The sequence below is a fragment of the Streptosporangium sp. NBC_01639 genome (assembly GCF_045209755.1).
GTDB lineage: Bacteria > Actinomycetota > Actinomycetes > Streptosporangiales > Streptosporangiaceae > Streptosporangium.
This window is the reverse complement of record NZ_CP109272.1, coordinates 8,932,875-9,043,333: the sequence shown is the minus strand read 5'-3', so window position 1 is coordinate 9,043,333 and position 110,459 is coordinate 8,932,875. Positions and strand designations below refer to the sequence as shown.

The window sequence follows — 110,459 nt, the reverse complement described above, 5'->3', positions numbered from 1 at the left end:
GGGCAGCGTCGCCGCGCAGTGGCGCTTGATCTCCAGCAGGTTCGGGCGCTCCTCGCCCGCGGGCACCGCGTAGGCGACGAGCCTGGCGTCCACCCCGCTGCCGGTCAGTACCACCGCGGCGTCGCCGATGGCGGGGTGGGCCTGCAGCGCCGACTCGATCTCGCCGATCTCGACCCGGTGGCCGCGCACCTTGACCTGGCCGTCACGCCTGCCGAGGAACAGGTAGTCGCCGTCGTCCTGCAGGACGACGCGGTCCCCGGTGGCGTATGGCTTGCCGCCCTGCGGCGGGTGACCCCAGTACCCCAGCATCACCGTGGGCCCCTCGACGACCAGCTCGCCCTCCTCGCCGGGCCCGGCCACGCTCCCATCCGGCCTGGCCGCCCACACCCGGTCGCCGGAGCAGGCCCGACCGATCGGAACGGGCACGGTCCTGTCCGCGTCCAGCGAGACGACCTCGTGGAAGGTGCACACGTTGGTCTCCGTCGGGCCGTAGAGGTTGAGGAAGCGCACCCCGGGAAGGTGCTCCCTGAGCCTGCGCAGGTGCGTCACCGGGTACGGCTCGCCCGCGAACAGCAGCGCCCGCAGGTCCGCGGGGCGCGTGTCGAGCAGCCCCCCGTCGCGGGCCATCAGGATCAGCGCGGAGGGTACCGAGTACCACACCGTGATCCTGTGGCCGGTCAGGAAGTCCACCAGCAGGCGCGGAGCGTAGGCCGTCTCCTGGGGGATCAGGTGCACCGAAGCCCCGGCGTGGAAGGCCACGTACAGATCCAGGACCGACAGGTCGAAGTGGAAGGGGGCATGGTTGGCGAACCGGTCGGCCGGGGTCGCCTCCAGCTCGGCCGCCGCCCACTCGACGAAGGCGAGGGCGTTGCGGTGTGACAGGCACACCCCCTTGGGCACGCCGGTCGAGCCCGAGGTGTAGAGGATGTAGGCGAGGTCGTCGGGCGTCCCCTCGGGCTCGGGTGGCGGTTCCCCGGTCACCCCGTCGGGCCGGGCGGCGCCCGTTCCCGGGGCGCTCGGACCGGGAACGGGCGCCTCGGAGACGTCCGTTGCCGGGGCGGCGCTTCCCGGGACGGTCACCGCTGAGGCGTCCAGGCCGGGGACGTCAACGCGGTGCCGCCGCAGCGTCCCCAGCCGCTCCCCGGTGGCGACCACGGCGCGCGGCGCGCAGTCCCCGACGAGGTGGACCGCCCTGTCGATCGGGCTGAGCGGGTCGACGGGGACGTAGGCCGCGCCCAGCCGCAGCACCGCCTGCATGGCGACGACCGCCCGCGCCGACTTGTCGAGCCAGAGCGCGACGCGGTCGCCCCGCCGTACGCCCAGCCCGGCCAGCGCGCGGGCCAGCCGGTCGGCCTCCGCGTCGAGCTCGCCGTAGCTCAGCGTGCCGTCCGCCGCCACGACGGCGGGCGCCAGCGGGGCACGGCGCGCGCTCCGGCGCACGAGCTCGTGCAGCCTCACAGTCCCAGCTCCTTGACGATCTGCTCCAGCTGCATCTCCGACGTCCCGGAGAAGACGGTCGCGGGCAGCGCGTCGCGCAGCTCGCGCTCGACGCCGCCGTCCGTGCGGATGCCCGTGCCCCCGAGGATCTGGACCGCGTCGAGACCGGCCTGCACCGCCCCCTCGCTGACCGCGAGCTTGGCCATCGCGATGTCGAGCACGGCGCGCTCACCTTGGTCGAGCCGCCAGCAGGCCTGCCACAGCAGCAGCCGCGCCGCCTCCAGCCGCAGCCGCAGCCGCGCGATGCGGTGGGAGACCGCCTGGTTGTCGGAGATGCGGCGGCCGAACTGCCTGCGCTCCAGCGCGTGCTCCACGCAGCGCTCCAGCAGCCGCTCCGTCCTGCCCAGGTAACCGGCGAACAGGCAGGTGCGCTCCCAGCGCATCGACGACTGGAAGATCGCCGCTCCTTGCCCCTCCTTGCCCAGGCGGTTGCCCGCCGGGACCCGGCACCCGTCCAGCCACACCGCCGAGGCGGGGACGCTCTCCAGCCCGACCTTGGCGAACGGCTCGCCGACGGTCAGGCCCGGCGTGTCCCGCTCGACGGCGAACGCGCTCACCCCGAGATGCCCGAAGGCCGGGTCAGTCGAGGCGTAGACGGTGAAGACGTCGGCGATCGGGCCGTTGCTCACGAAGGACTTGGCGCCGGTGATGACGTAGTCGTCGCCGGCGCGCACCGCCCGCGTCGTGATCGCGGTGACGTCGGAGCCCGCGCCCTCCTCGGTGATGGCGTTGGCGCCGATCAGCTCACCGGAGCACAGCCCGGGAAGCGTTCTGGCCCTCAGCTCCGCGCCGCCGTGCTCGGCGACGGGCATCGCGCAGGCGAACAGGTGCGCCATGGTGGCGAAGACCAGCCCCATGTCCGGGCAGCCCGCGCCGAACGCCTCGACGATCCGCGCGGTGCTCAGGAACCCGAGGCCCCCGCCGCCGTGTTCGACCGGCACGGAAAGGCCCGTGAGGCCGAGCCCGGCGCACCGCCGCCAGTCCTCACGGGTGAGGAACCCTTCTTCGACGGCCGGCCATGTACGCGTCTTTTCCCGGACCAGCTCATATCTGTCCCGCTGGTCGGTTTCCCAGGCGAAATCCACGATCGGAAGCTTAGGATCGGCCGCTTTCCGCTGTCCTCATCCTTCTTGCGAGAGCCGCACTCGGCCGTTCTTACCACCGCTCCTTAAAAGGCCTGGAGCGCCCTTCGCCCCTCATCACTTCCACCCCCTACCAAAGGATGAGCCGAAGGGCCCGCGGGCGGATCGGCGAAGGGGGAAGTTCAGTATTTGTCATGAGGACAGTCAGACGGGAGCTTCGTAGTCTCATGCCGGTGGCCACACCCCACGGCGGCGGCCACGGCGGCGTGACCGCCCGGTGGGTCACCCATAAGACGGGAGCGGCAAATGCACGAGTCGGAGGTCGCCGACGTACTCCGGAAATACCTGACGGAGAGAATTCTCGACGCCTCGAACGTCGAGATCGAACCGGACACCCCGCTGCTCGAATGGGGAATTCTCAATTCGCTCACAACCACCAGGCTCGTGGGCTTCGTCAGAGAGCAGTACGGAATCGAGATCCCCGTCGAGGAGATGGTGGGCGAGAACTTCAAGAACCTGCTGAACATCAGCAGGCTCGTCGTCAGGCTCAGCGGCGAGTGAACCGCGTGAGCGTGCCCCGGTGTACCCGTGAGTGTGTTTACGAGGGGAAGGTCAATCATGTCCGACGTTGACTTCGACATCGCGATCATCGGAGGCGGTCCCGCGGGATCCTCCATCGCCTCCTACCTGTCAAAGGCGGGCCTGTCCTGCGTGGTGTTCGAGGGCTCCACCTTCCCGCGTGAGCACGTGGGGGAGTCGCTGATCCCGGCAACCACCCCCGTGCTGTCCGACATCGGCGCACTGGCCAAGATCGAGGCGGCAGGCTTCCCCAAGAAGTACGGCGCGGCGTGGACCTCGGCCGCCGAGACGAAGATCCCCACGCTGGGCTTCGAGCTCTCGCACGGCTTCAGGGCCGCCGAGATCGAGTTCAGTGAGCGTGACCAGGCGGGGGTGAACCAAGACTACACCTACCACGTGGACCGGGGCCTGTACGACCTGATCCTGCTGCAGCACGCCGAGTCGCTCGGGGCCAAGGTCTACGAGGGGGTCCGCGTGCGGCGGGTCGACTTCTCCGAGCCCGAGCCCAAGGTCGTCTTCAGCATCGGCCGCAGGGAGAGCGACGTGCGGGCGCGGATGGTGGTCGACGCCAGCGGGCGCAACACCTTCCTCGGCAGGCAACTCAAGCTCAAGGTCTCCGACCCGGTGTTCAACCAGTACGCGGTGCACGCCTGGTTCGACGGGCTCGACCGTACGGCGCTGGCGGTGAACAAGGAGCAGGCGGACTTCATCTTCATCCACTTCCTGCCCATCACCGACACCTGGGTGTGGCAGATCCCCATCACCGACACCGTCACCAGCGTCGGTGTGGTCACCCAGAAGAAGCACTTCAGCGAGGCAGGCGCCGACTGGGAGACATTCTTCTGGAAGTGCGTGGAGAGCCGCCCCGAGCTCGCCGAGGCGCTGCGCGCCAGCAAGCAGGTTAGGCAGTTCAAGCCGGAGGGCGACTACAGCTACGCCATGCGGGAGATCTGCGGCGACGGCTGGCTGATGATCGGCGACGCGGCCCGTTTCGTCGACCCGATCTTCTCCAGCGGTGTCAGCGTGGCCATGAACGGCGCCAGGATCGCCTCCTACGACATCATCGCGGCGGCGGAGAAGGGCGACTTCACCAAGCCCTCCTTCGCCAACTATGAGGGCAAGCTGCGCAACGCTGTGAGCAACTGGTACGAGTTCATCTCCATCTACTACCGGCTGAACATCCTGTTCACCGCCTTCGTGGCCGACCCCAGATACCGGCTCGACGTGCTGAAGATGCTGCAGGGCGACGTCTACGACGGCGGCGAGCCCGCCGCGCTGACCAAGATGCGTGAGATCACCCGCCAGGTCGAGGAGAACCCCGACCACCTCTGGCACAAGCACCTCGGCACGCTGCGCGCGCCCAGCGCCGCGCCGCTCTTCTGAGAACACCTTTTCCGACGGCACCGTCTTTTCGGAAAAGCCGTCTTCCGGCGCCGCCGTTCTACAACGGTTCCGGGACGTGCCACGGGGCCGTTCCGGGACGTGTCACGGGGCGCCGCCGGAAAACATCACCGTGAAGGCCGCCGCTCCGAGGACGGCCGCCGCTCCGGGGACAGCTGCCCCCAAGGCCGTCGCGAGGGCGGCCGCCCAGAAGGTCGTCGCACCGTACGCCGCCGCTCCAGAAAGAAACGGAAGGACCGGGAAATCCGTGAAGAAGTTCATCCTGGCGGAGAACGAACTGCCGCAGCAGTGGTACAACATTCTCCCCGACCTGCCCACCCCGCTTCGGCCGTACCTCCACCCCGTCACCCACGAGCCGTTGCGCCCCGAGGACCTAGCGGCGCTGCTGCCGCAAGCGGTGATCGAGCAGGAGTTCTCCCAGGAGCGCTGGATCGACATCCCCGAGCAGGTGCAGGACATCTACCGGATGTGGCGGCCCAGCCCGCTTGTGCGGGCCGACAGGCTGGAGAAGGCCCTCGACACCCCAGCGAAGATCTACTACAAGTACGAGGGCGTCTCGCCAGCGGGCTCGCACAAGCCGAACACCGCCATCCCGCAGGTCTACTACAACGCCAAGGAGGGCGTGCGGCGGGTCACCACGGAGACCGGGGCGGGCCAGTGGGGCTCCGCCCTGTCCTTCGCCGGCAGCCTCTTCGGCGTCGCCGTCACCGTCTACATGGTGCGGGCCTCCTTCCAGCAGAAGCCCTACCGCCGCTCGCTCATGCGGACCTGGGGCGGTGAGGTGTTCGCCTCCCCGACCGACCGCACCCAGGCGGGCCGCGACGTCCTCGCCAAGGACCCCGACTCGCCCGGCAGCCTCGCCATCGCCATCAGCGAGGCCGTCGAGGACGCCCTGGCCTACGACGACACCAAGTTCGCGCTCGGCTCCGCCATGAACCACGTCGTGCTGCACCAGACCGTCATCGGCCTGGAGGCCAGGCGCCAGCTCGAACTGGCGGGCGACTACCCCGACGTCGTGATCGGGTGCGTCGGCGGAGGCTCCAACTTCTCCGGCCTCGTCTTCCCCTTCATGGCCGACCGTCTGTCAGGGGAGCGCCCGCGGACCCGGTTCGTGGCCGCCGAGCCGACCGCGTGCCCGACGCTCACCCGGGGCTCCTACACCTACGACTACCCCGACTCCGCGGGGCTCGGGCCGCTGCTGCCCATGCGCACCGTCGGCCACGGCTTCATGCCCGCGCCCATCCACGCGGGAGGGCTGCGCTTCCACGGCGACGCCCCGACCCTGTGCGCGCTGCACGACGAGGGATACATCGAAGCGCGCGCCTACGACCAGAACGAGGTGTTCGCCGAGGCCGTACGGTTCGCCCGCCACGAGGGGTTCGTCATGGCGCCCGAGTCGTCGCACGCGCTGCGCGGAGCAGTGCAGGAGGCGCTCGCCGCCAAGGAGGCGGGGGAGGAGCGCACGATCCTGTTCGGCCTGTCCGGGCACGGGCACTTCGACCTGAGCGCCTTCGACGCCTATCTCGCAGGCCAGCTGGAGGACTACTCCATCCCCCAGGCCCAGCTCGACGAGGCGTTGAGCGAGCTCCCCAAGATCGAACGGATCTGAGATGGGCGGCGGCCGGATCGACGTCCACCACCACAGCTACCACCCGCCGCTGATCGCCGAGCTGCGCCGGAGAGGGGTGACGCACATGGCGCCGGGCGTCCCCCTCCCCGAGTGGACGGTCGCCGACTCGCTGCGGGTCATGGACGCCAACGGCATCCGCTCCGCGATCCTGTCGATCCTGTTGCCGAACGCGGCTTTCGACGAGGACGCGGCCTCGCTGGTCCGCCAGACCAACGAGTGGACGGCGGAGCTGGTGCGCGACTTCCCCGGTAGGTTCGGCGGGCTGGCCGTGCTGCCGCTGCCCGACGTCGAGGCGGCCCTGGCGGAGATCGACCACGCGTTCGACGTGCTCGGCCTGGACGGCGTCGTCCTGAGCGCCAGCCTGGCGGACGGCCGCTACCTGGGAGACCCGGCGTTCGCGGAGGTGTTCGACGAGCTCAACCGGCGCGGGGCCGTGGTGTTCGTCCACCCGAACCCGGCCTACCGGTGCGACTGCGCGGGAGGGCCGGGGTTCACCGCCAAGGTCCCGCCGCCGCTCGTGGACTTCGTGATGGACACCACGCGGGCGGTGGCGGACCTGCTCTTCGGCGGCACCCTGAGCCGATGCCACGACATCCGCTTCATCCTCGCCCACGCGGGCGGCACCGTGCCCTTCCTGGCATGGCGGCTCGAACTCGCCGCCACCTGGGTGCTGCCGGGTGCGGGAGGCGTGGACGTCGCGGGTGAGCTGCGCAGGCTCCACTACGAGACGGCCCAGGCCGCCTCACCGGCGACCCTGGCCTGCCTGAGGGAGGTGACCGCGGGGGAGAACATCCTGTTCGGGACGGACTTCCCGTTCATGAACGACGCGGTCGTCCCGGCCACCCTGCGGCACCTCGACGCGGCCGCCGACCTGGACCTCGCGGGCAACGCCCTCGCCCTCTTCCCCCGTCTCGCGGACGGCGCCGGAGGAGCGGGAGCGGGAAGAGAGGCGGCGGATGCTGCGCGCCTTTGAGGACTTCCGGATCGGCGACGTCTACGAACTGGGCAGCCAGAAGGTCACCCAGGAGGAGATCGTACGGTTCGCCCGGATGTACGATCCCCAGCCCCGCCATCTCGACGACCCCGACCTCATCGCCAGCGGCTGGCACGTGACGGCGATGTTCATGAGGCTCTACGCCGACGAGGTTCTGCGGCACGCCGCCGCCGAGGTCTCCCCGGGCGTCGACGAGCTGCGGTGGCTGCGCCCCGTCCGCCCGGGAGACGTCCTGACCGGCAGGGTGACGGTCATCGGAACCGCCGCCTCCCTGTCCAGACCCGACTGCGGGATCCTCCAGCAGCGCGGGGAGTTCTTCGACGACGCCAACGAGCCGGTCATGCGGGTCACGCTGTACGGGCTCATGCGCAGAAGGGAAGGCTGACCCGCACGCGCGACGAGAGGAAAGGCGGACACAGCGCCCGCCGCCCACCGGGGACGGTCGTCGCCCGGCGGGGTGGGATGGGTCCGCCGCTTTCCATGGCGCCGATCATGCGTTTATGTGACATTTGCGGTGTTTCGCAGGCGGTGCGGTGATGCGGGACGCAGGCCCTCACACCACGACCCGTACGGCGGGCGCGGGGCCGTGCCGTTCGATCTCCGCCCAGGCGCGGGCGAGCCGGTGGACGAGCTCGTCGAGGACCTCGGGGGCGAAGGTGAAGGGCAGCCTGATGTGGTCGCCGTGCCCGCCGCCGGGGTCCATCACGCTGCCCGGCACCACGTCGACGCCGTGCCGTATCGCCACCTGGGCGAACGCCATGGCGTCGACCCCCGGCAGCTCGACCCACAGGGCGCCGCCGCCGTCGGGGCGCCGCCAGCGCCAACTCGGCAGCCGCTCCCGCAGCAGCCCGTCGACGTGGTCGAGCTGCAGACCCAGCTCCTTGGCCCGCGAGGCGAGGATCTGGTCGAGCCGGGGCAGCAGCCTGGCTGCCAGCGCCTGGTCGAGCACCGGGCTGCCGATGTCGGCCAGGACCTTGCGGCGGGCCAGTCGCTGCACGATCTCGGCGGGACCCCGCACCCAGCCGATGCGCAGGCCGCCCCAGACGGCCTTGGCGAGCGAGCCCAGCGACAGCATCTCCGTCCCGGGCGGCGCGTAGGCCGCCAGCGGCGCGGGGATCGCCCCCGACTCGGAGTGGTAGGTCATGTAGACGTTGTCCTCCAGGACCGCCACCTCGTGCTCGGCGGCCAGCTCGGCGACCCTACGGCGCCGCGCGGGCGACATGAGCACCCCCGTCGGGTTGTGGTAGGTCGGCATGAGGTACAGCAGCGCCGGTTTCCGCTCGCGCAACACGTCGCTGACCGCCCGGACCTCGGGCCCCTCCTCGTCGAGCGGCACGGTCGCCAGCCTGGCGCCCGCCGCCCGGAACACGTCCAGGCAGCCGGGCCAGTTGGGCGACTCGACGACCACGGTCGCCCCCGGGCTGACGTACAGCTCGGTCACCAGCACCAAGCCCTGGTGCGCGCCGGTCGTCACCAGGATCTCGTCCTGGGCGGTCGGCAGCCCGGTCCCCGTCAGATAGTCGGCGATGGCCTCGCGTAGGACGGGCAGACCCGAGGGGTGGTAGCCGGGACCGGCCAGCAACTCGTCCAGGTCGTCGCGGACCAGCTCGCGCAGCACGACGGCGAGGTCGGGCACGGCGCCTCCCGCCGCCACCGCGGTCGAGATCAGCTCACCGGGACCGTCGATGAGCCGCTGGAAGATCGTCATCGCGGTGCCTCCCGGCACCCTCCCGTCGGTCGTCGGCCTGCGGACCCTGACGTCCGGCGCGACCCTGGTGCCGCTGCCCTGACGGCTCACCAGCAGGCCGGTGCCCCGCAGCTCACCGTAGGCCGCGACTACGGTGGCCCTGCTCACGCGGAGCGCCTCAGCCAGCTCGCGCTCGGAGGGCAGCCGGTCGTCGGGTAGCAGCGCACCGTCCTCCACCGCCCTGTCCAGGGCGCCCGCCAGCTTCCGGTAAAGAGGGCCCCGCCCGGAGGCCCAATCACCGAGGAGCGCGACGACATCACGTTCGGTAGAAATCCGATCCATTCGATCCCCCAGTGGATCTGGCCACTTTTTTCAAAGATGTCAAGACTGGATGGCATGGGCAATGGAAGTGGACTGGGAAAATGACTACTTTACTGGTTTTCCTGGGCGCGGCCGCGTTCCTGGCCGTGGTCGTGCCGCGCTACGGCGCCGACACCCGTGACAGCCGGGACTGGACACCCGTGGAGCCCTTTCCCCCCGATTACGCCGTCATGCCGGTCACCCCCGTGGCCCCCGTCACGGTCGCGGGCCGGGCGGGAAGGGCGCGGGCCGTCCGGCGCTCCCTCCGGCGGGCAGGAGCGGTGAGGGCGCCGGGCCCGCGTAGCACGATCGGAGTCCACCGGAACTGACACGGCTGTGCCGGGCGGGAAGGGGCGCCGACGTCCGGTCGACGGCTTTCGCATACGGGCGTCATGGAGGCTTCGAAAACGGTCGGCGCCAGGTCGGCCGCGCGGGAACGGGCCCGAGAACACGGCGGGGCGGCCGGCCCGCCATTGCCGATGTCCGCATACCGAGACTGCGCGGACGCGATCCGTATCACCGACGCGGCAGAGGAACAGCCGAAGCCGGTCCTCTGCCGCCGGGCGTCGATCAGCCGGCGATTCCGAAGATCGTGGCGACCATACCGCGTACCATCTGCAGCTGCGGCTCGCCGAGGTCGCCGACCTTCCCTTTCAGCCTGACCACTGAGATGGTGGAGATCCGATCCAGCATCGCGGCTTGGCCGTCGCCGACGTCCACGACGAACGCGGTCAGCATGGCCGCCATGTCAGCGGGCTCCACGTGCGCGGTCAGCACGTTGTCGCCATACAAGGTGTGGTAGAAATCCCCGCTGACGATCAGCCGGACCTCTTGGCGGTCGCCGAGCTGGACCGCCCACAGTTCTCCGAAGCGGTGGTCGCTCACGCGGCCTCACCCGCGCGGCGCGCATCGGCGGCCTGGGCGGTGTCCTCGGCGGTGACCCGCTCGTCGGCTTCCTGCCCAGGTACGGCCGGAGTCCCGTAGAGCGCGGCCCGGGCTCGCGGGCTGTGGGTCGCAGCGACCTCTCGCAGGATGCCGCGGGCGATCACGTCTGATACCGATGTGCCGACGCTCTCGGCGTGCTTACGCGCGAGCTCCAGCACCCACCCGTCGAGACTGACTGAAGTCCTGTCTTTCGCCATGCCCGGAGTGTACCCGTGCAGTATTACGTCATGTATGCGATTGGGTGAATACCTCTCCGGAGGTCGGGGATGACCGAAGGGTGTTTTGCGTAGTAGATGTCGTTTTGGATGTTTTGTACCAAAATGATCCATCTGTACTCGCGAAAACCAGAGCGCTGTATTGGCCGCCGACGGGCGAACTCGAAACGTCGCGTGCAATCCCGCCGTGCCCAGGCCTCCGGGCCTCTGCGTGGCTTTCAGGCCTGTTGATCTTCCTCTGGCTTGATCGTTCATCTTGGAACAGTCTCGGGAGCGCTCCCAGCCCTGAGGGTCGAGCTCGTCCAATGTGGCCAGGTCCAGAGAGATCACGCCAGGGTGCTTCGGCTTTATCCGGTGGGTTATGCTGTGCGGCGATGATTACCGGGACGGCATTGCGCCACACATGGATTGGTGACCCGGTGCTCTCCTGAGCGCCGCACGGGCCGGTGCGGGCCCGCTGTTCGATCGAGGATTTTGCGCTGCTGCGCGGGCCCCGCCTCCGTCGTGTTGATCACAGGCTCGACACATCAACCACGACAGGAGAGGTCATGCCCACCAAGACTCTGCAGATTCCTACCCCTGACGGCCAGGCCGATGCTTTCGCCGCCTTCCCCGACGGTGGCGGCCGGCACCCAGGGGTGCTGATGTACGCGGACGGCTTCGGCATCCGGCCCGTGCTGCGGGAGATGGCCCGCGAACTGGCCGGGCACGGGTACTACGTGCTCGTCCCCAACTTCTTCTACCGGCACGGTCCGGCACCGGTGATCAAACTTCCCGAGCACATCGGAGAAGATGTCCGGCCCGCGGTCATGGCCCGGCTGATGCCCTTGATCGAGGCGCACACCACCGAACGCGTCTTGCGCGACGCCGATGCCTACCTCAGGTTCCTCACCACCCAGCCCGAGGTCAGCGCCGGACCGGTCGCGGTGACCGGCTACTGCATCGGCGGCCTTCTGGCGATGCGCACCGCCGCGGCCCACCCCGACCAGGTGGCGGTCGTTGCCGGATTCCACGGCCCCGTGGGCGTCGTCGGGCCCGACAGCCTCTCCAAGCTCACCGCCCAGGTCCACCTCGGCCACGCCGAAACCGACATCACGCCCGAGGCCCTCGGCGAGCTCAACCAGGCCCTGGACGCCGCGGGTGTCGACTACACCTCCGAGATCTACCCCGGCACCGTCCATGGCTTCACCATGTCCGACACCGACGCCTTCAACCCTTCCGGGCTGCAGCGCCACTGGGACCGCCTGCTTCCCCTCCTTGACCGCACCCTGGCCAACAGCTGAGGCTCGGGCTCAGAAACCAAACCTGGAGTACACGAGGCTAGGCCCTCATTCGGGGCTGTACCGCGCGGCTTCCCAAGCTGACCGCGCATGCTGCCGTTGAGGGCGTGGCTTCCGGGAGCCGTCTAGACGAACACGATCCTGTTCGCCCGTACGAGTGGGCGAACAGGATGCCGTCATCCCAGTGTGCGAACGGATCAGGAGGCCCAGGCCATTACCGCCGGTTGGCGGGTGTTTCGCGGCTGGGCCATGCGATGTCGTCAACCGTCAGAAACGGTTCGGTGGCCACGGTCGCGGGTGTCACTCCGGTGAACGCCATGACGTCCCGATGCAGGTGGGACTGGTCGGCGTAGCCGGCGTCGGCCGCGACTCGGGCCGCGCCTTCACCCGCGACCAGGCGGTGGGCGGCATGGTCGAAGCGGACCAGCTTCACGGCGCGCTTGGGCGGCAGGCCGAGCTGCGAGCGGAACCGGGACCACAGGCGCTTACGGCTCCATCCGAGTTCGGCCGCCAATCCGTCGACCCGGACCAGGCCGCGGCCGGCGACGATCCGGTGCCAGGCCCAGGCCACCTCGGGGTCTACCGGCGGCCCCGCCTCATGTCGACGGGCAAGCAGCGCGTCCGTCAGCGCGAAGCGATCCTCCCAGGAGGGGACATCGCCCAGTCGCTCTCGGATCCGTGACGCCTCCCGGCCCCACAAGTCGTCGAGGGGCACCACGACGCCGTCGAGGTCGGCGGGGGAGACACCCAGAACCGCGCGTGCGATCACCGGGGACAGACGCACCTGCACGCACTCGACGTTCTCACCCCGAGCCCAGACCACGCCGCCGGACCCGAGCCCGGGCCCGGCGACGAGACTTCCCCGCTGCCGCCGCCCGGCGGCATAGTCCAGGACCGGCGAATCGGCGCCGAACTCCAGAAGCAGCGTCACGGCCGGATGCGGGACCATCCGGAGCGCGTCCAGGTCACGGACACGGAACCCGGCCATGGTGACACCGGCCACCCGGCTGGGCCGCTGTGGGCATGCGACGTCCCACGCAGCCGCACCGTGCACGAATGTCCGCACCGCCCCATGCTAGCGAGCCGGGGGAGGGGAACATTTGTCCAATCCGCCGGTGCGTACCGGCGGCGACAGTGGCCTCATGACCATTTCTGACGGCGGACCGTACGTGAACGGCGGCGCCGAGGCCACCGAGCGTTCGATCCTGTCCCTGGACGACGGCGACATCTACGTGTGCCAGGACGGCCCCCGCGACGCCCCCGCGCTCCTGCTCATCCACGGGTCCGCGTCCTCGGCCCGTTCATGGGATCCGCTGGTTGCGCTGCTGACCGGATCCCATCGCGTCATCCGGATCGACCTGCTCGGGCACGGCCGGTCAGCCAAACCGACCGACCGTGGCTACGAGATCCCGGCCCAGGCGCGCCGGTCCGGCGTGGTACTGGACCGGCTCGGCGTCAAGCGCGCCATCGTGGTCGGTCATTCCAGCGGTGGCTGCAGCGCCACGGCCCTCGCCGAACAGCGACCCGAGCTGGTGACCGCGCTCGCGCTCATCAACACCGGGCCCAGCCTGGACGCCTTCATCGCACCGCAGTCCGCCGCAATCGCCCCCTCGCAGTGGCCGCCGACCGACGAGCAGCTCCGCCAGTTTGCGAGCACCGGTTTCAGCCGCGCCGGCTACCAGATCCCAGCAGAGCTCCTGGACGAGGTGCGCGCCATGACCTACCACACACTCACCACGACAATGCGGGCCACCAGCGACTACCTGGAACAGCAGGCGCTCCCGGGTCGGCTGACGGCCCTCGGCAAGCCGCTGTTGGTGATCTTCGGCGAGGACGACCGCAGATGGCGGTCCTCATCCGCCGCCGACTATCGCACCGTTCCGGGCGCGAAAGTCGAATTGCTGCCCGGTCTCGGACACTCACCCATACTCGAGGATCCGCCCCGGACCGCCACACCCCTTCTGGCCTTCACCGCGATCCACGCCGCGCAGGCGGACTGAACGATACCGAAGCGCGGGCGACCGGGTGGCCTGGCGAATGCGGTCGTCCGGGTCATGGTCACACGACAACGTATTGCGCTACCGCTGGTATCGGTACTTTCGGTGGCGAAACCAGAGGGCGAGGAGGAGACAATGAGCACGGTCACCGACACGGAGCGGCCGCCGATGCGATGACCTACCGGAGATTCCAAGTGATGCGCACGTCCGGGAGCGGGCCTGGCGGCCGAAGACCTGAACTTTCGTCGCCGATATTCTGTGTGGTGTGATCAACCCGTATGCAAGCCTTGACGATGTCGGCGTCGCGATAGCTGCGGCAGGTGCCGGTGCGGACGTGGTGCGCAGCATGTACGGCCAGCGGCTTACCCGCATCGACAAGGGCGCCGGGGACTTCGCCACCGTCGCCGATGTGGAGGCTGAGAAGACGATCCTCGGCGTCATCCGCGCTGCCCGGCCCGATGACGCCGTGCTCGGCGAAGAGGGCGGGCAGCAGGGTGCCGCCGAGGCCGCACGCCAGTGGCTGGTGGATCCCCTGTGCGGCACGCTGAACTACGCCGTCGGCAACATGTTGGTGGCCGTCAACGTGGCGCTGCGCGGCGGTGCGGCGGCGGTGGCCGACCCGTTCAGCGGGGAGGTCTTCTTCACCGACGGTGAGACCGCCTGGGTGCGGCATGACGGTGCCGATGCCCAGTTGGCGCCTACGCCCGCCACCCGGCTCGTGGATGTCAATCTGGACCCGCCATTCCCTGGCGCGCCCGGATTCCGGGCCGTGGACCTGCTGGCCCACCCCGGGTTCGTCGAACGGTTCCGCCCCCGGGTCGTCTCCACGACTCTGGCGTTGGCCTGGGTCGCCGCCGGTAAACGCGCCGCGTACGTCACCGATGGCGGCGACCTGTCCGGGAGTGTGCACTTCGCCGCCGGCATCGCTCTGTGCCAGGCCGCCGGTTGCGTGGTCACCGGGGTCGACGGCGCCCCGATCCGGCAAGCAGGCCGCGGACTCGTCGTAGCCGCCGACGGCGAAACCCATCAACTGCTGATGTCGATGATCTGCAGCCGAAGCCGGCACTACGTCTGAAAGGTCGTCCCCGCGTCGGCCTCAACGGGCCGGCCCTCCCTTGGGCGGGGAATAGAGCAGTTTCTCCCCGCGCTCCCGAGCGGAGGGCGGGGAGAAGCAAGAAGCGCCATCAACCGCAGCCCTTCGAGGATACGGATCTTGCGTTTGCGTTGGCCGCGGAGGGCAGAGTCCTGTGGCCGCTCGGGTCCGGTATGGCCGCATGCAACCGCACGGGCCCGTTCGGAGTCGTGATCACGTGGCTGGAAAAGGGTTGGACGGGATGATGCTCGGGCTTGTAGCTTGCAGTTGACCGTGACACCGCCCGAGGAGGTGAGACCCATGAACGCTGTATCGATATGGGTGCTCCCCCTTACCGTCACGGTCGGGCGATTGACGTAGGTGTCGCCGGGAGCGCCTTGCCGACAAGGCACTCCCGAAAGGCAACATCTATGTACTCTCAGCAGGTCACCGCCGAGCCGCCGTCGAACGACAGGGTCGAGCGTGACTCCACGGTGGGCGACGTCCCCGGAGTTCTCCGGTCGCCGGCCTCCGGCGCCGATCGCGCGCCCCTCATCTTCGATGTGATCATTGCCGGGTGCGGGCCGACCGGTGCGATGCTGGCCGCCGAACTGCGGCTGCACGATGTGCGGGTACTCGTTCTGGAGAAGGAAACCGAGCCCGCGTCGTTCGTCCGCATAGTCGGTCTGCATGTTCGCACTCTCGAGCTGATGGCGATGCGCGGACTGCTGGATCGCATTCTCCCGCATGGAAGACAGCGTCCAGCCGGCGGTTTCTTCGCCGCCATCCCCAAACCCGCGCCCAAGGGCCTGGATTCCGCATACGCCTATCTGCTGGGCATCCCGCAGCCGGTCATCGAACGTCTGCTTGAAGAGCGTGCGGTCGACCTGGGTGCGCAGGTCCGGCGCGGTTGCGCGGTCGCCGGTTTCGAGCAGGACGACGAGGGTGTGACCGTTGAACTGGCCGACGGGGAACGGTTGCGTTCGCGCTACCTCGTCGGCTGTGACGGCGCGCGCAGTACGGTGCGCAAACTGCTCGGCGTCGGCTTCCCCGGCGAGCCCTCACGGACCGACACGCTCATGGGCGAGATGCGCGTGGGTGTACCGCAGGGGGAGATCGCCGCCAAGGTGACCGAGATCAGCGAGACCCATCAGCGATTCTGGCTCAGGCCCTTCGGCGAAGGGGTCTATAGCGTCGTGGTCCCCGCCGCGGGAGTCAGCGACCGCGCGGAACCGCCCACTCTCGAAGATTTCAAACACCAGTTGCGCACCATCGCCGGAACCGATTTCGGCGTGCACTCCCCGCGCTGGTTGTCCCGCTTCGGGGATGCCACCCGGCTGGCCGAACGTTATCGGGTCGGGCGGGTGCTGCTGGCCGGCGATGCGGCGCACATCCATCCACCCATCGGCGGACAGGGCCTCAACCTGGGCGTTCAGGACGCGTTCAACCTCGGCTGGAAACTGGCCGCACAGATCCGCGGCTGGGCGCCGGAAAAACTGCTGGACACCTACCAGGCCGAACGTCATCCGGTCGCCGAGGACGTGCTGGACAACACCCGCGCCCAGATGGAACTGACGTCCACCGAACCGGGCCCGCAGGCCGTGCGCAGGCTGCTCACCGAACTGATGGACCTCGACGAGGTGAACCGCCATCTGATCGAGAAGATCACCGCGATCGGCATCCGCTACGACTTCGGCCAAGGTCCCGACCTGCTCGGCCGCCGCCTGCGCGACATCGACGTGAAACAGGGCCACCTCTACGGTCTGCTGCATCGCGGCCGCGGCCTGCTGCTGGACCGCACCGAACGCCTGACCGTCGGCGACTGGTCAGACCGGGTCGATTACCTCGCGGATCCCACTGCGGTACTGGATGTTCCGTGCGTCCTGCTACGCCCCGACGGCCACGTCGCCTGGATCGGTGACGATCAGCGGGACCTGGACGGCCACCTCTCCCGCTGGTTCGGCAAGCCCGCCAACTGATTTCGCCTGAGCCGCCGAAAAGGCCCGTGAGAATGATCGGAACGGCCGGTAGCGACTGACATCGGAAGGCTGGAGGCAGCATCAGCCGTGGTGCTCTGGCGCCAGGGTCGGCCTACGAGGAGGGTCGGCCTCCGAGTGACGACCGGAAGACGGCGGAAGAGCACCACGGGGTGGGTCGGCGCAGGCGTCCGCGCGTTCGTATGACGGTGGGGGGTCTCAAGGGGGCAACGCATCGCCACGCAATGACCTTGATCATTAGTGGAGGTGCGTATGCGGGACTACGGTTTATCACCCGATCGCCAAGACGAGGTCTGGCAGCGGTCTCGACCTGCTGCAGGGCCTCATGGGTCGGGAGTGGTTCCCAGGTCGGTCTGCCGGCCAATTGTGTCATTGACGTCATGGCGTACACCTTATGATCACCCGGAATGCCCGGACGCCCCCCCCAACCGGCAGAAGGATGAACGCCATTCAGGAAGGGCCGCTTGCCCCCAGGGGGAGGTCTGAAAGGGGGCATTGGGTGCCCAGCAGCGGCACGACCACGAACTGCCCGCCGATCACGATGCGGTTGACGTCGACGCGGGCCGCCGGCACGCGTCGCCGTTCTTTGCACGTAGATGCCGTCAGGCCGAAGCCGCCGCCGCTCCCTCCTCCCTTCTCATCTCTGCCCCGCCTCTCGCCGCCGCAGCATTGAGCGATCCGGGCGACAGGGATGGCGGGAAAGCTCACTTTCTCGGAAGCTGCCGGAATGCGCCGTAGCCGAGGACGCCCGAGTCATCGCCGACCAGGCTCGGATGCGGCGGGACTTCGCCCCGCTGAACACCCCCTGAGCCGGTCACCACGCTCCAGGTGCTGACGAACTACCGGGCCGGTCTGATCGCCGACCGGGTGCGGCTGATCAACCGGCTCCGCGACCAGCTGGTGGCCATCCGCCCGGCCCTGGAGCGGGCCTTCGACCACTCCGCGGCCAAGGGGCCGGTGGTCATGCCGACCGAGTACCGGACACCGGCCGCCCTGCGCCGGATCGGCCTCGGGCGGCTGACGACCTGGCTGGAACGCCGCAAGGTACGCGGGGCCAGTGACGTTGCGGCCAAGGTGGCAGACTGCGCGAGGTGGGAGGGCCGAACGCCCGCTTCGCACTTCTCTTCCGAGATTACCTGCGGACCGATGAAGCCTCACGCAGAGCCTGGGGAGCGTTCAAACAGCGCCTGGCCCGCAGCGTGCCGGACCTGCTCCAGTATGGGCAGATCAAGGCTCCGGCCACAGCCGTCCTGATGACGGCGGCCGAGCGCTGGGCGGCCGAGATCGGCTGGCCGCCAACTCCTAGCCGTGTTCCCTAAGCCTGAATGATGAACTCGCGGGCCCGGGAACGCCCTTCGTGATCTTGTACGGAATCGATGGTTTACCACGCAGGCCAGGCGTGTCCGGAGAACCGTGGCGAGGACCGGTCGCATGATGAGCCAATGAACAGGCGTCGGATTCGGGCAGTGGACGTGGTGCCACTCATCGGGCAGTTGCGGCACTACTCGGCACGCTGGGCACGCGCCGACATCGTGGCCGGCTTCGCCACCGCTGTGACCTTGTTGCCGCAGGGCCTGGCATTCGGCGCCCTGGCCGGGCTTTCGCCGGTCGCCGGTCTTTATACCGCCCTGGGGGCCGCGACGATATTCGCTCTGCTGACCGCGACGCGATTCGTGGCGGTCGGTCCCTCCTCGGCCATGGCACTGCTGACGTTCGCCGTGGTGCATGGTCAGGCGGGCGGCGGCGACCGGGCGGTGGCGTTGACGGCGGCCCTGTCGTTTCTGGTGGGCGTCGGCTGCCTGCTGGTAGCCGTGCTGCCGTTGCAGGGCGTCGCCGACTTCCTGTCCGGCCCAGTGATGCTCGGCTACCTGGCCGGCTTGGGCATTCAGCTCTTTGCCGGCCAGGTGGGCACCCTGCTGGGTATCCCTACGCCCGGTTCCGAGCCGCTCGTCAAGCTCTGGCACGTCCTCACCCACCTGGAGCAGGCAAAGGCACTGACCGCGATGATGGGCCTGGGCGCCGTGGCCGCGCTCATGGTGCTCGGACGCTACCTGACCGGCGTACCCGCCGGGCTGGTGGTCTGCGTGCTGGCCATCGCCATCTCGGCAGCGGTAGGGCTGGCCGATCAAGGCGTGGCCGTGGTCGGCCCGGCGGTCGGCGGCCTGCCCGCGATCACCTGGCCGCAGGTGACCCTGGAAGACCTGTGGGCACTGCTGCTGCCGGCGGTAGGTATGACGTTGGTCGCCTCGGTCGAGACCTTCAGCGCCGTCCGCCAGGCCGGAGCCGAAGCAGACGGCCGCATCTCCCTGGATCGCGAGACCGCCGCTCTGGGTGCAGCGAGCCTGGTCACGGGTATGCTGACCGGTTTCCCTCCGATGGCCAGCACCAGCCGCACCTTGTCGGCTCGCAGCAGCGCACATTCCCAGCTGTTCCAGCTCATCGCCGCCGGAATTGTCGCGTTCGTCCTGTTCACCGGTGGGCCGCTGGTAGCGCTGCTCCCGATGCCGGTACTGGCCGCCATCCTGGTGGTGGGCGCTCCCAAACTCATCGACGTCACCGGCCTGCGGTGGCTCTGGCGCGGATGGCGTGCGGAGGGCGTGATCGCGCTCGTGGCCGTCGCCGGTGTGCTGGGCCTCGGCGTACTACGCGGCCTGCTCATCGCGGTGATCCTCTCTGCGAGCCAGCTGATTCGCCGTGCCGCCCGCCCGCACGACAGCCTGCTCGCCATCATCGACGAGGGCCATCCGCCCCAGGAGATCGCCGACGGCGACGCATCGCCTCACCCGGACATCCTCATCTACCGCGTCGACGCACCCCTGTTCTTCGCCAACGCCCGACGTGTCCGACAACGGGTCCTGGCCCTGGTGACCGCCCGCGAGCCGCGGCCACGATGTGTGATCTGCGATATGCAGGCGGTGTTCTACGTAGACGCCACGGCGGCCGACGCCCTGGCCCAGCTCACGGCAGAACTGCAGGCACTCGGCTGCCGGCTGGTGCTGGCCCGCGTCCGCGAGCCCGTCCTGGCGGTGTTGCGCGCCAACCCTTACCACGACGGCGCCACCCAGCGGCTGCCAGTGTTTCCCGGCGTCCGGCAAGCCTTCACCGCCGTGCGAGAACCATGAACGACGCGCGAGACCGTTCCCCGCGTCGCCGTCCGCTCCGGGTGGGGTGTCGATGGCCGCGACACGGTCGCCGGAAAGGCGGCGACAAGACGCGACATGTCAGATGCCGCCCCGGCGTCGATCTCCTGCAGGATCATGTCCTGCTGTTCGCAGACGACGCTCCACGCCCTGTCACCGGTTCATCGCAGATGAGATCGGAGCCCATCCGCAACGGAGACCGGATGAGCCCGCCGGCCTGCGCCGACGATCCCTCTGCCGTGGCTGTAGCCTCGCAAAGAGGGGCTTGAGGAGGTGCACAGCTCCTCCCTACATCCGGCAGCGGGAGCGCATGGCCGTTCGAGCGAAACATCGCGGCACAGCTCAACCACCAAGCCGTGCCATGCCCCTGGCAACTGCCCTGTCTCCGCAAAAAGGGATCGCCGACCATGAGCCAAGAACGAACGACCCCGGACCATGAACCCGGCAATGCCGCCACACCCCCTGCCTCGCCGGAGCCGGATCCTGCCTTGAGGGAGGCACTGAACGCTGCCGTCGCCACCGCTCATGCCGAGTTGGTCCGCGCCGGCGAAGGCAAGTCGGGGTTGCTGCTGTCCTGGGCAGGTGCCGCATTCGGTGTGCTGGGCACCCTGCTGGTCACCGGCCCGGCCCACTTCCCCGGGATCGCCCGGTTCGGTGTGATCGCGGCGATTCTGGTGCTGTCCATGGCGGTCGTGCTGATCCTGTTCACCATCCGCCCCGCTCTGCCCAAGCACGGTGGAACAGGGCTCATCGCCTACGCCACAGCGGCCACAGCGCAGGATGTGCTCGAGCAGGTGCGCAAAGAGCTGGCCAGCAGCGAGCTGTCTCTGGCGGAGAGCGCGTTCCAGCTCTCCCACCTGGCACTCACCAAGCACCGGCACCTGCGGTGGGCGATAAATCTGATCGTCGCAGCGATCGGGATCATCACGATCACCCTCGCTCTGCAGTATCTGCTGTAGACGAGTAGGCCCTTGAGGAACAGCGAAGAGAAAACGTACGCCAAGGAATGATCTTGAGGGCCGCTGATCTGCATATCCGTTGTTTCCTGCGTTGTTGTTACCGGGACCCCAGCAGACTCTGCTGACGGATTCTCTGCGTCGTTGGTGGTTACCGGCTTCGCCGGGTTCAGCGATGCGGTCGTGACGAGGCTGTTCGTCATTCTGGTCTTCGGCAAGATTGTCCAGATGGGGGTCAGGAACGGCGCGCACCTGGCGTGTCCGTTGGCAGGAGCCTGCCAACCGCATGATGATCAGCAACATAGCCGAATTGTCACTCTCCGTGACAGGATGCTGGCTCATTTCGTCATGAGGTGTCGTGGAGGTGACCATGGTCGAACAAGGGCGCGTGCGGTGGAAACGGTTCGCACTGGCCTTCACGCTGGTGCTCACAACGACGTCACTCCTGGTCGGCGCCACCGTGCAAGGCGCGATCGGCGTCACCTTCGTGGTCTCGAGCTCCACGTTCAAGCTCTTCGCCGGCGAGTTTCGTGCGCAGGGCTTCACGCTGGCCGTCGGCATCGACCGTGATATCAAGGGCAGGTTGATCCCCGTGCTGGTGACCGGAGTCCGGCGGGCCGAGGTGTTCGATCTGTGCACGAGCGCCATCTTGAAGACGCCCTTGGGCGCGGTGACCCTGAGGATCACCGGCGGCCGTGGCGACGAGCCGGTGGTCGCCACGGACCTGGTGATCGACGCCGCGGCGGCGCAGGCCGCGGCGTTCTTCAACGACATCCAACTGGGGCGTGATGCCAGCACTCTGGACGCGGTCCCCGGCGCCAGGGGCCCGGCGGGCAGTTTCGGTGCGCAAAGCAGGACGGCCGTCTTGCGAGATGCCCGGCTGACCGCGTGGGCCGCCACGGCGGGCACCTTCAGCCTCCCCGACCTCGCGCTCACCCTGCAGGTCGGCGACCACCCCTGCTTCTGACGGGCTCTGACGGGTTTTGACGGTTCGACGGGCGGGCAGATCATGAAATCGTGGCGGCATTCACGGCCGTTTTGGGGCGGGCTGCTCATCGTGCTGGCGGGGGCGGAGTTGCTGTCCATCCCGTTCACGCTCAACGCGCTATCGGTGACGATCTTGTTCAGCGCGGTAGGGGCGACCTACCTGATCGCGCTGGTGATGATGATCTCAGGGGTGCTGGTGTGGCTGCAGCCGGGCCAGCGGGTGTTCCTCGGCTTGGTGGCCGTACTGCTGTCCATGGCGTCCTTCGTCTACTCCAACCTGGGCGGCTTCCTGATCGGCATGAGTCTGGGCCTGCTGGGCGGTACGCTGGCCATCGCCTGGACCCCCCTCAGCCGACCGGCCGGCCGTCTTGACTCCCTCAGCGTCCGCGACCTCCCCGACGCGGCGCGGGCGCTCGTCTCGAAAGCGGGGACGATGCGCGCCGTGATCGGTCTCGGGTCCCGCCGGCGGCGCAGATCCCCGACGAGAGCCACACCGGTCGCCACAATGAACCGCGAGGCCACCACAACCCCTCCGCGCATGGAGACCAAGGCCTCTTTGACAGTGGAGCAGACGGCACTCAGGGAGTGACGATGGCGAAGTCGGGTTTCGGATCGTCCAGGACGGCTGCGAGGCGGCGCAGAACGCCCATGTCCCCGTCGTGGTCGAGGCTGTCGGCGCCCTTGCCGGCGAGCAAGCCGAGCAGTTGCGGCTTGGTGAGCCGCACAGTGAGGTCCACGGTGGCCTCAGGCGGGCCCGACTGCTGGATCAGCGCCCCGTTCGACATGGTGGTGCGGTGATGCTCGCCGGAATCGGTGAGGTGCCAATCGATGGCGAAGTGCTCGTTCCACGCCTGGGGCCCGTTGACGCGGATGGCCAGCGAATCAAAGATCTGTTCTGTGGCCAGGGCTTCGATCATCTCGGGTGAGGTCACGTCGAGGTCGGCCGGCACGATGCCGCCGGTGAGTTCCAGGGCGCCCATCAGGTAGAAGTTGCGCCAGGTGCCGTTCTCCGAGCCGTGGCCGAGGGCGGTGTACACCTCGGCGAGCAGCGTGCGGGCATCGGTGTCGTGCTCGTCGGCGAAGACGGCGTGGTTGAGCAGCGTGGCGGCGAAACGCAGATCCCCTTCCTTCACATAGCGACCGGCCAGCCCGACGACAGCGGCGGACCCGCCCAGGCACTCGACGTACCGTCTGGCCTGCTCGACCGGCGGGTGCTCCCACAGATGGGCCGGGTTGCCGTCGAACCAGCCCAGATAGCGCTGGTAGACGGCCTTGACGTTGTGGCTGACCGACCCGTAGTAGCCGTGGGTGTGCCAGGCCTGTTCCAGCGCGGGGGGCATCTGCATGGTCTCGGCGATCTCGATGCCGGTCAGGCCGCGGTTCATCAGGCGCAGGGTCTGGTCGTGCAGGTAGGCGTACATGTCGCGCTGCTGCGACAGGAAGCGGACGATGTTGTCCCTCTCCCAGGTGGGCCAGTGGTGGGAGGCGAAGGCGACGTCGGCCTGGTCGGCGAAGAGCGCGATCGCCTCGGTCAGGTAACGGGCCCAGACGCGGGGGTCGCGCACCACCGCGCCTCGCAGGGTGAGGATGTTGTGCTGGTTGTGGGTGGCGTTCTCGGCCATGCACAGCGCGCGCCGGTCGGGGAACAGGAAGTTCATCTCCGCCGGCGCCTCGGTGCCGGGGGTGAGCTGGAAGACGATGCGTACCCCGTCGACCGTTTCCTGCTGTCCGGTGCGGGTGATGTCGACGGTGGGCACGATGAGGGACATGGTGCCGGTCGAGTTGGTCATGCCCAGACCGCACCCGATCTGCCCCTCGGCCGAGCGGGGCAGCGCCGGGCCGTACATGTAGACCGAGCGCCGGCTCATCGCGATGCCGGCGTAGACGTTCTCGGAGACCGCGTGTTCCATGAATCCGGCCGGGGCGATGATGGGGATGCCCTCACCATCGGTGACGCCGCGCACGCCGCCGAAGTGGTCGCCGTGGGAGTGGGTGTAGATGACGCCGGTGACCGGACGATCGCCTCGGTTGTCGCGGTAGAGACGCAGTGCGGCGGCCGCGCACTCGGTGGAGATCAGCGGGTCGATGACGATGACGCCGGTCTCGCCCTCCACGATCGTCATGTTCGACAGGTCCAGGCCGCGTACCTGGTAGATGCCGTCCGTCACCTCGAACAGGCCCTGTTTGGCGCACAGCCGGCCCTGCCGCCACAGGCTCGGGTGGGCACCTTCGGGAGCCTCGGCGTCGAGGAAGTCGTAGGAGTCGTTGTCCCAGACGACGCGGCCGTCGGCGGCCTTGATCACCGCAGGGCTCAACTTCGCGACGAATCCTCGTTCGGCGTTGTCGAAGTCGGTCCGATCATGAAAAGGAAGGTCAGCCATAAATGGCCTTTTCCCCCATCAAGCTCTATCCAGGGTAGAAAACACCTAAAAGTTCGATCGTCGGCTTTCGGTGGCGGTTTGCCGGACGGCGAATGCGTCGAACCTCGGGTACGCACTGGTGATCAAGGCTGGCATCGCTTCCCACGCGGGTTCCCGGCAGCGGTTTCGCTCCGTCGGCGTGGCATCGCCAATCCTGAACCACGACCAGCTTGGCTGGGACCGGAGAAGGAGGAATCCCTCCCTCTCGCGTTCCGCCACGAGCACCCGGAACTCAGGGACGGCAGCCTGCCTCGACCCTCCTCGACCCGTTCCCGGGTCGCCGAACACACCGGGAGGACGCATGAGCGGGGAAATCCCCGACAGGGCCGCGCCGAACGTCGGCAGTCGCGCCCGGGACCATCTGGCCAACGAGAGGACCTACCTCGCATGGCTGCGCACCGGCATCAGCGTGGCCGCGCTCGGTGTCGCGGTGGCGAAGTTCGCCCCGCACAGAGGAGTTCACGCCGTGATCTCGGGCGGCATCCTGATCTTCGCTGGTCTGCTGGTGAGCGGCTACGGAACGGTGCGTTACCGGTCCGTTGGGCGACAGTTGGATTCCGGGCTCTTCGCCCCTGCCCGGTTCGGTACGGTCACGGCCGCCACCGTGGTCACCGTCCTGGCGCTGATCGCCGTCGTGGTTCTTATCTGACCCCCTGCCCGCCATCCAATCGACGACGCCGTTGAGATATGAACCAGACTGACCTCTCCCAGCCGGAGTCACCCCGATTCGGCAGAATCGGGGTGACTCCGGCTGGGAGAGGGGGATGAGGCCGTGTGGTCTTTCCGCCCTGTCACCCATCCGTCTGGTGGGGTGGCGCAGCTGTTCGTGTTCCGTGAGGGGAGGGGCCGCCGGGGGCTCTCGGCGGGAAGAAGCGGGCAGGGGAGGGATCCCGTGGTGTTTCAGGTCTCGCGTCCGGGGCGTTGGACTCAGTGAGCTGTTTCCAGTAAGCATCTGTCGCTGAGCGTGGTCGTCAGCGGCGCGTCGTGGCCCTCGGTCTGGTGCCGGACATGCGTGAAGCCCCTGGTAGGACTGATGTGCGGCCAGCAGTTCGACCACCGAGAGGCTCCACTTGTCTTCCAGCGTCACATACACGGCCGTGCTGGATGTTCGCAGCGAGACCGCCCAGTGCCTGGCGGTCTTGCTGAAGGCCCGCCGTGCCGAGTGCGGCACCCGCCGGGGACGCCGGGCGCTGGGCACCTTCGCCCAGGCGGTGCTGGTGTTGCGCTGGTTCCTGGACGGCACTCGGATCGCCCAACTGGCGGCTGACAACAAGATCGGGCTGACCACGGTCTATCGCTACCTGCACGAGGGCCTGACCGTACTGGCCGCTCAGGCGCCGACGCTGGAGGAAGCCCTGGCTACGGCGAAGGAAGCGGGGCTGACCCACCTCAACCTGGACGGCACCGTCATCCGCACCGACCGGATCGCCACGTCCGGCCCCAATGGCGCTGACCTTTGGTGGTCGGGGAAGCACAAGCATCACGGCGGGAACGTGCAGGTGCTCTCTACTCCGAAGGGCTGGCCGATCTGGGTGTCGCCGGTACGACCCGGTCGTGAGCACGACCTGACCTGCGCCCGTTCCCACGACCTGCCCAGCACGCTGGACAAGGCCGCCGCCGACGGCCTGCTCACCCTGGTCGACCTGGGGTATGAGAACGCGGGCGCGGGATTTCGCCATCCGATCAAGAAGCCGAGGGGCGGCGAACTCACCGAGACCCAGCAGGCTTTCAACAAGGTCATCCGCGGCATTCACGGCGTCTGCGAACGCGCGAACTCCCTGCTCAAAACCACCTTCAAGGCGTTGCGGCGGGTCAGCCTAGACCCCAACCGGATCACCGAAATCGCCGCTGCGGCGCTCGTCCTGCTCCGCCTGGAGCACCGCCGTACCATCTGATCGTCCTTGAGAAATATGAGACAGAAGCGATGAAATAGCCTTCCAGGCTTTCTGGATCAAAGGAGGACCATGGAGACCCAGGACTGGGAGTCGATCAACTCCGCGGACGAGTTGCGGGAGCTGCTCGGCACCCCCAAGCCGGCTGTGATCGCGAAGGAGCGGAAAACCCTGCACGAGCTGGACCGGGCCTGGCTGGCCGCCTCGCCGTTCTGCCTCATCGCGACCTCGGACACCGACGGCAGCTGCGACGTCTCACCCAAGGGCGACCCGCCCGGATTCACGCTGATCCTGAACGACTCGACGATCGCGATCCCCGAACGGCCCGGCAATCGCAGGGCGGACGGATTCCACAACATCCTGCGCAACCCGCATGTCGGCCTGATCTACTTCGTCCCCGGCCGCGGCGACACCCTGCGCGTCAACGGCAGGGCGCGCCTGGTGCGCAAGGCCCCCTTCTTCGACCGGATGGTGGTCAAGGGGCACCGGCCGCAGCTCGCGATCGTGGTCGAGATCGAGCAGATCTTCCACCACTGCGCCAAGGCGTTCCTCCGCTCGGAGCTGTGGCGCCCGGAGAGCTGGAACCCGCAGGCCCTGCCCTCGCGGGCGCACATCGCCCAGGCGCTGGAGCGACCGGAGGACCCGATCGAGGAGTTGGAGCGCTACTACGGCCCCTCCTATGCGGAGGGGATGTACCGCTGAGCGGGCGGGCTTGCCCTGGGAGAGCAGAGGCGAAGACCGTCGTCATGCGCTGGACTCGGTCACCGTTGCCGTACTCGATCGCCAGCTGGGAAGGGGAAGTCCGATGTCGATGGGTGAAGTGGTGGCGTGCACCCACCTGGTGCCCATGGCACGCGAGCAACGCGAAGTGCAGGCGTTGCTCGTCGCGGGCGAGGCGGCGAGCAGTCACGGCCCGGGTTCGGCGAGGGACAGGGGGGGGGGACCCTTGCCGCACCTGTTGCTGTCGGCCGATCCAGCCCGGACGCACGGGCGGAACTCGAAGAACGAGGGCTACGCGCACCATCTGATCACGATCACAGGACGTGACGGCCGCTTACCGACAATGGCTCAGTGTATGGACAGTTATTAATCTACATTGTAAAGGCGCTCGGCCAGGCTCAAAATCATTTAAAGACAGAAAACAATCTAGAGGACTAAAGCCTCGCCTACCGAAAACTTGAGCAGGCTTGTGTGGAGAGGCCTGCTCAGGGTGCGTGCCGTCCCGGTGTCCGGTGTCTCGCGGAGTTCGGCCTTGGCTGTCTGGCGCACCCGGGGGAAGGGACGAAGATCTTCGCGTGTTCTACCTCGCGGATGGTGATCGTTCGGCTACAGTATCGCGCGTTCTGTGATGATCGTGGGCTGCTGGGAAGGCTGTGCCCCAATGGCGTCGATCGACAAGATCGCCTATCCGCGGTTTAAGCGGTCCATCTCCGAGCGGGAGTTGCGCGAGGCGTACGTGCCGAGTCTGGAGGAGATGGACTGGGCGCGGGAGATGACCGACACCGACGAAAACCGGCTGTCGCTGATGGTGTGGCTGAAGTGCTGTCAGCGGTTGGGCCGGTTCCCGCGGCTGGCGGAGATCCCGCCGCAGGTGATACGGAGGCATCGCTTACCACCACATCGCCGACAACTACATCGCGCTCTTTTCCAGATTCGTGCCCTGCGGGGTTTGGGAGGCGGTCTACATCATCGAGGGGCTGCTGGAGCAGGAGAGCGAGGCGGCGCCCAAGGAGATCCACGCCGATACGCAAGGCCAGTCGTTCCCTGTCTTTGGTTTAGCGCATTTATTCGGGTTCGAGTTGCTTCCGCGAGCTGGGCCGCGTGATCCGCACCATGGTGCTGCTTCGCTATGTCTCCGATGCCCTGCTGCGGGAGAACATCACCCGCGCCACCAACATGGTCGAGTCCTACAACAACTTCGCCAAGTGGATCGGTTTCGGCAGCAACGGGGTGATCGCCGGTAACGACCCAGAGGGGCAGGAGAAGGCGATCAAGTTCAACACGCTGGTCGCCGACCTGGTCATGTACCAGACCACCCTCGACATGTCGCTGGTGCTCAATCAGCTGCGCAGCGAGGGCCAGGCGGTGCATCGCGCGGATGCGGCCATCATGTCGCCCTACCAGGAGGACAACGTCCGCCGCTTCGGCGACTACATCTATGACCTGAACGCGCCGCTGGATGATATGGAGGTCCATCTCGATCTCGGCGAGGAGGCCGATGCGGCATGAGCCTGCCGAGTGACGCATGTCATTGGTCGGACATCTCCGGTCACTACGCGATGCCCGCAGGGGCGATGATCAGCAGGACTGCGGCTGTTCGGGCGTGGTCGTGCTGTGCCTGGGTCCTTCGTGCCGTCGATGTTCGTGGGCGTGGAAGGCGGCTCGGCACATGAGCAGGGCCAGTGTGAACGCCGGCAGCCAGGCCAGCCGGGCCAACACCCAGGCCGGACTGTCCGGGACGGTGTGCAGGCCCGGCAGGGTCTGGCCGGTGAGCAGGCCGAGCGCGGTGACTGCGATCATGGCGGTCTGGTGCCACAGGAAGATCGTCATCGCCGACAGGTTCGCCAGCGCCACGAACGCCCAGACGGCGGGCCGGGACAGTACCCGGCGTAGCGGGCCGAGCAGCAGCAGCGCCGCTCCGCACTGGGCGAGACCGAAGGCGACGGCCGCAATCGTGGGTGGGGACTGGTTCGAGATGCGGGCACCCGGGACCCCCACCATAGAGGCCGGGTAGCCGGCCCACAGCACGAGTGCGGCCGTTGCGGCGGCGCCGCCGAGCAGCAACGCCCACCCGGTCGCACGGTCGCGCAGGCGGTCGCGGGCCCAGGCCGCGCCCAGGCAGTACGGCACCAGCCAACCGGCCGCCAGGTTGACCCAGCCGATCCAGGCGGGCCCGCCCAGGCCGAACCGGACCAGGTCGACGAACGCCACCGTGGCCAGCGGCCACCCCGGGTGCAGCCGGGCGACCAGCGGGGTGAGTGCCGTCAGAGCGGCGAAGACCAGCAGGAACCACAGCGGCGACCACACCAGCTTGGCCAGCGCGTTCACGGTCGCGAGGTCCGCTCCGAGGGTGAGCATCACGGCCGCCACCAGGGTCCAGATCGTCAGCACGACGGCGACCGGCTGGAACAGGCGGGCCATCCGGATGCCCAGCCATCGCCCGTAGGTGATGTTTCTGGCCCGGGCAGTGGCATGGCTGCTGGTGGCCATTTTGCCGCCCACCAGGAAGAAGAGTGCCATGGTCTGAAAGATCCAGGAGGCAGGGGCGAGATAGGGCATGTCCCGCAGTGGGCTGGCGACGCGTACGGTTCCGCTGTCGGCGACCAGCGCGGTCACCAGCCAGTGGCCGAGTACCACGCCGCCGATGGCCAGCGCGCGCAGCGCATCGAGAGCACGATCGCGGCCGGTGGGGGTCGCCGACTCGACGCGCCGGATGAGCTCAGAGAACACGGCGCGTCTCGGCGGGGGGCTGTCCGGAGACGATGCGGGCGATGTTCACCAGCGACGGGGATCCGGCCTTGAAGTAGTCGCTGTGTCCGCCGTCGCCGGCCGCGAAGATGCGGGCGCCGAAGCTCACAGAGATCGGGTCGGTGCCGAACCCGACCGTGACGAACGGCAGGCGGAGTCGGGTGTGCGGTACGTGGGCGACCCAGTCGCGGCTTCCCCTGCCGGCCCAGACGGTCGCCGGGGTACGCAACCCGCCGACGTCATCGGCCGTGATGCCGGGGCTGCCGATCAGCACGATGTCGGCGACGTCCAGGCCGGGTGCGGCCCGGCCGCAGACCACGCTGCCGTAGGAGTGGCACACCAGAGAGATGCGGGCAGCTGGCTTGAGCACGGTCAACTCCCGTACGAAGGCGCGCAACGCCGGTGCTGCCTCGTCGGCGCGGTCGGCGGTGAGTGCCGCCAGGCTCACAGTGTTGGGGGTCCGGTAGCCGAGCCAGGCGATGACCGCGGCCCGGTCGCCGAGCGCCTGGTGCAGTCTCAGCGCGCCGCCGCGCAGGAGCCCGTACTTGTCCAGGTGGGTGTCACCGCCGGGGACCAGCACGGCGATGCGCTCGGCCGCCGCCAGGTCTCCGAAGACCTCGACGGCACGGCCGCCGTCACGGCCGTCGAAGGACAGCAACCGGCGCGCAGGAGCGGCCATGGCGCGCAGCACCGCGGCCCGCCATCGGTGGCCGTGGCCGGTGGCCATCCGCTCGGCGGCCAAGATATCGCCCCGGACGGCGGTGTAGCGTGCGGCCAAGGCCGCTGGGGTCGCCATCCGTGGCGGGGCTGCGGTGGCGGAAATGGGAGCGGGGACGGCCGCGGGACGTGCCGCACCCGTCATCGGCACCGCCACTGCGGCGGCGATGGAGGCGGCCAGCAGAGTGCGGCGCAGACGGGACAGGTTGACGTGGATCACCCGTTCGACGGTGCCGCAGGCCATGCCGACGCCACATCGGACCGCCGTCGACACTCACGGTGGTGCCGGTAGCCCATGGTCGTACACCCGTGGTCCGATGCCGGGTTTCGGAAGCGCCGTTACGATTTCGGGCATGCACATGACACCGCCCTTGCCGCCGCTGAAGCGGGTTCCGCCCGGCGTATGGACGATCCTTGCCTGGTGGGGGGGCCTGGTGTTCACCTTCCTCGTGCGGATCAGGCTTCCTGGCGAGTCCGGGCCCGCCAAGCTGGCCGGGTCGTACTTCTATCGATGGGATGGATTGGCATGCCTGGCGGTGGCCACCGCGCTGGCGCACGTCGCCGGTGTCTTGCTGCGCCGACGGCCGCTGCCGGCGCTGGGGTTGTTACTCGCCGCTGCGGTCCTCGCGTGTGTGCCGCTGGGTGTGGCCGAGATCCCCTTGGCGCAGTTTCTGGCGGTCGACGTCGCGCTGTACTTCATCGCGGCCGACCGCGCGCGCCGGACCGGGATCATCGCCCTGCTCGGCGCGCTCAGCATGCTCATCGGCTATCTGACCACCCGGCTGCTGTTCGGCTGGCCCGCCGGCACCTCGGCGGAGCTGGCCGTGGCCATGACGGCGGTCATCGCCTGGTTGGTCGGCCACTCGGTACGCCAGGCGCGCGAGCACGCCGAGACGCTGGTCGCTACGGCCACGGCCCAGGCCGTCGCCGACGAACGCCTGCGCATCTCGCGGGAGCTGCACGACACGGTCGCCCACAGCATCGGCGTCATCGCCCTGCAGGCCGGCGCCGCCCGGCGGGTCATCGACACCCAGCCGCGTCGGGCGGGCCAGGCGCTCGGAGACATCGAGACGGTCGGGCGGGAGACGCTGTCGGGATTGCGTCGCATGCTCGGCGTCATGCGTCACAGTGAACAGAGCCGGCCGCTCGATCCAGCACCTGGCCTGTCGGACCTCGACCTGCTCGTGGCCACGACGACGGACGCCGGTGTCCACGTCGAGGTGCGCCGGCTGGGCGAACGATGCCCGCTGCCGCCAGAGATTGACCTCTCTGCCTATCGCATCATCCAAGAGGCAATCACCAATGTGGTGCGCCACGCCGGCACGAACCGGTGCCGGGTGTCGATCGAGTATCGAGATGACGAGCTGGCCGTCGAGGTCCTCGACGGGGGACGCGGCCTCCACCGCACGGCAGAGGGCGGCTATGGCCTGGTCGGGATGCGTGAGCGAGTCAGCATGCTGCAGGGAAGCTTCTCCGCTGAACCGTGCTCCGAGGGTGGCTTCCGGGTCACGGCCCGCCTGCCCCTGACCATGGGAGCGCAATGACCGTCCGCGTCGTCCTGGCCGACGACCAGCCACTGATCCGCGCCGCCCTGCAGATGGTCATCGCCGACGCTTCGGACTTCGAACTCGTCGGAGAGGCCGCGACCGGACTCCACGCCGTCCAGCTGGCCGAGGAACTGGATCCCGATGTCGTGGTGATGGACATTCGCATGCCTGTCATGGATGGCATCGAGGCCACCCGGCTGATCGCCAAAGGCCCCAGCCGGGCCCATATCATCGTCTTGACCACGTTCGACGAGGACGACTACGTTTACGGCGCGCTCCGCGCGGGCGCGTCCGGATTTCTCGTCAAGGACATGGCCCTGGACGACATCCTCACCGCGATCCAGGTTGTGGCCGCCGGCGATGCCCTGATCGCGCCGGGCGTCACCCGGCGGCTGATCGAGGCGTTCGTCGACCGCCCCTCTCTCGATCCCGCACCGCGGGAGCTGGAGGGCGTCACGGAGCGCGAACGGGAGGTCCTCAGCCTGATCGCGCGAGGCCTGACCAATACGGAAATAGCCGCCGAACTGGTCATCAGCGTCGCCACCGTCAAGGCGTACGTGGGCCGGCTGCTGAGTAAGCTCGACGCACGTGACCGGGTCCAGCTTGTCATCCTCGCTTACGAGGCGGGCCTGGTGTCACCGTCGAAGTGATCAAACGACCGTCCGTCAATGCCCGCGCACCGCTGCGCCACCTGTCTCCTCCAACGCGCAGCACTTCCGAGATCGACATAATCTCGGAAGTAGACTCCCAGGTGTGACTTCTGAGATTGCGAGCTCCGGCCCCTCGCAGGAGCCCGGATCCGCTTCCGCGATATCGATCGACCACACGTACGAGAACGTCGCCACCACCTTTCCCGACGGACGAGTCACCACCTGTGTCACGTGCGAGATCAACAAGAACCCCGCTTGGTGGGAGAAGCTGGCGAAGGGCCGGGCTGCCGACGTCTCCTTCGTGCTCGACCAGCTGACCGGCTCGCACCCGAAATGGAAGGGCACCCGCCTGATCGATCCGTCCAGGATCGCGATGGCCGGCCACTCCGCCGGAGGAGCGAGCACCATCCCGACCATGGTCAACGACTCCCGAGTGCGCGCCGGCATCGACCTGGACGGCACGACAGACGCCCCGATCCCGAGCAGACGGCTGTCTCGGCCGTTCCTGTTCCTGGGCAAGCCCTCCTCGTACACCCCTGGAAGCGGGGAAGCCGCCGCCACCTGGGAGCGTGACTGGAAGCAGCTGAAAGGGTAGAAGCGCTGGCTCTTGATGACTGGGGCGGAGCACACCTCCTTCACCGATCTCGGCGTGCTGACCGATCAATTCGGCATCGACGACGGCGCCGACATCCCTGGCGTCCGCGCCACGGAGATCACCCGCAAGTACGTCGCGGCCTTCTTCGACCTGCACCTACTCAAGAAACCCCAACCCCTGCTGGACAAGCCGTCGGCACGCTACCCCGAGATCAAGTTCTGCGCCCCGGAAGCGATGACCTGTAGGTAGGACATCGCCCGAAGGCCTGGCGCCCAGCCCGGCAGTACGTTTTGCCGAGGACGGAGCAAAATGATCAGCAAGCGGCTTTCTTCACGGTGGCGGATTCGTTGGCGCGGGCCTGGGTCTGGGCCGGCCGGTAGGACCCGGTGCCGGTCTCAATGATGTTGCCGGCGTCGCGGCGGATCGCCACGTGGTGACCGCGACGCCGGAGGCCCGCACCTCGCGGGCGAGGGCGACCGCCCTGTCGAGTTCGGGGCGCCTCATCGCGCGGGTGGAGATCTTCTCGTGGAAGATCCGGGTGCCGCCGGCTGCGGGCTCCGCCGTCGGGTCGCCGACGGCCAGGATGACCCGCAACGGCGTTTCGCAGTAGATCGACATCTCGCCTGAGCGGCGTGGGTCGGCTCACCTTTCCTCAAGGGTGGTCAGGTGGGCCGTGACGTCGTCGGCGAAGCGGGCCAACAGGCGACCGAGGTCTGCGCGGTCTGGGTCGGACCAGTGGGCAATGGCGCCGGTGAACCAGCTGATGAGCGTGCGCGCGTAACGGTCGGCGGCCGCCTTGCCCTCATCGGTCGGCTCGATGAAGCTGACCCGGCGATCGTTCGGATCGCCGATGCGGCGTATCAGGCCGTGGCGCTCCAGTTGCTGGACCTGTCGCGTGACGTGCGGTTGCACAAGCTGCGTCTGCTCGGCGATCTCGCTGATCCGCAGCGGTTTGCCGACCATGTGTACGGAGACCAGGACGGAGAAGGCCGGCCGATCCACCTCGACCTGGGCGGCCTTCATGGCGTGCTCGGTCAGGCGGCCGCGGCTGATGGCGTTGCCCAGCTGCGCGAGGCGGGGCATGACGGCCAGCACCTGATCGTCAGTCCCCCCAGCGGGATCCTGGGGTCCGGTGTTCATCGAATCTCCAATTGCATACATAAAGCATGTATCTATATGGTGGTCCATGCCGGTGCTCAGTGCCGCACCGCACCCTCCATAAGGATACCTAAAGCATGCATCTATTGGCTGCTGCATGTTGACCAGGAAGGACTCCTGATGAACCGACCCGCCCACCGCAAGATCCTCATCTCCGGCGCCAGCATCGCCGGCCCGTCCCTCGCCTACTGGCTGGACCGGTACGGCTTCGAGGTCACCGTCGTGGAGAAGGCCGCCCACCTGCGCGGGGGAGGGTACGCCATCGACATCCGCGGCACCGCCCGCGACGTCGTCGAACGCATGGGCCTACTGCCGCGGCTCCGGCAGCTCCACGTGGACACCCGCCAGATCACCTTCCTCACCCCCGAAGGTGCCGTCCTCACCAGCCTGCGCCCGGAGGCCTTCACCGGCGGCACTGAGGGTCTTGACCTCGAAGTACGTAGAGGCGATCTGGCCGACTGCCTCTACGACCTGGTCAGCGACAAGGTCGAGTTTCTGTTCAACGACTCCATCGCCGCCCTCGACGACCGCGAAGGCCACATGGAAGTCACCTTCGACAGCGGCATCCGGCGCACGTTCGACCTGGTGATCGGTGCCGATGGGCTGCATTCCAACACCCGCGGCCTGGCCTTCGGCCCCGAAGAGCGCTACCACCACTATCTCGGCTTCTGCTTCGCCGGCTTCACCATGCCCAACGAGCTCGGTCTTGAACACGAGGGGATATCGTGGAACGTTCCGGGCAGGGCCGCCGCCCTGTACGCGCACGCTCCCGGCGAGCCGATGCACGGCTTTCTGATCTTCGCGCGGGACGAGCCGCCCTTCACGGCCTTCCGCACCCCGCAAGCGCAGCGCGACCTGGTGGCCGCGACGTTCCCCGACACGCTGTGGGAGATCCCCCGGATGGTGGCGGCGATGCGCGCGGCCGACGACCTGTTCTTCGACGTCGTCAGCCAGATCCACATGCCCGTCTGGTCCACCGGCCGTGTCGCGCTCGTCGGCGACGCCGCCTACGCCACGTCGTTCATGTCAGGCCAGGGGTCGAGCGTGTCACTGGTAGGCGCCTACGTGCTGGCCGGCGAACTGGCCGCCCACGACGACCACGCCACCGCCTTCGCGGCGTACGAGAAGGTCGTGCGGGACTTTGTGGAGCGGAACCAGGGCCTGGCCACGGAGGGCGGCGGCGTGGTCGCTCCACGCACCAGCCAGCACCTCGAAGCACGCAACTCCATACTCCGCAGCCAGACGGCGCTGCCCTCCGCCGCCGGGGGAAGTGCCGCCCACTCTGCCCTTGTCCTGCCCAACTACGGGTTTGTGGCGTAGGTCACGTGGATGCGGTGTCACAAGGGCCGGGTCGCCGGCATCTTCTGCTCGATCGGTAACAAGGTCGGTGTGCGGAAGGAACTTCATGAATGCACCATTGGCAACCCTGCGCAGGGACTTCGGCGGCGACATCATCGAGCCCGGCACGGCCGACTATGACGGGGCCAGTCGCTCGATGCTGGTCTCCGGTAGCCCGGCCTACGTGCTTCGGCCTACGAGCGTCGCGGACGTCCAAGCCGGTGTCCGGTTCGCCACCGACGCAGATCTGGTGCTGTCGGTGCGTGGCGGCGGTCACGCCTTCGCGGGTTTCAGCACCAACGACGATGGCGTCGTGATTGACCTCGGCAAGTTTACGAACGTCGTGGTCATCGACAAGGAACGTCACGTCGTGCGGATCGGCGGCGGCGCCACGTGGGGTCAGGTCGCCGACGCCCTGGCCCCGCAGGGCCTGGCGATCTCCTCGGGCGACACCAGGAGCGTCGGTGTCGGCGGGCTGACGTTGAGCGGCGGCATCGGCTGGAAGGTCAGGAAATACGGCCTGGCCCTGGACAACATGGTCGCCGCCGAGGTCGTCACCGCCACCGGTGAGATGCTGCGTGCCAGCGCAGAGGAAAACTCGGAGTTGTTCTGGGCGCTTCGCGGGGGCGGCGGCAACTTCGGCGTCGTGACCGCCTTCGAGCTGGCGGCGCACCCGACGACCGACGCCTTCTACGGCATGATCACCTTCCCGGCCGCGGAACTGGCCGGAGTGCTCCAGGGCTGGGCGGCCTACCTGCGAACCGCTCCAGAAGAGCTGACCTCCATCGTGAGCTTTGCCAACCCCTTCGCGGGAGGCCCCGACGCGCCGATGGAGATCCAGGTCGCCTTCGACGGCGATGATCCCGAGTTGGCCGCGAAGGCCATCGACCCGATCCGCGCTCTGGGCACGGTAGTGAGCGACAGCGTCACGCTCCGGCCCTACGCGGACATCCTCGTCGACGGCCAGGCCGCGCCGCCCGGCATCCAACTGCTCACCCGCAGCGCGTTCGTCGAGGCTGGATCGGTGCGCGAGGTCCTTGGGATGCTCGCCGAGGTCGGGGCATCACAGGGATCACCGTTCATCGCCGTCCGCAGCGTGGGCGGCGCGGTCTCCCGGGTCCCGAGCGATGCCACCGCTTACGCCCACCGCCAGGCGGAGCTGATGTTCGTGACCACCACCGCGGGGCCGGAGCCGCTCGTCCAGGCCGCCCGTCCGGCCCTGGAGGCGATCTGGGCGAGGCTCGCACCCCGTGTCAACGGGGCCTACGCCAACTTCCTCGCCTCCGCCACTCAGGAAGACGTGGCCGCGATCTACCCACCGCGGACCTACCGGCGGCTTGCGGCGGTCAAGCGCCGTTACGACCCCGGCAACCTGTTCTCCCGCAACCATAACGTCCGACCTCAGTAACACAGGAGCCGACCATGAGTGAGTACATCGACCGAATGGACTCGGCCACCGAGGGATTCGTCGCCTACCGGAACCTGCTGTTCACCGTGGCCTACGAGATGCTCGGCTCGGCCGCTGACGCTGAGGACGTCCTGCAGGAGACCTGGCTGAAATGGGTGAGCGTCGATCTCGACGCCGTGCAGGATCAACGTGCCTACCTGGTCCGGATGGTGACACGTCAGGCGCTGATGCGGTTGCGTACGCTCGGCCGGCGCAGGGAGTCCTACATCGGGCCGTGGTTGCCCGAGCCACTGCTGACCTCACCCGACGTGGCCGAGGACATCGAGCTGGCCGACAGCGTCTCAATGGCGATGCTGCTGGTGCTCGAGACCCTCACGCCAACCGAGCGGGCGGTGTTCGTGCTGCGCGAGGTGTTCGCCCTGGACTACGACGAGATCGCCGAAGCCGTGGACAAGAGCCAGGCCGCGGTCCGCCAGATCGCCCACCGGGCACGGTCCCACGTCGCCGCACGCCGACCGCGCGCAGGCGTCTCCCAGGCCGAGATCCGCAACGCGCTCGAAGCCTTCCAACGGGCAGCCGAAACGGGCGACCTGCAGGGCCTGCTCACCATCCTTGCACCCGACGTCGTCTTCCTTGGCGACGGCGGCGGAGCCGTACAAGCTGCCCTGTCACCCATCGTGGGCGCCGGCCACGTCGCCCCCCTGGCCGCCGGGCTGGCCCGGTACGGCGCCGCGGCACTGCAACTGGCACAGATCAACGGCCATCCGGCTCTGGTTCTCCGCATCGACGGCGAGATCGACACCGTCATCGCGGTGCGCGTTGACGACGGCCTCATCACGGGGCTGTATGCCGTACGCAATCCCGAGAAGCTGTCGCGCGTCGAGCGGGAGACCACGGTAAGCCGCTGAGCTCTCTTTAGACGCCCGCGCGAACTATTCGCGTGGGGTACACCATTCCACGAGTAAAGGACGAAGTGATGGAACCCCGTTTCGACCTGATGGCCAATCCACTCGGCGCTAAGATCGCCAAGCGGATCTACAACGTCGCCCTGGCCATTGTCCAGTCGTCGCTGCCGCAGGCCACTCAGGACCTGGTGATGCTGCGCGCCAGCCAGATCAACGGCTGCGGATTCTGCGTGGACTACCACACCAAGGACGCCACCGCCGCCGGCGAGGACTCCGTCCGGCTCCACCTGGTGGCCGCCTGGCGCGAGTCCACGGTGTTCACCGACGCCGAGCGGGCCGCCCTGGCACTGACCGAGGAGGGCACTCGCATCGCCGACGCCCACCCCGGCGTATCCGATGAGACCTGGGCGAAGGTACGCGAGCACTACGACGACGACCAGATCGCCGCGCTGGTCTCCCTGATCGCCATGATCAACGCCAACAACCGGCTCAACGTGATCGTCCGCAATCCGGGGGGCTCCTACCGGCCGGGTCAGTTCGCCAACATGGCGAACTGACCGGCAGGCCCACCGTAGTCCGGCCCGGATCGAGTAATCCGGGCCGGACCCGTGCACATCCACCTCCGCCGTGATCGTTCTCAGCGCCAACGGGGCTGACCGTGCGCTCCACAGCCATGAGCACCCCCGCCACAGCAATGGCTAATCGCGTGTAACTGATTATTATCTGCGATTCTGCCAGAATCGAGCAGGGCGAACAGCTCCCCGAACCGGGGTCAACTCGGCATGCTTATCTGCGATAGCGGCGTGAAGGGGGGCGGATCGTGGGCGAACTACATCGCCCCGATCGCGGTGGATCACCTCCGTTGCCCGCCGCGGTGGCCGCTTACCTGGCCACTCGTCCGGCACTGAGCAACGCAACACCCAGCGTGCCTACCGCTCCACTCTCCGCGCCCTGACCGCTGAGTTCGCCCCGCCGGGCACCCATGTCCTCCTCTCTGAACTCGACGACGAAGAGAATGTCGACCAACTCACCACCTGGTTTACCCACCAGTGGAGTGGCCGGCAGCCGCGACCTTTAACCGGCACCTGGATGCGCTCCGCTCCGCGGTGACCTTCTGGATGGATCAGGGCTGGTTGGCGGTCGATCTGACCCGGCGGCTACGATGGCGGGGCCGCGCCCCTGATCGGACTCGTGCACTGGCGGTCGCCGACATCGAAGCGTTGCTTGACCTGGAGGCGCTGCTCCGGGAAAGGACGCTCTGGACGATGCTGTACGAGACGGCCGCTCGTGCCAGCGAGGTACTCAGCCTGGACATCGAAGACCTGGACCGGCGCAACCGACGCGCCAGGGTCACCCGCAAGGGCAGCGCAGTCGACATCATCGTCTGGCAGACCCGCACCGCCCGCCTCCTGCCCAAATTGCTTGCTGGCCGCAGTAAGGGGCCGCTGTTCCTCACCGAGCGGCGCGCCCGAGTCCCTCTCGCCGCAGGCGACCTGGACCCGGTCACCGGCCGGGCCCGGCTGTCCTACCGACGCGCCGAAGAGATCTTCAACATGCTGACCAAACCGCTGGCCCACCCCGACATCACAGAACCGGCAGACCTCGCCGCCGCACCTGGGTGGACTCTGCACGACCTGCGTCATTCCGCACTCACCCACGCCGCCGAGAACGGTGCCAACACCGGCACCCTCCTGGCCTACTCCGGCCACGCCTCCGTCGCCAGCCTGGCCCGCTACACCCGCGTCTCGCCCGATGCCCTCACCCGCTGGCAAGAACGCCGCGATCCCCACCGTCGAGGCTGACTGACCTCGACTCGGGTACGGCGGCCCGTTTCTGCCGTATTCCGGTGGCACCCGTAGGAGCCGCGCGGCTCAGGCCCTCGCCCCTGAATGCCACAGGGTGCGGGGCCTGCGGCTATGGGTGGAGCATGAACGAGATGCCGGACTCGTGGACGGTGGTCGGGCGTAGCGGCCGCCAGCCGCCGATGAGCTTGGCGAGTTCGGCTTCGACGTCGACGGTGATGAAGCCGAAGAAGTTGATGTTCTCGCGGTGGCCGGGTGCGATGAAGGACAGCAGTTCGTCGGGGACCTCGCGGCCCTGGCCGCGGAGTTCGCCGATGGCCATGCCGTAGTACTCGGTGGTCCAGGTGATGACGGCGTTGGTGAGCAGGGACAGGCACCAGGCCTGCTCGGTCTGGTCGGCCAGGTGGGGGCGGACGATGGTGCCCTGCTGAGGGTAGTGAAGGTCGCGCCGCAGGGCATGGAGGGATTCACCCTTGTTGAGCTGCCGGGAGATTTTGCGCCGGTAGACCGGGTCGGACAGGTAGCGGGCGGTGTGGATGGTCCGGCGCATCCGCCCCCACTCCTTCAGCGCCGCGGCGAGGGTGTTCTGCCGGGAGGCTGCCGACCACTTTCCAACGATCAGCGAGGCGGTCGTCTCTCCGAACATGAGCGATCCGGCCATCCGCAGCAGGTCTGACCAGCATTCGGCGACCAGGTTCTCGTTCCACCGGTCGGCCAGCAGCGGCCCGGCGTGCGGGTAGCGGGCGTTGGTGACGACCGGGGAGTCGTCCCGCACCAGCGTGATCTTTCCCAGGTCGCGAATCCGGGGAGTGAGGGCCTTGCCGACCAGGTCGAACAGCCTGAAATTGACCAGGGTGGCGCCGTGGGTGTCGGTGGCGTGCTCTCGGATCGGCAGGTCGGTGGTGTTGCCCAGCAGTTCGTCCAGGGTGTAGTGGCCCTCGCGGTGGGTCGGCACGATCTGCTTGGTCCCGTAGGTGGACCACTGGTCGGAGACGTGGGTGTAGGTCGACAGCACCCGGCCGCCATGGATGACCATGTCGCGGCCGGTCAGGGACTTGCCGCGCACAGGAAACCGCTGCCCGTCCGAGGATGACATCGTGCCGCCACCGAACTTCCCTGCCAGCTCCAGCGTGTAGTGGTGGTTGACGAGCACGGTGTTGGCCTCCCGCAGCGTCTCCTCGCGCACGTACCACTCCTGCGTCCAGGAGAGGGTGTCGTAGGAGACCCCGCACGCCTCCGACATGCGAGTCAGCCCGAGGTTGGTGGCCCCGGCGATCAGCACCGCCAGGATGTTGCGCTTCAGCTCCATCGACTGGGTGGATTTGCGCCCCCCGGCATGGGTGAAACACGCCAGGAAGCCGGTGCGGGCGTCCAGCTCGATCAGCAGCGACGCGATCGGCACGAATGGCAGCATTCCCGACAGCTCTTCGCGCAGCGCCTTGGCCTCGGTGGGGATGTCCTCGGCCGCCAGCGGCGGGATCACCAGGTGATGGCGGCGCGGTTGCGGTTCCAGGTGGGGTCCCGGTAGTACTGAAGAAATTTTGGTCGGATATCGCTGACCTGCACTGATTCAGGTTTGGCGTACAGGGGCTGATCTTCGCCGCTACGGTTCGTACCGTTTGACCGGGTACGTGCACGAGGGTGTGGGGCGATGTCCGAGAAGATGTTCTCCGAGGATCAGTTGGAGCAGTTGCGGTCGTTCCCGGACATCGGCCGCGACGATCTGATCCGGTACTTCACGCTGGCGCCTTCTGACCTGGCGTTCGTCGACCCGGGCCGTGGCCGGGGGCCGACCGACCGGCTCGGTCTCGCTGTTCAGCTCTCGACGTTGCAGTGGCTGGGGTTCGTACCGGATGACGTGGTGTCGGCCCCGCCGGTGGCGGTGGCCCGGCTGGCGGAGCAGCTGCAGCTGGATCCCGCGGACCTGGAGGGATACGGGCAGCGGTCGCACACGCGGTCGGATCATCTGCGGCTGGCGGCGAGTTATCTGAGCTGGAAGAGCGCTCCGGCCGGCGGCATGGCGATGAAAGAGCTGGAGCAGTTCCTGCTGGACCGGGCGATGGAGCATGATTCGCCGACGTTGCTGTTCAACCTGGCTCGCGAGTATTTGATCGCGTCGAAGGTGATCCGTCCTGGGGCGATCATTTTGGCGAAGATGGTCGGGACGGCCCGAGCCGGGGCGAGCGAGCTGACCACGCAGCTGGTCGGGCATCTGCTGACCGAACAGATGAGGTCGGACCTGGACCGGCTGCTGGTACTCGATGTCGGGTTGGGGATGACCCGGTTGGCGTGGCTGGTCAAACCCGCGGTGGAGGCGTCGGCCTCGGCGGTGAAAACCTCGATCGACAAGCTGGCGCTGGCCGAGGAGAAGTCCGCGGGGACGATCGAGAACAGGCTGGCCAAGTCGGACCTGCAGGTGGGCGCGGAGAACCTGGGGGCGCGGTGTCACGAGCGGCGAACCCCCTGTCCCGACGGAGCACTGGCGCAGGTGCGCCCCTCATGCTGTAGGCCCAGCGCGCGAACGTGCGCTGCGGAAGATCTCCTCACCCGGGGGAACTGCTGGTTCATGTTGAATCAGGCACTGTTCGTCATGCGGGTCAGGATCGCGACCTGAAGTTCAGCGGTCACCCTGGCAGGTCCGGGTTCAGCCGGGGTCGATTCCGTGGAGGATCAGGCCGAGTTCGTAGGCCAGGACGGCGGCGTGGGTGCGGTCGCGGGCGCCGAGTTTGTCCAGGACGTTGGTCACGTGGGTCTTGATCGTCTCGCGGGACACGTGCAGGGCCGTGGCGATCTCCGGGTTGGCCTGTCCGAGCGTGATGTGCCGCAGCACCTCGAGTTCGCGGGGCGTCAGCGTGACCGGGCGGTGCGGCCGGGCGCTGCCGTGGCGTGGGGAGGCGATGCGGCGCAGCGCGTCGGGGAAGAGCACCGCGCGGCGGGAGTGCACCAGCCGGACGGCTTCCACCAGCTCGCCGGCCGGGGCGCGTTTGAGCACGTACCCGGCGGCTCCGGCACGCAGGGCGGCCCACACCAGCTGGTCGTTCTCGAAGGTGGTGACGACGATGACGCGGGTGGCTGGGGAGCTGCGGGTCAGTTCGACGGTTGCGGCGAGGCCGTCCATGCGGGGCATGCGGATGTCCATCAGCACGACGTCGGCGCCCGCGCCCGCCTCCACGGCTTCCCTGCCGTCGGCGGCCTGGCCGACGATCGTGAGGTCGTCGGCCAGGGAGAGCATGGCGGCCCATCCCTCGCGGATCAGCGGTTCGTCGTCGGCCAGGACGAGGCGGATCACAGCGGCAACCTCGCCTGGACACGCCAGGTCGCGCCCGCCTGCTGCAGCGTGCACGTCCCACCGGCCAGGCGGGCTCGCATGCGCATGCCCGTCAGGCCGCGCCGGTGCCCGGCCGCAGGCGCGGGGACGTCCGTGGTGGCGTTCTCCACCGTCAGCACCAGCTCGCCGGCCACGTCGAGGTCCAGCGTGACGGGACCAGATCCGTGGCGCAGGGCGTTGGTGAGCGCCTCACGGGCGATGGCGTAGGCGGTGCGGGAGGTGGCCTCGGGGATGCGGTCGAGGGAGGCGGCGTTCACGTGGACGTCGAGCAGCACGTCGAGGTCCTCCTGGGCGGCGCGGGCGGTGTCGAGCAGGTGCTCCAGCGAGCGCGTGGCGTCCTCGGGACGGAGGGCGGGGCGCTGGAGCACGGCCTGCGCGGCCATGCCCTGCACCAGGACGACGCTGAGCGCGTGCCCGACCGCGTCGTGCAACTCCAGCGCGAGGGACTGGCGGTGGCCGAGCTCCTCCAGCATGCGGGACGGTTCGGCGCGGAGGAGGCGGCGCGCCGCCCATCGCTGCCCGAACCCGGCCGCGACCATGGCGGCCGCCAGCGCGAGCACGGCGGCTAGCGGTTCGGCCTGGACGGCGGGACTGTCGCGCCACAACGTCAGATCGCCCAGCCGGACCAGCCCCGGTGACAGCATGAGCACGCCCGCGCCCAGCGTCGCGCCGCCGTACAGGTGCAAACTCGTCAGCGCCACCAGGTAGAGCCGGTCGGCCCGGCCGGAGACCCGCACGCCGAGCAGTTCGGCCAGCGCGGCGATCTCGATGCGCCGCACCAGCGGCGCCAGGGCGAGCAGCACCGAGGCGGGCAGGCACGCCGCCCACAGCACCAGGACGCGCGCCGGCGCCGGCTCGCCCAGGACCAGCAGGCCGAGCACCACGGCGACCGGGGTCAGCAGCGCCGCGCCCAGCACCTGGTAGAGGACCGCCCGTACGGCACGTCCGATATATCCGCTCACGCGGCGATGATAGCCAGCGACGCCGGGCCGCCCCTTCCCCCACCCGGGGGATGTTCGCCCGCCGCCGGGCGGTGAGCCTCACCGCCATGAACAGCGCGACCGCCCCCACGACCATCATGACGAGACTGCACGGCAGGACGGCGGCCGGCCTGCCGCGCTGGGCCGTATGGACGGCGTACGCGACCGCGCTGACCGCCCTGCCGTCCGGGATCTGGCGGATCGCGGCGATGAACTTCAGGGTGCCGCTGGTCGAGCACGGCACGCCGCCTCCCGGCAGCCACGCCCCCGTCATGTTCGACGCCCAGTGGTGGTACGTCATCGGGCTCAGCGTGGTCAGCGAGGCGGGGGCGTTCCTGAGGGTGGGGCTGGTCGCCGAGTGGGGCGAGGTGTGGCCGCGCTGGGTGCCGGTGCTGCGCGGCCGCAGGGTCCCCGTCCTGGCGGCCGTCGTGCCCGCCGGGATCGGCGCGGCGCTGCTGCTGGTCTTCCCGTACGCGCTGGTCATGTCGATGCTCGGGATGAAGATCACCGGTGAGCCCGGCGGGCTGATCGTGAACGGCTGGCAGAGCGCCGTCTTCTACGCCACCTACGCGCCGCTGGCCCCTCCGGGAGCCGCTGCTGGCCGTCGTCATGGTGCACCACTACCGGCGGCGCACCGGCGACCGGACAGATCCCCCAGGTGGGGGATCCGCCAGGTCCGGCCGGTGGTCAGACTCGGCAGGTGGATTCGGAATTGAGGGAAGAGAGCATGCGCCGTCTGACGGCATGGACGATCTCCGTGGCGACGCTGGCGGTGGCGGCCTTGTGGTGGTTCGTCCCCGGCAGTTACCCGTACGGCGCGGCTGCCAAGGTCACGGTGGGCGTCAACCACTGGATCGAGCGCGGGCCGGGCGTGGGGCTGATGGTGGCCTCGGGCGTGCTGGGCGTGCTGGGGGTGCTGGCGGCGCTCGGCGTCCGGTCCCGGCTGAGAGCCGTCGGCGCGGTCGCTGTCGCTGAGAGCGCCTTCTTCCTGCTGGTGATGTCGGATGCGTCCGTGCTGGCGTCTGTCGGGTATGCGCTGATACCGGCTGTCCTGCTGGGGGTCGCCGCCTTGGTGGCGGTGGGGTGCATAGGGCGGCGGCCCGTCGCGTACGCGCTGGCGGTGCTGCTCCCGGCCGGGCTGATCGCGTCGCTGACCTTGACCGACGCGGTCTCTCGCTATCTGGTCAATGTGGCGTCCGGCTTCGGCGCGTACGGCGGGCGGATCGCCTGGTCGTGGGCGATGGCGATCGCCATGGTCGGGTGGGCGTGGCTCGCCTACGGATCGTTCGCGCGTGAGCGCGGGGTGACGGTCCCGCGGTGGGGGAGGGCCGTCACGATCGCGGCCGCCCTCTGTCCCGCGCCGTACGGGCTGGTGCGGCTGACGTGGGTGACGCCGTGGCCGCTCGGCGGCTTCGACTCGCGGACCGGCCACATCACGCTGATCGCCGCGGGAGGCGGCGACGCGGCCACCCGGATGCAGGGGTTCCTGATCGGCGCGAGCGCGGTCCTGGCCGTCGTGCTGACGCTCGGCCTGATCAGCCGCTGGGGCGAGGTCGTGCCGCGATGGGTGCCCCGGTTGGGCGGGCGGCCCGTCCCGGTGATGCTGGCCGTCGGGCCGGGCGCGTTCGGCGCGGTGGCGCTGTGCGTCTCGGCTCCCGGTGTGCTGGCCGGGGCCGTCCAGATGGGCTCGTGGGTGGACGGCGTCCTGTTCGTCCTGTTGTTCCCGTGCCCGGTGTGGGGTCCGTTGCTGGGGGCCGCAGTGTTCGCCTACTGGGCGCGCCGCAGAGCCGCTGAGAAAGCGCGGAGTGCCGACGTTGCCGTCGCATGAATCGCTGTCGTTCACGGGCCAGGAGGCCCAGTGAGGTTCGACAAGATCATCGATCACTACGACCGGATGAACCGCCTCATGGGGGCGGTAGGCCGCCGTGCGGGTGGTGCGGTGGTGCGGGGGAGTGGACAGCTCGGCGTGGTGCGTCGTGACGGGATGGCTCGCGGCCTCCAGGCGCGGGTCTCGCGCACGATCAGCGTGGACAATCCCAGGCCGAGGGCGGCGGGGGATGCTCGCCAGCGGTCCGTCCCAGGGCTCGGCCAGCTCACCCGCGACGGCCTCATACCCGATCTTGGCCGCCTGCCAGAGAATCTCGGCGGCGTCCTGGTCGGGGTTGCGGACGATGACGTAGGGCGTGGCCGCCTCCAGCAGCCAGCCGAGCCAGGAGGCGAACTGCGCGCGCAGCGGGATCGAGATCGCGCCGGGGATGTGGGCGGCGGCGAAGTCGCGGGCGGGCCGCACATCGACCAGGGCCGCCCCTTCGGCCAGCAGCGCCCGCACCCGGGCGGCGCCGAGCGGCTCCAGACGCGGATCGCCGAGCAGGGCGGGGCCAAGCCGGTTGACCTCGCCCAGGCGCAGGAAGTAGGGCGGGAAGCTGCCCAGGCTGGAGATCAGCCGCTGGACGAAGGCATCCTCATCGGGTGCCTGCAGCAGCGGGTTGGTGGCCTTCTCCCGGCCGATCGTGGAGATGCGCTCAGCACCGGGCGGAGCGGAGCAGAACGATCCGGCGCCGCGGGTGGGCCACACCGCCGTTTCCTCCGGCAGCGTCGCCAGGCGGCGCAGCGAGCGGTACTGGGCGCGCTTCCCCGCCGCTGAGGCCAATACGCGGGCGCCACCGGAGCGAGCGGGATCCTGGTCGCGCGCGGCGACTCGGCGTTCTACACCGCGGGCGCGGTCGCCGCCTGCCGCGACAACAACGTGTACTTCTCGTTCACCGCGAAGATGGACCCGAAGATCAAAGCGGCGATCGCGACCATCCCCGAGGCCGCCTGGGTTCCCATCGACTACCCCAACGCGCTCTTCGACGAGCAGGCCGGCCGGTGGGTGTCGGACGCCGAGATCGCCGAGATCACCTACACCGCCTTCACCTCCAGGAAGAACCGGAAGGTGACCGCCCGGCTGCTTGTGCGCCGGGTCAAACGCCTGAACCCCCAAGCCGCCCAGGGCCAAGACGAACTGTTCGCCACCTACCGGTATCACGCGATCTTCACCGACAACCCGTTCATCCTGATCCAGGCCGAACAACAGCACCGCGACCACGCGATCATCGATCAGGTCAACGCCGACCTGATTGATGGCCCGCTCGCGCATTTGCCCTCTGGAGTCTTCACCGCCAACGCCGTGTGGCTGACCCTGGCAGCCATCGCGCACAACCTGCTACGCGCCACCGGCACTTTGGCCTCGGCGTTCCACGCCAAGGCGCGCGGCGCGGCGCTGCGCCGCCACCTGATCGACGTCCCCGCCCGGATCGCCCGCCACGGCCGCGGCCATATCGATGTCCACCTGCCCGAACACTGGCCCTGGCAGCACGCGAGGATGAACGCCTTCGACGCTACCCACCACCCACCATCGGCACGCGCGGCCTGACCCGCCCCAACCCCGGTCACCGCCCCCTGGACGACCTCACCGCTCACCCGTGCCCCGAGCGCACACCCCGTCCCCAAGCCTATGAACTGTGGACAAGCCGCGACCCGCGCGTGGCGGCCCCGTCGCGCCCTCAAAAGCCCATCCGAACAGTGGAAGCTGTCCTCGCAGAGGAATTGGACCAAAAGAAGATCACTCGAAATCAGGCCGTGGATCCAGGCTGAGGAGGGGTGGAGGATACGGACGTTCGGGTTTCCCTGGAATTGCCTGGACAGGGCCTCGGCCTGTTCCCGGGTTTTTCCGACGAACACCACATTGTCGGCCTGGGTTTTCCGGCCAGCCGGGAGTTTGTTCCGGATCGTGTTGGATATCTTTCCGAGGTCCTCGGCGGCCGATCCCGTACTGGATGTACCGGTCGCGTCGACCACGTCCACGCTGATCAGCTTTCCGTTGCTCCAGGAGAGCTTGAGCATGTCGGCGGTGGTGCCGGAGAGTGCACCGCCCTCGCCGATGGGGCCCTTGGGGACCAGGGGGCTGGCATCCGATTGGAAGACGAACTGGACGCCGGTCCTCGTCTTCGGGTTGTAAGCCAGCCCCGACTGCTGGAGCTGCCGCGTCATCTGGGCATGGGCGGCGTCCGCGTAGTCGTTGTCGCCGGCCGAGGCGAGACGATGGGGAACGCCGTTGGCGTCGATGATGAAGTCCGCGCCGTCGATGGTGCGGGCCGTCAGCGGCGGGCCTCACTTCGTATACGGGGGTGGGGTGGTGGCCGTTGCGCCGGGACTCGCGGCCAGGCCCAGCAGGGTCACGAGAAGGCATATGACCAGTGAGAACCGCCGCGATAACGCCATGAGTACTCCCCATCCATTTTGTGTCGTGGACACGATAGAAGACGTCCCTCACTCCCGGTCGGTTCTGCTCAGCGTCCCCGTCACGCTGATGCCCGGGTCGTGGCGTCGGGAGGTGCAGGGGAGGGGGACCTCCGTGAGCTTGCCGTCGTACAGCATCCACAGACCGAAGCAGTCGTCTTCCTCGTCGCGGACCAGGACCTGCACGGAGTGCGGGTCGGGCCACGGCAAGGACTCCAGCTGGGGCAGCAGCCCGCGCCAGTTGTGCCGGATGAACTGGATGACCCAGGCGTAGCACTCCGCCGAGCCGGAGCCTGTGCCCTCGAAGACGGAGTCGTCGACGCGGGTGAAGCACTGGTACCACTCCCGCTCCGGATCGGGGCGGGTCAGCGGCTCCATCACGGCTTCGGCGTGCCGGGCAAGGACGATGACCTCCGCATATCTGCTCATGCCGCCCAGTGTGTCGCGCCCAGGTCGAGCGGCGGGCGTTTCCGGGTCGATCATCCGCTCCGGCCACGGCGTACCTAACCCCGTCGCCGGAGGAGCGCGCCGCTGCCGAGGTGCGTGCCGTTCAGGCGCGGCGGCGGTACGAGGAACGGCGGGCCGCGGCGCTCGGGGTCACCGCGCGGATCACGCGCCAGGGACCGCCGTTCGCCGTCGCCGGACGGTCCCGACAGGACAGTCACGAGGTGCGTCACCGGTCTCACCTGCGGCGGTCCGCGCCGGGCGGCCTGCCGCCGTTGCCCCCAGGCCGTCGTTTCGTTAGACCGACCGAGTGATGGCGAACGGTCCGGTGACGGGCTGACGGTGAAGGGGCGGGATGGCGCGGGATCTGGGCTTGGACGAGGTCGTCGACCACTTCACGCTGAACAGCGAGGAGACCGGCTGGCTGCGCAACAAGACCGGCGCCACCCGGCTCGGCTTCGCGGTGCAGATGAAGTTCCTGCTCTGGCGCGGTCGGTTCCCGAAGATGCGGCTGGAACTGCCGCGCGACGCGGTCGCGCACATCGCGCGGCAACAGCGGCTTTACCCCCGTCTTCCGCCGCGCCAGCGCCGGCAGAGCGCGGACCCCGGCCAGGACCCGCTTGTCCGCGCTCGCCGCGTCCAGCGCCTTCGACTCGCCCAGCAACGCGAGGAACGGGCGCACCGTGGCGTACCGGTTCGCCAGCGCGGCCCGCATGGCGACCTCCGCCGAGTTCTCGTCCTCGGGCACCAGCGAGACCACCGTGGCCGCCGCGGTCATCACGGCGGCGCGCGGGGCGACCTCCTCCACCGCCGCCCACAGCGCGGCCACGTCCAGGTCCACCTCCTGCTCCTCGACCAGCTCCAGCTCCTCGAACAGCACCTTCGCCGCCCGCGCGAGCACCCGTGACGCCTTCTCCAGCTGCGGCAGCGTCGACAGCCGCTCCTTCTCCGTCTTCCGCTTCGCCGCATTCAGCAGCCGGGTGGTCATCAGAACCTGGAACAAGTCCAGGGCCTCGTCGATCGCCTTCGCCTCCAGGTGCCGCATCACCGCGGTGAGCATCGCCGTGCGCTTGGGCTCCGCCGCCCGCTCCAGCAGCGGCGCCTTCGACCCCAGCGCGTACCGGGCCAGTGCCGCCATCCGGTTCGGCGGGATCTGCGATAGCCTTAGCCTGCCGAGCCGGTACGCGCCGATCTCGTCCACCCGCTCCAGCGCGCGGGCGAACGCCGTGCCCGTCGTCCGCGTCGGCGGCCGGCGCAGCCGCTCCAGCTCCGAGAACCGCGAGCCCTCCGGCGTCTTCAGCGTCGCCACCAGAGCCCCGGGCAGCCGCCGGGTCCGCGCGGCGGGCGGCGCCCGCGACCATGGCGTACAGCCGCTTCTCCGCGACCTTCCGCGCCTCCGCCACCTGCCGGGCCAGCACGGACACCCCGGGCAGCAGGACCCGGTGACGACGCAACCAGCCCACCGCGTGGTCGAACAGCGCCTTCGGGCCCTCCGCGTGCGTCCACGCCCGCCCGTGCAGGAACGTACGGAACCGCCGGCCCCACTCGCCGTCCTCGTAGGGGTGGTAGCCGTAGGTATCCCGGATCTCCCACGCATGGTCGTACAGCGTCTGGCGCCGCTCGGTGTACCGCTTGACCACTGACGGGTCCTCGGTGCCGAGCTGCACGGCCAGGTGCTCGACCACCGGCCACGGCACAGCGAGCGGATCCTCCAGGAACAGCCCGACGTACCGAACCGTGCACATCTGGAGCGCGAATCCGAGCCGGTGATGCTCCGTCCGCCGCAGGGCGATCAGGTCCCGGTCCACGTCGTCCAGGAAGAAGAACCGCTCCAGCTCGGGCCTCGTCGGCTCCTCGGCGAACGTCCCGTACGCCTCGGCCTGTTCATCACTCAGAAATTCCACCGGCACGAGCCGGACCGTAGCCAGCCCCGGACCAGGCCCGGAGGCGTTTCACCGAACCCCAGCGGCGAAGTGGATCACTGTGCTAGACGACCATGATCGTTCTCACCGATAACCGCTGTACCGATGTTCCAAGCACCGCCAATTGCATCTAATGCGAATTCGCGACCCTTTGCGGACGGTCACTGAAGGGTGAGTGGCCACCTGGGCCGACCAGCAACGATAGAGCACAGGCGACAACAATGACGATGGCGACTGGAGGGGTGCGATCGTCCACTGATTCGGGTTTCTACTCGAATGGCCTGCGGGTCACTGGGCGACTCGCATACGATGCGACTTCCTCGCATCTGATGCGAGTAGCGGAGGGCGGTGGACACGTGGGGACGGACGGGTCGATACCGGGAGCAGCCAGGCTGCACCTCGTCGACGGCATCACGCTGCTCCGGCCAGAGGAGCAGTTCTTCACCGCGATGCTGACAGGGTTCGCCAACCAGCAGCTGGCACGGAACCTGGCCCGCTCCACCGTGGAGGGACGGGAGAACACCGTGAAGGCGTTCGCCGCCTACGTCAACGCCTATCCGTGGCAGTGGGCGCCCGCCATGCTGGACGAATGGCTCGGCGACCTGCGCTCCCTGCGTGAGCTGAAACGCTCGACCATTCGTTCCTACTCTGAAGCAGTACGCGCGTTCTGCTACTTCGTCACCGATCCCCTCTACGAATGGGCCGCGACATGTGAAGAGCATTTCGGAACCCACCCCATCCAGATCGTGCACGAGTGGAACACCGCGGTCCACGTTCAAGAACACGAAGCCGACGCGGCCAAGCGCGCGTTCACCAAGGCCGAGCTGCACGCCTTCTTCGAGCACTGCGATGACGAGGTCGCCCGCATCCGGGCCTTCGGCCGCAAGGGCTGGTTACCGGCCTTCCGGGACGCCACCTTGTTCAAGACCGCCTACTCCTATGGGCTACGCCGCAACGAGACACGGATGCTGGACGCGGCCGATTTCGGCCGCAACCCGCACGGCACAGAGTTCGGCGAGTACGGCCGCTGCCAGGTCCGATACGGCAAGGCCAAGAAGGGCTCACCGCCCAAACGCCGCACCGCCTTAACCGTGTGGGAGTGGACCCCCGACATCCTGGAGGAGTGGTTCACCGAGGTCCGCCCGCTGTTCGGCACCGACAACAATCCCGCGGCCTGGCCGTCGGAGCGCGGGCTGCGGATCGGCTGCCAGCGGCTCAACTCCCGCTTCACCGCCTACCGCCAGGCCCTGGGCCTGGATGAGGGCCTGGACTTCCACTCCTTTCGCCGCTCCTATGTCACCCACCTGATCGAGGACGGCTGGGACCCGCGCTTCGTCCAGGAGCAGGTCGGGCACGAGCACGCGAGCACCACCGCGATCTACACCTGCGTCAGCTCTGACTTCCGCACCCGCACCCTGCGCCGGCACCTGGACGCCACCATCGCCGCCGCGCTCCAGGCCCAGACGGGAGGAGAATCATGAAACGCAAGGTCGGCTACACCTGGAGGCTGCGCGAGATCATGGCCGATCGGCGCGTCTTCACCGCCACCGAGCTGGTGCCGCTCCTGCGCGAGCGCGGCATCGAGCTGTCGGCCTCCCAAGTCCACCGCCTGGTCTCCGGCACTCCCGAACGGTTGTCCCTGCAGGTGATGTCCGCGCTCTGCGACATCCTCGCCTGCACCCCGGCCGACCTGGTCGCCACCACCGCCGAGAACGCCGGCGTCCGCAAGACCGCCACCGGCGACCTGCCCACTCCGCCCGCCGGGGTCGAGAAGCTGCGGCCACGCCCGGCCCGTATCCTGCCCGACGCATGACCCGCGCCTACGCCACCGACGAGCAATACGAACGGTGGTTCATGGCCGAGTGCTGCCGCTGCGGCCGTCACAGGCACAAGGCCGGCCATTGGCCGGACGGATATGTCTGCCGAACCTGCGCAGACCGGGCAATCCGCGCCCGAGGCATCTGCCCCGGATGCAATCAGGACCGCGCTCTTCCCGGACGTCGACGCGGCGACGGCGTCGCAATCTGCGCCACCTGCGCCGACTTCTCCCAGACGTTCGACTGCTCGCGTTGCGGGTTCGAGGGCAAACTCCTGGGCGGGCGCCTCTGCGAACGCTGCACCCTCAGCGATCGGCTCACCGCTGTCCTGGACGACGGCACCGGCCGCATCCGCCCGGAGCTGACCCCCTTGTTCGACCTGCTCGTGGCGATGGAACGGCCCGACAGCGGACTGGCCTGGCTAGCGCTGCGCCCCAACCATCCAGGAAACGCGTCGGCTCTTCTACAACAACTCGCTCGCGGGCAGATCCCCCTCACCCACGACGCCTTCCATGAACTCCAACCCTGGCGGACCATCGCTCACCTGGAAGGACTCCTCGTGGCCAGCGGCGTCCTACCCGCCGTCGACAAACACATCTGCTCCTTTCAGCGCTGGCTCCCTGACCATCTGGCCAGCGTCACCAACCCTGAGCACGTCAAGACGATCCGGCTGTTCGCGACCTGGCGCGTCCTTCCCGCCCTCCGGAGCCGCGCCGAGCGAAGCAATATCACGCCCAGTGTTCGCCGCAACGCCGCCGATCAGATCAAATACGCGACAGCATTCCTGGCCTGGCTCGACAAGCGCGACCGCACCCTCGCATCTTGCCGCCAGAGCGACATCGACGCCTGGTACGCCGAGAACACCGAAAACGTCCGCGCACAAGTACGAGTCTTCCTCACCTGGGCCATGCAGAGCCGTCAGTGCTCACGATCGCTGTCCCTGCCTGCGGGAAGGATTTCGCGCCAGGCCCCCATGACCGAGGAGGAACGCCTGGCTGCTCTCCGCCGCCTATTGCTTGATGCCGAGATTCCCCCGCTTCTGCGTGTGGCCGGCATCATCGTTCTTCTCTACGCACAACCCCTTACCCGGGTCGTCCAGCTCACCGTCGACGACCTGCTTCGCGACGGCGAGACCGTGTTCCTGCGACTCGGGGATCCGCCCTCGCCCGTCCCCGAGCCGATCGCGTCCCTGCTGCTGAACTACATCGTGACTCGCGACAACATGAACACCGCCACCAACCGCGCCTCTCGGTGGCTGTTCCCCGGCCGCCGAGCGGGCCAGCCTTGTCGCCCCGATCATCTGTCCGCGCTTCTGAGAAAGATTGGCATCCCCGCGGCATCCGCCCGCGGCGCCGCCATCCGGCAGCAACTCCTCGAGATGCCTGCCCCCGTCGTCGCCGACGCACTTGGCTACCACGACGGGACCACTGCCCGTCTCCTCAGAGAAGGAGGTGGAACGTGGAGCCGCTACGCCGCCGGGCAACACGGACGGTCACCATTGAGCTCCACGGAGCCGACAGCTCGCGACAGTTGAATAGGTGACTCCACCAGTAAAACGCCACTACAGACACTACGGTCGTCGGTGAGCTTGCGGAGCCACTGGCATTGCCTCGAAGATCGTCAGATGGACATGTTGCCCAAAGTCGACGCCCTGCTCGTGGTGCGTACCGACTTCTCTGACCAGGAACGATGGCAGGCCGTACGAAACTCGCTCGGCGACATCGACAAGGACGGCTGGGCAGAGGAGTTCTCGGGCCAGGTGAAGGTTGTCGAGGACCCCGCCTATCAAGGCCTTACCGCGCAGCAGATCCTCGCCCTGCTCCCGGGCGGCTGCCAGGGCCCGATCCTCGTCATCGCCGACAAGGTCACCGTCGATTCGCAGGAGATGCCGTTCCTGGTCATCGAACTGGAATCCGAATGGGAGATGCGCGTCATCCCCTCCGAGATCCCCGCGATTCACGCCAACCTCTCCATCGGCAACATGGACTTCGGCGAGTTCGCCGAGAACGCCGACGCAGACGGCGTCTTCCGCGGGTTCCACGACTGAACCGCCACGCCTCCGGCGAGCACGGAACGTCACCAGTAGAGCCCAGGGGAACGACAACTCGCGACAGTTGAATACGCGACCCCACCAGTACCGGGGCCGGCCTTCTTCGACAAGGCTTGATCCCGCGTACCACCGGGCGGCACCCGAGCAGACAGCCTGCTCGGGTGCCGCCCCTCAGCTCGAAACCTGCCCAAGGGTGAGGAACAGACCTCAATCGGCGTGTGGTCACTCCCCTTGACGACGATCGCTCGCGCTGTTCTACTCCGGGCTGCGCATCGCCGAACTCGTCGCCCTGGACGACGACGATGTCCCGCTCTCGGCCCGCAAGGGCAAGGTCATCGTCCGCTCCGGCAAGGGCGAGACTTCCCGAGAGGTCCCGCTGCTGGACACCACCGCCAGGGTGTCACTCACCGAATGGCGAACCGCGGCGAACCGAGCGGGCATCCTGGCCCGGTGACAGCTCGGCGTCGCCGAGATCCTCGGCCATGCCCGCCTGGACACCATCCGCCGGTACACCTTGCCCGCCCACACCAACCTCGAAGACGCCGTCAGCCACCTCCCTATCGATCAGTAGGGCACCGCTGACCTGGGCGAACTCAATCGCGTGTACCTAGTTGCACGAGTCTTAGTGCGCCGTCTGCCGTGAGTTCAGCCAGACTGAAGCATATTCATCGGGAACACACGTGAGTTCGGTTGGTGAGATCTGAAAACGCGGGGAGTTCAATCGTTATCTAGGGTTGTAGGGCCCTTCCAGCAGGTCAGAGGAAGATGACCTCTTCTTTCACGTAGGCCAAGTTGGAATCCTGGTCGGTCAGGCTTCTGCAAGGAGTCTCGGGAGTTCGCGCATGTCGTCGAAGATCGTGGTGTTCGATCCTTCGAGCCATTGCGCGGGTGTGAGTCCGCCAGCGTAGCCAAGGGCGCGCATGCCGGCTGCGCGGGCTGCCTGGATCCCGTATTGGCTGTCCTCGACGACGATGCAGGCCGAGGGGTGGACGCCCATCTGCTTGGCAGCGTGCAGGAACAGGTCGGGGGCCGGTTTGCCGCGGGCGACCTCGCTTGCGCTGAAGATGCGGCCTTCGAAGTATGGGTAAATCCCGGTGTGACCCAGCGTGTGGCGCATCGTGTCGTGACTGCCGCCAGAGGCGACGCAGCTGGGATGCGTGAGGGTGTCGAGGACTTCGAGGATGCCGTCGACCGGGGTGAGTTCGGCATCGACGGCCGCACGGTGGAGTCGCTCGAATCTCTCCCACCAGAGCGCGGCCCGGCCCGGCCCTACTCGGGAAGTGATTTGTTCACCGTTGGACACGGGCGACCGGCCGATGAACTTTTCGATCACCTCGGCTTCGGTCAGCGGCCAGCCCAGCTCGGCGCCCACGGCGACATGGGCGCGGACGGCTATGCGTTCGCTGTCGACGAGCACGCCGTCGCAGTCGAAGATGACGAGCTCAATCGGAGTGATCATCTGGACAGGCTAGGGAGAAGTGGTCGTCCGTGTCAGCTGCATGATCCGATGGCCGGTGCGTGGCGAGTGGGGAGACGGACGCCGCGGGTCGAAGTATCGGCGACCCGATGGGATCCCGGAGTCATGATCCAGACGGGATCATGGCTGGGGTGTCTGATCGAGTTCGTCGGCGAGTAGATGCTCGGCGACGGCGGAGTATCTGGCTGCGGTGCTGTGGGAGATCCCGAAGACCAGCGACAGGTGAAGCGGATCGGCTCCTCCGGCGAGAGCCTCGTGCAGGATGCGGTCCTTGCGTATCCGGTCGACGCTGCATCCAATGCGATTCATCCGCAGCGTCACGAACGCCTGGCTGATAGGGCCAGCACCGTAGGCAGTCTTGTTGCTGATGAGCACGTGGGGATTGTTGGTGTGCGGCCAGGTTGTGCGGCGGTAGCGGAGCCAGCGACGGAGTGCTCGATGGCTGAGGTCGCCGAGTCGCTGGCGGCGGCCTGCGAGGATGATTCGCCGGTTGGCCAGATCGAGGTCGTCGAGTGTCAGATGGCGGATGGCTCCGGTGCGAGCGGCGTTCTCGGCAGCCAGGGCGATGATGACTCGTCCGGCGAGGTCCTCGGCCTGTTGCTCGATGGCCCGAATCTCCTCATCAGCCATCGGAAGCAGGGCGAAGTCCGCCGGGCGGCCCTTCAACCTGATCGTCGGGTTGGAGAAGATCAGGCCGCGCTTCTTGGCGAACCCGAACAGCGATCGCAGGGCGCTGATCGTGGTGGCGCGTCGTGAGCCGCTGAGCGGTCCAAGCGCTGCGTGGATGTCGGAGCGGGTGACCTCCCGCAGATGGTCATAGCTCGCCGCCCAGTCATCGAGGAATGGCCGGATGGCCCCGAAGTAGACATAGATGCTGGATGCGGACCGGGGCCGTGCCCTGGCGTCGCCGTTGAGCAGGATCAGCAGCCACTGCCGGACGGGGATGATGAAGCCGGGTGTGAAAGGAATCGTGACCCGGTCGATCCAGGATTTGATCGCCGGATCGGAGTCATCGTGGAGCAGGTCCAGGTCGATGAGCACGTCGATGAGCCGAGGTCGCGACACCCAGCGGTGCGGCCGGGCTCGAACCTCGCTGAGCGAGACACGCTCACCTGCGGGGAGGCCAGTCAGCACCGTGACGAGCCCGTCCAGCACGCATCTGGTGGTGGAGGGGTTCCAGCCGCCGATTTGGCCGAGTACTTGGACGTGATGTGCCGCTGCCCGCAGTACCGGATCATTTGCTGTCAACGCCGGATGCTGCCAACGCGGTGGGACCGGCTGGCCGTTCTTGCGCCGATGGTAGGAGGCTAACGCTGAGCAGGAGTTGCTGCAGTAGACCTGATCCCGGCGTCGTTTCTCCGGCAACGGCGTGCCGCAGTGTGCGCAGTTCATCGAGGAGGAAGCGACCGCCCGGCCCCGGTGCGCGGGGTGACCTGCCGATCTTGGCCAACCGCCGTGCTCTGGTCATCGTCGTAGTGCCGCGGCTCGGCGACAGCCTCGGGTTCGGGGATCAGTAGTTCGTCGACGCCGCAGCCCAGCACGGTGCAGATGACGTCGAGCTCGTCGAGTTTGACCACATTGGGAGCCCCAGACCATAGGCCCGACATCTTGCCGGCGCTGATGACCAGGCCACGTTCGGCGAGCATCCGCTGGAACTCACTGGCCTTCCAGATCCCGCGGTTCGCGGCCGCCAGGCGCAGGTTCCATTTCATCGGGTGAGTCCTTTCCATCGGTCGGCGACGCGGCGCTGTCCGGTGACCCAGGCGTCTTCGACATGGGTGGCATGGACGTGGATGTATCGGGCCGTGGTGCCGGTCCAGGCGTGGCCGAGCAGTTCCTGGATCGCGAACAGGTTCATCCCGGCCAGGTAGAGCTGGGAGGCGCAAAAGTGCCGCAGCACGTGTGGTGTCAGCCGTCCCGACCAGGTCGGCAGATACCGGTCGACGGCGTCGATCAAGGCGCGGCGAAACACGTCCGCCGTGGCGCGGGTGCAGGTGCCCTCGGCGTTCTTCCGCTCAGAGGGAAACAAGGGCGTGCGGTGGCTGGACAGGTCGAGCTCGAAGAGCCCGAGGACGTCTTCGATGAACCAGCGCAGGCTGCGGTCGGCGCCGTTGATCAGAGGCACCAGCCGTGGCTTGGGCCCCTTGCGGCGAGACCCCTTCCCGTGGCGGATGTTCAGCTTGCCGAACCGGCCCAGCTCCCAGCGCACGTCGTCCAGGTCGAGCATCCGGGCCTCGTTGATCCGTAGCCCAACATCGGCGACCAGCCGGGCCACGGCGTAGTTGCGGGCGGCCGGAGCGAACTTGCGGCAGCTCATCAGCTCTTCGCGCCACCCGGCGAACAGCTGCTCGATCTCCTCAACGGTCGGCGGAACGCGCAGCTGCGGATCCACCGACAGCCGTGGCCGGTTGACCTCATCGAGCGGGCATTCGACGACCCGGCCGGTGAGGTTGTGCAGCTCAACCTTGTGCCTGAGCTCCAGAAACCGGAAGAACACCGTCAGAGCAGCCGCTCGCCCGGTGCGGGTGGAGGGCTTGGCGTCTCGCAGCACCTTGCCGAAGTAGACGTCACCGTCTTCGGGCTGCATCTCCCACAGCGGCCGGCCGAACCAATTCCGGATCAGCTCCAGATGATTGGCGTCGTTGCGGATGGTGCTGTCGGTCAGCCCTGCCGACGCGCGAGCCAGCACAAACCCCGACAGCACGTCGGTCTCGAAGGCGACGAGATCTTCTTCGCTGCCGGGGGCTCGGTGCTCGCGTAGGTCTCGGACGACCCCCAGCGCCAACCCACACCTCCCGACTTCACCAGCGCTGCCACCCCGTCACTCCTGTGACAGAAGTCTCACGGAGAGTGAAGTTACTTCGATGTGTGGTGATCGATCCGGCAAACGGGAGAAGACGCAGTTCGCAGGCAGGGAGCGTGCAGGGTGAGGAGGATTCAGCACCCTCAACTCAAGAACTGTTGCTTAACGAGGCGCTGTTGTTCCGAATGGAGGTGAAAGACCGTCCATCTCCTCGCCGTCGTAGCGGTGGGGTGAAGCTGGAGGCAGCCTGAGCCGGGAGTCGCCGGGGAGGGTGGGAGCAGCCTCGACAAAGTCGCGTCGGTCCAGCACTACCGGATGGGCCGGGCGCGGTGAGCGAGACGGGAAGGCATACGCGAGGAACCGGTGTCATTACGCCTCTTGACTTGCTACCAGCTCTAACCCGGTGGATTCGGGCTGGGAAGCGGCGCGCACTCGCCCTCCTCATGACGAGGGCGGGGAACTCCGAGCAGGGTCTTAAGCGCCTGCGCTCGGAGGTCACGGTGAAGGACTACGGCGTAGCCGTGACGATGCCGCAGGGGCAGAGCCGGGTGCCTAACCCGTCGATCGGACAGCAGTGAACGTGGGAACCCTCCGTGATCGGTCCCGCCCGAACGCCCTGGCCAGGGGCGTGGGGCGGGATAGGCCCGACGTCGGCCGAAGACGCGGAGGGGGCGGAGCCGCCGTAGTACTCCGAGCGCGGGAGAGCCGCGTGCATGGGGAAGGGCGGCAGCGTGTCAGTCGATGAAGGGAATGCAATGTCCGAAGACGCGCCGGTGAATACCGGTGCCAGCGGTTGGCCCGACCCGTGGTCGGCCGAGCGTGCGGTACGGAGGATGCAGACCAAGTTGCACCGTTGGGCGACCGATGATCCCGGCCGCCGGTTCGGTGACCTGTTCAACCTCGTCCACGACCCGGCGTTCCTGAGACACGCGTGGGAGCGGGTCTCGCGGAATGTCGGGGCGAGGACTCCGGGGATCGACCGGGCCACGGTGGTCTGGATCGAGACCGTGATCGGGGTCGAGGACTTCCTGGGCCAGCTCCGGAACGCGCTGAAGTCGGGCGAGTTCCGGCCGGTCGAGGTGCGGCAGGTGATGATCCCCAAGGCGAGCGGCAAGCTTCGCAAGCTGGGGATCCCCACCGTCGCCGACCGGGTAGTCCAAGCGGCCCTGAAGCAGGTTCTCGAACCCATCTTCGAGGCGGACTTCAAACCGTGCTCCTATGGGTTCCGCCCCAACCGGCGAGCGCACGACGCGATCTCCGAGATCCATCACTTCGCCTCCGAGCCGGTCAACTACCGGTGGGTGTTCGAGGCGGACATCAAGGCGTGTTTCGACGAGATCGACCACACCGCCCTGATCGACCGTCTCCGGGCGAGGATCAAGGACAAGCACGTGAACTCGCTGGTCAAGGCGTTCCTGAAATCCGGGGTCATGACGGCCGACGGAAACCGGGAGGAGACCTGGACCGGAACCCCGCAAGGCGGGATCCTCTCCCCGCTGCTGGCGAACATCGCCCTGTCTGCGCTGGACGATCATTTCGACCGGCAATGGCACGAGGAGATGGGCACCAAGCGGCAGCGGCGCAGACGCAAGGACCAAGGCCAGGGCAACTGGAGATTCGTCAGGTTCGCCGACGACTTCGTCCTGATGGTGGCGGGCGACCGCCATCACGCCGAGGCCTTGCGCGAAGTGGTGGCCGGCGTGCTCGCCCCCTTGGGACTGCGCCTGGCCGAGGAGAAGACCCGTGTGGTCCATATCGACGAGGGGTTCGACTTCCTCGGGCACCACATCCGCCGCCAGCGGAAACGAGGAACGAACAAGTATTTCGTCTACACCATGCCGTCCAAGAAGGCCGTTCAGGCGATCAAGGACAAGGTGAAGGCGAAGACGCACAGGTCGACCCGCAACCAGGATCTGGCCGAGCTGATCCTCAGCTTGAACCGGATGCTGCGCGGGTGGGCGACCTACTTCCGGCACGGAGTATCCAAGGCGATCTTCGGCGCGATCGACGCCCACGCGTGGGGCCGGTTGATGCGGTGGATCCGCCGGAAATATGCGGGCAAGGCCCGCCTCGGCATGCCCGAGTTCAAGCGTCGCTTCTGCGACCGAGACTGGAGGATCGCCCACCAGGGGACCGCTTTCACAGGCGCGTCACCGGTCAAGATCGAACGCTACCGCTATCGCGGAACCAAGATCCCGACCCCCTGGACCACCGAACCCGCAGGAACCTGACCAGCGGGAAAGGCACGTGGAGCGCCCGGTGCGTGGAGACGCGCACGCCGGGTGCGGCGGGCGGGCCGGGGAAACCCACCGTGAGCAATCACGGCAGGGCACCCCGGTCCGACCCAACCCGACACCCTGGATCGCGCCGCCGAGACGAGGGCCTGGGGTGTTGACTTTGTCGCAACCCATGACGCATCTTATTGGTACAAAGCTTGCGACAAAGGAGGCGCTATGACCCGCGAACCGCTACCGGACACCGACCCGCCGACGCGCACGGCCGATCTGGTCATGGCGGGCGAGTGGCTGGCCCGCCATGACCAGATCGGCGCCCATCCGACCCCGCTGCTCGCCAGCCGGCTGGCGGTCCGCAGACGCGCTCGCCTGGCCACTTACGTCATCCTGGCCGCGTTGATCATCGTGAGCGCCCTCGCCGCCACTTCCGCTTTCGGCGGCCTCCAGCCGTATCGCCCGCTGCCGCTGCCGCTGCTGGCCCTGACCGTGGCGGTGGCCGGGCTGCTGCTGGCACAGTCCCTGCTCGACCGGTGGGTGCGTCGCGTCGACCAGCGGGCGGGCGCGACGCTGTCGCGCCGGGCCGCCCATCCGATCCAGCCCGGCTGGCGGACCGTGCTCGGCCGGCCGTACGCCGTCTTCGCGGTCGCCACGTCCGCCGGTGCGATGGTGCTGGCCGCAAGCGCCCTGGCCGTTCCCGAGCCCACCGTGCGGCAGTTGGCCGTCGTCGTGCTGATCGGTCTGCTCGGCGCGACGGCCATCACCGCCATGCAGCTGCGCCACCTGCTCAGGTTCCCGGTCGTGGCGGAGGACGAGGAGTCGCTGACCGCCGACGTCATCATGCGCGTCGAGGACGCCCGCGAGCTCACCACGCCGAACGTGCAGTGGTCGCTGCCGGTGGTGCTGTTCGGTACCGCGCCCGGCTGGTGGAATGCCGCCGCGGTCGCCTACATCGTTCTGAGCCTGGCCGCGTGCGTCGCGCTCCATGCCAGGACGCCGTCGTGCGCGACGGTGGCCCGGCGGGCCATGAGCGTCCGATGATCGTCATCGATGCGGCCTCGCCGGTGCCGCCGTTCGAGCAGTTGCGGGCCCAGCTCGCCCGGCAGATCCAGGACCGTACGCTGGCCGTGGGTGCCCGGCTGCCGACCATCCGCCACCTGGCGGCCGACCTCGGCCTGGCCGTCAACACGGTCGGCCGGGCCTACCGGGAACTGGAGGAGGCGGGGCTGATCGAGACGCGTGGGCGGGCGGGCTCGTTCGTGTCGGCCGCCGGCGAGGAAGGGCGGGAGCGGGCCCGCCGGGCCGCCGCCGACTACGCGGCCGTGATCGCCAGCGTCGGCATCGACGCGGGCGAGGCGATCCGCATCGTGCAGGCGGCTCTGACGTCCGGCGCGGCAGCACCGGCCTCGTCATGACCGCGACCCGGCTGCGGGGCCGCGTCACCGGGCACACGACGTCGGCGTAGCGGCCGGTACGGTGGGGATCTGCCTGCGGCTCCTGGGCGCATGGGTTCGGTAGGCCGGCGCGAGCTTGTCGTCGACATAACCACGCGTCGGCGAGGCAAAGTTCCGCCGGGGCGAGTTTTGCCGGTGATGCCGAGTTCTATGGGACCCCATTCACCGGTCGGCCCCGTTCAAGGCGGCTACACCTCTGTAGGGCCAAGCGGATGAGGGTGATCAACACCAGGCTCACCCGTGTTCGTTCGTCTGGGGGCGGCGTAGACCTGGCGCCAGTGCTCGGCCGAGCGGACCAGGTCTTCTCCGACGTGGGTGAGGAAGTGGCTCATGTTCTCCAGCCGGACCCCGGCGGGGGTGGTCGGGCCGAGGGTGCGGGCGCTTCGCCGGGCGGTGTCGGCGAGCAGGGCGTTGGCGCGGGCGCTGGCCACCATGGCCTGGTACCAGACGTTGTCGTCGATGACGTACCGCTCGGCCCGGCGCCGGGGGTCGCGTTCGCGCCGGATGAGTTCCTGGGCTTCGAGGTAGCCGACCGCTTTGGAGATCGAGGCGGGGCTGACCTGAAGGTGCTGGACGAGTTCGGCGGAGGTGAGGCTGCCGCTGTCGGTGGTGTACAGGGTCGCCAGCATTTTGGCCATCATCTGCGGAATCCCTCCCTGTACCAGCAGGTCGGTGAGCTGGTCGGCCACCTCGCGCACGGTTCGCAGGTCGCGTCCGCCGACGCCGGCGTCGGCGTCACCGCGTGCGGCCGCGGGGGTGGTGGTCCTGTGGTGGACGCGCCGGTCGGCGGCGCGCTGGGCTTGGTCGGCGTGGTAAGCGCCGGGGCCGCCGTGTCGCATCACTTCACGCGTGACGGTCGAGGTGGGCCATTTGAGGCGGCGGGCGATCTCGGCGTAGGTCAGCCCGCCGGCCAGTCGGCCTTCGAGGAGGCTGAGTGCAGGAATTAGCGGTAGCGACCTGGGGCTTCTTCGCCTGTTAGTGATCCGTGACGTGATGGCCCGGACCTCCTGCAGCTCCAGCCGGCCGCCGGTCATGATCAGTGGGTACGGCGGCGGGGTGCCAGGATCTTGGTGATCTTGGCGATGGCTTCGGCGCCGGGTTTGACGTAGCGCATGGCGGTGCGGGGGTTCTTGTGCCGGGTCTTGCCCATGATGAGCTGCAGCGGGATCTCGGCGTCGCCGAGGTGGGTGGCGGCGCTGTGGCGCAGCTGGTGCAGATCGAGCCCGGCGTAGGTGTCCAGCAGGACGCGGGCGCGGTCGTAGCCAAGTCGGGCGCGGCCGGTGTGCGAGCAGATGTCGGCGGCCGCCGGGCGGCGGGCCGGGACCGGGCGCCGTTCGGACAGGAACAGCGGACCATGCGTGCGCGTGCTGCCGTCGCGCAGGCGCAGGAGCCGGGGCAGCAGGTGGGCGGTGCCGCTGTCCCAGTACACCCATTCGATGGCGCCGCCCTTGGAGCGGACGGGGGCGCGGCGGTGCTCCAGGTCGAGGTCCTCGAGGTTCAGCGCCAAGATCTCCACGGCTCTGGCCGCCGTTTCGTAGAGCATCCGCCACAGGGTCTTCTCACGGTGCGGGATGTCGCGGCGTGACAGCAGCCGGTGGATGGTGCTCTTGGCCACCGCGCGGGTCTCATCCGCGCTCTCCTTGCGGCGCTCGGCATCAGCCGGGACGGACAGGGCGGCCCAGTGCTTCTTGGTCTGGCACCAGAGCAGCCAGGAGGTGATGGCGGCGCGGTTGCGGTTCCAGGTCGCCGGCGCGCATTGGCCCCATAGTTCGGTGAGCGCGACGCCGATCTCGGTGTCGGTGACGTCGGCGAGCGGCCGATCCCGGCCGAGCAGGGCGGCTACCTGTCCGCGAAAGCCTTGCCGGCGCTGATGAAAGCCAGCGGATCGGACCACCATGATCGGGTCATTGGTTAAGGAAGTACTTGACTATCGGTGTGCGCCGACCCATAGTTAAGGATATGCCTAACTATGGCGGATCGCTGGACCGGGTGTTCCAGGCGCTGGCGGATGGAACACGCCGGGCGATGGTGGAGCGCCTGATCCGCGGGCCGGTGCCGGTCAGCGAACTGGCCAGGCCACTGGAGATGTCGCTACCGGCGGTCATGCAGCACATCCAGGTGCTGGAAGCGTGCGGGCTGGTCAGATCCGAGAAGATCGGCCGCGTCCGCACCTGCCGCATCGAGCCGGACGTACTGCGGACGGCCGAGGACTGGCTTGCCGAGCAGCGCACGTCCTGGGAACGGCGCCTGGACCGGCTCGGTGACTACCTGCTCGATGATCCCGGCACAGCGGAGCAAGGGAGTTTGTGATGATCGACCGTTCTGTCACGCACGCCACATTCACCCTGGAACGTCTCTACCCGGCCACGGCGGCCCGGGTGTTCGCGGCATGGGCCGACCCGAAGGCGAAGGCCCGCTGGTTCTCCACCCCCGATGCGGACCATGAACTGGACTTCCGGATCGGGGGCCGGGAGGTCAACCGCAGCCACCCGGACAGCGGCCTGTCGATGACGTTTGAGTCGTTGTACCGCGACATCGTCCCAGAAGAGCGCATCATCTACACCTCCATGTTGCACGTGGGAGAGGACCTGGCGACGGTGTCGCTGACGACCGTGGCGTTCTGCCCGGCCGATGGGGGCACGCGGCTGGTCATCACCGAGCAGGGCGCCTTCCTCGATGGCCGGGAGGAGCCCTCCTGGCGGGAGCACGGCACCGGCGACTGGCTTGACGCGCTGGGCGCCGAGCTGGGTGCGGGAGGGTATGAGTGAGCCTGCGGGCGGCCGCCTTGAGCTCGGCTGGTCGCCCGTGCGGTTCGGCTTCACGGCCGGGGTGATGACCGTGGCGGCCGTCGTCGGCGCTCTGGTCTGCCAGCGGGTTGTGACCAGGATCGGCGTGCGTCCGGTCGCGACCGTCGGCACTGCCCTGCTCGGTGGAGCCTGCCTGCTGCTCACCAGGGTGGTGTCCGAACACAGCTCGCCGGAACTGCTGACTTTTGCCCTGTTGGTCTTCGGGGCGGGCATGGGCACCGCCACCGTCTGTGCGCAGATCGCGGCGTTCACCGGTGTCGCCGAACGGCACTCCGGTCTGGCCGCCGGACTCGCCGATACCTGCTTCGCGGTTGGCACCGCCCTCGGCGTAGCCATCGCCGGCAGCGTTGTCGCCGCGCATGCACCCACGCCTGGGATCGTCGCGCCGCAGACGCTGGTTCCCGGTCATCAGGCCGCGTTCGGCGTGGTCGGCCTCGTCGCGGCACTGGGCGTGGTCATCGCTCTGGCCATGCTCGGCAAGCGATCGGCACCGGTCACCAAAGAGACCGCGGCGCCTCCCGTTGACCAGATCGTGACCGACCGCATTCCCGTCTGACCCATTGAGGAGCTTCCATGTCCGACTGTGACCCGGTCGCCGAGATCGGTCCCTTCAGCGACTCCGGCGCCGACGTGATCCCCTGGCCGATCGCACTGCGTGAGCTGGAGCAGGCGCGACTGTTCTGGCTGTCCACCGTCCGCCCCGACGGCCGGCCCCACGTGACACCGTTGCTGGCCGTCTGGACCGGCGGCGCCCTGTACTTCGCCACCGGCGACCAAGAACGCAAGACGCGTAACCTCCACGCCAACGACCACTGCGTCATGACGACCGGCACGAACGTCCTCGACGGTATCGACATCACCATCGAGGGACGTGCCGAGTTGGTGTGCGACCCGGCTGAACGCAGCACCACCGCCGACGCCTACGAGAGCAAGTACGGCGACCTCCTGACGAGCCCGGACGGTACCTGGCATGGCCTCGGTGACACCATCCGCTCCGGCAACGTTCTGCTGTACCGCATCGATCCGGAGGTCGGATTCGCTTTCGGCAAGGGGGAGACGTACAGCCAGATCCGCTACCGCTTCCAGCGCTGACCGTTGATTCCGCGGCCGCGTGTCAGGCGGCCGAGCACCGGCCACCGTCGCAGAATGCGGATGTCGGGCTCGCTCTCGCGCATCCAGCACGACGTGCACAGACCGCTCCGGCGGACCTGGCGGTTGGTCCAGGAGGCGGGTTCGACGCCGGGCTGGTGGGCCTCTCGGTCATCGTCCGGCGGGGGCCCGGTACGGAGGTCGCGGCGAGGTTGAGGCGGACTCCCATGTCGAGGTTCACCTCACCGTAGGGCCGGACGTGGGACCTGAGCGGTGCGGCTGCGTCATGCCCGATGTACGGCGTGCCGTCAGCGGCTGAGAGTGCTGAGGATGAGATTGGTCAGGGCGGTGACGGCGTCGTCGGTGGTGGCTCGGCCGCGGTTGATTTCGGCGGCGATGGCCTCTGCGGCGCCGAGGGTGCCGACGCAGCGCAGCCGGAGGGCTTCGGCGGTGAGGCGGGAGTGGGGTCGCAGGGCGGTGGCCATCAGGTTCGTGTAGTGGTCGAGCAGGTCGTGCTGGGTTGCCTCCAGGGCTGGGCTTCCCTTGAGGGCGGCGGAGATGGCGGTGAGTTCCGGCATGTCGGTGGCGCACGTGAAGTAGGCCTCGCTCATGACGCGGGCGACCTCGGGCGCGGTGGGATCGGCGTCCTGCAGGGCCTGGGCCAGCCTGGTCCGGTACTGGTCATCCAGGCGCAGGTAGAGGGCGAGCAGCAGGCCGTGGCGGGTGGCGAAGTGGTCGTAGACGATTGGTCGGCTGACCTGGGCGGCTTCGGCGAGGGTAGGCAGGGTGAGGTCGTCGGCGCCCCGGGTGCGCACGATCGAGGTGGCGGCGTCGAGCAGTTGCTCGCGTCTGGCCGCCTTGGACAGGCGGGTCGATGGGCTGGCCATGGTCCTCCCTTTGCGTGCGGGCTCCAGTTTAAGCTACAAAAGGTAGGCTACAAAATGTAGCTTAATGGGAAGGGGTAACACATGGGCAAGTCAGTGCTGATCATGGGTGGGTCGGGACAGGCGGGCAGGGGCATGGCCGTGCTCCTGCGGCGCTGGTATCCGGCGCTGCCGCTGACCATCGCCGCTCGCGATCTCGACCGTGCCCGGCGGGTCGCCGACGACCTGGGCAACGCCACGGCCCTCACCTTCGACCTGCGGCGTGGCGATCTCGGGCTCTCGGAGGGGCACGGCTATGCGGCGGTGGTCGCTGCCGTGCGTGATTCGCACCTCAACGGGTTGCGCTTCGCGCAGGATCGCGGCGTGCCGTACCTGAGCATCTCCAACGGTCTGGTGGACATCGCGCCGGAGGTCGTCGCCGGCGCCCAGCGGGCGGCGGCCGCACCGATCCTGGTGGCCAGCCACTACCTGGCCGGGCTCGTCGTGCTGGCCGCGATGGAGTCGGCCCGGGAGTTCGAGCGGGTCGACACGGTCCGGGTGGCGGCGGTGCTGGACGAACGCGATGGCGGCGGGCCTGCGGCCATCGCCGATCTGGAGCGGCTGATGGATATCACCTCGGCGGGGCTGGTGCGCCGTGACGGCGATTTCATCTGGGTGGCCGGCGCCGATGCGCAGGTGGAGGTGCCCAGCGTGGACGGGGTCGTGCTGCCCGGCCAGACGATCGCCACCCTGGACGTGCCGAGTCTCGCGCTCGCGACGGGCGCGCCGAATGTCCGCTTCGATTTCGCGGTCGGGGAATCGGCCAGTAGGCGGCGCGGCGCGGCGCCTTCGACCGAGGTCCGCGTCGAGCTGGAGGGAAGTGCGGCGGCGGGCGCGCCGCTCAGCAGGAGCCAATGGCTGGTGCATCCTGAAGGTCAGCGTCCGCTGACCGCGCTCGGTATCGCTCTGGGAGTGGAGCGACTGCTCGGCCTGCGCGGCCAACCGGCGGCGCCGGGCCTGTACACGCCCGAGGCGCTGGTCGACCCGGCCTACGCGGTCGAGCGCATGGCGGAGCTCGGCACGCTGCGGCTCTAGCCGGAGAACGGCAGAACGGGCTGTGGAGTTCGAGTGGTCAGGTTTCGCTCCGGCGAGCTTCCGGGAGGTCGGTGGCGGGAGGTTCGCCCGGTAGGTCGGTTTGGGGTGCGCGGTGGAAGCCGTCGAGGGCCACGGCGATGATGCGGCGGCGCGCGCTCCGGGGGCGTCGGCCAGCAGTTCCTCCTGGTCGTCCTCATCGCCCCCGAAGTGCGCGGCAAGTGCATCGAAGGGTGGTCGACCGCCATGTCGCCATGGTCCGGGCGACTCGCCAGCTCGTGATCCTCACGAGCTGGCGTTGCGGGGGTCGGAGCGATCGAGGAGGGCATTGATCATCTGTTGGAGCTGCGTGTGCCCGGTGTGACCGAGGGCCCCGCCGAGGGCGTCGGAGAGCTTGTTGAAGGGGTCGTCCATCGGTAGGTCCTTCAGCTGATCGGCGAGTTCGTCGACGGTCCACAGACCGTCCTTGTGGACGTGCGCCCCTCGCGACCATCCGTGGTTGACCGCGACCGATCCGCCGCGGCCGACCTCCAGCATCGCCGCGTAGGTGGGATGGGAGGCGTTGCGGGTGAAGCGCCGCTTCACCTTGTTGATCCGCTTGATACGCGGCAGCAGCACGTAGCGCAGTTCGTTCTCGGTGTGGCCGTGGGCGCCGGCCGCCACGGCCTTGATCCCGGTGTTCGGGTTCCACTCGGCCAGGCGCCGCCAGCAGGTCATGCCCGAGCCGTAACCCAGCTCCTGCGGCAGGTGCTCCCAAGCGATGCCGGTATGCAGCACGAACAAGATGCCCTGCAAGGCCAGCCGGTCATCCACCGGTCATCCAGCCGCTTGCGCCCTGGATGGCGGAAACGCCGCTGACGCTGGGGCAACAGCGGCTCATCACTGCCCACAGCTCGTCACTGACCTCCCACGGCTTCAGCTTGGCCACCCGTGCTCCTCTCTCGGCTACAGCGAGAGATCAAAGCACAACAAAGATCATTATCATCCTGTTAGGACCTCTCAACCGCGGGCGGGGCGGCGGCGCAGGTGATAGGAGTAGGGCCAGGGCAAGCACTATCGGGCCCCACAGCGCCGTCTCACGCTGCTTACTCAGTGCCCGGTACAAGGTGGATTTGGCGATGCCGAACCCGGCAGCGACATCCTCAGCTTTGATACCAGAGTCGACCTGCCCGTCGGGAAGATCGGGGTTGCGGCGCACCAGCGGCCGCCACGACCCGGTGATCAGCTCGTCATGCGCGGCGATGTCATCGGGCGCGTAGCGGCGGCGGCGCTTGGCCATCACCGCGGCGGCGCGCACCATGGCCAGCACCGGTGTGCCGGATGCAGGCCGAGCTGCTCGGCGACGAACGCCACCGCCTCCGGCGGAACGGCCAGCGGAACGTCGGTCAGGAACACCCCCCGGCATGCGTACCATGCCCCACTGCATGGCCCAGCCGAGCTTCGTGGCCGGACGCCGTTTCGACGCCAGCGCATCCAAGGCACTGCGATCCAGCCGGAAGAACTGCTCCAGCTCCGCAGACGAGGGCTCCTCGGGGAAGCGGCCATAGCGGGCGATCTGCTCATCAGAGAGAAATTCGAAGGGCATGGCCCAGGAACGTAGGCCCCGTAACCTGGCCAAACAGGCGCTGTCATCGAACCGGTACGAAGATCAACTGCCTACCGCTAATTTCTGCACTCGGCCTCCTCGAAGGCCGGTAGGTATAGGAGGACTCCAGCTCCGACAGCCGGTCGTGATCCTCGGGCGGCCGGGCGGCCGGCGGGATGGGCGGGTGGTCAGGTCGCGGATGTCGCGAGCGTTTTGATCGTGAAGTCGATTGCCGTGGCGAGTCGTTGGGGGTCGTGTCCTGCGCGTTCGCGTACGCGTAGTCCAAGCACCGTCGTGAACAGCAGTTCCACTGCGGCGTCGATGTCCAATGCGGCGGGCAGGTCGCCGTCGCGGATGCCGCGGCGTAGCAGTGACGCGAGGGTTTTCCTGGTGACTTCGAACGCGTCCTCGGTCTTTTGCCGGACGTCGGGGTCGGTGGTGCCGAGTTCGGCAGCCGTATTGACCACGAAGCAGCCGCGACCGGCCTCGTGGCTGATCATCCAGATCAGCCACTCCCGCAGGATCTCGAGGCTGGGGCCGGGGGCGCCGAGTTGCTCTTCGGCTTGCGTGGACTCCGTCGCCCGGTAGTGGTCCAGGGCCCGTAAGAACAGTGTGCGCTTGTCGTTGAAGGTGCGATACAGGCTGCTTTGCTTGAGTCTGAGCTCGGCGCCCAGGTCGCGGACGGAGGTGGCGTTGTAGCCGCGACGCCAGAACAGGTCGGTCGCTTTGGCGATCACGTCTTGCTCGTCGAACTCTCTGGGCCGTGCCATGTTCGCCACTCTACCAACGTTGTGGAGCGACCGTTCCCGTATTAGGGTGTGCCGTCATATGGGAGCAATCGCTCCCGAATGAGAGGGGAGATTCGACGTGACGACAACGGACCCTACGATGACCGGGCCAGACGCGTCAGCGAGGAATCATTGGATCGCGGTGTCCGCCGTGGCCTTCGGCACATTTCTCCTGGTGACGGCCGAGCAGCTCCCCATCGGGCTGCTCACCCCCGTCGGATCGGCACTGTCGGTTTCCGAGGGCGCGGCGGGCTTGATGGTCACGGTCCCCAGCATCGTCGCCGCCGTCGCGGCGCCATCGGTCCCGGTGCTCGTCGGCAGGATGGATCGCCGGCTCTTGCTCGTCGCCTTGATGGGACTCATGACGCTCGCCAACCTGGCCTCCGCCCTGGCCCCGAACTATCCGCTCCTGATCACCGCCCGCGTGCTGGTCGGGGTGGCGATCGGCGGGTTCTGGGCCATCGCCGGTGGGCTGGCCGTCCGGCTCGTCCCCGCCCCGCTCGTGCCGCGGGCCACGGCGATCATTTTCGGCGGCGTCGGCGCAGCGAACGTCTTCGGTGTCCCCATCGGCACGATGGTCGGCGGGCTGGCGAGCTGGCGGATCGCCTTCGGCGCGCTGAGCGCCCTCGCGCTGGTCGTGCTGGTCGCGTTGCTGGCCGTACTGCCACCGTTGACCGCTGCTCAGCCCGTCGGCCTGCGGCGGCTGGCCGACCAGTTCCGCAACCAGGGTGTCCGGATCGGCATCCTGGCGACCTTCCTGATCGTGACCGGCCACTTCGCGGCCTACACGTTCATCAGCCCCGTACTGCAGGATCTGTCCGGCATCGACGAGCAACTCGTCGGACCGCTGCTGTTCGGATTCGGCCTGGCCGGCGTCGCGGGAAACTTCATCGCGGGTGCCGCCGTGGCGAAGCGGCTCCATCGGACGGTCCTCACCATCGCCGTCGCCTTGGGGGTGACCGTGCTGCTCTACCCCGTAGCAGGGCTCACCGCTGCGGGCGGGGTGGCGCTGCTCATCGTCTGGGGCCTGGTGTACGGCGGGGTCTCCACGAGCCTCCAGATGTGGATGATGAAGTCCGCGCCACAAGCGGTCGAGGAAGCCTCCGCTCTGTGGGTGGCGGTGTTCAACCTCTCGATCGGTCTCGGCGCGCTGGCCGGCGGCGCAATCGTCGATGCCCTGCCACTCCAGAGCATCCTGTGGCTCGCCGGTGGTCTCGTCCTGGTGGCCGGGCTGGCAGTGTGGAGTGCACGCCGAAACGACGGTCTTCGATGACCCATCTCCCCGAAAGGAGATCGACACCGCCGTCACCACTTTCGGCAAGCTCGACGTGCTGTTCGACAACGCCGGCTATCGACGGCGCCGGCCCCGCCGCCACGCTGCTGTGCGCCGCCTGCTACTTCGACCGCGGCCGGACTCATCCCCTGTCAGAATGTGGCGATCGGGTTGACCGGGCTGCCGGACGTGCCGGCGAAGCGGACCGGCGCGACTGCGAGGTGGAAGTCCCACTGGCCGAGCTCGGCAGCCGTCCTCGCGCACGCCTCCAGGTCGCAGTTGTCGAGCATCCACAGACCCATCGCGACGAGGCTCACGGCGTGAACCGGCATCAACACGTCGTCGTATCCCGACGGCTGAACGTCCTGGGGGGTGTCAGCGCCGATCAGCGCGACCTGCCGTTCATGCAGCCACGGCAGGCAGGACGCGTGCCAGCCGGCCTGCGTGAAACCGCCGGCCTCACCGGCCTCGTGCCGGGCGCGGCCATAGCCGGTCCGCAGGAGTACCGCATCGCCGGATCGCACCCGCACTCCCTGGCGACGCTCGGCCTCCTCGAGGTCGTCGGGAAACACACCCTGCCCCGGTTCCAACCACGGCACATCGCGGACCCTCGTGATGTCCAGCAGGACACCACGCGTGATGATCCCGTTCGCCGCCGCCGTGACGGCCGCCCACGCCGATCCCGTTGCGGCGTCGACCAGCGAGTGCGACCGCCCGTTGTACATCGCGCCGTCCCAGAAGATGTGGCACGGCGAGTCGACGTGGGTGAGGGTGTTGCCGTGGAACGTGATGCCGAGCCGCTCGGACGAAAAGCCCCAGCGCCGGTCGTTGTGGAATTCGGGCACCGGCATGTTCTCGGCACCCGGCATGTCGGCGGCGCACGGGCACGTCGTCGTCGACCGCTCCATGTCTTCCGGTACGGCAACCTCCCATGCGCACGACACGCTCCTGCCGTGGCGCACGGCCCGCGCCGCCGCCAGCCGGACGTCGTCGGTGATGTGGTTCAGAGTGCCGAGCTCGTCGTCGTCGCCCCACCGACCCCAGTTCGACAGCGTGTTGAAGTATCCGAGCACGTCGTCCTGGGTGGGCATCGGTCGCCCTGCCGTCATCCCCGCATCGGCTCCTCCGGTCACGCGGTTCGAGGCACCGAAGGCAGGGTATCCCGCCTTCTCCTTTGACATGCCGAGGTCCGCTGAGCTGGCATGGTACTAGATCAGCGGGCCGGTTGCGTCCACGGAGGTGGCGCATGAGTTGAGCGACGTGGAGGTAAAGAAGCGTCGCGCGGTACGCCTCACGCTGCTCAGTTTGACGTCTTGCCTGTCCAGTGGTTTCGCGGGTGTGCTCCAACCGCGTCTTGTCCCGCTCGGTGTGACGCTTCACGCAGGAAGGACCCTCGATCCCCAGCTGCGCGGCGACGGTGTCCAAGACCTCGTTCGGCACCTCCAGCGGATCAGCCAGAAAGCACCCGAGGTAGCGAACGGTCACGAGCCGGAGAGCGGAGCCCCATCTGATATGCCGGCCGCGATGCCCCTTGATGAGGGCCTTGTCCTCGTTGCCGAGGACAAGATCTTCTCCATCTCGGCCCAGGAGGGCGGACCGGCAGAACGGCCGTACTTCGCCGCCTCCGAGTCGCTCAACGAGTCGCTCAACGAGTCGCTCAAGAAGCCGACAGGCACGCGCACAACGTCCCGCGCGGCAGCCGCGGGTTGACAGGCCCCACGGTCAGCGGAGACCGTTTCCCCGGAACGGATCGGCCTTTCCTCGGGCCGGCGGTGGAAAGGTACGGCGACTTTGATCATCGGTGGGCTGCTCTTCGGTGTTCTCCTCTTGGCGGCGGGCGCTTCCTGGGCTCGCCGAAGCTATTTGGTGATCACCGTTGACGGAACGAGCATGATGCCGACGCTGACCGACGGCGACCGCGTCCTGGTGCGGCGGCGACGGCTCGATCAGGTGGGCCGGGGCGATGTCGTCGTGCTCGAGCCTCCGCTGGATCCTTCCGGTCGGTACATGCCCGGGCCGTCCGGTCCGGACGGCCGACGCTGGAACATCAAGCGGGTCGCCGCGTTGCCCGGTGATCCGGTGCCGGCGGGGATCACGGCCGGTGCCGGCGTGGCTCTGGTGCCTTCCGGGGCGATGGTGGTCCTCGGTGACAACCCGGCGGCCAGTGTCGACTCCCGACAGCGGGGGTTCTTTCCCGCGGACCAGATGCTCGGCGTCGCGCTGCGCCGGTTGGGCGGGTCGGCCCTGTAGCCGGCGCCGGGGCTGACGAGGAAGGGATGACCTTGAGGTTTCGACTCCTTGGGCCGATGCGGATCGAGGTCGACGGCTCACCCGTACAGATCACCGCACCGAAACAACGCACCGTCCTCGCCATGCTGCTCGCACGTGCCGGGCACGTCGTCCCGGTCCGTTCACTGGTGGCCGAGGTGTGGGACGAACGACCGCCCCACTCGGCGGTGGCGAACCTGCGCACCTACCTCATGCAGCTGCGCAGGCTGGTGCCTTCCGCCGATGATCCGGCCGACGAGCGGCTGGTCACCACGGAGGCCGGCTACCTGCTGCGGGTCGAGCCGGCCGAGTTCGATCTCTCCCAGTTCGAGGCCCTGCTCGGGTACGGTCGCCAGGCGTTGGCCCGCCAGGACCTCGGCACCGCACAGGACGCGTACGCCCGGGCTCTCGCACTGTGGCGAGGGACGGCGGCCGAGGACGTGCCGCTGGGGCCGGCCCTACGGGAGGTGATCGCCCGGCTCACCGACCAGTATCTGAGCGCGGTGGAGGAGCACACGGAGATCCAGCTCATGCTGGGCGGGCACACGAAGGCGGTCAGGCGGCTGCGCGAGCTGATCGGGCAGCATCCGTTGCGGGAGCGGCTGTACGGCCAGCTGATGGTGGCGTTGTACCGGTGCGGCGACGTGGTCGGTGCGCTGGACGTATTCGGGATGGCTCGCCGGGTCCTGGCCGAGGAACTCGGGCTCGACCCCGGACCGGACCTGCGCCGGCTGCAACAGGCGGTCCTGCGCCGGGACGCGGATCTGCTGTCGCCGGACAGGCCGCCGACCGGTGGGAACAACGTGGTCACCGGAGCCTCGGACGGGCGCCTGCGGCCACGTCAACTGCCGCGGGAGCCGAGGGTGTTCGTCGGCCGGTCGACCGAGCTCGCCCGGATGCTCACTGTGCTGCGCGGTCATCCGCAGGCGGGTGGCGAACCGCCGGTCCTGGCGCTGCACGGCCCCGGCGGGGTCGGCAAGTCGACGCTGGCGCTGCGGGCGGCGTACGCCGTGGCCGACCGCTACACCGACGGTCAGCTCTACGTCGACCTGCAGGGATCGAGTCCGGGACTGCCGCCGTTGGAGCCCGCCGAGGTGCTCGGCCGCTTTCTGCGGGCCCTGGGAGTGCCGCACGGCGACATCCCCGCGGCGCCGGCGGAAGCGGCCACCCACTACCAGACTCTGCTGGCCGGCCGGCGAGTCCTGATCGTTCTCGACAACGCCGTCGACGCCGCCCAGGTCGCGTCGTTGGTGCCGGCGAGCGGCGGCTGCGCGGCGCTGGTCACCAGCCGGGCGGCGCTGACCACCATGGAGGCCGTGCGGGTCGCCGTCGAGGTGCTCGACGAGGCGGACTCGGTGCGGATGCTCGCGCAGCTGGCGGGTCAGTCGCGAGTGACGGCCGAGGCCGAGGCGGCGGCCGGCATCACCCGCCGGTGCGGTTATCACCCACTGGCGTTGCGCATCGCCGGCGCCCGTCTGGCCGCCCGCCCCGATTGGTCGCTTGAGCGGTTCGGCGAGCGGCTGCGGAGCCGGCAGCGTCGCCTGGACGAGTTGCAGGCCGCTGACCTGGCCGTCCGATCCTGTTTTGAGATCAGCTACGAAATGCTGAGGAGCGGCGTGAGCGCGGCGGCGCGCGCCTTCCGGCTGTTCGGAGTGCTCGATGTGCCGGAGGTCAGCGTTGAGCTCGCCGCCGCGCTGCTCGACGTCGAGCTGAAGGCGGCCGAGGCGGCGCTCGACGAACTGACGGAGGTTCGCCTGCTGGAGCCGGTCGGCGACGGGCGATTTCGCATGCACGACCTCCTCAGGCTGTTCGCCGCCGAGCTGGCCGTGGCCGAGGACCCGCCGGCTGACCGGGTACGGGCCGTCCGGCGCGCGCTGGACTGGTACCTCGATCGGTGCCGGCAGGTGAGCGACCTGGTGGAACCGCACTTGCGGCCACAAGTGGGCCCGCCGGACGGACGGGACGCAGGCGTGGCCTTCCGGAGCCCCGCGGAGGCGGTGCGGTGGTTCGAAACCGAGGTGCCGTGCCTGGTCGCGGCCGTCACCCAGGCGGCGACGGGGGAGCCCGACGTCGCTCGCTTCGTCACCGATCTGATGCCGCTGGTCAGAGTTCGGGCGATGAAGTACGGCCACTGGCGGGAGTTTGAGACCATGACCCGGCTCGCCGTCGAGGTGGCGCGGCGGCATGGTGACAGGACCGGTGAGGCGTTCACACTGACGACGCTGGGGGTGGTGGAATGGCGCACCGGCCGGACCGACGCCGCTCGCGACTGCCTGCACCGCGCCCTCGGACTCCGGCGCGGCCTGGGCGACCAGGAGGCCGAAGGGCTGGCGCTGCACAACCTCGGCTGGCTGAGCATGCGCACCGGTGATCTCGATGACGCCCTCGGCCACATCACCGCGGGGCTGCGGCTGATCGAGGCACATGGATCGAACCGGGCCGGCATGGTCAGGCACAACCTGGGCGAAGTCCTGCTCCGGCTCGGCCGTTCGCCAGAGGCGGCCGATTGCTTCGAACGGTGCCTGTCCGTTCGGAGGGCGGACCGTGACCTGCTCGGGGAGAGCATCACCTTGGCCGCGCTCGGCCGCGCCTACTGCCTGCTCGATCGTCGCGGCGAGGCACTGGCCACGTTCGAGGACGCGCTGAGCCGCTGCCGGGAGACCGGCAACCGGGAGGATGAGTGGGAGGTGCTGCTCAGCAGGTCCGAGATCTGGCTGCGAAACGGTGATCTCGCCGCGGCTGTGGCCGACCTGGCTCAGACGCTGGAGCTGACCGCTCAGGTCGGTGACACCTACGGCCAGGCCGCCGCCACTCGCCAGTTCGCCAGGGCGCGTGCCGCGCTGGGCGACTCGTATACGGCGGCGGAGGACGCCCGCAGGGCCGAGGAGCTCTTCGCGATGCCCGGAATGCGGCGCGATCCGGTGCTGGAGATGCTGCTCACCGCCTGGTTGTAGCGCGGCTGTATCGGTGGCTGTATATCCCCAAAATAGGGTTTCGGCTGCCCACATCACTCGATCATCATTCGATGAAGGACTGAACCCACATGAACGTTCTGGGAAAGCTCGGCGACCACCTCCTCGAGAAGCTGGTGCCGAAGGCGACCGCGAAGGCTGACGCCTCCTACTGGCAGACCTGCGCCTGCTACGGGACGACCAGATACGCCAAGCTCTGCTACGTCGTCGGCGGTATAAGCGGCTGCGCGGACGGCTGCGTGAAGCACGGAAGTTGCTGACCGAGCCGAACCCGTAGTCAGGACTCCGAGCGTGTTTCGCGGATCCTCACCACACGGGGATCCGCGAAACACGCCGGACGGTACGACTCGTGAGACGGTGAAGATGCTCTATCTGATGATCGCATGCCAGGCGTTGCTGGCCGGCGTCTTCGTGATCGCGCTGGCGGGCAAGGTTCGCGGGCGGGCGGCGCTCGACGAGTTCGTGGCCTCGATCGTGGCTCTCGGGATGTTCTCGCGCGCGAGGTCCGTGGTGGCGGCGTACGCCGTGCTGGGGGCGGAGGCCGTGGTGATCCTCGCACTCGTGCTGCCGTATGCACTGCTTCTGGGTTTCGTGGCGGCGACGGCGTTGCTCATCGTCCTGACCGCCGGTATCTCGGCCGCCTTGCGACGGGGACGGCACACGCCGTGCCGGTGCTTCGGCGCTTCCGTCACCCCGCTGGGCCGGACACACGTGGTGCGCAATCTCGTTCTGGTGGCGGTCGGCTGTATCGGGTTCGCGGCCGGTGCCGCCGCCGGCGGCGCCGGGTCCGCGGTGCACCCGGCCGGTGTCGCCCTCGCGTTGGCCGCCGCCGCCGTGGGCGCCCTGATCGTGGTGCGCCTCGATGACCTGATCGGCCTGTTCGCCACTTCCGTCTCGCCGCGCTGACGTGCGAGGCGTGCCGGCCTGATGTCCCCAAGCCTGATGTCCTCAAGTGAGGTTGTCCGATGACTTTCCTGATCGCCGCCGTCGTGCTGGTCGGCGTGCTCTGCGCCTTCGACCTGCTGCTCACCTTCGCGGTACTGCGCCGCCTTCGCGAGCACACCGCCGAGCTGGCGCGCCTTGCCGAGGGGACGCAGTTCATTTCCTACGACCCGGGAGCCCTGGTCGGGCGCACCCTGCCCTGGGCCGACACCGACACCGACGGTGTCGACCGGCCGGAGCTCGTGGCGTTCTTCGACGCCAACTGCGACGCCTGCCACAAGCACGCGCCACAGTTCGCCGTCACGGCCCGCACCCAGGCCGCCATGGCGGTCATCTCCGGTGCCGGTCCGCGGGCCGACGATCTGGTCCAGGTGGTTGCCGGCGTGTCGAGCGTCATCACGGCCGAACGCGCCGACAGCCTGGTGAAGGCGGTCGGCGTCGAAGCCTTCCCGACGTTCTTGCGCGTCGGCCAGGACGGCACGATCGTGGCGGCGCATATGGAACTCGCGGCCCTCGCCGAGATGGCGTCGGCGAAGTGACGGCATCCCCGGCCTCCGACGCAAAGCCAGGTGAGGGCCGGCTGCGGTGGCTGCTGCGAGCCGTCGGCACGGTGACGTCACTGTGCTGGCGGGCCGGACCCGGTCTGGCGGTGTCCCAGTTGGCGGTCACCGTCGTCGGCGGCCTGCTGCCCGCGGGGACCGTGTGGGTGACGAAGCTTCTCATCGACGCGCTGGCGACCGGTCGCCTCGACCACGTACTGCTGCCGGTCGGCGGCCTCACCGCCATCGGGCTGGTCACCGGGGTGTTGCCGCAGCTCATCATGTACCTGCGGGCCGAGTCGGAGCGCAGGCTGGATCGTCTGATGCAGGACCGCCTGTACACGGCGGTGAACCGATTCCAAGGCCTGTCGAGGTTCGAGAATCCGGCGTTCCTGGACAGGCTGCGCCTGGCCACCCAGGCTTCGGGAAGCATGTTGGCGCCCATCACCTCGGGGCTGTTCGACATCGGGCGCAATGCCATCACGCTGGTCAGCCTCTTGGTCGCCCTGGCCGTGCTGAGCCCGCTCATGGCGGGACTGGTGGCGCTGGCGGCGATTCCTGCCCTGGTCGCCCGGATGTCGCTGGAGAAGCGGCGGATGATGATGATCGCCGGACAGTCCACGTCGATCCGGCGGCAGCTCTTCTACTCCTCCCTGATCACCGACGTGCAGGCCGCGAAGGAGGTCCGGCTCTTCGGGCTGGGCGGCTTCCTCAAGGATCGGATGTTCGGGGAGCTGGCCACCGTCCAGGCCGGTGAGCGGCGGCTGGACCGGCGGGAGGCGCTCACCCAGTCGCTGCTCGCGGCACTCTCCGCCACGGTCAGCGGCGCGGGGCTGATCTGGGCGGTGTACGCGGCGGTGGACGGCCGGTTGACCCTCGGCGACGTGACCGCGTTCGCCGCCGCCGTGGCTGGAACGCAGGGTGCGCTGATCTCGGTGGTGGAGAACGTGGCCAACGCCCGTCAGGCGCTGTCGCTGTTCGGTTACCACGAGCAGGTGACATCGCTGCCCGACGACCTGCCGCCGCCGTATCGCTCCACGGGGGGACCGGCCGCCACGCTGCCTGCGCTGCGGCGGGGCATCGAGCTGCGCGATGTGTGGTTCCGATACGACGAGAGCCATCCATGGGTGCTGAGGGGAGTCGACCTGACGATTCCGCACGGCTCGTCGGTCGCGCTGGTGGGGCTCAACGGAGCCGGCAAGAGCACTTTGATCAAGCTGCTCTGCCGGTTCTACGACCCGTCCCGGGGGGCCATCCTCTGGGACGGCGTGGACCTGCGCGCCGTACCGCCTGCCGAGCTGCGCGCCAGGATGGGCGTGCTCTTCCAGGACTACATGAGCTATGACCTGACCGCGGCGGAGAACATCGGGGTGGGGGAGATCGAGGCTCTGTCCGACCGTGCCAGGATCCAGGCCGCCGCCGAGATGGCGGACGTCCACGAAATCGTCGAGGCGCTGCCCCGAGGCTACGACACGCTGCTGAGCCGGATCTTCTTCGGGGACGAGGAGAAGGATGACGCCCAGACCGGGGTGCTGCTCTCCGGAGGCCAGTGGCAGCGCCTGGCCCTGGCCCGCACGATGGTGCGCGAGCAGCGCGACCTGCTCATCCTCGACGAGCCCAGCTCGGGCCTGGACGCGCAGGCCGAGTACGAGATGCACCGGCGGCTGCGCGAGCATCGCATCGGGGGCACCAGCCTGCTGGTGTCGCACCGGCTCGGCTCGGTCCGCGACGCGGACCTGATCGTCGTACTCGGCGACGGCCGGATCGTCGAGCAGGGAACGCACGACGACCTCATGGCCGCAGGCGAAGGGTACTGCCAGCTGTTCGAGGTGCAGGCCAGGGGCTATCGCGAGGATGCCGGCGTTCAGTGACCGCGTGCGAGGCGGGTCGCCCTATCGGTTGATCTCCGCGACTCCGGGCCGGGCCCGGGGGGCCGCCGGATCAGCTGGAGCACCGCTTGTTAGCGTGGCGGGATGACGGAGCGGACCGCGGTGGTCGTCGGCGGTGGGATCGGCGGGCTGGCGGCAGCGTTGGCCCTGACCCGCCGGGGCTGGCAGATCGAGGTCTGCGAGCGGGCGGCGGAGTTCACCGAGGTCGGTGCCGGCCTGTCCTTGTGGCCCAATGCGCTGTGGGCCCTTGCGGCACTGGATCTGGACGGCAGGGTCCGGGAGCTGGGGGCGGTCGAGGTCGGGGGCGGTGCGCGCAACCGGGCCGGTCGTTGGCTGGCGCGGACCGACAACACCGAGATCGAACGCCGGTTCGGAATGCCGCTCGTCGTGCTGCACCGTGCCGACCTCCTCCGGGCCTTGGTCGATGCGCTCCCGGCGCAGACGCTGCGGCCCTCGACCACCGTGACCGCGATTCATGAGGATGGCGACTGCGTGGTGGTCGAAGACGGCGTCCGCAGCCGCCGGGTGGACGTGGTGATCGGTGCCGACGGCCTGCACAGTACGGTCCGGCGGCTCCGATGGCCTGCGGCCAAGCCGCCCCGCTATGTCGGCTACACCGCATGGCGCATGATCACTCGGCCGTTGCCGGACCCGCTCACCGAGGGTGCCGCGACCTGGGGCCGGGGCGAACGGTTCGGATTCACCTCGATGCCGGGTGGACGCGTCTACTGCTTCGCCACCGCCACGGTCCCCGCCGGTGGCACTACCCCCGGTGGGGAGCCGGCCGAGCTTCACCGCCGGTTCGGGACCTGGGCCGAACCGATCCCGGCCCTGCTCGCCGCGGTACCGGACGAGGGCGTGCTCAGGCACGACCTCTACGACCTGCCACCGCTGCCCGGTTATACCCGCGGCAGGGTGGCGCTGCTCGGCGACGCCGCCCACGCCATGACTCCCAACCTGGGGCAGGGGGCGTGCCAGGCCCTGGAAGACGCCGTCGTGCTGGCCGCCTGCCTCGACCAGCACCCGGACCCCGGTACGGGTCTGGCCCACTACGACCAGCTGCGGCGGTCACGGACCCAGCAGGTCGTACGCCGATCCGCCCGCCTCGGATCCGTCGGCCAGCTGGCATGGCCACCCGCCGCCATCGCCCGAGATCTCGCCGCTCGGCTGACCCCTGGCGTGCTGACCCTGCGATCGATGGCGCCGATCCTAGGCTGGAGACCCTGATGCCCGACTGGACCTATCATCCGCTGCGTGGCCTCGCGGGCTCTCTGCTCGGTGTACGCCGATCGCAGCGGGCCGCCTTGCGAACATTGAGCGGATTGTCCGCACGGCCCGGCGGGCGATGGATCGTCACCCGGACCTTCGGGCACCGGCCACCCCCCGGAGAACTGGCCGGATCCCTGGCCGGCATCGGCCTGGCGACCCGGCTGGGAGCGGTGGTATCCCCTGCGGTGGCGCGAGATGCGGTGCGCGCCCTGCCCACACAGGGCGCGGGCATGATCATGGTGACGCCGGTCGGCCCGTCCGAGGTCGACGTGGTGCGCGACGCCGCCGCCGGCCGACGGTGCCCGGTGTTCGTCCTGACGGCTGATCCTGCGGTGTCGCTCGCGCTCGCTCCCCACGTCGACGCCGTGCTGAGCGACGGCGCGGCTCTCATCCAGCTGACCTCTCCCGCCATCGCCGATGCCCTGGCCTCGCTGGCAGATGACACCAAGGTGGTCCTGGCGACCCCTGCGGCGCTGCTGGAAGCCGGTCCCGGCTGGTTCCAGCGGGTGACCGAAGCGGCGACGTCCACCGACCCCGCACCGGGCATCTCCGAGGTCGGCCGCGACCTCCGGCGCTGGCCGGCCTGGTGGTGGGGCCTGCTCGTGGGGATCGGGATGATCGGTGCGGGCCTGGGCGCCGCCGCCATCACCCTCGGTCCCGTCCTGCTCTGGTACGACCGCAACTTCCTCGGCCTGGACCGCGATCGGCTGCACGGCGTCAACCACCATCTGGTGCACTTCCTGCAGCACGACCGGATCACCATGGCCGCCACGATGGTGGCGATCGGCATCCTCTACACCGGCCTGGCCGTCGGCGGGATCCGGCGAGGCTGGCCCTGGGCCCGGAACGCCTACCTGGCCTCCGGGCTGATCGGTTTTCCGACCCTGCTCTACTTCCTGGGAACCGGGTTCCTGGAACCGCTGCACACCGCGGTCGCCGTCGCCCTGTTCCCGATGTTCCTGATCGCCACCCGCCGTTCCCCTGCCCGTCCGCAGTGGACGATCATGCCGGAGGGCCCGGAGCGACAGCAGCGCAGAGCGCTCACCGGCCAGCTCCTGATGATCATAACGGGGCTGGGCCTGTTCGCCGGAGGGGCAGTGGTTTCCGTGGTCGGCCTCACCCATGTGTTCGTCCCCAGCGATCTGGTCTTCCTCGGCACCACCTCCGAGGAACTGCGGGCCGCGAACCCGCGACTGCTCCCGTTCATCGCACACGACCGCGCGGGCTTCGGCGGAGCCCTGATGGCCGCCGCCGTAGCGATCATGGGTCTGAGCGCCTGGGGCTGGCGTCGCGGCGAAGCCTGGATCTGGTGGTCACTGGCCCTGGCCGCGATCGCCGGCTTCATCCCTCCGGTCCTGGTCCACTCCCACGCCGGCTACACCGACTTCTGGCACCTGGCCCCGGTCTACATCGGGATCTTCCTGACCGCCCTCGCCCTCCTCCTGGCCCGCCCCTACCTGTGCGCAGGCCGGTCGGCCTGGCCCCGGCACGGAGCCGGTCAATCACGCCGCCAAGGTGGTGGCGGCGTCCGGTAACGCCGACGACTGCCGGGGACCGAATCCGTGGGCTGCCTCTCGACGGCTTCCTTCTTCGTCCGGCGGTAAATCGGGTGGATCCTCCACGAGCAGACTCGTGCCCGAACCATGGCCTCCCAGTACTAGTGTCCTGCGCCGGAAATTCGTCGGCAATATCGGGCGAGTGATTCGAGGATCTCTTCGGTGGTCTTGGTCCAGATGAACGGCCGGGGATGGGTGTTCCAGTCGGCGATCCAGGCGCGGATGTCTTTCTCCAGAGCCTGCACGCTCTGGTGAACACCGCGCCGGATCATCTGGTCGGTCAGGAAGCCGAACCAGCGCTCGACCTGATTGATCCAGGAGGATCCGGTCGGGGTGAAGTGCAGGTGAAAGCGCGGGCGGCGGGCCAGCCACGCCCTGATCGCGGGGGTCTTGTGGATGCCGTAGTTGTCGCAGATCAGGTGGATGTCCAACTCGGCCGGGACCGTCTTGTCGATCGTGGTCAGGAACTTCTTGAATTCGGCGGCCCGGTGCCGGCGGTGCAGTTCGCCGATGACCGTGCCGTCTTCGATGTTGAACGCGGCGAACAAGCTGGTGATGCCGCTGCGGGCGTAGTCATGGGTGCGGCGCTCGGGCGTGCCGGGCATCATCGGCAGCACCGGTTGCGAACGGTCCAGGGCCTGGATCTGGCTCTTTTCATCCACGCACAGCACTACCGCTCGCTCGGGCGGGTTGTGGTAGAGGCCGACGACGTCGACGACCTTCTCCACGAACAGCGGATCGGTCGACAGCTTGAAGGTGTCGCAGAGATGTGGTTTGAGGCCGAAGTCGCGCCAGATCCGTCCGATCGTCGACTTCGACAACCCGCTGCGCTCGGCCATCGAGGTCCGCGACCAGTGCGTGGCGCTTTGAGGCGTCTGCTCCAGCGTCGCCACCACGACCTGTTCCACCTGATCCAGCGTGATGGAGGGTGGCCGGCCCGGGCGCTGTTCGTCCACCAGCCCCTGCAATCGCAGTGTGATGAACCGGTTGCGCCATTTGGACACCGTGTCCCGATGCACCCGCAGATCCCGGGCGATCTCCTTGTTGTCTCTGCCGTCCGCACACGCCAGCACGATCTTGGAGCGCATCGCCAGCATCTGTGAGGACTTCGCCCGCCGCGCCCAGCGCTCCAGCGTCGCCCGCTCGGTGTCGGTCAGCGTCACTTCGGCCTTCGGTCGTCCCGTCCGCGCCATGACAGCATTTTAGACTTAGCCGACAAATTTCCGGCGCGGGACATTAGTGGAACGATGAGTCGGGGTTAGCGTCACATGATTTGACACACTGTCTCTGACCAGGCCAGTCTTGCGCCGTGGCGGATTCAGAGGGTGTGGCGTTCCTGCGGTCTGATGTTGCCCGGTTCTGCGGTGAGATCGCCGATCTGGCGCCTGCGGTACGGCTGGCGCGGCTGGCGGAACTCAGGGCGATGCTCGATGACGTCACCTCGCAGGCGATGGCCACGGCGATGGCAGACGCCCGCGGCGAGGGGTGGGGGCTGCGCCGGATCGGCAAGCATGCCGGGGTCTCCCATGAGCAGGTCCGCCGGATGCTGGTGCCGCCCGAGGCGCAGCCCACCACGCATGTGTGAAGCGGGGTGCGGCCCAGGGCGGTTACTGACCGGGTGGGGGGCGTGCGCAGCGGGCGCAGGGCGCCGTCCCGGATGGTCTCCGGCAGGGCGAAGTTGTAGCGGCCCAGGAAATTGAAATGCTCAAATCCCAGCGGGGACAGTCGGGCGATGTCGGCGGCGGCTATCTTCTTTCCTTCGGCGCGGATTTCGTCCAGCACGCGAGCCGTGTAGACGGTATTCCAGAGGATGCAGACGTTGGTCATGAACCCCAACGTCCCTAGTTGATCTTCCTGGCCTTCTTTGTATTTCTGCCGGAGTTCGCCTTTTTGGCCGTGGAAGATTTTCCTGGCCAGGGTGTGGCGGGATTCTTGGCGGTTGAGCTGGGTGTGTACGCGGCGGCGTAGGAGTTCGTCGTCGAAGTAGCAGGCCAGGTAGGTGGAGCGATCCAGCTTGCCCAGCTCCATCAGGGCGCGGCCGATCGGGGTGGGCGTGCCGCCGCCGGAGAAGTAGCGAAACAGTTCGCTGGCCTTGACCGCGCCGGTGGACAGGGACGCGGCGACGCGCAGCAGGTCATCCAGTTGTCGCGGATGAGGCCGAGGTTGACGCGGCTGCGGATCAGGCTCTCCAGCCGTCCGTAGTGGGCGGCCGGATCGGCGCGGAAGAGGGTGGCGCTGCCGACGTCGGCCAGGCGTGGGGAGAACTGCCAGCCCAGCAGCCGGAAGATGCCGAAGGCGATTTCGGAGGCTCCTGAGGTGTCGGAGGCGATCTCGGTCGGCTTCAGCGAGGTCTCCTGTTCCAGCAGTCCTTCCAGGATGTAATACCAGTCCTTCGGCGTGCCGGGAATGACGATGCCGTGAAAGCCGATGAATTGGTCGGAGGTGAAATTGTAATAGGTGACGCCCTTGGCGCCTTTGCCTTTCCCCCAGTATTTGGTGTTGGTTCCGGCGTTGATGGTTTTGACCGGGACGACGAAGCGCAGTCCGTCGGCGGAGGCCAGTTCGCCGCCGCCCCAGGCTTGCACCAACTCCAGGGTGGTGTGGTGGTCGACCAGGGCGGCGTTGGCGGCAGTGATGGTGGCCACCCTCAGGTAATTTTGCTCCACCCAGAACAGGCGGTCCAGGGCGAGTACCGGATCACCTTCGCAGACCATGGGGCGCATGCCGACGTTCATGCTCTGGGCGACCAGCACGGCGGCGATCGAGGTGATCATGTCCTCTTTGCGGGAGGGCGCGTCACCCGAGACGTGGGTGAAGTGGTCCAGGCAGCTGGTCCAGGCGTGGACCTCCAGCAGCGCCTCGGGCAGGTCGACGACGGGGATGCGGGCATCGACGTCGGCGCGCAGCGCGGTCAGTGAGGCGGGCTCGTCCAGGCGTTCCAGGCCGGTCAGGACCAGCCGGTCCTTGCCGCTCTCATCCCTTTCCAGGCGAACCAACTCGTTTTGGCCGTCTTCGTCGCCCGACAGGCCCGCGGCGAGTTGCTTGTAGGCGTGGTCAAGGGTGGTGGCCCAGCGCTGTACGTCGTGCTCGGGGTCGGGTGACAGGCCCAGCTCCTCACAGATCTTCGGGCGCTCCTTCTCCCACGCCGCTCCGGTCAGCAGCCCGGCGGTGGGGTCACCCCATTTGCGCAGGCCCGGCACGAACACCTCATGGCGGCGCAACGACTCGCGCAACCGCTCCACCGCGGCCAGGGTGTAGGCCTGCTTGTCGAAGGTGCCGGCGAACTCGCCGCGTTTGGGGAAGACCCGCCGGTGCCAGGCGGAGGTCAGGAAGGCGGCCGGGACCTCCTCGGGGGAGATGTCGGTGCGGCGGCGTTCGATCGCGCGCAGGAAGTCGATCGCCTCCAGCACCTCATGACCGGGCCGCACCCCCTGCCCTGGCGCGTCCAGGGCGGCTCCGGCATCGAAGTCGAGGTGCTTGAGCAGCTTGGGCAGGAAGCGCCGCACGGTGGCGTAGCGCTCGGTCAGTTCCTCGTGCAGGTGCTCATCCGGTTCGCGGGCGATATCGACGACGACGTCGGCGGCGGCGTGGATGGCGGCGATGTCCATCTCCTCCAAGGCGGCGCGGATGTCGGCCTCAGGATCCTGGGCGACGGAACAGATCGTGAGCCACACCTCGCGCAGCATGATCGCCGCGCCGTCCAGATCCTTGATGGTGCGGATGCGTTCCTTGTCGGCCTTGAACCCCGCAGTGCGCAGCAGGTCGCCGACGACCAGGTCGAACACCTCGATCGCCTCATCGGCCGAGGTCGGCTCCATCACCTGGGCGAAGGCCACCAAGGTGGCCAGCTTGCGATCACCTGCCAGGGCGTCGACGGCCTGAGCGCGGGCGGCATTGGCGAAGCGGGCCAGCGCGGCGATCCGGCCCGGCGGGATGGCCGACAGGTCCCAGGTGGTGGCGCCCAGAGCGCGCAGGTCCAGGTGCCGGTCGACGGCCTTGGCCACGCCGCCGCCGCTGACGTCGGTGGGGCTGCGCCGCAGCCGGTCCAGCTTGGAGACTCGGTGGCCCTCCTCCACCACGACCAGCTCCTCCAGGGCGCGGCGCTGGCCGGGGCTGGGGGCGGCGGCCAGCAGCCGGTACTGGCGCAACGCCGCGCGTTCACGCAGCCCGGCGATCATCCGCTCCAAGGTGGTGACCCCGGGCAGCAGGATCTTGGCCTCGACCAGGCGGTGGGTGACCAGGTCGAACAGCACGATCGGGCGTTCGCTGCCGCTCCACATCCGCCGATACACCCACCGGGCCAAGCCGAACCACTGCTCGAACTCGAAACTGGTGTAGCCGTGCGCTTGGCGGATCAGCTTTTGGTGATCCCAGCGCGCCTCCTTCTCCCCGTACCCCTTCAGGTCGGCCGGATCCAGGCCGAGCTGCTCGGCGACGTAGTCGACGACCACGGCCGGGGCGTCGGTCGGGTCGGACAGGAAGGTGCCGAGAAAACGCACCGTCCCGAGTTGAAGGGCGTAGCCGATCTGGTTGCGGGCTCCGTTGGCGGCCATCGCCTGGCGCCGGGCGGCGGCGTCCAGGTGGAAGAAGGCGCCCAGCTGGGCGGGGTCGGGGACGCCGTTGAAGGCTCCCCAGCGGCTGCGTTGTTCCTCGGACAGGAAGTTGACCGGCATGAGGTCCTTCAGACCATGCCAGGGCGCCCCGCCTCGCCCAGCGTGATGGCGGCATGGTGACGGCGCCCCGGGTATCGCCAGCGGCCAGGTCGAGTGATCGTCTTGGCCGATTACGTGCCGCATTGTGTCAGCCTCACAACTCCACGATCACCGCTCTCAGAGCGGTGAAAGCTGACGCTGCGTGGCGAGCCTGCTGTCACAGGTCTTCGACGTAGGCGGCGGCGATATCCTCGGGCGGGTTGGTGTACAGCCGCAAATACCGCTCGTTGGCGTGGCCCAGGCGTCGTTCCAGCTCGGCCCGGTTGTGACCGGAGGCCTGCGACAGCAGGTAGGCGAAGGTGTGGCGCAGGTCGTGCGGGCGTAGCGCGCCGAGCTGCCGGTCGGCGCCGGTGACCTGCAGGTCGTGGATGGCGCGATCACGCAGCGGCCGGGCGTGGCGATGCGTGACGCCCGTTGCGCCAGTGGCGGCACGGGCGCCGCCGCGGTGGCGGCGGCCGGTCAGCTGGTGGAAGGACTCCAGCCGGTCCAGCACGTTCTTGACCGTTGCGATGGGGGTCCCTGCCGTCAACTGGCGGGGAAGTAGTGGCCGTTGTCCAAATCGGCGAGCAGGCTGGGCTGAGCGGGTTCCCAGCCGAGGGTCCGGCGGGTGATGAGGTTGGACGCCGGGTAGCTCTGCGTGACGATGTTCGCGAGGAACCCGAAGTATCCCGGCAGCATCAGTTCGTCCAAGGGCACGCTCACGGCGGGCAGGCCCAGGCGGCTGCCGATGGCCTCGGCGATCTCGCGGAGCGGGATGCCCCCGTCGTCGACCGCGTGCCAGTATTTGCCGGCCGGGCCCTTCTCCAGCGCCAGGCGGAACAAGGAGGCGGCATCGCGAATGTGTACGGCGTTCCATAGGTTCGCGCCGTCTCCGGGGTAGCCGATGAAGCCCTTCTCCTTCGCGAGCGCGATCAGCGTGGGGAGGAAGCCGGCACGGTCGGTCGTGCTGTGCGCGATGTTGGCGAGCCGCACGACCGAAGACCGCACGCCCTGCTCGGCGAGGCCGATTACGGTGGTTTCCACGATGTTTCGAGCCCGCAGGGTGCCCTTGTGCTCATCGCCACTGGGAAGGGCCGGGTCCTCCTCGGTGGCCGGCCGGCCCAGGTTCCCCCCGTTCCCGGGCGAGCCTATGCTCCCCGCCGCGACCAGCGGCTTTCCGGTTCCCGCGAGTGCCTCGCCGTAGGCGAGCATGATCGGGAGCTCGGCGGCGGCCACGGCGTGGATCCCGCCGGACGGAAGCAGGTCTTGCCGGTGCGCGACGTGGATGACGCCGTCGGAGTCCGCAGCCGCCTCCTTGAGCCCGTCGAGATCCCCGAGGTCGCCGCGGCGCACCTTCGCGCCGAGCGCGGACACCGCCGCGGCGGCCGTGTCCGACCGGGCCAGGCCGGTGACCTCGTGCCCGGCGGCGATGAGCTCGGGAATGATGTACGAACCGGAATGGCCGGTCCCGCCAGTGACGAAAACGCGCATGCCGCTGCTCCTTGTGAGTGATGTGGCGAGAGAAGTGGTGGTGCGGGCGCGCTCAGGCAGAAGTGCTGACGCCGAGGGTGAAGTTGAAGCTTTCCGCGCCGTAGCGGCCCAGGCCTATCATCACCAGGCCCGTTCCCTCCAGCCAGCGCACCATTCCCAGGGGGCCGGTGTCCATCGGCCGCAACCCGAGGCTCTTGATGAATGCCGACACAGTCGCCTTGGCCTCAGCGTCGTCGCCAGCGATGAGCACGTCCAGCGGGTTGCCCTGCGCCAGCATGTGACCGAAGACGGTGTTGAACGCCTTCACGACGTGCGCGCCGGCGGGGGTTCGATCACCTGGCGAGCCTAGCGGCCACGTCCGCCCGGGCCGAGCGACGGACGGGGACCACGTGACCACGCCGGTGTGCCAGCCACATGAACACGACGGTGGCCACCACGCCGAACACCACGGCGTACACACTGCCCTCCGGTCCGAAGTCGCCGCCCGTGACCAGCGCGGGACCCGACATCGTCGCGTCCAGCAGGCCCTGCGGGGTGTTGCTGCCGGACACCTTGGTGCTGAAGATGGCGCTCGCGGCAATGTTCCAGCCGAAGTGCAGACCGATCGGCACCCACAGCTTGCGGGTGGCGATGTACGCGGCGGTCAGCATCCCGCCTGCCTCGATGGCGATAGCGATGGCGCCCCACAGGGTGGCGTTCGCGTTGAGCAGGTGGATCAGGCCGAACAGCGAGCCGGTCAGCACGAGCGCGATCCAGGTTCCGGTCCAGTGCTCGACGTTCCGGAACAGGACACCGCGGAAGACCAGCTCCTCGGTCACGGCGGCACCCGCCATGATGCCGAGCAGGCCGACGGCGCTCGCCGGCGTGCCCAGGCCGTTGATCGTGTAGTCGCCTAAGAAGGCGATGTTCGCGATGACTGCCCCGAACAGCGCGATGCCGAGCAGCGTGCCCCAGCTGATCCCCGCGCCTGCTCCCTTCAGCGACACCTCGACGGGGGCCCGGTGCTCGGTGCGCCGCACCACCCAGCCGTAGACCAGGACCGCGACGACGGCCGCCAGCAGGCCGGCGACGAGCGCCAGCCAGGGGTTGTCCTTCACCGCCGCGGTGCCCAGATTGCCGAGGATCCAGACCGCCACAACCGCCAAGAGCTGCCATATCAGACGCACGATGACTCCTTCGTGAGAGTCCGCGGCGGGAGCGCCGCGGGCTACTAGCAGGGGTGCGCTCAGCCGGGGAGGTCGACGCCGAGGGCGACGTCGAAGGTCCCCGCGCCGTTGCGGGCCAGGCCCATCAGCAGCGGCCCGACCCCTTCCAGCCAGCGGGCCATCTCCAGGCCGCCGACATCGAGCGGGCGTAGTCCGAGGCTCTCGATGAACGCCGACACGTCGGCCTTGGCCCGCGCGTCATCTCCGGCGAAGAACACGTCCAACGGACGCCCCTGGGCCAGCACGTGGCCGAAGACCGTGTTGAACGCCTTCACGACGTGCGCGCTCGCCGGGACTGCCTTGGCGATCTCCTGCGCACCGGACGTGCCTTCAGGGATGACGAGCCCGGTGGCGTCGGCGTTGAACGTGTTGGAGATGTCGATGATGACCTTGCCGGCCAGTGCATCCCCGTACTGGGCGACGACCGGCACGGCGCTGGCATATGGCACGGCCAGGACGACGATGTCGCCAACCGGGACGGCGCCGAATGTCCCGACCGTAGCCCCGCCGCCGAGCGCGGCGGCCAGGTCCTTGGCCTTGGCCGCGTCGCGACCGACGACCTCGACGGCGTGGCCGCCCTCGACCGCGCGGGCGCCAATGGCGCGGCCCATACCTCCCAGGCCGATAATGCTGATGCTGCTCATGGAGTGCCTGCTTTCTGAAGCTGGATAGGACGCCATGCCCCACCCGTCGTTGTCAACGGCTGTGTCATCGACGCTCTCATTTGGTTAACGTGTGAACCAGAATGTACGGGGCACTTGGTTACCATGTCAACCAGACGGTAGAGTGACGTGCGTGACCGAGCCGCGGTGGTTGGACGAGCGAGAACAGCAGGCCTGGCGCAGCTTGATGAAGATGCAGGACGGGCTGTCGGAGTTCATCGAGCGGCAGCTGCGCAACCAGTGCGGGCTGTCCGGCGCTGACTACCAGGTCCTGGCCCATCTCTCTGAGGCGCCCGAAGGGCGGCTGAGGTCGTTCGAACTCGGCCAGTTGTTGCGCTGGGAGAAGAGCCGCCTGTCGCAGCACCTGGGCCGGATGCAGAATCGCGGCCTGGTGTCCCGCGAGCGGTGCCTCGCCGACCAACGGGGGGCGGTAGTCGCCATCACTCCCCGGGGCAGCGACCTGATCAAGGTCGCGGCTCCGCAGCACGTGGCCGACGTCCGCGACGTGCTCATTGATCATCTCACTGCGACAGAGATGGCGATGCTCGTCACCATCGGCGACAAAGTAGCCGAACGGCTGGCGGCGCTGGAACACAAGCACTGATACCCGATCCCGGACCTCATCGCTCACGAACTGCGTGCGTGTCAGACCGCCGCCTACAGAATCCCGCGGGCGCCGGCACAGCTGTTCGCTATGCACGACCCACAGCTACGACCCGCTCAACGCCTAGCTTGATCAGCGACATGCCTTTGGAAGGCGCGGCTCACGGGTGCGGGGCTGAGCTGGACGACGCTCACCCGCGCGGATCTCACCAACGCGACGCTGACACACGCGAACATGAGATTCGCACGACTGCGCTCAGCATCACTGGTGCGGATCTGTGCGGGGCGGCGCTGAAGGATGCTGACTTGCGGGGTGCGAACCTGAGCGGGGCGCAGCTGTATCACGACAGCGCCCGGGCCACCGCCCGGCTGGTCCTCAAAGCGGCTCGCAAGACCGCACGCAAGGTCAACAACGCCTGCCCCGGCGTGTGACTCACATGTGTCTCACCGTGACTCACGATGAGACGACTTGACTACAGAATCGGGGAAAACCGCAGGTGGAGGTGGTAGGGCGCCCGGGCTCAAACCCGGAACCTACGGATTAAAAGTCCAGATCCAAAACTTGTTCGTAGAAACACAGGCGGCGCGGTGCGGGACGAACTCGGTCATGGCTTCGTTGTGTCAAGGTTGTCCGGCTCTTGGGTGGTCACAACCGGCCGGTGCGCGCGATCACCTGGCTGGCGAAGTCAAGCATCTGGTCAAGGCTGGGGAACAGTGCGAAGGCGTCCACGAACGCCTCGTCCGCACCGGACTCGGCGAGGCGCTTGAGCTTGTCGGCCAGCGAATCAACGGACGTGCCCGGTTCGAGGTTGATACGTATGGCCTTCTTCAGCGCGTCGGGATCGCGGCCGGCCTCCTGCGCCGCCTGGCGCGCGAGCGACCACAATTGGTCGGCGACCTCGTCCGGCAGAAACTCGAGCCCGAGCCAGCCGGTGGCGCTGCGGCCGACCCGGCGCATCGCGGCCTCGCTGGCGCCGCCGATCCAGATGGGCGGCCCGCCCGCTTGCACCGGGCGCAGGTCGGCGTGGACCGGCGGCAGCGAGAAGAACTCGCTGTCCCAGGACACTGGGTTGGCCGTCCACCACTCGTGCAGGAACGCCAGCAGGTCATCGAGCATCCGCCCGCGCCGGCTCCAGTCCGCGCTGCGGGAGATGTCGTGCTCGTCCTTCATCCACCCGAGTCCCACGCCGACCTCGAGCCGGCCATCGCTGAGCACGTCGAGCGTGGTCAGCATCCGGGCCAGGTGCGGCGGCTCGTAGTAGAAGGTGCTGAGCGTGCTGGCATTCAGCCGCACCCGGCTGGTTGCCGTCGCGGCGACGGTCCACAGCAGCACCGGGTCGAGGTAACGCTTCATCTGCGGCGGGTACGGCTGCTCTTTGCCCGGATAGATGCTATGCATTTCGACCGGCTGGACCAGGCGATCGCCGACCCACAGCGTGTCGTAGCCAAGGTCCTCGATCCCGCGGCAGAACGCGCTCAGGCCGGCGGCGCTGCTGATGGCGGGTCCGATTATGGGAAGTGTGAAACCAAGCTTCATTGGCGAGTCCTTTCGGCGATCCGTCAACCGTTTGCTCAGACGGGAAGTTCGGTGATGCTGAGGGCGAAGTCCAGGTTCCCCACCCCGTGGTTGGCGAGGCCCACCGTGACCACGCCCGCTCCTTCCAGCCAGTGCGCCATTTTCAGGCCGCCGACGTCCAGCGGGCGCAGCCCGAGGCTCTCGATGAACGCCTCCACACTTGCCTTGGCCTGCGCATTGTCGCCGGCGATGAAGACGTCGGGCCGACCCTTCTCCAGGACATGACGGAAGATGGTGTTGAACGCCTTCACCACGCTGGCGCCGGCCGGGGCCGCCTTGGCGACTTCCTGCGCGATCGAGGTCTCCTCGCGGTGGGCCAGCCCGTCGAACGTGGAATTGAAGGGATTGCTGATGTCGACGATGACCTTGCCCGCGAGAGCGTCTCCGTACTGGGCGACGACCGGCACGACACCGTCGTGCAACAGGGCCACGATGACGATGTCCCCGGCCGGGGCGGTGCCCCATGCTCCTGTCGTGGCCCCGCCGCCGAGAGCCTTGGCCAGGTCAGCGGCCTTGGATTGATCGCGGCCCATGACCTCGACGGTGTTGCCGCCCGCTACCGCCCGCGCGCCGATGGTGCGGGCCATGTTCCCGGTGCCGATGATGCTGATGTTGCCCATGAGATGTCCTGTCCTGGTTGTGTGTTGTTCGCTTCAGATGGCGGTGGTGCCGCCGTCGGCGACGAGTTCCATGCCGTTGACGTAGCTGGAGTCGTCGGAGGCGAGGAAGAGGGCGGTGGTGGCGATTTCGTCGGGGCGGCCCATCTGGCCGCGGGGGATGAGGGACTCGAACTGGCGCTTGGTGGCCTCGTCGAAGAGTTCTTCCTGCTTGGCGGTGGCGACCTGGCCGGGGGTCAGGACGTTGACGCGGATGCGGCGGTCCTTGAGCTCGTTGAGCCAGACGCGGGCCCAGGCCTGCTGAACGGCCTTGCTGCCGGCGTAGACGCTCCAGCCGGGGAAGGCGCCGAGGGAGGCGTTGGAGCCGGTCATGAGGATGGAGCCGCCGTCGTTGAAGAGCGGCAGGGCCTTCTGGACGGTGAACAGGGTGCCGCGGGCGTTGAGCCCGAACCAGGTGTCGAACTGGGCCTCGGTGATCTCGCCGAGCGGGGCGGGCTCGCCGCCGCCGGCGCTGGCCCACAGCACGTCGAGGCTGCCCTTCTCCCGCTTGACGGTGTCGTACAGGCGGTCCAGGTCGTCCAGGTCGTCCAGGTCGGCGGCGTCGCCCTGGACGCCGGTGACGTTGCGGCCGATCTGCTTCACGGCCTCGTCCAGGGCGTCCTGGCGGCGGCCGGTGATGAAGACGTGCGCTCCCTCCTCGACGAACAGCTTCGCGCCGGCCAGCGCCATGCCGGTGGTGCCGCCGGTGATGACCGCTACCTTGCCGTCAAGCTTCCCCATGGTCTCTCCCTTGGGCCGGTGGTGCCGTGCGCACTTGAGGTGACGATGTTATGTACACCGATCTGTGTTCTTACGGTAACGGGCCGGCGGCCGGGACGCAAACTATGTACACCGATCGTTACCAAGCTGGGGTAGCATGGACCCATGACGGAGTTGGAGAAGGGCCCCCAGGGCCGCCGCCGCGGCCGGGGCGCCCGCGAGCGCATCCTCAGCGCGTCCCAGCAGCTGTTCCGCGAGCAGGGCATCAACCGCACCGGCATGGACCAGCTTTGCGCGGCGGCCCAGGTGTCCAAGCGCACGGCCTACCAGCACTTCACCGGCAAGGACGAACTCGTCGCCGAGTACCTGCGCCGGTTCGACCCCTCCGTTCTGTCCGGCGTGTTCGACCGCACCGACCTCACGCCCCGCGACCGGCTCCTCGCCGCCTTCGACATCCCCCCCACCACCCCCCTGTGCCCCTACATCGCCGCCGCCGTCGAACTCCACGACCCCCAGCACCCCGCATCCCAGTACGCACGCGACTACAAGCAAGCCGTCGCCGCGCGGCTCGCCGACACCGCCCGCGAAGCCGGCGCCGCCGACCCTGAACAGCTCGGCGAGCAGCTCGCGCTGCTCATCGACGGCGCCGCGGCCCGCACCCGGGTCCTCAACGCCGATGCCTTCCCCGCCGCCGCCGCCATCGCCGCCGTCCTCATCGACAACGCCATCCCCGCCACAGCCGGCGATGACCGGCGACGGGAGGAAGTGCCACGTTGACGTGGCACTCCGCGGCCGGGCTGGACGCGCGGCTGCACGCGGCTGGTACGCGACACCAGCCGCCCGGCACCTGCCGGCTTTCACGGAACTGGCCGACCGTCCACACACGTGCGCTGGCATTCCCGCGGGGCGGTCTCTTGCTGAGCCGGCAATTTTCTGTGTCTCCGAGTCCGAAGGTGCCGCAGACTCCCTGCCGTGCGACGCCGGCCAGGCGCCGAACACATGACAGAGAGGGAGGTGGCCGGGGATCTCCTGCACGACCCCGGCGATCCACCCAAGCTCGCCGGAGCCTGGTGATCGACGTGTGCGGAGCATGTGCGGCCGGGCCCGGAATCCGGCCTGCTTGGCCAGACGGCAGAACAGCTCATAGGCGGTGCCGTACGACATCGCCTTGCCCAGCGACGCGTGGAACAGGTTCCCGAACGCCCGAGCAGGTAGGAGCGGGCCGACGCGCGGGCTCAACCCGCTGGAACCGGCCCGCGATCCGGGCCATGACCTGGTCGAACATCGCCCACCAGCGGGCAGGGTCTGGGCTATGCCCTGCGGCCACCGCACGATCTTCAGGAGTCCGCACAACCCCCGATGATCACGCGATGGCCGTACTCGGTCCCCGCCGGGTCCGTGACAAGATCGCGAAAGCGGACTGAGGTATCAGGAGTGATCGAACAGAGTGACTACGCTCTGCGGTGCTTCCGGGCCGAAGAAGATCTCCAGGTTCTTCGCCGAGCGGCCGGCGGCGTCGCTACCACGTAGGAACAGCCGCTCTTCGTAGCCGGTGAGCGCGACCTCGATGTCGGGTTGCTCAACCAGCTTGCTCGCCAGGTCAGCGCCGTCGTACATGGCGAGGTTCGCACCCTCGCCGGCGAAGGGCGACATCAGATGCGCGGCGTCGCCGACGAGCGTCACGCGGGGCACCCTGTCCCACCTAAGCCCGACGGGCAGGGCATAGATGGCTCGGAGCCGCGGTTCCGCGTCGCTCTGTGTCACGAAGGCGGTGAGCAGCGGCGACCAGCCATCGAACTCGTCGGCAAGTTGACGGAGGCCAGCGGCCGGGTCGCCGAAGTCGATCGACCTCATCCACTTCTCGGGCTTGTTCAGCGCCACGTATCCGCGCACGTGCCCGTCGGCGTAGCGATGGGCGATGATGCCTTTGCCCGGCGCGACCGCCATCAGCGTGCCGCTGCCGATCGCGCCCACGCTCGCCCGACAGTCCTGGCCGCCCGAGGCGAGGGCGATCTCGATGAAGCAGGTTCCGCTGTAAAGAGGCTTGGCGGGGGTGAGCAGCGGACGCACCTTCGACCAGGCACCGTCCGCGCCGATGACGATGTCGGCGCGCGTGACGGAACCTTCCGAGAAAGCGAGGTCGTAGCCGCCCTCCACACGGTGCCGGATCGAGGCGAGCTTGTGACCCCACCTGATCGTCCCGGGCGCCAGCGAGTCGATGAACAGGCGCCTGAGTTCGCCACGATCCACCTCAGGGCGGGCAGAACCAGGGTCCGCAGACATATCGAACAGGATCGTGCCGTGGCGGTCGACCACACGCTTGGCGTCCTCACCCGGGCGGACCAGAGTGAGGAACTCGTCGTAGAGACCGGCTGCGCGAAGCGCGACCTGTCCGGTCTCTACCTGAATGTCGAGCAGACCGCCCTGCGCACGGGTCGTCGCCGAAGCCTCACCCTCGTAGATCGTCGCGGCGACGCCGTGAGCCTGAAGCACCCGGGCGAGCGTCAGCCCGCCCATGCCTGCTCCGACAATGGCGATGGTCTTCTGCATGCTGCGCTCCTCTGTTGCGCCGACACGCGCCGGCGATGTGCAGTGCCGGGAGCGGGCGGGATGCCCGGTATCGGCAAGGAGACGCTCACCGATCAGAACCATCTGCATCGATGTACGAGCGATATCCTGCGGAAGGACCCGCGGAACATCGTTTTTCGCGACCTGGTGATTGTAGCTCGGCATCCGCCTCGCGGCAGGCGGAGCCGCTCCCGCTGCGACTCACCACGATGGGCACCGGCGGCGGCTTCCCCATGGTCGGCCTGATCGTCACCGGCACCTGACCTGCCACCACGAACCGGCGCTGCGGGCACGCCCTGCCTGCGGCGCCAGGCCAGAGCGACGATCAGGCGCGGTGGCCGGCACCTACCACACCGGCCGCTTCACCAAGATTCCCCGCCTGGCGAAGCTGTTGCGAGTGATCACCCCGGCCGACCGCAACCCGGGCCAGCCATGGCGGCCGGGCATTCCACCGCCCGCCCCGCTCAGTGACGACCGGCCCTCGGCCGACATCCGGATCGGCTACGCCCGCTGCTCCGCCCTCACCCAGGAACTGCAGTCACAACTGGACGCGCTGACCGCGCACGGCATCAGCCGCGAGAAGATCTTCGCCGAGAAGATCTCGACCCGGGTGAAGGTGCGCCCGCAATTCGAGGCGGCGCTCGCGCTGGCCCGCCAGATCAAGGCGCACGCCCCCCACTGCCGCGTCATCCTCACCGTCTACGAGATGAAGCGGCTGGGCCGCGACGCCGCCGAACTCACCGCCCTGGCCGACCACCTCACCGCGCACGGCCTGGTCCTGGAGATGCTCGCCGGACCGCTGGCCGGCATATACGACCCGTCCGGGCCGGGCCGGATGCTGTTCGCGTTCTTCGCGCGATGGCCGAGACCGAACGCGAAGCCATCCGCGAGGCCACCCTGGAGGGTCTGGACGCCGCCGCCCGCAAGGGCAAGCACGGCGGCCGCCCCCCGGTGATCCTCGACGACATGCTGCACACCGTGCTGCGCCGCAAGGCCGCCGGGGAACGCGTCGAAGACATCCGCAAAGACCTGATCATCCCTACCGGGAAACGCAAAGGAGAGAACCCGTCCCTGGCCAGCATCTACCGGGCCCTCGCCGAGCATGAGAAGACACAGGCCTACCCCGAAGCCGTCCAGGCGGCCCACGCCGACTTCGCCCTCCTGCAGGACGCAGAGGACTTCCCCGCCCTGTCCGAGCCCGCATCCGCCGCCCGGGCCAGGCGCTGACGAAGCAGGAGGCCGAACTTCGCCATCGCCTGCAGAGCCAACCTCACCCGGACGCGGAACTCCGATAGCGCACCCGATCCAGTCCCGGCGCGGTCAGCCGATGAAAGCCCGCAAGAGTCGCTCGCACTGCTGCTCGGTCAGCGCGCCAACACGCTGTTTCTCCGCCACCCCGCAGACGGCCATCAACGCCGCGACCCGGGCCGGCCCATACCCGGGAACGGCCCGCAAGACCTGAACCACCCGTGTCCTGCCGACCAGATCCTGCCCGCTGCGCTCGAACACCTCCGCCACACTCACCACGCCGCAGGTCACCTCCGCCAACAGCGCGCGACGCGCCGTACGCGCCTCGGCCGCCTTCACCAACGCCTTCGCACGCTGCTCCACCGTCATCACCGGCAGGGCCATCAGGCACCTTCTCCTATAGAGATCAGCTGGTCAGCGACTCCCCACAGAGATCACGAGGGGGCGCCGTCGGTCATCATCCCGCACAGTGTCAACGGATGTGACACCAAGCCCGGTTCGCCGTTCCACTCCTACTGGCAGGCCAACCATGGTGGGCAACTCATGATCGTGAAGGAAGCGCTGTGAAACAGGCCACAGGCCTGAGGATCGGCCGGGCGGCGCTCATGACGGCGACGGCCGGAGGGGTCGCGGTGGCCGGCGTCGTGCCCGCCGCGAACGCCGCCTCCGCAGCCCAGAGGGTGATGATCGGGCCGTTCGGGTACGGCAGCCTGAAACTTCAGAGGGCAATGAGTTGATCTTGGGGCCCCGTGTACGGCCTACCGGTCTCCGTGGCTGCGTCGCCCTCGGCGAGGAGGCGGTAGACGGTGGCGATCGAGGGGTTCTCGCCCTTGTTCTCGCCTGAGGGAATGACGAGTTCGCGGGCGATCTGCGGGACGGGGGACACCCTGGGCCCGTAGGGCGCGGGCGTAGTCGGCCATGTTGTCGTTGACCGCGGCACGGGGGCCCGAAGCAGCGCCAGTCAGCGGGCTCTGCGTGAGAAGCGGGGCCGGTCGGGGCCGGCCGGCTCGATGCAGCGGGACTGGACGTGCTCATAGGCCATGGTGGTCTGCACGTCGGCGACTTCTCTGCGTTCGGTGAGGCGGTCGATGACGAAGGCGTACACGCTGTCGACGTCCGGGACGGCGATGTGGATGAGGAAGTCGTGAGGGCCTGAGGTGACGAACAGGCCGATCACCTCGGGCAGTCGTGCCGCCCATTCCCGGAACCCCTCGATGATGGGGCGGGCCGGGGGCCGGATGCGCACCGAGATGAGCGCCTGGACGGGGCGGCCGGCCGCGTCGAGGTCCAGGGCTGCGTGGTAGCCGGTGATCACGCCGCGCTCGCGCAGTAGCCGTACCCGCTCGAGCGAGGTGGAGGGGGAGACCCCGGTCCTGGCTGCAAGGTCGCGGTTGGTCTGCCGTGCATCGTTCTGCAGTTCCCGCAGAAGGGCCCGGTCCAGCGCATCAAGTTCCATGAAATCGACTCTACGGCGTACGAAGTGCGGCTACAGGCTGCGCTGTTTGGATGTTTGCTTAGTGTCGTTGGCATGGATACACGAAAGAACGGCCCGTTGTTCGGTGCGGGGCTGGTGCTGGGCGCGGCTGTGCTGTGGGGCACGGTCGGTCCCGCTCAGGTGCGCGCGACCACGGCCGGAACCCTCAGCCTCGCCGAACCCCTGGCCGCCGCGCTGATCGGCGTGTTCCTGCTCCACGAGCACCTCTCGCCGGTGGCATGGACCGGCGGTGCACTGATCCTCACCGGAATGATCACCATGTGCCTGCCGCCGCGGTTCTTTTCCGGCTCCGCACGGATGCCGGGGTTTTCCCGCGACAGGCGCATCACGTCCGCCGAAACCCTCGAATTTCTCGCATCCGGCGAATGAAGTTCAGAACCGGCGCCGCAGTTCCGCATGTCTGCCTAGTCTTTCCCTACCTGGTCGAACAAGTAAAGAGGATCACATGTCTGTGGTGAACGCTCCCGAGACGACGGCAATCGGCTTCGCGCCCGAGGAGATGGACTACTCCCTGTCCACCCGCCAGGCCCGGCTGAAGTGGGTCGTGGTCGTCAACTCCGACCTTCCACCTGGCCGGGCCGCCAACGCCGCCGTCTGCGCCGCGGCCCCCACCGTGGCCTCGGTCCCCGGCCTGCTCGGCACCAACGCCGCCGACGCGGAAGGCGTAGTGCACCCGGGCCTGCCCTGGACGGGCTGCTCGGTGCTCGTCGCCGACTCCGCCACGCTGCGCACCATCCGTGCCAAGGCAGCATCCCGCACCGACACCTTCGTCGCCGACGTCCCCATCGCCGCGCAAAGCACCCGTGTCTACAGCGACTTCATCGCCGTCGTGGGCAAGGCCCAGACCGAAGACATCGATTACTGCGCAGTCAGCATCGTCGGCCCGCGCAACCGGGTCGACAAGATCGTCGGCAAGCTTCCCCTCATGCCCTGAGCGCCGCGCTTTCCGCCACGCCACGCTTTCCGCCGCTGTGCTCGACCCCGACACGGGCTGGTGGGACGAACTGACCAAGCCAGTGCCTGATGACATGCGACGGGAGGACGGACACCGCACCTTCGGGCTGATGGAACTCGCCGTGCGCGGACCGTGGCGCGGGCAGGGCATCGCGCGGCGTCTGCACGAGACGCTGCTCGACAGCTTTGAGGCCGAGCGGGTGTTGTTGAACGTCCATCCGGGCAGCAAGGCAGCGTCGGCTGCCTACCGGGCGTGGGGATACCGCAAGATCGGCGAGGCGCGGCCATGGGGGACAGGCGCGGACCTCCATGACGTGATGCTGCTCGACCTGCGCTGAAAGCAGCCCAGGAACGGAGCCTGTGGTCCCGCCGGCTGCGGGACCACACGCCGTTTGGTGCATTCGGCGATCGGACAGAGCCATTGAATCCCTACGCGGAGCCCCGACCTTGTGCCCGGCGCATCGCTGTGCGGGATCGCCACGCGTCATGTGACCAGGGGATCGAAGCGCGGTCGATCCTGGTCCAGGTGTCGTGGCAGCGGTGACGCAGGCGGTGTAGACCCCCGGTGTGCTTTGGACTCAACCCGCCCGGCGCCCTTTGGATTTGACCATGGGGGCGGAATCGACCAATTCCGCCGCTGCCCTGACGACACCGGCTCAGGCCTGGGCAGGCAGATGGATCGAGGCGAGTTTGGCCGGGTCGACGACGATGTGGATGCCGGTGATCCGGCCTTCGGTGACGGTGAAGGCGATGACGGAGAGAGGGGTTCCGTCGGGGCGCCAGGACATGTGGCCGGGGATGCCGTTGACCAGCACGGGTCGGTGGCGGGCGACCTCGCCGGAGAACATGCGGGCGCCGGCGGCGACCTCGGTGGCACCGAGGGTGACGACCACGCCGTCGGGGGTGTCGACGGTCAGCTTCACGTTTGGGTCGAGGACCCGCAGGAGCGCTTCGAAGTCGCCGCCGAGGGCGGCGGCGCGGAATGCCTGGACGACCTCTTGATGCTCGCGGCCGGGACCTGCCGACCGGTCCGTGGCTCGGACCTTACGGCGGGCGCGGCTGGCGATCATCTTGGTGGCGTCGGCGGATTTGCCCAGGATCTGGCCGATTTCGTGGAACGAGACCGCGAACATGTCGTGCAGGACGAACGCCAGACGCTCGCTCGGGGTGAGCGAGTCGAGCACGACGAGCAGGGCGAGGCCGACCGAATCGGCCAGCGCCACCTGCTCGTCCGGCGCGGGGTCGTCGGCGGGCGTCACCACGAGGTCCGCAGACTCGTGCCCGTAGGCGGTTTCGGGGTGGGCTTGGCGGGATCTCAGAAGGTCCAGGCTGATTCGGCCGACCACGGTGGTCAGCCAGCCCACCAGGTTGCCGATGGTCGTCTCGTCCTGGCGGGCGAGGCGCATCCAGGCTTCCTGGACCACGTCCTCGGCGTCGGCATGTGAGCCCAGCACGCGGTACGCGAGGGCGCGCAGCCGATCGCGCTGGGCTTCGAACGCCTCGGTCACGAGGCCGGACGGGTGGGCGGTCACGGCTTTCGCTGCTGACGGAGCGAGACCCGGTTGCCGTCCGGGTCCACCGCCTCGATGCGGACCCCGAACGGATAGTCCACGGGTTCCCGCTCTTCGAAGGTGACGCCGCGCTGGCGCAGGGTCACGAAATCCTTTCGCAAATCATCGGATTCGAGGATCAGCGGACCGGGCGCGGCATGCTGGCCTACGTTGCCCGGCTGTCCCGCGGCCTCCGCATGCGGCCACAGAAGGATCTGCACCGGGCTATCGGGAACGCCGACGGTGAGGAAACGCCCGTCGGGCCCCGAGAAGTCGATCCGCTTTTCCAGGCCGAGTCCCTCGGCGTAGAACTCCAGTGCGCGGTCCTGATCGGTGACGTAGATCGTCACGTACATGATGTTGGTCAGCATCCTGTTCTCGATTCACTCGTAGGGTGCGACGACGGTTCGTATTCGGTCGTCGCACCTATGACGAGTGCCGACGGGAAAAGGTAACAGGACCGGTCTGCTGGAGCGGTTGCCGGGGCGCATGCGGTATGGCTCGGCAGCACGCGTCCAGGCCCAGCACATGATTCAACCGAGGGATGTGGAGCTCCTGCCGGAGGCCCGGACAGGACCGGTCCTTCTGCCGACGATTCTTGTGGCGTGCGCCAACCATCAAGCGAGACAGGACACACTCGGCGCGGACGACTTCGACGGCGACACCGCTGAACGGTATGGCTACCTCAGCCGGTTCCTTCCGGACGGTGAGCAGGATCATGACCGCGCTTCCTTGAACGCGGTGACGAGCTCTTCCGTGGCGACGATGGCATGGGCGTAGGTGGGGCCGTTCAGCTCATGTGCGGCGTGCATCATCTCGGGGAGAAAGGCGGCGGTGGCGTCGCGGACCAGCGTCACATGGTAGCCGAGCTCCATGGCGAAACGACCGGTGGACTCGATGCAGGTGTTCGCCAGCACGCCGACGACCACCGCGTGGGTGATGCCGTGCTGCTTGAGCTGGAAGTCCAGGTCGGTGTTGGCGAATCCGCTCTGCGCCCAGTGCTCATGGACGACGACGTCGCCCGCCTGCGGCTGGAAGTCGGGGTGGAACTCCCCGCCCCAGGAGCCCCGGGCGAAGGTGTGCCGCTTTTCGATGTTCCGCTGGGTCGGGTTCGGGTGGGCCCAGGTCTCGTAGTCGCCCGGCTCCCAGCGGCGGTGCGGGACGAACACCACTTGGATGCCGGCCTCGCGGGCGGAGGTGACCATGGAACGCAGGTTGTCCAACAGGCCGACCTCCTTCGCTACGGGCTCGAGTCGCGGCCAGAGCTTGCCGCCTTCGGAGATGAAGTCGTTGTAGGGATCGACCAGCAGAACCGCCGTGCGGCGGGGGTCGTAGGTCTCGGCCACGGTTTCTCCTCAGATCTGGACGATGGGCAGCGGTGCTTGAAGCGGCGTCACGACGACCTCGGCGCCCTCGGCCTCGAAGAGGCCGTCGACCGTCATCGCGAAAGATCACCCGCCCCGTTTCATGATCGCCCCAGGTGCGCGCCGACGACTCCATGCGGTCGCTCCTCCCGTACCTGCTGCCTGCGGTGTGGCTCTCGCGGGAAGGGCCGGGTGTCTTTTCCCGCGGGGTATTCAGTTACCGGTGGTGAGGACCATGCGGAAGCGGGCCTGGCCGGAGATCATCTTCTGGAACGCCGCATCGGCTTCCTCCAACGGAACCTCCTCGGTCCACGACCGGACGCCGCTTTGGGCGGCGAACCTCATGGTGTTCTGGGTATCGACCGCGATGCCGGAAGCGTGCCCGTACACCCGCTTGGCCCCGCTCACGAGCTGCAGGGGCGTGATGTCCAGCGGCTCCATGGCGACGCCGACGATGATGAGCTCGCCGCGGCGCCCCAGCCCGTCGACCGTCGCGGACATCGCCGCGGCATTGGTCACCGTCGCCAACACCACCTTGGCTCCCCCGTGGGCCTGCAGCGCGTCGGCCATCTTCTCGGTGGCGCTGTCGATGTAGTGAGACGCGCCGAGCTGGTGAGCCAGCGACGTCTTTTCGGGGCCGCGGGCCATCGCGATGGTATTGAAGCCCATCTTCGAAGCGAACTGAACCCCCAGGTGCCCCAGGCCGCCCAGACCGAGGACCGCAACGGTGTCGCCTGAACGCGCGGAGCTGCGGCGCAGCGCGTTGTACACGGTCACGCCGGCGCAGGCCAGGGGCGCGGCCTCCACCGCCGTCAGCTCGTCCGGGACTGAGGCCAGGGCGACGGCCGGCACCACGACGGAGTCAGCGAACCCTCCGGCATACGCGACACCCGGCACCTGAAGCTCGGGGCAGAGGACGCCGTCGCCCTCCCTGCAGGCGTCGCAGTGGCCGCAACTGCCTCCGTACCAGCCGATCGCCACCCGATCACCGACGGACCAGCCGGTGACGTTGCCGCCGATCGCGTCGATGCGTCCCGCGATCTCGTGCCCTGTGGTGACGGGAAAGGTGGTACCCGGAATGTGTCCGCCGGTGATCAACACGTCGGAGTGGCACACCCCGCATGCCTCGACGGTGACCCGCACCTGACCCGGGCCCGGTTCCTGGGTATCCACCTGAACCAAAGACAGGTCCCCGCCAGGTTCGGCGACCTGCATGGAACGGTGCACGGCAGAAGACATGCCGTCTCCTCCTCTTCTTCTTTCGGGAAGCAGCGGTCTTTACCGATAGGCCCTCACCGGTCCCGCTACCGCCACTGGCCGTTGTTGCTCAAGTCCCGGGTCAAGGTCACCTGGTGTCTCGGTACGCCTCCTGCGAGGACAGCCACCCGGCCACCACGCTCCGGCCCCGGGTCACCGGCCTGGAAGGCGGGTGGTGACCTTGGGGCATCCAGCCGTTGCCATCGGGGCCGCTGTTGGGGGCCAGAGGGTCGTCCCTCTACACTCGCGCCCCTCGCCGTGGAAGTCAGGAGCGGCAGCTTCAACTATCGGCAGGTGGTCGTCCAACTTTCGGAGGAGTACGTCAGGGAATGCCCCCGGATGAGCAAGACACACCCTGGCCAGACCTGAATGAAATAATCACCCATCCCAGCCTCGTCACCTGTTGCCGGCCTACTCCGGCGGCATGTGCAGAGGAGCACGAACTGCCCGGCTACACCACCCTGTGGCGCCTGACCGTTTTGACCGACCCGGTGGTCGCGTGGACGACGGAATATTATTCCAGAGCGGTGCTGGAGCTGCGCTCCCAGGGCAGGGATGTGCCGGACGAGATCTTGTCCCACATGGTGATCGCAGACGCGGCAGCGTTTCAGCTCGGAATCACCCAGCCCGGCGCCCAGGTCCCGGCGGCGTCGTGGCCGGCCGCTACGGCGGCGAGGTGGGCGCGGAGGGTGGCCAGCCCCGGGTGGGGGTTGTCGCGGCGCCACAGGAGCGAGTGCGGGTAGACGGGCGTCGGGTCGGTCACCGGAATGCGGCGCAGGCCGTGGTCGGCGGGCCAGACCAGGCGGGTCTGCTCGCCCATGAAAGTGGCCAGGGCCGGGGTGTCGGCGATGGTGTCGAGGAGCGCGTCGGAGCCGAAGTTGGGGCCGGTCGCCTCGATGGTGAGGCCGAACTCGGCGACGAGATCGTCGTAGTAGGCGGCCCACTCGGTGCCGGGGACGATGCCGGGCATCCAGATCCGATGCCCGGCGAGCCGGGCGACGGTCACCGACCGGGCGCCGGCCAGTGCGTGGGCGGGCCCGGTGAGGAGCTGGAGCGGCTCATCGAGCACCCGGACGGACCCGATGTCCTCGGGAAGGGGCCGGCCGGGCACGGCGACGGCGCGGAAGGACGCGTCGATCGCACCGGACCCGATGGCGGCGAGGGCCGTCTCGATGTCGAACAACATCACCACGTCGAGCTCGATCTCGGGGTGCGCGCGGTGGAAGCCACGCATCAGGGCCGAGGCCGCGAGGCGCGAGGCGATCACGTCGACGCGCAACGGACGGCTGCCGGGGAGCACGGACGCGACCGCGCGCTCGGCGACACGCAGCAGTTCGCGCGCGTGAGGCAGGAACGCCTGCCCGTCGATGGTGAGCTCGGCGCCGCGCGCGGTGCGGGTGAACAGCCGCACGCCGAGGTTGCGCTCCAGCGCGGCGATGCGCTTGGAGACGGCCTGCTGGGTGACCGCTAACTCGGCGGCGGCCTCCTGGAACTGCCCCGCGTCGGCGGCGGCGACGAACGTGCGCACCGCATCGAGATCCACACCAACCGACCTTAGTAAACAACTCACAGTTGTGCGCCTTCGGTCAGCCGGTTGTTTGACCTGCCTACCAGCTGCGCGCTTTGATCTCTCAAATCATCTGATGGTTGTTTCTTGGAGATAGTGGGTGCGCGTTGGGAAGGTCACTGGGGCGGCAGTTCAGGTGGTTCTGGGCTGCATATGCGGTCAGCACGTTCGGCACATGGCTCGCGTTCGACGCTTTCGCCCTGATCGCGATTCTCGCTCTGGACGCAGGGCCTGCCGAGGTGTCGATGCTGGCCGCCGCGGGAATCCGCGCCATCGGCGGGCGGGAGCCGCATCCCGCGCGAACCGCCACACCGCCCCGGCCCAGAGCCGACGATCTGCTGGAGGGATGGCGATACATCCTCGCCGGCCCCGCACTGCGCCCGTTGTTCTTCAACACCGTCCTGGTCAACGGCCTGATCATGGCAGCCTCGCCGTTGCTCGCCGTCCTCATGCTCGGCGACCTCGGGTTCGCACCCTGGCAGTACGGCCTCGCGTTCGGCGTCCCCTGCATCGGCGGCCTCATCGGCTCGCGACTGGCCCGCCCGCTCCTCGCACGGTACGGACAGCACAAGGTCATGCTCACCGCCGGGACGTTGCGCGCGTGCTGGCCACTCGGATTGGCCTTCATCCACCCCGGCCCCACCGGGCTCATCCTCGTCATCGCCATCGAACTCGGGCTGATCACCTGCATGGGCGTGTTCAACCCGATATTCGCTACCTATCGGCTCCAACAGCTCCCGTCGGACCGGGTCGCCCGCACGCTGTCTGCCTGGTCGATCACCAGTAAAGCCACCATCGCGGCCATGACCGGCGTGTGGGGCCTGCTGGCCGGCCTCACCAGTCCCCGCACCGCGATCGCGATCGCCGGTCTCCTCCTCCTGGCGACCTCGCTCCTCCTCCCTCGACACGACCGCACGCCCCAACACAAGAACGCCGACCAGGCGCCACCGGAAAGGCAAACACTCGCATGAGCACCACCCCCGCACCCGACCCCGCACACACCGCCCGGCTCGTCATGGAGGGGGGCAGACCAAGTACGAGAGAAAGGGGCAGTGCCCCCTCTCACCTCGGAGAAGTTGCTGATCAGTGAGTACGGCGACGCGGTGCCAGGGCCTCGGTGACCTTGGCGATGGCTTCAGCACCGGGCTTGACGTAACGCATGGCGGTGCGGGGGTTCTTGTGCCGGGTCTTGCCCATGATGAGCTGCAGCGGGATCTCGGCCTCGCCGAGGTGGGTGGCCGCGGAGTGGCGCAGCTGGTGCAGATCGAGGCCGGCGTAGGTGTCCAGCAGGACGCGGGCGCGGTCGTAGCCGAGGCGGGCGCGGCCGGTGTGCGGGCAGATGTCGGCGGCCGCAGGGCGGCGGGCCGGGACGGGGCGACGTTCGGATAGGAACAGCGGGCCGTGGGTGCGGGTGCTGCCGTCCGGGAGCCGGAGCAGGCGGGGCAGCAGGTGGGCAGTGCCGCGCTCCCAGTACACCCACTCGATCGCGCCGCCCTTGGACCGGACCGGCGCCCGCCGATGCTCCAGGTCGAGGTCCTCGACGTTCAGCGCCAGGATCTCCGCCGCTCTGGCAGCTGTTTCGTAGAGCATGCGCCACAGCGTTCGCTCCCGAAACGGGATGTCCCGACGGGACAGCAGCCGGTGGATGGTGGTCTTGGCCACGGCGCGGGTCTCGTCGGCGGTTTCCGTGCGGCGTTCGGCGTCGGCCGGCACTGACGGGGCGGCCCAGTGCTTCTTGGCCTGGCACCAGGTCAGCCAGGAGGTGACGGCGGCGCGGTTGCGGTTCCAGGTCGCCGGCGCGCGTCCACCCCACAGCTCGATGAGCGCCTGGCCGACTTCGGCGTCGGTGACGTCGGCGAGCGGCCGGTCGCGGCCGAGCAGGGCGATGGTGCGGTCGATGGCCGAGGCGTAGGCGCGGTGGGTGTTGGGGTTGGCAGTGCGCGCCGTGGCGAGGAAGGCGTCGGCGGCCGCGACGAGGCTGACGCCCTCACCGCGCAGGGCGGTGACCTTCGTCGCCGCGCTCATGCCGACCGCCGTACGACCGCTGCGGCGATGTACCGGATAACGTGCCGGAGTCGCGCACCGCCCCGGCGGAGGGTTGTCCTGGTCGCCGCGCCGCTGTGATCGCTCATGTACGTGATAATAGACAATTATCACGTACATGAGCGATCTGGACTGGATAGCGACGTTCGGTGTGCTCGTGCTGCTGGCTACGTTCCTGCTCTGGCTGTGCCGGCTCGTTTGCTGTCTCGGATGACCGGGGCGCTTTCGATGTGCCGTACTCCCGGCAGGCTGCCGATGCCGCCCTCGAGGTAGCCGTAGAGCGCGTCGGCGTCGCGGCAGGCGACGAACATCAGCAGGTTGGTCGGGCCGGTGGTGGCGGCGGCAAAAGCGACCTCAGGATGCGTGGCCACCGCCTGGGCCGTGCGGCGCAGGGCGGAGGGCTCGACGGTCAGCCAGAGGATGGCGACCATCTCGAAGCCCAGGAGCAGAGGGTCGATATCCACGTCGAAGAACAGCACGCCACAGTCGCGCAGGTGGCCCAGCCTGCGCTTGGCTGTTGCTGGAGACCAGCCGGTGGCACGGGCCAGCTCCGGATATCCGGCGCGACCGTCCCGAGCCAGGACCCCCAGCAGATGCTCATCGCCTTCGTCCAGGACGACCCGCTCCCGCTGAGCCCCTGGTGCGTGCTGCGGGGCGAGCGTGGCGATCTGCTCGCACGTGAGCGAGTCGGCTCTGCCGTGCCAGCCGGTGGGGCCGCCGGCGAAGACCCGCAGCAGGCAGTGCGCCGTCACCCCGACCACCCGCGGTGTGCGGGGCAACTGGCCCAGCAGCAGCGCATCGCGCTCACGGAAGCTGCGTGCCCGCACCACGCAGACGATCTGGGTGCCGCCGGAGGTGAGGCTGACCCAGGAGGTGTCCGCTCGGCGGGCCAGCGCCTCGGCGATGGGGACGGCCGCGTCGGGTACGACCTGGATTCGGACGAACCACTCCGCCCAGCCCAGCCGTCGCGCCTGGACCTGACCGATCACCTTCAGCAGCCTCGCGGAGCGGAGCCTGTGGTAGCGGCGTGCCACGGTCTGGTCGGACACCTTCAGCACCGAAGCGATACGGCTGAAGGGGGCGCGGCCGTCCACGTGCAGGGCGTGGACGATGGCGCGATCGAGCTGGTCCAGGACAGGGGCGATCACCGTGGTCAGGTTAGCGTGATGTGCTCGACGTGAGGGAAGGCGGGCCAGCTGGGCGAGCCGTCGTGGACGAAAGCCGTCCAGGCGCCCTGCACGTGCGCCACAAGCTGCTCAAGCTGCGCGGGGTCGGCGCCGGCCAGCATCGGGGAGGCATGCCAGGCGGGCAGATTGCCGAAGACGAACGGCAGTTCGATGCAGTGGCAGGCACCGAACGGGCTGCCTGGCG

General features: G+C 68.5%; 114 protein-coding genes and 8 pseudogenes (2 of these 122 cut by a window edge). 71 read left to right on the top strand and 51 right to left on the bottom strand.

Features of this window, described 5'->3' with window-relative positions:
• Together OHA77_RS41285 and OHA77_RS41280 are read right to left on the bottom strand one after the other, a co-directional pair.
• Positions 1 to 1,458, bottom strand: the 5' portion of a protein-coding gene (locus OHA77_RS41285; protein ID WP_406315038.1) for an amino acid adenylation domain-containing protein. The gene continues 99 nt to the left of window position 1, outside the view; 1,458 of the gene's 1,557 nt are visible here — the first part of the coding sequence; it begins with the start codon at positions 1,456 to 1,458; its stop codon lies beyond the left edge, outside the window.
• Positions 1,455 to 2,582: an acyl-CoA dehydrogenase family protein gene (locus OHA77_RS41280; protein WP_406315035.1), complete on the bottom strand. Its 1,128-nt coding sequence runs from the start codon at positions 2,580 to 2,582 to the stop codon at positions 1,455 to 1,457. The genes OHA77_RS41285 and OHA77_RS41280 overlap by 4 nt, the downstream gene beginning before the upstream one ends.
• A gap of 303 nt (positions 2,583 to 2,885) precedes the next feature.
• Here OHA77_RS41280 and OHA77_RS41275 point away from each other — a divergent pair, with 303 nt between their 5' ends.
• The 5 genes from OHA77_RS41275 (at position 2,886) to OHA77_RS41255 (ending at position 7,568) form a co-directional block, all read left to right on the top strand.
• Positions 2,886 to 3,140: an acyl carrier protein gene (locus OHA77_RS41275; protein ID WP_326823013.1), complete on the top strand. Its 255-nt coding sequence runs from the start codon at positions 2,886 to 2,888 to the stop codon at positions 3,138 to 3,140.
• 57 nt (positions 3,141 to 3,197) lie between these two features.
• Positions 3,198 to 4,541 carry an NAD(P)/FAD-dependent oxidoreductase gene (locus tag OHA77_RS41270; RefSeq protein WP_406315033.1) on the top strand — a complete coding sequence of 448 codons (1,344 nt, stop codon included), beginning with the start codon at positions 3,198 to 3,200 and terminating at the stop codon, positions 4,539 to 4,541.
• A 265-nt stretch (positions 4,542 to 4,806) separates the two neighbouring features.
• Positions 4,807 to 6,168: a TrpB-like pyridoxal phosphate-dependent enzyme gene (locus OHA77_RS41265; RefSeq protein WP_406315031.1), complete on the top strand. Its 1,362-nt coding sequence runs from the start codon at positions 4,807 to 4,809 to the stop codon at positions 6,166 to 6,168.
• A gap of 1 nt (position 6,169) precedes the next feature.
• Positions 6,170 to 7,162, top strand: coding sequence for an amidohydrolase family protein (locus OHA77_RS41260; RefSeq protein ID WP_406315029.1), 993 nt, complete (start codon positions 6,170 to 6,172; stop codon positions 7,160 to 7,162).
• The gene (locus tag OHA77_RS41255; protein ID WP_326823009.1) at positions 7,146 to 7,568 is read left to right on the top strand and encodes a MaoC/PaaZ C-terminal domain-containing protein; all 423 of its coding nucleotides are present in this window, start codon (positions 7,146 to 7,148) and stop codon (positions 7,566 to 7,568) included. Before OHA77_RS41260 ends, OHA77_RS41255 begins: the two co-directional genes overlap by 17 nt.
• 168 nt (positions 7,569 to 7,736) lie before the next feature.
• On the opposite strand, the gene OHA77_RS41250 is transcribed toward OHA77_RS41255, so the two are convergent.
• A complete protein-coding gene (locus OHA77_RS41250; protein ID WP_406315027.1) occupies positions 7,737 to 9,212 on the bottom strand; it encodes a PLP-dependent aminotransferase family protein in 1,476 nt (491 codons plus the stop codon).
• An 80-nt stretch (positions 9,213 to 9,292) separates the two neighbouring features.
• Between OHA77_RS41250 and OHA77_RS41245 the strand changes: the two genes are divergently transcribed.
• Entirely contained in the window at positions 9,293 to 9,559 is a 267-nt protein-coding gene (locus OHA77_RS41245; protein WP_406315025.1) for a hypothetical protein, read from the top strand.
• A gap of 241 nt (positions 9,560 to 9,800) precedes the next feature.
• Here OHA77_RS41245 and OHA77_RS41240 read toward each other — a convergent pair whose 3' ends face one another.
• Positions 9,801 to 10,115: a hypothetical protein gene (locus OHA77_RS41240; protein WP_326823006.1), complete on the bottom strand. Its 315-nt coding sequence runs from the start codon at positions 10,113 to 10,115 to the stop codon at positions 9,801 to 9,803.
• Positions 10,112 to 10,372, bottom strand: a complete 261-nt coding sequence (locus OHA77_RS41235) for a hypothetical protein (protein WP_326823005.1) — start codon at positions 10,370 to 10,372, stop codon at positions 10,112 to 10,114. Before OHA77_RS41235 ends, OHA77_RS41240 begins: the two co-directional genes overlap by 4 nt.
• 566 nt (positions 10,373 to 10,938) lie before the next feature.
• Here OHA77_RS41235 and OHA77_RS41230 point away from each other — a divergent pair.
• Complete coding sequence (locus OHA77_RS41230) at positions 10,939 to 11,673, top strand: dienelactone hydrolase family protein (RefSeq protein ID WP_406315023.1); 735 nt, start codon at positions 10,939 to 10,941, stop codon at positions 11,671 to 11,673.
• Positions 11,674 to 11,884: 211 nt separating this feature from the next.
• Here OHA77_RS41230 and OHA77_RS41225 read toward each other — a convergent pair whose 3' ends face one another.
• Positions 11,885 to 12,736, bottom strand: a complete 852-nt coding sequence (locus OHA77_RS41225) for a helix-turn-helix domain-containing protein (RefSeq protein WP_406315022.1) — start codon at positions 12,734 to 12,736, stop codon at positions 11,885 to 11,887.
• Positions 12,737 to 12,812: 76 nt separating this feature from the next.
• On the opposite strand from OHA77_RS41225, the gene OHA77_RS41220 reads away from it, so the two are divergent.
• The 9 genes and pseudogenes from OHA77_RS41220 (at position 12,813) to OHA77_RS41180 (ending at position 22,408) form a co-directional block, all read left to right on the top strand.
• Complete coding sequence (locus tag OHA77_RS41220) at positions 12,813 to 13,670, top strand: alpha/beta fold hydrolase (RefSeq protein WP_406315020.1); 858 nt, start codon at positions 12,813 to 12,815, stop codon at positions 13,668 to 13,670.
• Positions 13,671 to 13,932: 262 nt separating this feature from the next.
• Positions 13,933 to 14,742, top strand: coding sequence for an inositol monophosphatase family protein (locus OHA77_RS41215; protein ID WP_406315018.1), 810 nt, complete (start codon positions 13,933 to 13,935; stop codon positions 14,740 to 14,742).
• A 551-nt stretch (positions 14,743 to 15,293) separates the two neighbouring features.
• Complete coding sequence (rox, locus tag OHA77_RS41210; protein ID WP_406319963.1) at positions 15,294 to 16,718, top strand: rifampin monooxygenase; 1,425 nt, start codon at positions 15,294 to 15,296, stop codon at positions 16,716 to 16,718.
• A 755-nt stretch (positions 16,719 to 17,473) separates the two neighbouring features.
• Positions 17,474 to 17,828, top strand: a pseudogene (locus OHA77_RS41205) (transposase); the annotation flags it as partial.
• Positions 17,828 to 18,055 (top strand): GrpB family protein, encoded by a 228-nt coding sequence (locus tag OHA77_RS41200; RefSeq protein ID WP_406315016.1) that lies wholly within the window; start codon positions 17,828 to 17,830, stop codon positions 18,053 to 18,055. The pseudogene OHA77_RS41205 and the gene OHA77_RS41200, both read left to right, overlap by 1 nt.
• Before the next feature lie 123 nt (positions 18,056 to 18,178).
• Positions 18,179 to 19,858 carry a SulP family inorganic anion transporter gene (locus OHA77_RS41195; protein ID WP_406315014.1) on the top strand — a complete coding sequence of 560 codons (1,680 nt, stop codon included), beginning with the start codon at positions 18,179 to 18,181 and terminating at the stop codon, positions 19,856 to 19,858.
• A 506-nt stretch (positions 19,859 to 20,364) separates the two neighbouring features.
• The gene (locus OHA77_RS41190; RefSeq protein WP_406315012.1) at positions 20,365 to 20,835 is read left to right on the top strand and encodes a Pycsar system effector family protein; all 471 of its coding nucleotides are present in this window, start codon (positions 20,365 to 20,367) and stop codon (positions 20,833 to 20,835) included.
• 367 nt (positions 20,836 to 21,202) lie between these two features.
• Positions 21,203 to 21,799, top strand: a complete 597-nt coding sequence (locus tag OHA77_RS41185; RefSeq protein WP_406315010.1) for a DUF6230 family protein — start codon at positions 21,203 to 21,205, stop codon at positions 21,797 to 21,799.
• Between the two features lie 42 nt (positions 21,800 to 21,841).
• Entirely contained in the window at positions 21,842 to 22,408 is a 567-nt protein-coding gene (locus OHA77_RS41180; RefSeq protein WP_406315009.1) for a DUF6114 domain-containing protein, read from the top strand.
• Here the strand turns inward: OHA77_RS41180 and OHA77_RS41175 are convergent.
• On the bottom strand, positions 22,398 to 24,200 hold the full coding sequence (locus OHA77_RS41175) for an alkyl/aryl-sulfatase (RefSeq protein ID WP_406315007.1): 1,803 nt from the start codon (positions 24,198 to 24,200) through the stop codon (positions 22,398 to 22,400). The genes OHA77_RS41180 and OHA77_RS41175 overlap by 11 nt on opposite strands.
• Positions 24,201 to 24,540: 340 nt before the next feature.
• Here OHA77_RS41175 and OHA77_RS41170 point away from each other — a divergent pair, with 340 nt between their 5' ends.
• From OHA77_RS41170 to OHA77_RS41145, 6 genes and pseudogenes are all read left to right on the top strand, one after another.
• Positions 24,541 to 24,888, top strand: coding sequence for a YidH family protein (locus OHA77_RS41170; RefSeq protein ID WP_406315006.1), 348 nt, complete (start codon positions 24,541 to 24,543; stop codon positions 24,886 to 24,888).
• Positions 24,889 to 25,336: 448 nt separating this feature from the next.
• Positions 25,337 to 26,134, top strand: a complete 798-nt coding sequence (locus OHA77_RS41165; protein ID WP_406315004.1) for a transposase family protein — start codon at positions 25,337 to 25,339, stop codon at positions 26,132 to 26,134.
• Positions 26,135 to 26,203: 69 nt separating this feature from the next.
• Positions 26,204 to 26,833 (top strand): pyridoxamine 5'-phosphate oxidase family protein, encoded by a 630-nt coding sequence (locus OHA77_RS41160; RefSeq protein WP_406315002.1) that lies wholly within the window; start codon positions 26,204 to 26,206, stop codon positions 26,831 to 26,833.
• A 646-nt stretch (positions 26,834 to 27,479) separates the two neighbouring features.
• Positions 27,480 to 27,671: pseudogene (locus OHA77_RS41155) on the top strand (hypothetical protein); the annotation flags it as partial.
• A gap of 115 nt (positions 27,672 to 27,786) precedes the next feature.
• Positions 27,787 to 27,882: pseudogene (locus OHA77_RS41150) on the top strand (Tn3 family transposase); the annotation flags it as partial.
• 70 nt (positions 27,883 to 27,952) lie between these two features.
• Complete coding sequence (locus tag OHA77_RS41145) at positions 27,953 to 28,360, top strand: Tn3 family transposase (protein WP_406315000.1); 408 nt, start codon at positions 27,953 to 27,955, stop codon at positions 28,358 to 28,360.
• 69 nt (positions 28,361 to 28,429) lie between these two features.
• Here OHA77_RS41145 and OHA77_RS41140 read toward each other — a convergent pair whose 3' ends face one another.
• Entirely contained in the window at positions 28,430 to 29,581 is a 1,152-nt protein-coding gene (locus OHA77_RS41140) for an acyltransferase (RefSeq protein WP_406314999.1), read from the bottom strand.
• Positions 29,571 to 30,560, bottom strand: a complete 990-nt coding sequence (locus OHA77_RS41135; protein ID WP_406314998.1) for an alpha/beta hydrolase — start codon at positions 30,558 to 30,560, stop codon at positions 29,571 to 29,573. The genes OHA77_RS41140 and OHA77_RS41135 overlap by 11 nt, the downstream gene beginning before the upstream one ends.
• Positions 30,561 to 30,669: 109 nt before the next feature.
• Between OHA77_RS41135 and OHA77_RS41130 the strand changes: the two genes are divergently transcribed.
• The 5 genes from OHA77_RS41130 (at position 30,670) to OHA77_RS41110 (ending at position 33,718) form a co-directional block, all read left to right on the top strand.
• Positions 30,670 to 31,860, top strand: coding sequence for a sensor histidine kinase (locus tag OHA77_RS41130; RefSeq protein WP_406314996.1), 1,191 nt, complete (start codon positions 30,670 to 30,672; stop codon positions 31,858 to 31,860).
• On the top strand, positions 31,857 to 32,513 hold the full coding sequence (locus OHA77_RS41125) for a response regulator (protein WP_406314994.1): 657 nt from the start codon (positions 31,857 to 31,859) through the stop codon (positions 32,511 to 32,513). Before OHA77_RS41130 ends, OHA77_RS41125 begins: the two co-directional genes overlap by 4 nt.
• A gap of 103 nt (positions 32,514 to 32,616) precedes the next feature.
• Positions 32,617 to 33,108 carry a hypothetical protein gene (locus OHA77_RS41120; protein WP_406314993.1) on the top strand — a complete coding sequence of 164 codons (492 nt, stop codon included), beginning with the start codon at positions 32,617 to 32,619 and terminating at the stop codon, positions 33,106 to 33,108.
• Positions 33,109 to 33,123: 15 nt separating this feature from the next.
• Positions 33,124 to 33,357, top strand: a complete 234-nt coding sequence (locus OHA77_RS41115) for a hypothetical protein (protein ID WP_406314991.1) — start codon at positions 33,124 to 33,126, stop codon at positions 33,355 to 33,357.
• A 181-nt stretch (positions 33,358 to 33,538) separates the two neighbouring features.
• Positions 33,539 to 33,718 (top strand): hypothetical protein, encoded by a 180-nt coding sequence (locus OHA77_RS41110; protein ID WP_406314989.1) that lies wholly within the window; start codon positions 33,539 to 33,541, stop codon positions 33,716 to 33,718.
• Between the two features lie 32 nt (positions 33,719 to 33,750).
• Here OHA77_RS41110 and OHA77_RS41105 read toward each other — a convergent pair whose 3' ends face one another.
• Entirely contained in the window at positions 33,751 to 34,248 is a 498-nt protein-coding gene (locus OHA77_RS41105; protein ID WP_326822978.1) for a MarR family transcriptional regulator, read from the bottom strand.
• A gap of 138 nt (positions 34,249 to 34,386) precedes the next feature.
• Between OHA77_RS41105 and OHA77_RS41100 the strand changes: the two genes are divergently transcribed.
• The 5 genes from OHA77_RS41100 to OHA77_RS41080 all read left to right on the top strand — a co-directional run bounded on the left by OHA77_RS41100 (position 34,387) and on the right by OHA77_RS41080 (position 39,719).
• Positions 34,387 to 35,586 (top strand): hypothetical protein, encoded by a 1,200-nt coding sequence (locus OHA77_RS41100; protein ID WP_406314987.1) that lies wholly within the window; start codon positions 34,387 to 34,389, stop codon positions 35,584 to 35,586.
• Positions 35,587 to 35,671: 85 nt separating this feature from the next.
• Positions 35,672 to 37,012: an FAD-binding oxidoreductase gene (locus OHA77_RS41095; protein ID WP_406314985.1), complete on the top strand. Its 1,341-nt coding sequence runs from the start codon at positions 35,672 to 35,674 to the stop codon at positions 37,010 to 37,012.
• Positions 37,013 to 37,026: 14 nt separating this feature from the next.
• Positions 37,027 to 37,920, top strand: coding sequence for an RNA polymerase sigma-70 factor (locus OHA77_RS41090; protein WP_326822975.1), 894 nt, complete (start codon positions 37,027 to 37,029; stop codon positions 37,918 to 37,920).
• Positions 37,921 to 37,988: 68 nt separating this feature from the next.
• Complete coding sequence (locus tag OHA77_RS41085; RefSeq protein WP_406314984.1) at positions 37,989 to 38,474, top strand: carboxymuconolactone decarboxylase family protein; 486 nt, start codon at positions 37,989 to 37,991, stop codon at positions 38,472 to 38,474.
• A 576-nt stretch (positions 38,475 to 39,050) separates the two neighbouring features.
• Positions 39,051 to 39,719 carry a tyrosine-type recombinase/integrase gene (locus OHA77_RS41080; protein WP_406314983.1) on the top strand — a complete coding sequence of 223 codons (669 nt, stop codon included), beginning with the start codon at positions 39,051 to 39,053 and terminating at the stop codon, positions 39,717 to 39,719.
• 112 nt (positions 39,720 to 39,831) lie between these two features.
• Here OHA77_RS41080 and OHA77_RS41075 read toward each other — a convergent pair whose 3' ends face one another.
• Positions 39,832 to 41,202, bottom strand: a complete 1,371-nt coding sequence (locus tag OHA77_RS41075; RefSeq protein ID WP_406314982.1) for a transposase — start codon at positions 41,200 to 41,202, stop codon at positions 39,832 to 39,834.
• Positions 41,203 to 41,370: 168 nt separating this feature from the next.
• On the opposite strand from OHA77_RS41075, the gene OHA77_RS41070 reads away from it, so the two are divergent.
• Positions 41,371 to 42,333 carry a DUF4158 domain-containing protein gene (locus OHA77_RS41070; RefSeq protein WP_406314981.1) on the top strand — a complete coding sequence of 321 codons (963 nt, stop codon included), beginning with the start codon at positions 41,371 to 41,373 and terminating at the stop codon, positions 42,331 to 42,333.
• Positions 42,334 to 42,363: 30 nt separating this feature from the next.
• Here the strand turns inward: OHA77_RS41070 and OHA77_RS41065 are convergent, their stop codons facing one another.
• Positions 42,364 to 43,008 carry a response regulator gene (locus OHA77_RS41065; protein ID WP_406314979.1) on the bottom strand — a complete coding sequence of 215 codons (645 nt, stop codon included), beginning with the start codon at positions 43,006 to 43,008 and terminating at the stop codon, positions 42,364 to 42,366.
• Positions 43,005 to 44,009 carry a sensor histidine kinase gene (locus OHA77_RS41060; RefSeq protein ID WP_406314977.1) on the bottom strand — a complete coding sequence of 335 codons (1,005 nt, stop codon included), beginning with the start codon at positions 44,007 to 44,009 and terminating at the stop codon, positions 43,005 to 43,007. The genes OHA77_RS41065 and OHA77_RS41060 overlap by 4 nt, the downstream gene beginning before the upstream one ends.
• 86 nt (positions 44,010 to 44,095) lie before the next feature.
• Here OHA77_RS41060 and OHA77_RS41055 point away from each other — a divergent pair, with 86 nt between their 5' ends.
• Both OHA77_RS41055 and OHA77_RS41050 read left to right on the top strand, forming a co-directional pair.
• On the top strand, positions 44,096 to 44,743 hold the full coding sequence (locus OHA77_RS41055; RefSeq protein WP_406314976.1) for a hypothetical protein: 648 nt from the start codon (positions 44,096 to 44,098) through the stop codon (positions 44,741 to 44,743).
• An 11-nt stretch (positions 44,744 to 44,754) separates the two neighbouring features.
• Entirely contained in the window at positions 44,755 to 45,855 is a 1,101-nt protein-coding gene (locus OHA77_RS41050) for a hypothetical protein (protein WP_406314975.1), read from the top strand.
• 333 nt (positions 45,856 to 46,188) lie between these two features.
• Here OHA77_RS41050 and OHA77_RS41045 read toward each other — a convergent pair.
• Positions 46,189 to 46,317 (bottom strand): annotated as a pseudogene (locus OHA77_RS41045) (ArsR family transcriptional regulator); the annotation flags it as partial.
• A gap of 480 nt (positions 46,318 to 46,797) precedes the next feature.
• Here OHA77_RS41045 and OHA77_RS41040 point away from each other — a divergent pair.
• Positions 46,798 to 47,442 carry a hypothetical protein gene (locus tag OHA77_RS41040; RefSeq protein WP_406314973.1) on the top strand — a complete coding sequence of 215 codons (645 nt, stop codon included), beginning with the start codon at positions 46,798 to 46,800 and terminating at the stop codon, positions 47,440 to 47,442.
• An 896-nt stretch (positions 47,443 to 48,338) separates the two neighbouring features.
• Here OHA77_RS41040 and OHA77_RS41035 read toward each other — a convergent pair.
• Positions 48,339 to 48,737: a hypothetical protein gene (locus OHA77_RS41035; protein ID WP_406314971.1), complete on the bottom strand. Its 399-nt coding sequence runs from the start codon at positions 48,735 to 48,737 to the stop codon at positions 48,339 to 48,341.
• A gap of 74 nt (positions 48,738 to 48,811) precedes the next feature.
• Positions 48,812 to 48,985 carry a hypothetical protein gene (locus OHA77_RS41030; protein WP_406314970.1) on the bottom strand — a complete coding sequence of 58 codons (174 nt, stop codon included), beginning with the start codon at positions 48,983 to 48,985 and terminating at the stop codon, positions 48,812 to 48,814.
• A 122-nt stretch (positions 48,986 to 49,107) separates the two neighbouring features.
• Between OHA77_RS41030 and OHA77_RS41025 the strand changes: the two genes are divergently transcribed.
• Positions 49,108 to 49,659, top strand: coding sequence for a DUF4158 domain-containing protein (locus OHA77_RS41025; protein WP_406314968.1), 552 nt, complete (start codon positions 49,108 to 49,110; stop codon positions 49,657 to 49,659).
• A 544-nt stretch (positions 49,660 to 50,203) separates the two neighbouring features.
• On the opposite strand, the pseudogene OHA77_RS41020 reads toward OHA77_RS41025, so the two are convergent.
• Positions 50,204 to 50,656 (bottom strand): annotated as a pseudogene (locus OHA77_RS41020) (DUF4158 domain-containing protein); the annotation flags it as partial.
• Between the two features lie 347 nt (positions 50,657 to 51,003).
• Between OHA77_RS41020 and OHA77_RS41015 the strand changes: the two are divergent.
• The 5 genes from OHA77_RS41015 to OHA77_RS40995 all read left to right on the top strand — a co-directional run bounded on the left by OHA77_RS41015 (position 51,004) and on the right by OHA77_RS40995 (position 54,995).
• Positions 51,004 to 52,155, top strand: coding sequence for a tyrosine-type recombinase/integrase (locus OHA77_RS41015; RefSeq protein ID WP_406314966.1), 1,152 nt, complete (start codon positions 51,004 to 51,006; stop codon positions 52,153 to 52,155).
• Entirely contained in the window at positions 52,152 to 52,487 is a 336-nt protein-coding gene (locus OHA77_RS41010) for a helix-turn-helix domain-containing protein (protein WP_406314965.1), read from the top strand. The genes OHA77_RS41015 and OHA77_RS41010 overlap by 4 nt, the downstream gene beginning before the upstream one ends.
• Positions 52,484 to 54,025 carry a hypothetical protein gene (locus OHA77_RS41005; protein ID WP_406314963.1) on the top strand — a complete coding sequence of 514 codons (1,542 nt, stop codon included), beginning with the start codon at positions 52,484 to 52,486 and terminating at the stop codon, positions 54,023 to 54,025. The genes OHA77_RS41010 and OHA77_RS41005 overlap by 4 nt, the downstream gene beginning before the upstream one ends.
• Before the next feature lie 90 nt (positions 54,026 to 54,115).
• Positions 54,116 to 54,538, top strand: coding sequence for a DUF6924 domain-containing protein (locus tag OHA77_RS41000; protein ID WP_406314962.1), 423 nt, complete (start codon positions 54,116 to 54,118; stop codon positions 54,536 to 54,538).
• Positions 54,539 to 54,791: 253 nt separating this feature from the next.
• Positions 54,792 to 54,995, top strand: coding sequence for a tyrosine-type recombinase/integrase (locus OHA77_RS40995; RefSeq protein WP_406319962.1), 204 nt, complete (start codon positions 54,792 to 54,794; stop codon positions 54,993 to 54,995).
• 354 nt (positions 54,996 to 55,349) lie between these two features.
• Here the strand turns inward: OHA77_RS40995 and OHA77_RS40990 are convergent, their stop codons facing one another.
• The 4 genes from OHA77_RS40990 to OHA77_RS40975 form a co-directional block, all read right to left on the bottom strand.
• Complete coding sequence (locus OHA77_RS40990) at positions 55,350 to 56,000, bottom strand: HAD family hydrolase (RefSeq protein ID WP_406314961.1); 651 nt, start codon at positions 55,998 to 56,000, stop codon at positions 55,350 to 55,352.
• Between the two features lie 138 nt (positions 56,001 to 56,138).
• Positions 56,139 to 57,266: a tyrosine-type recombinase/integrase gene (locus tag OHA77_RS40985; protein WP_406314959.1), complete on the bottom strand. Its 1,128-nt coding sequence runs from the start codon at positions 57,264 to 57,266 to the stop codon at positions 56,139 to 56,141.
• A gap of 140 nt (positions 57,267 to 57,406) precedes the next feature.
• On the bottom strand, positions 57,407 to 57,730 hold the full coding sequence (locus OHA77_RS40980; protein ID WP_406314957.1) for a helix-turn-helix domain-containing protein: 324 nt from the start codon (positions 57,728 to 57,730) through the stop codon (positions 57,407 to 57,409).
• Positions 57,727 to 58,803, bottom strand: a complete 1,077-nt coding sequence (locus tag OHA77_RS40975; protein ID WP_406314955.1) for a tyrosine-type recombinase/integrase — start codon at positions 58,801 to 58,803, stop codon at positions 57,727 to 57,729. Before OHA77_RS40975 ends, OHA77_RS40980 begins: the two co-directional genes overlap by 4 nt.
• Before the next feature lie 851 nt (positions 58,804 to 59,654).
• On the opposite strand from OHA77_RS40975, the gene ltrA reads away from it, so the two are divergent.
• The 3 genes from ltrA (at position 59,655) to OHA77_RS40960 (ending at position 62,467) form a co-directional block, all read left to right on the top strand.
• The gene (ltrA, locus tag OHA77_RS40970) at positions 59,655 to 61,052 is read left to right on the top strand and encodes a group II intron reverse transcriptase/maturase (protein ID WP_406314954.1); all 1,398 of its coding nucleotides are present in this window, start codon (positions 59,655 to 59,657) and stop codon (positions 61,050 to 61,052) included.
• Positions 61,053 to 61,274: 222 nt separating this feature from the next.
• Entirely contained in the window at positions 61,275 to 62,093 is an 819-nt protein-coding gene (locus OHA77_RS40965; RefSeq protein WP_406314952.1) for a hypothetical protein, read from the top strand.
• Positions 62,090 to 62,467 carry a GntR family transcriptional regulator gene (locus OHA77_RS40960; protein ID WP_326822967.1) on the top strand — a complete coding sequence of 126 codons (378 nt, stop codon included), beginning with the start codon at positions 62,090 to 62,092 and terminating at the stop codon, positions 62,465 to 62,467. Before OHA77_RS40965 ends, OHA77_RS40960 begins: the two co-directional genes overlap by 4 nt.
• 227 nt (positions 62,468 to 62,694) lie before the next feature.
• Here OHA77_RS40960 and OHA77_RS40955 read toward each other — a convergent pair whose 3' ends face one another.
• Together OHA77_RS40955 and OHA77_RS40950 are read right to left on the bottom strand one after the other, a co-directional pair.
• Complete coding sequence (locus OHA77_RS40955; RefSeq protein ID WP_406314950.1) at positions 62,695 to 63,540, bottom strand: MarR family transcriptional regulator; 846 nt, start codon at positions 63,538 to 63,540, stop codon at positions 62,695 to 62,697.
• 2 nt (positions 63,541 to 63,542) lie between these two features.
• Complete coding sequence (locus OHA77_RS40950) at positions 63,543 to 64,403, bottom strand: tyrosine-type recombinase/integrase (RefSeq protein ID WP_406314948.1); 861 nt, start codon at positions 64,401 to 64,403, stop codon at positions 63,543 to 63,545.
• Positions 64,404 to 64,465: 62 nt separating this feature from the next.
• On the opposite strand from OHA77_RS40950, the gene OHA77_RS40945 reads away from it, so the two are divergent.
• Genes OHA77_RS40945 through OHA77_RS40930 form a run of 4 tightly spaced genes read left to right on the top strand, consistent with a single transcriptional unit; the run spans position 64,466 to position 66,405 of the window.
• Positions 64,466 to 64,816 carry an ArsR/SmtB family transcription factor gene (locus OHA77_RS40945; RefSeq protein WP_406314946.1) on the top strand — a complete coding sequence of 117 codons (351 nt, stop codon included), beginning with the start codon at positions 64,466 to 64,468 and terminating at the stop codon, positions 64,814 to 64,816.
• Positions 64,816 to 65,274: an SRPBCC family protein gene (locus OHA77_RS40940; protein ID WP_406314945.1), complete on the top strand. Its 459-nt coding sequence runs from the start codon at positions 64,816 to 64,818 to the stop codon at positions 65,272 to 65,274. The genes OHA77_RS40945 and OHA77_RS40940 overlap by 1 nt, the downstream gene beginning before the upstream one ends.
• On the top strand, positions 65,267 to 65,869 hold the full coding sequence (locus tag OHA77_RS40935) for an MFS transporter (RefSeq protein WP_406314944.1): 603 nt from the start codon (positions 65,267 to 65,269) through the stop codon (positions 65,867 to 65,869). The genes OHA77_RS40940 and OHA77_RS40935 overlap by 8 nt, the downstream gene beginning before the upstream one ends.
• A 17-nt stretch (positions 65,870 to 65,886) precedes the next feature.
• On the top strand, positions 65,887 to 66,405 hold the full coding sequence (locus OHA77_RS40930) for a pyridoxamine 5'-phosphate oxidase family protein (protein ID WP_406314943.1): 519 nt from the start codon (positions 65,887 to 65,889) through the stop codon (positions 66,403 to 66,405).
• A 305-nt stretch (positions 66,406 to 66,710) separates the two neighbouring features.
• Here the strand turns inward: OHA77_RS40930 and OHA77_RS40925 are convergent, their stop codons facing one another.
• On the bottom strand, positions 66,711 to 67,289 hold the full coding sequence (locus tag OHA77_RS40925) for a TetR/AcrR family transcriptional regulator (RefSeq protein ID WP_406314941.1): 579 nt from the start codon (positions 67,287 to 67,289) through the stop codon (positions 66,711 to 66,713).
• Between the two features lie 81 nt (positions 67,290 to 67,370).
• Here OHA77_RS40925 and OHA77_RS40920 point away from each other — a divergent pair, with 81 nt between their 5' ends.
• A complete protein-coding gene (locus OHA77_RS40920) occupies positions 67,371 to 68,360 on the top strand; it encodes a hypothetical protein (RefSeq protein WP_406314940.1) in 990 nt (329 codons plus the stop codon).
• Positions 68,361 to 69,044: 684 nt separating this feature from the next.
• Here OHA77_RS40920 and OHA77_RS40915 read toward each other — a convergent pair.
• The 3 genes and pseudogenes from OHA77_RS40915 to OHA77_RS40905 all read right to left on the bottom strand — a co-directional run.
• Positions 69,045 to 69,276: pseudogene (locus OHA77_RS40915) on the bottom strand (transposase); the annotation flags it as partial.
• 39 nt (positions 69,277 to 69,315) lie between these two features.
• Positions 69,316 to 69,942: a DUF4158 domain-containing protein gene (locus tag OHA77_RS40910; protein ID WP_406314939.1), complete on the bottom strand. Its 627-nt coding sequence runs from the start codon at positions 69,940 to 69,942 to the stop codon at positions 69,316 to 69,318.
• A gap of 188 nt (positions 69,943 to 70,130) precedes the next feature.
• The gene (locus tag OHA77_RS40905) at positions 70,131 to 70,712 is read right to left on the bottom strand and encodes a TetR/AcrR family transcriptional regulator (RefSeq protein WP_326822964.1); all 582 of its coding nucleotides are present in this window, start codon (positions 70,710 to 70,712) and stop codon (positions 70,131 to 70,133) included.
• Between the two features lie 160 nt (positions 70,713 to 70,872).
• On the opposite strand from OHA77_RS40905, the gene OHA77_RS40900 reads away from it, so the two are divergent.
• Positions 70,873 to 72,003: an MFS transporter gene (locus tag OHA77_RS40900; protein ID WP_406314937.1), complete on the top strand. Its 1,131-nt coding sequence runs from the start codon at positions 70,873 to 70,875 to the stop codon at positions 72,001 to 72,003.
• A 152-nt stretch (positions 72,004 to 72,155) separates the two neighbouring features.
• On the opposite strand, the gene OHA77_RS40895 is transcribed toward OHA77_RS40900, so the two are convergent.
• On the bottom strand, positions 72,156 to 73,112 hold the full coding sequence (locus OHA77_RS40895; RefSeq protein WP_406314935.1) for a cyclase family protein: 957 nt from the start codon (positions 73,110 to 73,112) through the stop codon (positions 72,156 to 72,158).
• A 235-nt stretch (positions 73,113 to 73,347) separates the two neighbouring features.
• A pseudogene (locus OHA77_RS40890) lies at positions 73,348 to 73,515 on the bottom strand (DUF4158 domain-containing protein); the annotation flags it as partial.
• A 378-nt stretch (positions 73,516 to 73,893) separates the two neighbouring features.
• Between OHA77_RS40890 and OHA77_RS40885 the strand changes: the two are divergent.
• The 8 genes from OHA77_RS40885 (at position 73,894) to OHA77_RS40850 (ending at position 83,417) form a co-directional block, all read left to right on the top strand.
• On the top strand, positions 73,894 to 74,253 hold the full coding sequence (locus tag OHA77_RS40885; RefSeq protein ID WP_406314933.1) for a S26 family signal peptidase: 360 nt from the start codon (positions 73,894 to 73,896) through the stop codon (positions 74,251 to 74,253).
• A gap of 56 nt (positions 74,254 to 74,309) precedes the next feature.
• Positions 74,310 to 77,225, top strand: a complete 2,916-nt coding sequence (locus OHA77_RS40880) for a BTAD domain-containing putative transcriptional regulator (RefSeq protein ID WP_406314930.1) — start codon at positions 74,310 to 74,312, stop codon at positions 77,223 to 77,225.
• An 89-nt stretch (positions 77,226 to 77,314) separates the two neighbouring features.
• Positions 77,315 to 77,503 (top strand): hypothetical protein, encoded by a 189-nt coding sequence (locus OHA77_RS40875; RefSeq protein WP_326822958.1) that lies wholly within the window; start codon positions 77,315 to 77,317, stop codon positions 77,501 to 77,503.
• Positions 77,504 to 77,618: 115 nt separating this feature from the next.
• Complete coding sequence (locus OHA77_RS40870) at positions 77,619 to 78,149, top strand: MauE/DoxX family redox-associated membrane protein (RefSeq protein WP_406314927.1); 531 nt, start codon at positions 77,619 to 77,621, stop codon at positions 78,147 to 78,149.
• Between the two features lie 59 nt (positions 78,150 to 78,208).
• Positions 78,209 to 78,724 (top strand): hypothetical protein, encoded by a 516-nt coding sequence (locus tag OHA77_RS40865; RefSeq protein WP_406314926.1) that lies wholly within the window; start codon positions 78,209 to 78,211, stop codon positions 78,722 to 78,724.
• A complete protein-coding gene (locus tag OHA77_RS40860; RefSeq protein WP_406314922.1) occupies positions 78,721 to 80,595 on the top strand; it encodes an ABC transporter ATP-binding protein in 1,875 nt (624 codons plus the stop codon). The genes OHA77_RS40865 and OHA77_RS40860 overlap by 4 nt, the downstream gene beginning before the upstream one ends.
• Positions 80,596 to 80,697: 102 nt before the next feature.
• On the top strand, positions 80,698 to 81,840 hold the full coding sequence (locus OHA77_RS40855) for an FAD-dependent monooxygenase (RefSeq protein WP_406314919.1): 1,143 nt from the start codon (positions 80,698 to 80,700) through the stop codon (positions 81,838 to 81,840).
• A 95-nt stretch (positions 81,841 to 81,935) separates the two neighbouring features.
• Positions 81,936 to 83,417: a hypothetical protein gene (locus tag OHA77_RS40850; RefSeq protein WP_406314917.1), complete on the top strand. Its 1,482-nt coding sequence runs from the start codon at positions 81,936 to 81,938 to the stop codon at positions 83,415 to 83,417.
• A 122-nt stretch (positions 83,418 to 83,539) separates the two neighbouring features.
• On the opposite strand, the gene OHA77_RS40845 is transcribed toward OHA77_RS40850, so the two are convergent.
• Positions 83,540 to 84,631, bottom strand: a complete 1,092-nt coding sequence (locus OHA77_RS40845) for an IS630 family transposase (protein ID WP_406313722.1) — start codon at positions 84,629 to 84,631, stop codon at positions 83,540 to 83,542.
• A 116-nt stretch (positions 84,632 to 84,747) separates the two neighbouring features.
• Here OHA77_RS40845 and OHA77_RS40840 point away from each other — a divergent pair, with 116 nt between their 5' ends.
• Entirely contained in the window at positions 84,748 to 85,023 is a 276-nt protein-coding gene (locus OHA77_RS40840; RefSeq protein WP_326822953.1) for a hypothetical protein, read from the top strand.
• A 155-nt stretch (positions 85,024 to 85,178) separates the two neighbouring features.
• Here the strand turns inward: OHA77_RS40840 and OHA77_RS40835 are convergent.
• From OHA77_RS40835 to OHA77_RS40810, 6 genes and pseudogenes are all read right to left on the bottom strand, one after another.
• Positions 85,179 to 88,111: pseudogene (locus OHA77_RS40835) on the bottom strand (Tn3 family transposase); the annotation flags it as partial.
• Between the two features lie 196 nt (positions 88,112 to 88,307).
• Complete coding sequence (locus tag OHA77_RS40830) at positions 88,308 to 88,679, bottom strand: tyrosine-type recombinase/integrase (RefSeq protein ID WP_406314911.1); 372 nt, start codon at positions 88,677 to 88,679, stop codon at positions 88,308 to 88,310.
• Entirely contained in the window at positions 88,676 to 89,620 is a 945-nt protein-coding gene (locus OHA77_RS40825; protein WP_326822951.1) for an SDR family oxidoreductase, read from the bottom strand. The genes OHA77_RS40830 and OHA77_RS40825 overlap by 4 nt, the downstream gene beginning before the upstream one ends.
• A gap of 52 nt (positions 89,621 to 89,672) precedes the next feature.
• Positions 89,673 to 89,927 (bottom strand): hypothetical protein, encoded by a 255-nt coding sequence (locus OHA77_RS40820; protein ID WP_406314909.1) that lies wholly within the window; start codon positions 89,925 to 89,927, stop codon positions 89,673 to 89,675.
• A gap of 25 nt (positions 89,928 to 89,952) precedes the next feature.
• Positions 89,953 to 90,786, bottom strand: coding sequence for a CPBP family intramembrane glutamic endopeptidase (locus OHA77_RS40815; protein ID WP_406314906.1), 834 nt, complete (start codon positions 90,784 to 90,786; stop codon positions 89,953 to 89,955).
• Between the two features lie 59 nt (positions 90,787 to 90,845).
• Positions 90,846 to 91,469 (bottom strand): NAD(P)-binding domain-containing protein, encoded by a 624-nt coding sequence (locus OHA77_RS40810; protein ID WP_326822948.1) that lies wholly within the window; start codon positions 91,467 to 91,469, stop codon positions 90,846 to 90,848.
• Positions 91,470 to 91,620: 151 nt separating this feature from the next.
• Between OHA77_RS40810 and OHA77_RS40805 the strand changes: the two genes are divergently transcribed.
• From OHA77_RS40805 to OHA77_RS40795, 3 genes are all read left to right on the top strand, one after another.
• Positions 91,621 to 92,091: a MarR family winged helix-turn-helix transcriptional regulator gene (locus OHA77_RS40805; RefSeq protein ID WP_326822947.1), complete on the top strand. Its 471-nt coding sequence runs from the start codon at positions 91,621 to 91,623 to the stop codon at positions 92,089 to 92,091.
• A 174-nt stretch (positions 92,092 to 92,265) separates the two neighbouring features.
• Entirely contained in the window at positions 92,266 to 92,385 is a 120-nt protein-coding gene (locus OHA77_RS40800) for a pentapeptide repeat-containing protein (protein WP_406319961.1), read from the top strand.
• Positions 92,386 to 92,396: 11 nt separating this feature from the next.
• Positions 92,397 to 92,522: a hypothetical protein gene (locus OHA77_RS40795; protein ID WP_406319983.1), complete on the top strand. Its 126-nt coding sequence runs from the start codon at positions 92,397 to 92,399 to the stop codon at positions 92,520 to 92,522.
• Positions 92,523 to 92,736: 214 nt separating this feature from the next.
• Here OHA77_RS40795 and OHA77_RS40790 read toward each other — a convergent pair whose 3' ends face one another.
• From OHA77_RS40790 to OHA77_RS40780, 3 genes are read right to left on the bottom strand one after another with little or no spacing between them, the layout of a single operon-like run.
• Positions 92,737 to 93,627 carry a TIGR03619 family F420-dependent LLM class oxidoreductase gene (locus OHA77_RS40790; protein WP_326822945.1) on the bottom strand — a complete coding sequence of 297 codons (891 nt, stop codon included), beginning with the start codon at positions 93,625 to 93,627 and terminating at the stop codon, positions 92,737 to 92,739.
• 35 nt (positions 93,628 to 93,662) lie between these two features.
• Positions 93,663 to 94,286: an NADPH-dependent F420 reductase gene (locus OHA77_RS40785; RefSeq protein WP_406314903.1), complete on the bottom strand. Its 624-nt coding sequence runs from the start codon at positions 94,284 to 94,286 to the stop codon at positions 93,663 to 93,665.
• Positions 94,287 to 94,319: 33 nt separating this feature from the next.
• Entirely contained in the window at positions 94,320 to 95,063 is a 744-nt protein-coding gene (locus tag OHA77_RS40780; RefSeq protein WP_406314900.1) for an SDR family NAD(P)-dependent oxidoreductase, read from the bottom strand.
• 144 nt (positions 95,064 to 95,207) lie between these two features.
• Between OHA77_RS40780 and OHA77_RS40775 the strand changes: the two genes are divergently transcribed.
• On the top strand, positions 95,208 to 95,819 hold the full coding sequence (locus OHA77_RS40775; protein WP_326822942.1) for a TetR family transcriptional regulator: 612 nt from the start codon (positions 95,208 to 95,210) through the stop codon (positions 95,817 to 95,819).
• Positions 95,820 to 96,470: 651 nt separating this feature from the next.
• Here the strand turns inward: OHA77_RS40775 and OHA77_RS40770 are convergent.
• Entirely contained in the window at positions 96,471 to 97,592 is a 1,122-nt protein-coding gene (locus OHA77_RS40770; protein WP_406314896.1) for an FAD-dependent oxidoreductase, read from the bottom strand.
• Between the two features lie 352 nt (positions 97,593 to 97,944).
• Here OHA77_RS40770 and OHA77_RS40765 point away from each other — a divergent pair, with 352 nt between their 5' ends.
• Entirely contained in the window at positions 97,945 to 98,565 is a 621-nt protein-coding gene (locus tag OHA77_RS40765) for a recombinase family protein (RefSeq protein WP_406314893.1), read from the top strand.
• Positions 98,469 to 98,837: a hypothetical protein gene (locus tag OHA77_RS40760; RefSeq protein WP_406319982.1), complete on the top strand. Its 369-nt coding sequence runs from the start codon at positions 98,469 to 98,471 to the stop codon at positions 98,835 to 98,837. The genes OHA77_RS40765 and OHA77_RS40760 overlap by 97 nt, the downstream gene beginning before the upstream one ends.
• Positions 98,838 to 98,930: 93 nt before the next feature.
• Here OHA77_RS40760 and mihF read toward each other — a convergent pair whose 3' ends face one another.
• A complete protein-coding gene (mihF, locus tag OHA77_RS40755; protein ID WP_406314890.1) occupies positions 98,931 to 99,242 on the bottom strand; it encodes an integration host factor, actinobacterial type in 312 nt (103 codons plus the stop codon).
• Positions 99,243 to 99,421: 179 nt separating this feature from the next.
• Between mihF and OHA77_RS40750 the strand changes: the two genes are divergently transcribed.
• Positions 99,422 to 99,595, top strand: a complete 174-nt coding sequence (locus OHA77_RS40750) for a hypothetical protein (protein ID WP_326822939.1) — start codon at positions 99,422 to 99,424, stop codon at positions 99,593 to 99,595.
• Here OHA77_RS40750 and OHA77_RS40745 read toward each other — a convergent pair.
• On the bottom strand, positions 99,577 to 99,744 hold the full coding sequence (locus tag OHA77_RS40745) for a hypothetical protein (RefSeq protein ID WP_406314888.1): 168 nt from the start codon (positions 99,742 to 99,744) through the stop codon (positions 99,577 to 99,579). The genes OHA77_RS40750 and OHA77_RS40745 overlap by 19 nt on opposite strands.
• 75 nt (positions 99,745 to 99,819) lie before the next feature.
• Positions 99,820 to 100,314 (bottom strand): Lrp/AsnC family transcriptional regulator, encoded by a 495-nt coding sequence (locus tag OHA77_RS40740; protein ID WP_326822938.1) that lies wholly within the window; start codon positions 100,312 to 100,314, stop codon positions 99,820 to 99,822.
• Positions 100,315 to 100,386: 72 nt separating this feature from the next.
• Here OHA77_RS40740 and OHA77_RS40735 point away from each other — a divergent pair, with 72 nt between their 5' ends.
• The 3 genes from OHA77_RS40735 to OHA77_RS40725 all read left to right on the top strand — a co-directional run bounded on the left by OHA77_RS40735 (position 100,387) and on the right by OHA77_RS40725 (position 101,645).
• Complete coding sequence (locus tag OHA77_RS40735; protein WP_406314884.1) at positions 100,387 to 100,722, top strand: EamA family transporter; 336 nt, start codon at positions 100,387 to 100,389, stop codon at positions 100,720 to 100,722.
• Positions 100,723 to 100,798: 76 nt separating this feature from the next.
• Positions 100,799 to 101,287 carry a DUF2000 domain-containing protein gene (locus tag OHA77_RS40730; RefSeq protein WP_326822936.1) on the top strand — a complete coding sequence of 163 codons (489 nt, stop codon included), beginning with the start codon at positions 100,799 to 100,801 and terminating at the stop codon, positions 101,285 to 101,287.
• A 37-nt stretch (positions 101,288 to 101,324) separates the two neighbouring features.
• A complete protein-coding gene (locus tag OHA77_RS40725; RefSeq protein ID WP_406314882.1) occupies positions 101,325 to 101,645 on the top strand; it encodes a GNAT family N-acetyltransferase in 321 nt (106 codons plus the stop codon).
• Between the two features lie 318 nt (positions 101,646 to 101,963).
• Here OHA77_RS40725 and OHA77_RS40720 read toward each other — a convergent pair whose 3' ends face one another.
• From OHA77_RS40720 to OHA77_RS40700, 5 genes are all read right to left on the bottom strand, one after another.
• Entirely contained in the window at positions 101,964 to 102,839 is an 876-nt protein-coding gene (locus OHA77_RS40720; RefSeq protein WP_406314879.1) for a sigma-70 family RNA polymerase sigma factor, read from the bottom strand.
• The gene (locus tag OHA77_RS40715) at positions 102,836 to 103,228 is read right to left on the bottom strand and encodes a VOC family protein (RefSeq protein ID WP_326822932.1); all 393 of its coding nucleotides are present in this window, start codon (positions 103,226 to 103,228) and stop codon (positions 102,836 to 102,838) included. The genes OHA77_RS40720 and OHA77_RS40715 overlap by 4 nt, the downstream gene beginning before the upstream one ends.
• Before the next feature lie 345 nt (positions 103,229 to 103,573).
• Entirely contained in the window at positions 103,574 to 104,203 is a 630-nt protein-coding gene (locus tag OHA77_RS40710) for an isochorismatase family cysteine hydrolase (RefSeq protein ID WP_326822931.1), read from the bottom strand.
• Positions 104,204 to 104,434: 231 nt separating this feature from the next.
• Positions 104,435 to 105,460 carry an alcohol dehydrogenase catalytic domain-containing protein gene (locus OHA77_RS40705; RefSeq protein ID WP_406314875.1) on the bottom strand — a complete coding sequence of 342 codons (1,026 nt, stop codon included), beginning with the start codon at positions 105,458 to 105,460 and terminating at the stop codon, positions 104,435 to 104,437.
• Positions 105,461 to 106,085: 625 nt separating this feature from the next.
• On the bottom strand, positions 106,086 to 107,021 hold the full coding sequence (locus OHA77_RS40700) for a LysR family transcriptional regulator (protein WP_406314872.1): 936 nt from the start codon (positions 107,019 to 107,021) through the stop codon (positions 106,086 to 106,088).
• Positions 107,022 to 107,152: 131 nt separating this feature from the next.
• On the opposite strand from OHA77_RS40700, the gene OHA77_RS40695 reads away from it, so the two are divergent.
• Positions 107,153 to 108,016, top strand: a complete 864-nt coding sequence (locus OHA77_RS40695) for an MFS transporter (protein WP_406314870.1) — start codon at positions 107,153 to 107,155, stop codon at positions 108,014 to 108,016.
• A 112-nt stretch (positions 108,017 to 108,128) separates the two neighbouring features.
• Here the strand turns inward: OHA77_RS40695 and OHA77_RS40690 are convergent, their stop codons facing one another.
• The 3 genes from OHA77_RS40690 to OHA77_RS40680 form a co-directional block, all read right to left on the bottom strand.
• Positions 108,129 to 109,070, bottom strand: a complete 942-nt coding sequence (locus tag OHA77_RS40690) for a tyrosine-type recombinase/integrase (RefSeq protein ID WP_406314867.1) — start codon at positions 109,068 to 109,070, stop codon at positions 108,129 to 108,131.
• A 185-nt stretch (positions 109,071 to 109,255) separates the two neighbouring features.
• Positions 109,256 to 110,236, bottom strand: coding sequence for an Lrp/AsnC family transcriptional regulator (locus OHA77_RS40685; protein WP_406314865.1), 981 nt, complete (start codon positions 110,234 to 110,236; stop codon positions 109,256 to 109,258).
• Between the two features lie 5 nt (positions 110,237 to 110,241).
• Positions 110,242 to 110,459, bottom strand: the final stretch of a protein-coding gene (locus tag OHA77_RS40680) for a carboxylesterase/lipase family protein (protein WP_406314862.1). It continues 1,024 nt past the right edge of the window; the window shows 218 of its 1,242 coding nt (coding positions 1,025-1,242); the start codon falls outside the window, past its right edge; the stop codon is at positions 110,242 to 110,244.

What these genes read in the sequence shown, in the direction of transcription:
- OHA77_RS41275 (WP_326823013.1), top strand. Translation starts at nt 2,886, where the DNA reads ATGCACGAGTCGGAGGTCGCCGACGTACTCCGGAAATACCTGACGGAG.
- OHA77_RS41270 (WP_406315033.1), top strand. Translation starts at nt 3,198, where the DNA reads ATGTCCGACGTTGACTTCGACATCGCGATCATCGGAGGCGGTCCCGCG.
- OHA77_RS41260 (WP_406315029.1), top strand. Translation starts at nt 6,170, where the DNA reads ATGGGCGGCGGCCGGATCGACGTCCACCACCACAGCTACCACCCGCCG.
- OHA77_RS41255 (WP_326823009.1), top strand. Translation starts at nt 7,146, where the DNA reads ATGCTGCGCGCCTTTGAGGACTTCCGGATCGGCGACGTCTACGAACTG.
- OHA77_RS41250 (WP_406315027.1), bottom strand. Translation starts at nt 9,212, where the DNA reads ATGGATCGGATTTCTACCGAACGTGATGTCGTCGCGCTCCTCGGTGAT.
- OHA77_RS41245 (WP_406315025.1), top strand. Translation starts at nt 9,293, where the DNA reads ATGACTACTTTACTGGTTTTCCTGGGCGCGGCCGCGTTCCTGGCCGTG.
- OHA77_RS41235 (WP_326823005.1), bottom strand. Translation starts at nt 10,372, where the DNA reads ATGGCGAAAGACAGGACTTCAGTCAGTCTCGACGGGTGGGTGCTGGAG.
- OHA77_RS41230 (WP_406315023.1), top strand. Translation starts at nt 10,939, where the DNA reads ATGCCCACCAAGACTCTGCAGATTCCTACCCCTGACGGCCAGGCCGAT.
- OHA77_RS41220 (WP_406315020.1), top strand. Translation starts at nt 12,813, where the DNA reads ATGACCATTTCTGACGGCGGACCGTACGTGAACGGCGGCGCCGAGGCC.
- OHA77_RS41195 (WP_406315014.1), top strand. Translation starts at nt 18,179, where the DNA reads ATGAACAGGCGTCGGATTCGGGCAGTGGACGTGGTGCCACTCATCGGG.
- OHA77_RS41185 (WP_406315010.1), top strand. Translation starts at nt 21,203, where the DNA reads ATGGTCGAACAAGGGCGCGTGCGGTGGAAACGGTTCGCACTGGCCTTC.
- OHA77_RS41180 (WP_406315009.1), top strand. Translation starts at nt 21,842, where the DNA reads ATGAAATCGTGGCGGCATTCACGGCCGTTTTGGGGCGGGCTGCTCATC.
- OHA77_RS41175 (WP_406315007.1), bottom strand. Translation starts at nt 24,200, where the DNA reads ATGGCTGACCTTCCTTTTCATGATCGGACCGACTTCGACAACGCCGAA.
- OHA77_RS41170 (WP_406315006.1), top strand. Translation starts at nt 24,541, where the DNA reads ATGAGCGGGGAAATCCCCGACAGGGCCGCGCCGAACGTCGGCAGTCGC.
- OHA77_RS41160 (WP_406315002.1), top strand. Translation starts at nt 26,204, where the DNA reads ATGGAGACCCAGGACTGGGAGTCGATCAACTCCGCGGACGAGTTGCGG.
- OHA77_RS41135 (WP_406314998.1), bottom strand. Translation starts at nt 30,560, where the DNA reads ATGGCCTGCGGCACCGTCGAACGGGTGATCCACGTCAACCTGTCCCGT.
- OHA77_RS41130 (WP_406314996.1), top strand. Translation starts at nt 30,670, where the DNA reads ATGCACATGACACCGCCCTTGCCGCCGCTGAAGCGGGTTCCGCCCGGC.
- OHA77_RS41125 (WP_406314994.1), top strand. Translation starts at nt 31,857, where the DNA reads ATGACCGTCCGCGTCGTCCTGGCCGACGACCAGCCACTGATCCGCGCC.
- OHA77_RS41115 (WP_406314991.1), top strand. Translation starts at nt 33,124, where the DNA reads ATGACTGGGGCGGAGCACACCTCCTTCACCGATCTCGGCGTGCTGACC.
- OHA77_RS41105 (WP_326822978.1), bottom strand. Translation starts at nt 34,248, where the DNA reads ATGAACACCGGACCCCAGGATCCCGCTGGGGGGACTGACGATCAGGTG.
- OHA77_RS41100 (WP_406314987.1), top strand. Translation starts at nt 34,387, where the DNA reads ATGAACCGACCCGCCCACCGCAAGATCCTCATCTCCGGCGCCAGCATC.
- OHA77_RS41095 (WP_406314985.1), top strand. Translation starts at nt 35,672, where the DNA reads ATGAATGCACCATTGGCAACCCTGCGCAGGGACTTCGGCGGCGACATC.
- OHA77_RS41090 (WP_326822975.1), top strand. Translation starts at nt 37,027, where the DNA reads ATGAGTGAGTACATCGACCGAATGGACTCGGCCACCGAGGGATTCGTC.
- OHA77_RS41085 (WP_406314984.1), top strand. Translation starts at nt 37,989, where the DNA reads ATGGAACCCCGTTTCGACCTGATGGCCAATCCACTCGGCGCTAAGATC.
- OHA77_RS41070 (WP_406314981.1), top strand. Translation starts at nt 41,371, where the DNA reads ATGTCCGAGAAGATGTTCTCCGAGGATCAGTTGGAGCAGTTGCGGTCG.
- OHA77_RS41055 (WP_406314976.1), top strand. Translation starts at nt 44,096, where the DNA reads ATGAACAGCGCGACCGCCCCCACGACCATCATGACGAGACTGCACGGC.
- OHA77_RS41050 (WP_406314975.1), top strand. Translation starts at nt 44,755, where the DNA reads ATGCGCCGTCTGACGGCATGGACGATCTCCGTGGCGACGCTGGCGGTG.
- OHA77_RS41040 (WP_406314973.1), top strand. Translation starts at nt 46,798, where the DNA reads ATGGACCCGAAGATCAAAGCGGCGATCGCGACCATCCCCGAGGCCGCC.
- OHA77_RS41035 (WP_406314971.1), bottom strand. Translation starts at nt 48,737, where the DNA reads ATGAGCAGATATGCGGAGGTCATCGTCCTTGCCCGGCACGCCGAAGCC.
- OHA77_RS41025 (WP_406314968.1), top strand. Translation starts at nt 49,108, where the DNA reads ATGGCGCGGGATCTGGGCTTGGACGAGGTCGTCGACCACTTCACGCTG.
- OHA77_RS41015 (WP_406314966.1), top strand. Translation starts at nt 51,004, where the DNA reads ATGCGAGTAGCGGAGGGCGGTGGACACGTGGGGACGGACGGGTCGATA.
- OHA77_RS41010 (WP_406314965.1), top strand. Translation starts at nt 52,152, where the DNA reads ATGAAACGCAAGGTCGGCTACACCTGGAGGCTGCGCGAGATCATGGCC.
- OHA77_RS41005 (WP_406314963.1), top strand. Translation starts at nt 52,484, where the DNA reads ATGACCCGCGCCTACGCCACCGACGAGCAATACGAACGGTGGTTCATG.
- OHA77_RS41000 (WP_406314962.1), top strand. Translation starts at nt 54,116, where the DNA reads ATGGACATGTTGCCCAAAGTCGACGCCCTGCTCGTGGTGCGTACCGAC.
- OHA77_RS40990 (WP_406314961.1), bottom strand. Translation starts at nt 56,000, where the DNA reads ATGATCACTCCGATTGAGCTCGTCATCTTCGACTGCGACGGCGTGCTC.
- OHA77_RS40980 (WP_406314957.1), bottom strand. Translation starts at nt 57,730, where the DNA reads ATGAAATGGAACCTGCGCCTGGCGGCCGCGAACCGCGGGATCTGGAAG.
- ltrA (WP_406314954.1), top strand. Translation starts at nt 59,655, where the DNA reads ATGCAGACCAAGTTGCACCGTTGGGCGACCGATGATCCCGGCCGCCGG.
- OHA77_RS40965 (WP_406314952.1), top strand. Translation starts at nt 61,275, where the DNA reads ATGACCCGCGAACCGCTACCGGACACCGACCCGCCGACGCGCACGGCC.
- OHA77_RS40960 (WP_326822967.1), top strand. Translation starts at nt 62,090, where the DNA reads ATGATCGTCATCGATGCGGCCTCGCCGGTGCCGCCGTTCGAGCAGTTG.
- OHA77_RS40955 (WP_406314950.1), bottom strand. Translation starts at nt 63,540, where the DNA reads ATGACCGGCGGCCGGCTGGAGCTGCAGGAGGTCCGGGCCATCACGTCA.
- OHA77_RS40950 (WP_406314948.1), bottom strand. Translation starts at nt 64,403, where the DNA reads ATGGTGGTCCGATCCGCTGGCTTTCATCAGCGCCGGCAAGGCTTTCGC.
- OHA77_RS40945 (WP_406314946.1), top strand. Translation starts at nt 64,466, where the DNA reads ATGCCTAACTATGGCGGATCGCTGGACCGGGTGTTCCAGGCGCTGGCG.
- OHA77_RS40940 (WP_406314945.1), top strand. Translation starts at nt 64,816, where the DNA reads ATGATCGACCGTTCTGTCACGCACGCCACATTCACCCTGGAACGTCTC.
- OHA77_RS40935 (WP_406314944.1), top strand. Translation starts at nt 65,267, where the DNA reads ATGAGTGAGCCTGCGGGCGGCCGCCTTGAGCTCGGCTGGTCGCCCGTG.
- OHA77_RS40930 (WP_406314943.1), top strand. Translation starts at nt 65,887, where the DNA reads ATGTCCGACTGTGACCCGGTCGCCGAGATCGGTCCCTTCAGCGACTCC.
- OHA77_RS40925 (WP_406314941.1), bottom strand. Translation starts at nt 67,289, where the DNA reads ATGGCCAGCCCATCGACCCGCCTGTCCAAGGCGGCCAGACGCGAGCAA.
- OHA77_RS40920 (WP_406314940.1), top strand. Translation starts at nt 67,371, where the DNA reads ATGGGCAAGTCAGTGCTGATCATGGGTGGGTCGGGACAGGCGGGCAGG.
- OHA77_RS40910 (WP_406314939.1), bottom strand. Translation starts at nt 69,942, where the DNA reads ATGCCCTTCGAATTTCTCTCTGATGAGCAGATCGCCCGCTATGGCCGC.
- OHA77_RS40905 (WP_326822964.1), bottom strand. Translation starts at nt 70,712, where the DNA reads ATGGCACGGCCCAGAGAGTTCGACGAGCAAGACGTGATCGCCAAAGCG.
- OHA77_RS40895 (WP_406314935.1), bottom strand. Translation starts at nt 73,112, where the DNA reads ATGACGGCAGGGCGACCGATGCCCACCCAGGACGACGTGCTCGGATAC.
- OHA77_RS40885 (WP_406314933.1), top strand. Translation starts at nt 73,894, where the DNA reads ATGATGCCGACGCTGACCGACGGCGACCGCGTCCTGGTGCGGCGGCGA.
- OHA77_RS40880 (WP_406314930.1), top strand. Translation starts at nt 74,310, where the DNA reads ATGCGGATCGAGGTCGACGGCTCACCCGTACAGATCACCGCACCGAAA.
- OHA77_RS40875 (WP_326822958.1), top strand. Translation starts at nt 77,315, where the DNA reads ATGAACGTTCTGGGAAAGCTCGGCGACCACCTCCTCGAGAAGCTGGTG.
- OHA77_RS40870 (WP_406314927.1), top strand. Translation starts at nt 77,619, where the DNA reads ATGATCGCATGCCAGGCGTTGCTGGCCGGCGTCTTCGTGATCGCGCTG.
- OHA77_RS40865 (WP_406314926.1), top strand. Translation starts at nt 78,209, where the DNA reads ATGACTTTCCTGATCGCCGCCGTCGTGCTGGTCGGCGTGCTCTGCGCC.
- OHA77_RS40855 (WP_406314919.1), top strand. Translation starts at nt 80,698, where the DNA reads ATGACGGAGCGGACCGCGGTGGTCGTCGGCGGTGGGATCGGCGGGCTG.
- OHA77_RS40845 (WP_406313722.1), bottom strand. Translation starts at nt 84,631, where the DNA reads ATGGCGCGGACGGGACGACCGAAGGCCGAAGTGACGCTGACCGACACC.
- OHA77_RS40825 (WP_326822951.1), bottom strand. Translation starts at nt 89,620, where the DNA reads ATGCGCGTTTTCGTCACTGGCGGGACCGGCCATTCCGGTTCGTACATC.
- OHA77_RS40810 (WP_326822948.1), bottom strand. Translation starts at nt 91,469, where the DNA reads ATGAGCAGCATCAGCATTATCGGCCTGGGAGGTATGGGCCGCGCCATT.
- OHA77_RS40790 (WP_326822945.1), bottom strand. Translation starts at nt 93,627, where the DNA reads ATGAAGCTTGGTTTCACACTTCCCATAATCGGACCCGCCATCAGCAGC.
- OHA77_RS40785 (WP_406314903.1), bottom strand. Translation starts at nt 94,286, where the DNA reads ATGGGCAACATCAGCATCATCGGCACCGGGAACATGGCCCGCACCATC.
- OHA77_RS40780 (WP_406314900.1), bottom strand. Translation starts at nt 95,063, where the DNA reads ATGGGGAAGCTTGACGGCAAGGTAGCGGTCATCACCGGCGGCACCACC.
- OHA77_RS40775 (WP_326822942.1), top strand. Translation starts at nt 95,208, where the DNA reads ATGACGGAGTTGGAGAAGGGCCCCCAGGGCCGCCGCCGCGGCCGGGGC.
- OHA77_RS40770 (WP_406314896.1), bottom strand. Translation starts at nt 97,592, where the DNA reads ATGCAGAAGACCATCGCCATTGTCGGAGCAGGCATGGGCGGGCTGACG.
- OHA77_RS40760 (WP_406319982.1), top strand. Translation starts at nt 98,469, where the DNA reads ATGGCCGAGACCGAACGCGAAGCCATCCGCGAGGCCACCCTGGAGGGT.
- mihF (WP_406314890.1), bottom strand. Translation starts at nt 99,242, where the DNA reads ATGGCCCTGCCGGTGATGACGGTGGAGCAGCGTGCGAAGGCGTTGGTG.
- OHA77_RS40740 (WP_326822938.1), bottom strand. Translation starts at nt 100,314, where the DNA reads ATGGAACTTGATGCGCTGGACCGGGCCCTTCTGCGGGAACTGCAGAAC.
- OHA77_RS40735 (WP_406314884.1), top strand. Translation starts at nt 100,387, where the DNA reads ATGGATACACGAAAGAACGGCCCGTTGTTCGGTGCGGGGCTGGTGCTG.
- OHA77_RS40730 (WP_326822936.1), top strand. Translation starts at nt 100,799, where the DNA reads ATGTCTGTGGTGAACGCTCCCGAGACGACGGCAATCGGCTTCGCGCCC.
- OHA77_RS40715 (WP_326822932.1), bottom strand. Translation starts at nt 103,228, where the DNA reads ATGCTGACCAACATCATGTACGTGACGATCTACGTCACCGATCAGGAC.
- OHA77_RS40705 (WP_406314875.1), bottom strand. Translation starts at nt 105,460, where the DNA reads ATGTCTTCTGCCGTGCACCGTTCCATGCAGGTCGCCGAACCTGGCGGG.
- OHA77_RS40690 (WP_406314867.1), bottom strand. Translation starts at nt 109,070, where the DNA reads ATGAGCGCGGCGACGAAGGTCACCGCCCTGCGCGGTGAGGGCGTCAGC.